90 protein-coding genes, 1 tRNA gene, 2 rRNA genes, 1 other RNA gene and 1 pseudogene (1 of these 95 running past the window's edge) are annotated in these 115,343 nt (G+C 71.2%); 59 read left to right on the forward strand and 36 right to left on the reverse strand.

Annotation, left to right across the window (positions count from 1 at the left end):
- A 23S ribosomal RNA gene (locus ACZ5SK_RS19415) occupies window positions 1–1,183 on the forward strand; the annotation flags it as partial.
- Window positions 1,184–1,275: 92 nt separating this feature from the next.
- A 5S ribosomal RNA gene (gene rrf, locus ACZ5SK_RS19420) occupies window positions 1,276–1,392 on the forward strand.
- Window positions 1,393–1,486: 94 nt separating this feature from the next.
- Here the strand turns inward: rrf and ACZ5SK_RS19425 are convergent.
- The 5 genes from ACZ5SK_RS19425 to ACZ5SK_RS19445 all read right to left on the reverse strand — a co-directional run bounded on the left by ACZ5SK_RS19425 (window position 1,487) and on the right by ACZ5SK_RS19445 (window position 7,211).
- Entirely contained in the window at window positions 1,487–2,797 is a 1,311-nt protein-coding gene (locus ACZ5SK_RS19425) for a DUF58 domain-containing protein (protein WP_334579451.1), read from the reverse strand.
- A complete protein-coding gene (locus tag ACZ5SK_RS19430) occupies window positions 2,797–3,786 on the reverse strand; it encodes an AAA family ATPase (protein WP_099936741.1) in 990 nt (329 codons plus the stop codon). The genes ACZ5SK_RS19425 and ACZ5SK_RS19430 overlap by 1 nt, the downstream gene beginning before the upstream one ends.
- On the reverse strand, window positions 3,786–4,985 hold the full coding sequence (locus ACZ5SK_RS19435; protein ID WP_334579452.1) for a DUF4350 domain-containing protein: 1,200 nt from the start codon (window positions 4,983–4,985) through the stop codon (window positions 3,786–3,788). Before ACZ5SK_RS19435 ends, ACZ5SK_RS19430 begins: the two co-directional genes overlap by 1 nt.
- Complete coding sequence (locus tag ACZ5SK_RS19440; protein WP_334581314.1) at window positions 4,982–5,698, reverse strand: DUF4129 domain-containing protein; 717 nt, start codon at window positions 5,696–5,698, stop codon at window positions 4,982–4,984. The genes ACZ5SK_RS19435 and ACZ5SK_RS19440 overlap by 4 nt, the downstream gene beginning before the upstream one ends.
- A gap of 133 nt (window positions 5,699–5,831) precedes the next feature.
- Window positions 5,832–7,211, reverse strand: coding sequence for a DUF7847 domain-containing protein (locus ACZ5SK_RS19445; RefSeq protein ID WP_457495067.1), 1,380 nt, complete (start codon window positions 7,209–7,211; stop codon window positions 5,832–5,834).
- A 140-nt stretch (window positions 7,212–7,351) separates the two neighbouring features.
- Here ACZ5SK_RS19445 and mtnA point away from each other — a divergent pair, with 140 nt between their 5' ends.
- The gene (gene mtnA, locus ACZ5SK_RS19450; RefSeq protein ID WP_334579454.1) at window positions 7,352–8,497 is read left to right on the forward strand and encodes an S-methyl-5-thioribose-1-phosphate isomerase; all 1,146 of its coding nucleotides are present in this window, start codon (window positions 7,352–7,354) and stop codon (window positions 8,495–8,497) included.
- A 30-nt stretch (window positions 8,498–8,527) separates the two neighbouring features.
- Here mtnA and ACZ5SK_RS19455 read toward each other — a convergent pair whose 3' ends face one another.
- Window positions 8,528–9,412: a GNAT family N-acetyltransferase gene (locus ACZ5SK_RS19455; RefSeq protein ID WP_468576456.1), complete on the reverse strand. Its 885-nt coding sequence runs from the start codon at window positions 9,410–9,412 to the stop codon at window positions 8,528–8,530.
- 208 nt (window positions 9,413–9,620) lie between these two features.
- On the opposite strand from ACZ5SK_RS19455, the gene mtrA reads away from it, so the two are divergent.
- The 6 genes from mtrA to ACZ5SK_RS19485 all read left to right on the forward strand — a co-directional run bounded on the left by mtrA (window position 9,621) and on the right by ACZ5SK_RS19485 (window position 17,363).
- A complete protein-coding gene (gene mtrA / locus ACZ5SK_RS19460; protein ID WP_187283109.1) occupies window positions 9,621–10,310 on the forward strand; it encodes a two-component system response regulator MtrA in 690 nt (229 codons plus the stop codon).
- 1 nt (window position 10,311) lies between these two features.
- A complete protein-coding gene (gene mtrB / locus ACZ5SK_RS19465; RefSeq protein ID WP_334579456.1) occupies window positions 10,312–12,456 on the forward strand; it encodes an MtrAB system histidine kinase MtrB in 2,145 nt (714 codons plus the stop codon).
- The gene (locus ACZ5SK_RS19470) at window positions 12,446–14,278 is read left to right on the forward strand and encodes an LpqB family beta-propeller domain-containing protein (RefSeq protein ID WP_361701114.1); all 1,833 of its coding nucleotides are present in this window, start codon (window positions 12,446–12,448) and stop codon (window positions 14,276–14,278) included. Before mtrB ends, ACZ5SK_RS19470 begins: the two co-directional genes overlap by 11 nt.
- Window positions 14,279–14,407: 129 nt before the next feature.
- The gene (locus ACZ5SK_RS19475; RefSeq protein ID WP_361701112.1) at window positions 14,408–15,391 is read left to right on the forward strand and encodes a ComF family protein; all 984 of its coding nucleotides are present in this window, start codon (window positions 14,408–14,410) and stop codon (window positions 15,389–15,391) included.
- Window positions 15,392–15,704: 313 nt separating this feature from the next.
- Complete coding sequence (gene hpf / locus ACZ5SK_RS19480; protein WP_099936746.1) at window positions 15,705–16,397, forward strand: ribosome hibernation-promoting factor, HPF/YfiA family; 693 nt, start codon at window positions 15,705–15,707, stop codon at window positions 16,395–16,397.
- Window positions 16,398–16,616: 219 nt separating this feature from the next.
- Window positions 16,617–17,363, forward strand: a complete 747-nt coding sequence (locus ACZ5SK_RS19485) for a response regulator (RefSeq protein WP_079661884.1) — start codon at window positions 16,617–16,619, stop codon at window positions 17,361–17,363.
- Between the two features lie 47 nt (window positions 17,364–17,410).
- Here ACZ5SK_RS19485 and ACZ5SK_RS19490 read toward each other — a convergent pair whose 3' ends face one another.
- Both ACZ5SK_RS19490 and ACZ5SK_RS19495 read right to left on the reverse strand, forming a co-directional pair.
- Window positions 17,411–18,583, reverse strand: coding sequence for a winged helix-turn-helix domain-containing protein (locus tag ACZ5SK_RS19490; RefSeq protein WP_334579460.1), 1,173 nt, complete (start codon window positions 18,581–18,583; stop codon window positions 17,411–17,413).
- Between the two features lie 153 nt (window positions 18,584–18,736).
- Window positions 18,737–19,327 (reverse strand): GNAT family N-acetyltransferase, encoded by a 591-nt coding sequence (locus ACZ5SK_RS19495; protein ID WP_334579461.1) that lies wholly within the window; start codon window positions 19,325–19,327, stop codon window positions 18,737–18,739.
- Window positions 19,328–19,605: 278 nt separating this feature from the next.
- Here ACZ5SK_RS19495 and secA point away from each other — a divergent pair, with 278 nt between their 5' ends.
- Window positions 19,606–22,452: a preprotein translocase subunit SecA gene (gene secA, locus ACZ5SK_RS19500; RefSeq protein ID WP_334579462.1), complete on the forward strand. Its 2,847-nt coding sequence runs from the start codon at window positions 19,606–19,608 to the stop codon at window positions 22,450–22,452.
- Between the two features lie 302 nt (window positions 22,453–22,754).
- Here the strand turns inward: secA and ACZ5SK_RS19505 are convergent, their stop codons facing one another.
- Window positions 22,755–23,306, reverse strand: coding sequence for an Rv3235 family protein (locus tag ACZ5SK_RS19505; RefSeq protein WP_361701110.1), 552 nt, complete (start codon window positions 23,304–23,306; stop codon window positions 22,755–22,757).
- A gap of 345 nt (window positions 23,307–23,651) precedes the next feature.
- On the opposite strand from ACZ5SK_RS19505, the gene ACZ5SK_RS19510 reads away from it, so the two are divergent.
- Window positions 23,652–24,167, forward strand: coding sequence for a DUF6912 family protein (locus ACZ5SK_RS19510; protein WP_334579466.1), 516 nt, complete (start codon window positions 23,652–23,654; stop codon window positions 24,165–24,167).
- Window positions 24,168–24,234: 67 nt separating this feature from the next.
- Window positions 24,235–24,909, forward strand: a complete 675-nt coding sequence (locus tag ACZ5SK_RS19515) for an HAD family hydrolase (protein WP_319343854.1) — start codon at window positions 24,235–24,237, stop codon at window positions 24,907–24,909.
- A 39-nt stretch (window positions 24,910–24,948) separates the two neighbouring features.
- On the opposite strand, the gene ACZ5SK_RS19520 is transcribed toward ACZ5SK_RS19515, so the two are convergent.
- Window positions 24,949–25,515 (reverse strand): DJ-1/PfpI family protein, encoded by a 567-nt coding sequence (locus ACZ5SK_RS19520; RefSeq protein WP_079661891.1) that lies wholly within the window; start codon window positions 25,513–25,515, stop codon window positions 24,949–24,951.
- A gap of 555 nt (window positions 25,516–26,070) precedes the next feature.
- On the opposite strand from ACZ5SK_RS19520, the gene ACZ5SK_RS19525 reads away from it, so the two are divergent.
- Complete coding sequence (locus ACZ5SK_RS19525; protein ID WP_334579467.1) at window positions 26,071–31,017, forward strand: NAD-glutamate dehydrogenase; 4,947 nt, start codon at window positions 26,071–26,073, stop codon at window positions 31,015–31,017.
- 106 nt (window positions 31,018–31,123) lie between these two features.
- On the opposite strand, the gene ACZ5SK_RS19530 is transcribed toward ACZ5SK_RS19525, so the two are convergent.
- Both ACZ5SK_RS19530 and ACZ5SK_RS19535 read right to left on the reverse strand, forming a co-directional pair.
- Window positions 31,124–31,963: an ABC transporter ATP-binding protein gene (locus tag ACZ5SK_RS19530; RefSeq protein ID WP_468157208.1), complete on the reverse strand. Its 840-nt coding sequence runs from the start codon at window positions 31,961–31,963 to the stop codon at window positions 31,124–31,126.
- A gap of 1 nt (window position 31,964) precedes the next feature.
- On the reverse strand, window positions 31,965–32,882 hold the full coding sequence (locus ACZ5SK_RS19535) for an ABC transporter permease (protein WP_334579468.1): 918 nt from the start codon (window positions 32,880–32,882) through the stop codon (window positions 31,965–31,967).
- 172 nt (window positions 32,883–33,054) lie between these two features.
- On the opposite strand from ACZ5SK_RS19535, the gene ACZ5SK_RS19540 reads away from it, so the two are divergent.
- Together ACZ5SK_RS19540 and ACZ5SK_RS19545 are read left to right on the forward strand one after the other, a co-directional pair.
- The gene (locus ACZ5SK_RS19540; RefSeq protein WP_334579470.1) at window positions 33,055–33,702 is read left to right on the forward strand and encodes a TetR/AcrR family transcriptional regulator; all 648 of its coding nucleotides are present in this window, start codon (window positions 33,055–33,057) and stop codon (window positions 33,700–33,702) included.
- Window positions 33,703–33,921: 219 nt separating this feature from the next.
- Entirely contained in the window at window positions 33,922–34,566 is a 645-nt protein-coding gene (locus tag ACZ5SK_RS19545) for a response regulator transcription factor (RefSeq protein ID WP_334579471.1), read from the forward strand.
- On the opposite strand, the pseudogene ACZ5SK_RS19550 reads toward ACZ5SK_RS19545, so the two are convergent.
- Together ACZ5SK_RS19550 and ACZ5SK_RS19555 are read right to left on the reverse strand one after the other, a co-directional pair.
- Window positions 34,563–35,537: pseudogene (locus tag ACZ5SK_RS19550) on the reverse strand (ADP-ribosylglycohydrolase family protein). The gene ACZ5SK_RS19545 and the pseudogene ACZ5SK_RS19550 overlap by 4 nt on opposite strands.
- A gap of 9 nt (window positions 35,538–35,546) precedes the next feature.
- Window positions 35,547–36,074, reverse strand: a complete 528-nt coding sequence (locus ACZ5SK_RS19555) for a MarR family winged helix-turn-helix transcriptional regulator (RefSeq protein WP_334579474.1) — start codon at window positions 36,072–36,074, stop codon at window positions 35,547–35,549.
- 119 nt (window positions 36,075–36,193) lie between these two features.
- Between ACZ5SK_RS19555 and ACZ5SK_RS19560 the strand changes: the two genes are divergently transcribed.
- A complete protein-coding gene (locus tag ACZ5SK_RS19560; RefSeq protein ID WP_334579475.1) occupies window positions 36,194–36,607 on the forward strand; it encodes an organic hydroperoxide resistance protein in 414 nt (137 codons plus the stop codon).
- Window positions 36,608–36,672: 65 nt separating this feature from the next.
- On the opposite strand, the gene ACZ5SK_RS19565 is transcribed toward ACZ5SK_RS19560, so the two are convergent.
- From ACZ5SK_RS19565 to ACZ5SK_RS19590, 6 genes are all read right to left on the reverse strand, one after another.
- The gene (locus tag ACZ5SK_RS19565) at window positions 36,673–37,416 is read right to left on the reverse strand and encodes a hypothetical protein (protein WP_468576338.1); all 744 of its coding nucleotides are present in this window, start codon (window positions 37,414–37,416) and stop codon (window positions 36,673–36,675) included.
- Between the two features lie 217 nt (window positions 37,417–37,633).
- Window positions 37,634–40,006: a bifunctional glycosyltransferase/CDP-glycerol:glycerophosphate glycerophosphotransferase gene (locus tag ACZ5SK_RS19570; RefSeq protein ID WP_468157183.1), complete on the reverse strand. Its 2,373-nt coding sequence runs from the start codon at window positions 40,004–40,006 to the stop codon at window positions 37,634–37,636.
- A 170-nt stretch (window positions 40,007–40,176) separates the two neighbouring features.
- On the reverse strand, window positions 40,177–41,004 hold the full coding sequence (locus ACZ5SK_RS19575) for a carbohydrate ABC transporter permease (RefSeq protein ID WP_099937252.1): 828 nt from the start codon (window positions 41,002–41,004) through the stop codon (window positions 40,177–40,179).
- Between the two features lie 20 nt (window positions 41,005–41,024).
- Window positions 41,025–42,368, reverse strand: a complete 1,344-nt coding sequence (locus tag ACZ5SK_RS19580; protein WP_468157181.1) for a carbohydrate ABC transporter permease — start codon at window positions 42,366–42,368, stop codon at window positions 41,025–41,027.
- Between the two features lie 7 nt (window positions 42,369–42,375).
- Window positions 42,376–43,761: an ABC transporter substrate-binding protein gene (locus ACZ5SK_RS19585; protein ID WP_334579480.1), complete on the reverse strand. Its 1,386-nt coding sequence runs from the start codon at window positions 43,759–43,761 to the stop codon at window positions 42,376–42,378.
- Window positions 43,762–43,904: 143 nt separating this feature from the next.
- Window positions 43,905–47,540 carry an FHA domain-containing protein gene (locus ACZ5SK_RS19590; protein ID WP_334581317.1) on the reverse strand — a complete coding sequence of 1,212 codons (3,636 nt, stop codon included), beginning with the start codon at window positions 47,538–47,540 and terminating at the stop codon, window positions 43,905–43,907.
- 334 nt (window positions 47,541–47,874) lie between these two features.
- On the opposite strand from ACZ5SK_RS19590, the gene ACZ5SK_RS19595 reads away from it, so the two are divergent.
- From ACZ5SK_RS19595 to prfB, 3 genes are all read left to right on the forward strand, one after another.
- Window positions 47,875–49,572, forward strand: coding sequence for a serine/threonine-protein kinase (locus ACZ5SK_RS19595; protein WP_468576339.1), 1,698 nt, complete (start codon window positions 47,875–47,877; stop codon window positions 49,570–49,572).
- Between the two features lie 166 nt (window positions 49,573–49,738).
- Window positions 49,739–50,989: a serine/threonine-protein kinase gene (locus ACZ5SK_RS19600; RefSeq protein ID WP_334579482.1), complete on the forward strand. Its 1,251-nt coding sequence runs from the start codon at window positions 49,739–49,741 to the stop codon at window positions 50,987–50,989.
- Window positions 50,990–51,047: 58 nt separating this feature from the next.
- Window positions 51,048–52,151 (forward strand): peptide chain release factor 2, encoded by a 1,104-nt coding sequence (gene prfB / locus ACZ5SK_RS19605; RefSeq protein WP_334579483.1) that lies wholly within the window; start codon window positions 51,048–51,050, stop codon window positions 52,149–52,151.
- 236 nt (window positions 52,152–52,387) lie between these two features.
- Here the strand turns inward: prfB and ACZ5SK_RS19610 are convergent, their stop codons facing one another.
- Window positions 52,388–53,227, reverse strand: a complete 840-nt coding sequence (locus ACZ5SK_RS19610) for a hypothetical protein (RefSeq protein ID WP_468576340.1) — start codon at window positions 53,225–53,227, stop codon at window positions 52,388–52,390.
- On the opposite strand from ACZ5SK_RS19610, the gene ACZ5SK_RS19615 reads away from it, so the two are divergent.
- Window positions 53,202–53,396 carry an LPXTG cell wall anchor domain-containing protein gene (locus ACZ5SK_RS19615; protein ID WP_334579485.1) on the forward strand — a complete coding sequence of 65 codons (195 nt, stop codon included), beginning with the start codon at window positions 53,202–53,204 and terminating at the stop codon, window positions 53,394–53,396. The genes ACZ5SK_RS19610 and ACZ5SK_RS19615 overlap by 26 nt on opposite strands.
- A gap of 87 nt (window positions 53,397–53,483) precedes the next feature.
- Here the strand turns inward: ACZ5SK_RS19615 and ACZ5SK_RS19620 are convergent, their stop codons facing one another.
- Window positions 53,484–53,678: a hypothetical protein gene (locus ACZ5SK_RS19620; RefSeq protein WP_079661906.1), complete on the reverse strand. Its 195-nt coding sequence runs from the start codon at window positions 53,676–53,678 to the stop codon at window positions 53,484–53,486.
- Between the two features lie 236 nt (window positions 53,679–53,914).
- Here ACZ5SK_RS19620 and ftsE point away from each other — a divergent pair, with 236 nt between their 5' ends.
- From ftsE to ACZ5SK_RS19650, 6 genes are all read left to right on the forward strand, one after another.
- Window positions 53,915–54,604 carry a cell division ATP-binding protein FtsE gene (ftsE, locus tag ACZ5SK_RS19625; protein ID WP_057574412.1) on the forward strand — a complete coding sequence of 230 codons (690 nt, stop codon included), beginning with the start codon at window positions 53,915–53,917 and terminating at the stop codon, window positions 54,602–54,604.
- Window positions 54,605–54,664: 60 nt separating this feature from the next.
- The gene (ftsX, locus tag ACZ5SK_RS19630; protein WP_079661907.1) at window positions 54,665–55,582 is read left to right on the forward strand and encodes a permease-like cell division protein FtsX; all 918 of its coding nucleotides are present in this window, start codon (window positions 54,665–54,667) and stop codon (window positions 55,580–55,582) included.
- Window positions 55,583–55,649: 67 nt separating this feature from the next.
- Entirely contained in the window at window positions 55,650–56,837 is a 1,188-nt protein-coding gene (locus tag ACZ5SK_RS19635; protein ID WP_361701088.1) for a S41 family peptidase, read from the forward strand.
- A gap of 45 nt (window positions 56,838–56,882) precedes the next feature.
- Window positions 56,883–57,431, forward strand: a complete 549-nt coding sequence (gene smpB, locus ACZ5SK_RS19640) for an SsrA-binding protein SmpB (protein WP_334579487.1) — start codon at window positions 56,883–56,885, stop codon at window positions 57,429–57,431.
- Window positions 57,432–57,535: 104 nt separating this feature from the next.
- Window positions 57,536–57,922: a transfer-messenger RNA gene (ssrA, locus tag ACZ5SK_RS19645) on the forward strand.
- Between the two features lie 87 nt (window positions 57,923–58,009).
- Window positions 58,010–58,405, forward strand: a complete 396-nt coding sequence (locus tag ACZ5SK_RS19650; RefSeq protein WP_468576342.1) for a hypothetical protein — start codon at window positions 58,010–58,012, stop codon at window positions 58,403–58,405.
- Window positions 58,406–58,489: 84 nt separating this feature from the next.
- Here ACZ5SK_RS19650 and ACZ5SK_RS19655 read toward each other — a convergent pair whose 3' ends face one another.
- From ACZ5SK_RS19655 to ACZ5SK_RS19675, 5 genes are read right to left on the reverse strand one after another with little or no spacing between them, the layout of a single operon-like run.
- Complete coding sequence (locus tag ACZ5SK_RS19655; RefSeq protein ID WP_361701084.1) at window positions 58,490–59,500, reverse strand: LacI family DNA-binding transcriptional regulator; 1,011 nt, start codon at window positions 59,498–59,500, stop codon at window positions 58,490–58,492.
- Window positions 59,500–61,761 carry an alpha-xylosidase gene (gene yicI / locus ACZ5SK_RS19660; RefSeq protein ID WP_361701081.1) on the reverse strand — a complete coding sequence of 754 codons (2,262 nt, stop codon included), beginning with the start codon at window positions 61,759–61,761 and terminating at the stop codon, window positions 59,500–59,502. The genes ACZ5SK_RS19655 and yicI overlap by 1 nt, the downstream gene beginning before the upstream one ends.
- A gap of 29 nt (window positions 61,762–61,790) precedes the next feature.
- On the reverse strand, window positions 61,791–62,615 hold the full coding sequence (locus tag ACZ5SK_RS19665; protein WP_334579492.1) for a carbohydrate ABC transporter permease: 825 nt from the start codon (window positions 62,613–62,615) through the stop codon (window positions 61,791–61,793).
- Window positions 62,612–63,559: a carbohydrate ABC transporter permease gene (locus tag ACZ5SK_RS19670; protein WP_468576343.1), complete on the reverse strand. Its 948-nt coding sequence runs from the start codon at window positions 63,557–63,559 to the stop codon at window positions 62,612–62,614. The genes ACZ5SK_RS19665 and ACZ5SK_RS19670 overlap by 4 nt, the downstream gene beginning before the upstream one ends.
- Window positions 63,556–64,857 (reverse strand): extracellular solute-binding protein, encoded by a 1,302-nt coding sequence (locus tag ACZ5SK_RS19675; protein WP_334579494.1) that lies wholly within the window; start codon window positions 64,855–64,857, stop codon window positions 63,556–63,558. The genes ACZ5SK_RS19670 and ACZ5SK_RS19675 overlap by 4 nt, the downstream gene beginning before the upstream one ends.
- Before the next feature lie 897 nt (window positions 64,858–65,754).
- On the opposite strand from ACZ5SK_RS19675, the gene ACZ5SK_RS19680 reads away from it, so the two are divergent.
- The 12 genes from ACZ5SK_RS19680 (at window position 65,755) to ACZ5SK_RS19735 (ending at window position 82,516) form a co-directional block, all read left to right on the forward strand.
- On the forward strand, window positions 65,755–66,600 hold the full coding sequence (locus ACZ5SK_RS19680) for a hypothetical protein (RefSeq protein WP_468415485.1): 846 nt from the start codon (window positions 65,755–65,757) through the stop codon (window positions 66,598–66,600).
- Window positions 66,601–67,779: 1,179 nt separating this feature from the next.
- The gene (locus ACZ5SK_RS19685) at window positions 67,780–69,909 is read left to right on the forward strand and encodes a bifunctional polysaccharide deacetylase/glycosyltransferase family 2 protein (protein WP_334581318.1); all 2,130 of its coding nucleotides are present in this window, start codon (window positions 67,780–67,782) and stop codon (window positions 69,907–69,909) included.
- Window positions 69,906–71,192, forward strand: a complete 1,287-nt coding sequence (locus ACZ5SK_RS19690; protein WP_334579497.1) for an acyltransferase family protein — start codon at window positions 69,906–69,908, stop codon at window positions 71,190–71,192. Before ACZ5SK_RS19685 ends, ACZ5SK_RS19690 begins: the two co-directional genes overlap by 4 nt.
- A gap of 161 nt (window positions 71,193–71,353) precedes the next feature.
- On the forward strand, window positions 71,354–72,355 hold the full coding sequence (locus ACZ5SK_RS19695; RefSeq protein ID WP_468415489.1) for a hypothetical protein: 1,002 nt from the start codon (window positions 71,354–71,356) through the stop codon (window positions 72,353–72,355).
- A gap of 162 nt (window positions 72,356–72,517) precedes the next feature.
- Window positions 72,518–73,912 carry a nitrate/nitrite transporter gene (locus tag ACZ5SK_RS19700; RefSeq protein WP_334579499.1) on the forward strand — a complete coding sequence of 465 codons (1,395 nt, stop codon included), beginning with the start codon at window positions 72,518–72,520 and terminating at the stop codon, window positions 73,910–73,912.
- Between the two features lie 101 nt (window positions 73,913–74,013).
- Window positions 74,014–75,189: a uroporphyrinogen-III synthase gene (locus ACZ5SK_RS19705; protein WP_334579500.1), complete on the forward strand. Its 1,176-nt coding sequence runs from the start codon at window positions 74,014–74,016 to the stop codon at window positions 75,187–75,189.
- A gap of 250 nt (window positions 75,190–75,439) precedes the next feature.
- Window positions 75,440–76,015 carry a CGNR zinc finger domain-containing protein gene (locus tag ACZ5SK_RS19710; RefSeq protein ID WP_361701064.1) on the forward strand — a complete coding sequence of 192 codons (576 nt, stop codon included), beginning with the start codon at window positions 75,440–75,442 and terminating at the stop codon, window positions 76,013–76,015.
- A gap of 353 nt (window positions 76,016–76,368) precedes the next feature.
- Window positions 76,369–76,890, forward strand: a complete 522-nt coding sequence (locus ACZ5SK_RS19715; protein ID WP_010039908.1) for a sigma-70 family RNA polymerase sigma factor — start codon at window positions 76,369–76,371, stop codon at window positions 76,888–76,890.
- 50 nt (window positions 76,891–76,940) lie between these two features.
- On the forward strand, window positions 76,941–77,723 hold the full coding sequence (locus tag ACZ5SK_RS19720) for an anti-sigma factor family protein (RefSeq protein WP_334579502.1): 783 nt from the start codon (window positions 76,941–76,943) through the stop codon (window positions 77,721–77,723).
- 59 nt (window positions 77,724–77,782) lie between these two features.
- Window positions 77,783–80,203, forward strand: a complete 2,421-nt coding sequence (locus ACZ5SK_RS19725) for a HelD family protein (RefSeq protein ID WP_457495071.1) — start codon at window positions 77,783–77,785, stop codon at window positions 80,201–80,203.
- 313 nt (window positions 80,204–80,516) lie between these two features.
- Entirely contained in the window at window positions 80,517–81,935 is a 1,419-nt protein-coding gene (locus tag ACZ5SK_RS19730; protein ID WP_334579503.1) for an NAD-dependent malic enzyme, read from the forward strand.
- A 299-nt stretch (window positions 81,936–82,234) separates the two neighbouring features.
- Window positions 82,235–82,516: an HU family DNA-binding protein gene (locus ACZ5SK_RS19735; protein ID WP_004000874.1), complete on the forward strand. Its 282-nt coding sequence runs from the start codon at window positions 82,235–82,237 to the stop codon at window positions 82,514–82,516.
- A 158-nt stretch (window positions 82,517–82,674) separates the two neighbouring features.
- Here ACZ5SK_RS19735 and murA read toward each other — a convergent pair whose 3' ends face one another.
- Window positions 82,675–84,021: a UDP-N-acetylglucosamine 1-carboxyvinyltransferase gene (gene murA / locus ACZ5SK_RS19740; RefSeq protein ID WP_361701054.1), complete on the reverse strand. Its 1,347-nt coding sequence runs from the start codon at window positions 84,019–84,021 to the stop codon at window positions 82,675–82,677.
- Between the two features lie 302 nt (window positions 84,022–84,323).
- On the opposite strand from murA, the gene ACZ5SK_RS19745 reads away from it, so the two are divergent.
- The 11 genes from ACZ5SK_RS19745 to ACZ5SK_RS19795 all read left to right on the forward strand — a co-directional run bounded on the left by ACZ5SK_RS19745 (window position 84,324) and on the right by ACZ5SK_RS19795 (window position 97,044).
- Entirely contained in the window at window positions 84,324–84,896 is a 573-nt protein-coding gene (locus ACZ5SK_RS19745; RefSeq protein WP_099936761.1) for a YqgE/AlgH family protein, read from the forward strand.
- A gap of 30 nt (window positions 84,897–84,926) precedes the next feature.
- Window positions 84,927–85,226, forward strand: a complete 300-nt coding sequence (locus ACZ5SK_RS19750; RefSeq protein WP_180291590.1) for a DUF3039 domain-containing protein — start codon at window positions 84,927–84,929, stop codon at window positions 85,224–85,226.
- 209 nt (window positions 85,227–85,435) lie between these two features.
- Window positions 85,436–86,749, forward strand: a complete 1,314-nt coding sequence (locus ACZ5SK_RS19755; protein WP_468576348.1) for an extracellular solute-binding protein — start codon at window positions 85,436–85,438, stop codon at window positions 86,747–86,749.
- On the forward strand, window positions 86,749–87,642 hold the full coding sequence (locus ACZ5SK_RS19760) for a carbohydrate ABC transporter permease (RefSeq protein WP_334579506.1): 894 nt from the start codon (window positions 86,749–86,751) through the stop codon (window positions 87,640–87,642). Before ACZ5SK_RS19755 ends, ACZ5SK_RS19760 begins: the two co-directional genes overlap by 1 nt.
- 25 nt (window positions 87,643–87,667) lie before the next feature.
- The gene (locus ACZ5SK_RS19765; RefSeq protein WP_334579507.1) at window positions 87,668–88,513 is read left to right on the forward strand and encodes a carbohydrate ABC transporter permease; all 846 of its coding nucleotides are present in this window, start codon (window positions 87,668–87,670) and stop codon (window positions 88,511–88,513) included.
- A 2-nt stretch (window positions 88,514–88,515) separates the two neighbouring features.
- Window positions 88,516–90,141: a beta-N-acetylhexosaminidase gene (locus ACZ5SK_RS19770; protein WP_334579508.1), complete on the forward strand. Its 1,626-nt coding sequence runs from the start codon at window positions 88,516–88,518 to the stop codon at window positions 90,139–90,141.
- Between the two features lie 282 nt (window positions 90,142–90,423).
- Entirely contained in the window at window positions 90,424–91,317 is an 894-nt protein-coding gene (locus ACZ5SK_RS19775; RefSeq protein ID WP_079661930.1) for an FAD binding domain-containing protein, read from the forward strand.
- Window positions 91,314–93,191, forward strand: a complete 1,878-nt coding sequence (locus ACZ5SK_RS19780; RefSeq protein WP_468576350.1) for a (2Fe-2S)-binding protein — start codon at window positions 91,314–91,316, stop codon at window positions 93,189–93,191. The genes ACZ5SK_RS19775 and ACZ5SK_RS19780 overlap by 4 nt, the downstream gene beginning before the upstream one ends.
- Window positions 93,188–95,497 carry a xanthine dehydrogenase family protein molybdopterin-binding subunit gene (locus tag ACZ5SK_RS19785; RefSeq protein ID WP_334579509.1) on the forward strand — a complete coding sequence of 770 codons (2,310 nt, stop codon included), beginning with the start codon at window positions 93,188–93,190 and terminating at the stop codon, window positions 95,495–95,497. Before ACZ5SK_RS19780 ends, ACZ5SK_RS19785 begins: the two co-directional genes overlap by 4 nt.
- Window positions 95,494–95,622, forward strand: a complete 129-nt coding sequence (locus ACZ5SK_RS19790; protein WP_269460184.1) for a hypothetical protein — start codon at window positions 95,494–95,496, stop codon at window positions 95,620–95,622. The genes ACZ5SK_RS19785 and ACZ5SK_RS19790 overlap by 4 nt, the downstream gene beginning before the upstream one ends.
- Window positions 95,623–95,802: 180 nt before the next feature.
- Window positions 95,803–97,044: an SUKH-4 family immunity protein gene (locus ACZ5SK_RS19795; protein ID WP_334579510.1), complete on the forward strand. Its 1,242-nt coding sequence runs from the start codon at window positions 95,803–95,805 to the stop codon at window positions 97,042–97,044.
- 165 nt (window positions 97,045–97,209) lie between these two features.
- Here the strand turns inward: ACZ5SK_RS19795 and ACZ5SK_RS19800 are convergent.
- Window positions 97,210–97,284: transfer RNA gene (locus tag ACZ5SK_RS19800), tRNA-Cys, on the reverse strand.
- Window positions 97,285–97,571: 287 nt separating this feature from the next.
- Between ACZ5SK_RS19800 and ACZ5SK_RS19805 the strand changes: the two genes are divergently transcribed.
- From ACZ5SK_RS19805 to ACZ5SK_RS19830, 6 genes are all read left to right on the forward strand, one after another.
- A complete protein-coding gene (locus ACZ5SK_RS19805) occupies window positions 97,572–99,020 on the forward strand; it encodes an MFS transporter (RefSeq protein WP_334579511.1) in 1,449 nt (482 codons plus the stop codon).
- Between the two features lie 75 nt (window positions 99,021–99,095).
- On the forward strand, window positions 99,096–99,290 hold the full coding sequence (locus ACZ5SK_RS19810; RefSeq protein WP_334579512.1) for an NUDIX hydrolase: 195 nt from the start codon (window positions 99,096–99,098) through the stop codon (window positions 99,288–99,290).
- Entirely contained in the window at window positions 99,287–99,661 is a 375-nt protein-coding gene (locus tag ACZ5SK_RS19815; RefSeq protein WP_334579513.1) for a type II toxin-antitoxin system death-on-curing family toxin, read from the forward strand. Before ACZ5SK_RS19810 ends, ACZ5SK_RS19815 begins: the two co-directional genes overlap by 4 nt.
- A 200-nt stretch (window positions 99,662–99,861) precedes the next feature.
- Window positions 99,862–101,661: a DEAD/DEAH box helicase gene (locus tag ACZ5SK_RS19820; protein ID WP_334579514.1), complete on the forward strand. Its 1,800-nt coding sequence runs from the start codon at window positions 99,862–99,864 to the stop codon at window positions 101,659–101,661.
- Between the two features lie 395 nt (window positions 101,662–102,056).
- Window positions 102,057–102,698 (forward strand): IclR family transcriptional regulator, encoded by a 642-nt coding sequence (locus ACZ5SK_RS19825; RefSeq protein WP_079661940.1) that lies wholly within the window; start codon window positions 102,057–102,059, stop codon window positions 102,696–102,698.
- A gap of 422 nt (window positions 102,699–103,120) precedes the next feature.
- Window positions 103,121–103,912 carry a YlbL family protein gene (locus ACZ5SK_RS19830; RefSeq protein ID WP_334579515.1) on the forward strand — a complete coding sequence of 264 codons (792 nt, stop codon included), beginning with the start codon at window positions 103,121–103,123 and terminating at the stop codon, window positions 103,910–103,912.
- Between the two features lie 19 nt (window positions 103,913–103,931).
- On the opposite strand, the gene ACZ5SK_RS19835 is transcribed toward ACZ5SK_RS19830, so the two are convergent.
- The 5 genes from ACZ5SK_RS19835 to ACZ5SK_RS19855 form a co-directional block, all read right to left on the reverse strand.
- Window positions 103,932–104,813, reverse strand: coding sequence for a glycine betaine ABC transporter substrate-binding protein (locus ACZ5SK_RS19835; protein ID WP_468576457.1), 882 nt, complete (start codon window positions 104,811–104,813; stop codon window positions 103,932–103,934).
- 89 nt (window positions 104,814–104,902) lie between these two features.
- Complete coding sequence (locus ACZ5SK_RS19840; RefSeq protein WP_468576353.1) at window positions 104,903–105,769, reverse strand: ABC transporter permease; 867 nt, start codon at window positions 105,767–105,769, stop codon at window positions 104,903–104,905.
- Entirely contained in the window at window positions 105,766–107,022 is a 1,257-nt protein-coding gene (locus ACZ5SK_RS19845; RefSeq protein ID WP_468576355.1) for a betaine/proline/choline family ABC transporter ATP-binding protein, read from the reverse strand. Before ACZ5SK_RS19845 ends, ACZ5SK_RS19840 begins: the two co-directional genes overlap by 4 nt.
- A complete protein-coding gene (locus ACZ5SK_RS19850) occupies window positions 107,015–107,662 on the reverse strand; it encodes an ABC transporter permease (protein WP_468576356.1) in 648 nt (215 codons plus the stop codon). The genes ACZ5SK_RS19845 and ACZ5SK_RS19850 overlap by 8 nt, the downstream gene beginning before the upstream one ends.
- Before the next feature lie 27 nt (window positions 107,663–107,689).
- Window positions 107,690–108,169 carry an Lrp/AsnC family transcriptional regulator gene (locus ACZ5SK_RS19855; RefSeq protein WP_079661946.1) on the reverse strand — a complete coding sequence of 160 codons (480 nt, stop codon included), beginning with the start codon at window positions 108,167–108,169 and terminating at the stop codon, window positions 107,690–107,692.
- Between the two features lie 126 nt (window positions 108,170–108,295).
- Here ACZ5SK_RS19855 and hppD point away from each other — a divergent pair, with 126 nt between their 5' ends.
- On the forward strand, window positions 108,296–109,441 hold the full coding sequence (hppD, locus tag ACZ5SK_RS19860) for a 4-hydroxyphenylpyruvate dioxygenase (RefSeq protein WP_334579519.1): 1,146 nt from the start codon (window positions 108,296–108,298) through the stop codon (window positions 109,439–109,441).
- Between the two features lie 51 nt (window positions 109,442–109,492).
- Here hppD and ACZ5SK_RS19865 read toward each other — a convergent pair whose 3' ends face one another.
- Window positions 109,493–110,890 carry a tetratricopeptide repeat protein gene (locus ACZ5SK_RS19865; protein ID WP_468576358.1) on the reverse strand — a complete coding sequence of 466 codons (1,398 nt, stop codon included), beginning with the start codon at window positions 110,888–110,890 and terminating at the stop codon, window positions 109,493–109,495.
- A gap of 92 nt (window positions 110,891–110,982) precedes the next feature.
- On the opposite strand from ACZ5SK_RS19865, the gene ACZ5SK_RS19870 reads away from it, so the two are divergent.
- Window positions 110,983–112,398 (forward strand): FAD-binding oxidoreductase, encoded by a 1,416-nt coding sequence (locus ACZ5SK_RS19870; protein WP_361701018.1) that lies wholly within the window; start codon window positions 110,983–110,985, stop codon window positions 112,396–112,398.
- A 29-nt stretch (window positions 112,399–112,427) separates the two neighbouring features.
- On the opposite strand, the gene ACZ5SK_RS19875 is transcribed toward ACZ5SK_RS19870, so the two are convergent.
- Window positions 112,428–112,907 carry an SsgA family sporulation/cell division regulator gene (locus ACZ5SK_RS19875; protein ID WP_334579522.1) on the reverse strand — a complete coding sequence of 160 codons (480 nt, stop codon included), beginning with the start codon at window positions 112,905–112,907 and terminating at the stop codon, window positions 112,428–112,430.
- A gap of 364 nt (window positions 112,908–113,271) precedes the next feature.
- Here ACZ5SK_RS19875 and ACZ5SK_RS19880 point away from each other — a divergent pair, with 364 nt between their 5' ends.
- Both ACZ5SK_RS19880 and ACZ5SK_RS19885 read left to right on the forward strand, forming a co-directional pair.
- Window positions 113,272–115,197, forward strand: a complete 1,926-nt coding sequence (locus tag ACZ5SK_RS19880) for an RDD family protein (RefSeq protein WP_361701014.1) — start codon at window positions 113,272–113,274, stop codon at window positions 115,195–115,197.
- A gap of 95 nt (window positions 115,198–115,292) precedes the next feature.
- Window positions 115,293–115,343, forward strand: partial view of an RDD family protein gene (locus ACZ5SK_RS19885; RefSeq protein ID WP_468576359.1) — the beginning only. Its footprint extends 654 nt past the window's final position; the window shows 51 of its 705 coding nt (coding positions 1–51); the start codon lies at window positions 115,293–115,295; the stop codon falls past the right edge of the window.

Raw genomic sequence — 115,343 nt, forward strand, 5'->3', positions numbered from 1 at the left:
CTTTGCTCCTTGAGCTGGGGGTGGCCGCAGAGACCAGCGAGAAGCGACTGTTTACTAAAAACACAGGTCCGTGCGAAGCCGTAAGGCGATGTATACGGACTGACGCCTGCCCGGTGCTGGAACGTTAAGGGGACCGGTTAGTCACATTTCGGTGTGGCGAAGCTGAGAACTTAAGCGCCAGTAAACGGCGGTGGTAACTATAACCATCCTAAGGTAGCGAAATTCCTTGTCGGGTAAGTTCCGACCTGCACGAATGGCGTAACGACTTCTCGACTGTCTCAACCATAGGCCCGGTGAAATTGCACTACGAGTAAAGATGCTCGTTTCGCGCAGCAGGACGGAAAGACCCCGGGACCTTTACTACAGTTTGATATTGGTGTTCGGTTCGGCTTGTGTAGGATAGGTGGGAGACTGTGAAGCTTGGACGCCAGTTCAGGTGGAGTCGTCGTTGAAATACCACTCTGGTCGTGCTGGATGTCTAACCTGGGTCCGTGATCCGGATCAGGGACAGTGTCTGATGGGTAGTTTAACTGGGGCGGTTGCCTCCTAAAGAGTAACGGAGGCGCCCAAAGGTTCCCTCAGCCTGGTTGGCAATCAGGTGTTGAGTGTAAGTGCACAAGGGAGCTTGACTGTGAGACCGACGGGTCGAGCAGGGACGAAAGTCGGGACTAGTGATCCGGCGGTGGCTTGTGGAAGCGCCGTCGCTCAACGGATAAAAGGTACCCCGGGGATAACAGGCTGATCTTCCCCAAGAGTCCATATCGACGGGATGGTTTGGCACCTCGATGTCGGCTCGTCGCATCCTGGGGCTGGAGTCGGTCCCAAGGGTTGGGCTGTTCGCCCATTAAAGCGGTACGCGAGCTGGGTTTAGAACGTCGTGAGACAGTTCGGTCCCTATCCGCTGCGCGCGCAGGAACATTGAGAAGGGCTGTCCCTAGTACGAGAGGACCGGGACGGACGAACCTCTGGTGTGCCAGTTGTTCTGCCAAGGGCATGGCTGGTTGGCTACGTTCGGGAGGGATAACCGCTGAAAGCATCTAAGCGGGAAGCCTGCTTCGAGATGAGTGTTCCCACCTCCTTGAGAGGGTAAGGCTCCCAGTAGACGACTGGGTTGATAGGCCGGATGTGGAAGCCCAGTAATGGGTGAAGCTGACTGGTACTAATAGGCCGAGGGCTTGTCCTCAGTTGCTCGCGTCCACTGTGTTGGTTCTGAAACCACGAACAGCCCCATGCCCATGGTCACGGGTGTGGTGCGGCTGGACAGTTTCATAGTGTTTCGGTGGTCATAGCGTGAGGGAAACGCCCGGTTACATTCCGAACCCGGAAGCTAAGCCTTACAGCGCCGATGGTACTGCAGGGGGGACCCTGTGGGAGAGTAGGACACCGCCGAACAAATATTGAGGAAACCCCCGTGCCATTCGGCACGGGGGTTTTCTGCGTTTATGGTTGTCTGGACGGGCTCTCCTTCGGGAGAGCCCGTTTTGCGTTACAGGCGGCCTGATGCCTTTAGTGCTAGATAGGCGTCTGCCAGTGCAGGGGCGAGCTCGCTCGGTGTCGCGTCGACGACAGTGACGTCGTGCCGGCGGAGTTGCTCGGCTGTGCGATGGCGTTCTGCCTGCGCCTGGGCTGCGGCTGCGGCCTCGTACACAGCGTCGGTGTCGCCGCGGGCCGTGGCCATGCGGGCGATGCGCGGGTCGGCGACCGAGGCCACCAGGACGGTGTGGCGTTGGGTGAGCTGAGGAAGGACGGGCAGGAGGCCTTCCTCGACCGGGGCGGCGTCCAGCGTGGTCATGAGGACGATGAGAGAGCGGCGGGGAGTCGTGCGGAGCGCTGCTGTCATGAGGCCGCGCGCGTTCGTTTCGACCAGTTCGGGTTCTAGCGTGGCCATGGCGTTGACCAGGGATGGAAGAACGTCACGTGCCGTCCGGCCTTGGACCAGGGCGCGTACACGGCGGTCGTAGGCGAGGAGGTCGACTCGGTCGCCGGCGCGCGATGCCAGCGCGGCGAGGAGGAGGGCCGCGTCCATGGAGGCGTCCAGGCGGGGAGCGTCGTCGACGCGTCCCGCTGAAGTGCGGCCGGTGTCGAGGACCAGGAGGATGTGTCGGTCCCGTTCGGGGCGCCAGGTGCGGACCGCGACCGTGGAGTGGCGGGCTGTGGCGCGCCAGTCGATGGAGCGGGTGTCGTCACCAGGAACATATTCGCGCAGGCTGTCGAACTCGGTGCCTTCGCCGCGGGTCAGGACGCTGGTCCGGCCGTCGAGCTCGCGCAGGCGGGCCAGTTTCGACGGGAGGTGCTTGCGGCTGGTGAACGGCGGGAGGACGCGTACGGTCCAGGGGACCTTGTGGGCACCCTGGCGGGAGAAGAGGCCGAGGGGGCCGTAGGAGCGGATCGTGACGCGGTCGGTGTGGTGGTCGCCGCGGCGGGTGGGGCGTAGGCGGGTGGTGAGGCGGCGGCGTTCGCCGGGCGGGATGGTGAGGCGGTGGCGGGAGGCCTCCGTCTCCGTTCCCGGCTGCCAGCTGCTGGGGGGCCAGGCGTCGCGGAGGTGGGCGCGCAGGGGGCGGCGGGACGGGTTGGTGATCGTGAGGGTGACGTCCGCCGGTTCGCCGAGGCGGGCGGTGGTGTCGCCGGAACGGGTCAGGCCCAGGCGGCGTACGGGGGCTGCGAGGGCGAAGTCGCAGACGCAGGCCACGGCCAGGGGGGCGTTGACCGCGAGGATGCCCGTCCAGCCGGGGTCCCAGATGCCGACGGGGAGGGCGCCGAGGGCCGCGAGGAGCGCGGTACGTCCGGTGAGTGCCATCAGCGGGGGACGGGGACGTGGGTGAGGATCGCGTTGATGACGGAGTCGGCTGTGACGCCTTCCATCTCGGCCTCCGGGCGGAGTTGTACCCGGTGGCGGAGGGTCGGGAGGGCGAGGGCTTTGACGTCGTCGGGGATGACGTAGTCGCGGCCGGTCAGCCATGCCCATGCGCGTGCTGTGGCGAGGAGGGCGGTCGCGCCTCGCGGGGAGGCGCCCAGGGTGAGGGACGGGGATTCGCGGGTGGCGCGGCAGATGTCGACGACGTAGGCCGTGATCTCGGGGGAGATCGTTGTTTTGGCGACGGCCGCGCGGGCCGCTTCGAGGTCGGCGGGGCCTGCGACGGGGCGTACGCCGGCGGCGTGCAGGTCGCGTGGGTTGAAGCCCTCGGCGTGGCGGGTGAGGACGTCGATCTCCTCCTGACGGGAGGGGAGAGGGATCGTCAGTTTGAGGAGGAACCGGTCCAGTTGGGCTTCGGGGAGGGGGTAGGTGCCCTCGTACTCGACGGGGTTCTGGGTGGCCGCGACCAGGAACGGGTCGGGGAGGGCGCGTGGGGTGCCGTCGACGGTGACCTGGCGTTCCTCCATTGCTTCGAGGAGGGACGACTGGGTTTTCGGCGGGGTGCGGTTGATCTCGTCGGCGAGGAGGAGGTTGGTGAAGACGGGGCCGGGCTGGAAGGAGAACTCGGCGGTGCGCGTGTCGTAGACGAGGGAGCCGGTGACGTCGCTCGGCATGAGGTCGGGGGTGAACTGGACGCGTTTGGTGTCGAGTTCGAGTGCGGATGCGAGGGCGCGGACGAGCAACGTTTTTGCCACTCCGGGGACTCCTTCCAGGAGAACGTGTCCGCGGCAGAGGAGGGCGACGACGAGGCCGGTCACGGCGGGGTCCTGGCCGACCACGGCCTTGGCGATCTCGGCGCGCAGGGCTTCCAGGGAGGCTCGGGCGCGGCCCGGGTCCCCGGTGGTCCCGGCGTTGTCAGTGGTCGGGTCCATCATGGACGGCGTACCTCTCTTTCGAGGGCGTCGAGTTGGTCGGCGAGCGCGATCAGGGCGGTGTCGTCGCCGGGGGGAGGGCCGAAGAGGAGGGAGTGCAGGGACTGTCCGTCTCCGTGGAGGTGGGCGGACAGGGCGGGGATGAGTGCCTCGGGCGCGTGCGCCTGGGTGACGGGGACGCCTAGGAGAGGGGCGAGGCGGGTGCGGGTGGTGGAGCGAAGAGCGGCGGCCGCGCGGTCGCGGGCGGCCGCCTTGCGGTAGAGGCGGGCGCGGCCCTCGACGGTTTCGGAGGCGCGGATCGCCACGGGGAGTTTTTCGGGCACGAGGGGGCCGAGTCGGCGTGCCCGCCAGAGGGCGGCGAGGGCTGCCGCGACGAAGAGCTGCAGTGTGCCCCAGATCCAGCCGGAGGGGAGCAGGTCGAGGAAGCCCTTTTCGTCGTCCGGGTCGGCGGCGGAGGTGTCGGAGAGCGAGGGGAGGTACCAGACCAGATGGGTGCGGGAGCCGAGGAGTTGGAGGGCGAGCGAGGCGTTGCCCTGCTTGTCGAGGCGGTTGTTGTAGAGGATGTCGGGCGCGCCGAGGACGACGGTGTCGCCGTCGCCGGAGGCGTCCGGGATGCGCAGGAGGGTCGCCAGGCGCTCGCTGGGGTAGCACTCGTCGGCGCCGAGGCGGCGGCTGGTGTAGCGGATGCCGCCGCCGGTTTCCGCGGCGCCGGCGCCGCGGGCGGCGGGCAGGGCGCAGTCGGGGGAGAGCGTGGAGCCGCGGCTGGTGGCCGGGTCCGCGGTCACGCCGGGGGCGAGGGTTCCCACGGACCAGCTGCCGGGGGCGACGAGGACGGCGCGGCCGCCGGAGCCGGCGATCGCCGAATGCAGCTCCTTTTGTTGACTCTTCGTCAGGAGTTCGGGGGTGGCGACGAGGAGGGTGGTGTCGGGGCCTGCCGCGGTGCGGGCGTCGGCCAGGGTGTCGACCACGCGGGTCGACACGCCGTGGTCGGTGAGGAGTTCGGCGATCGCGCGGCTGCCGTAGGGGTCGGCGGAGCGCGGGTCGAGGGCGCCGTGGCGGGTGTCGGACTGGAGCGCGGCGAGCGTGACGGCACCCGCCAGGAGCAGTACGAAGGCGAGAGTGAGTCCTCGCGCGCGGGTCCACAGCCGCAGGGCGGTGGGCGAGGCCGAGGTGGAGGGGAGCGTGGCCTCGGTCGTCATTCGGCGGCTCCCTGGCGGGCGGGGTGGGCCGTGGTGTGGGTGCTGCTCGCCGCCAGTTGGGGTTTGGCGCGTTCCAGGTCGAGGTCGAGTTCGGCCATCCGCCTGTACGACAGCTCGGTCGCGCGGCGGCCGCCGTATGTCACGTCGTCGAAGTCGCGGGCGGCGGTGCGCAGTCGTTCGGTGTGGGCGGGCAGGGTGCGGCCGGCCTCGTCGGCGGCCTCGTCGGCCGTGCGGCCGGGGCGAGTGTCGAGGAGGGCGCGTTCCTCCAGGGAGCGGACGATGGCGCGCATGCGTTCCTGGAGGGCCCTGTTCCAGTGGCGCTGGGCGGCGTGTGCTTCGGCGGTGGCGCGGTGTTCGGCGGCGCTGCGGGGGCGGTCGTCGAACAGGGCGGCGGCGGAGGAGGGTTGCCGGCGCGGGGTGCCCAGGCGCCACCACAGGGCGCCCGCGACGGCCACGACGGCGAGGACGACGACCAGGAGGCCGAGTGTGCCGCCGGGGGTGGCGGTCGAAGCGGTGTCGAACAGGTCGCCGATCCAGTCCCACAAGGTGTCCAGGGCGCGTTGGAACAGGCTGGGGTCGTTCTGGTGGTACAGGTCCTTGGACAGCTCGCGGCGGGCCGCCTCCCGCGCGGGGTCCCGTGGGATGGTCACCGGCGGTTCGTCGCCCGAGCGGGCCAGTGACAGTACGGTGCCGTCGCCGCCCGCCCGCAACAGGGCTTGCGCGGCCCGGCCGGCGGCGCGGGAGAGGGCTGCCGCGGGTGCGTCGGTGAGGCCGGGCAGCCCCCGGACGGGCAAACCGCCCGGGGGCGGTACCGCTGTGAGAACTCCCCCCGCCGGGATCACCGCATCAGCTCCCCGGGGTGGTGCCGGGAGTGGGGGAGCCGTAGCCCTGGAGGCCTGCGGCGCGGGCCAGGTCGAGGTCGAGGGCCTCGCGACGGATGCGCTGGTCGATGTAGAGCAGCACGATGACGCCCGCCGCGATCGGGAAGGTGATCATGGAGCCGATGACCGAGCCGATGCCGCTGACGATCAGGTAGGTCCAGCCGTAGTCGCCGCCCGCCTCGACCAGGCCGCCGACGCCGCCGTCGCTCAGGGCTGCGCCGAGGAGGGCGAAGGGGACGACGACGATCATCGCGACGATGTTCGCGATGATGAGGGCGAGCAGCTGGATGCCGAAGACGCGCCACCAGGAGCCGCGGGTGAGCTTCGCGGAACGGCCGAGCGACTTCCTGATGCCCTGCTTCTCCAGCATCAGCGCGGGCGAGGCGAGGGAGAACCGGATCAGCAGCCACAGCACGAGGACGATCGAGCCGAGGATGCCGAAGGCCATGAGCGCGTCACCCGCGTCGGAGTTCCCGGCGGCGCCCACGAGGATGCCCGGCAGCAGGCAGGCGAGGACGACGCCGGCGGCGATGAGCATCAGCAGGAGGATCAGCCCGAACAGCCGGGGTACCTGGGGGCGGGCGTCGCGCCAGGCTTCCTTGAGAGTGACGGGTTTGCCGAGCACGGCGCGGCTGGTGACGGCCGTGAGCAGGGCGGTCGCCGTGATGGTGCCGAGGAGCGTGATGAGGAGGACGGGGCCGGAGGCGCGCATGGCGTCGCCCATGGCGTTGAGCTGCTCGTCGACGGTGGCGGCCGGGTCGCCGAGGGCGGCGGTGTCCGTGGAGCCGTCGAGGATCAGGCCCTGCAGCAGGACGACGAAGACCTGGGTGACGATCGCGACGGTCAGCGAGATGCCCAGGACCGTGCGCCAGTAGGTGCGCATGGTGGCGACGGCGCCGTCGAGGATCTCGCCCACGCCGAGCGGGCGCAGCGGGATCACGCCGGGCTTCGCGGCGGGTGGAGGGCCGCCCCAGCCGGCGCCCCAGCCCCCGGGAGGGCCGTAGCCGCCGTAACGGCCGTAACCGCCGTGTCCGGTGGGGCCGCCGGGGTGTCCGCCTCCCGGTCCGGCGGGCGGGTGGGTGCCCCAGCCCGGCCCGGACGGCGGGGGCGGCGGCGGTGGCGGGGCCTGGCCGGGGTTCTGGGGGCCTGCGGGTGCCGACCACTGGCCGGGCGGCGGCTGTTCCTTGGACCACTTCGTGCCGGGGCTCTGTGGGTTCGCGGCCGGCTGGTCCGCGGGCTGCTGCCCGGCGGGCCGGACGGTCGGCTCGGCGGGGTGGGACGCGCCGGGCTCCTGTCCGTCGGACGGGGCGGATCCGGGCGAGGCCCAGCCCGGAGTGTCTTTCATCGTCGCTCCTTCACGGTGCCCGTCCGCGGTCGCGGCGGCAGGTTGGGAGCCATCGTGCCATGGGGTGCTGACCGGGGGACCGGCCGCGGTATGGGCCGCACATCTTCAATGGTCCGTCGGATAGTGGGCAGACTGACCGCATGGCTGATCAGTACGCGCAATCCGGTGAGGGCAAGCGGCCGACCGAGGCACCGGCGCTTCGTTGGGAGGAGCCGCCAGAAGGTCCCGTACTGGTTCTTCTCGACCAGACGAGACTGCCGGCCGAGGAAGTCGAACTGGTGTGTACGGACGCGTCCGCACTGGTGGAGGCGATCCGCTCGCTGGCCGTGCGGGGAGCGCCGCTGCTCGGGATCGCCGGGGCGTACGGTGTCGCGCTCGCCGCCGCGCGCGGCTTCGACGTGGACGACGCCGCGAACGCGCTGGCGGGGGCCCGGCCCACCGCGGTGAACCTGTCCGTCGGCGTGCGCCGCGCCCGGTCCGCCTACCAGGCGGAACTCGCCCGCAGCGGCGACCCGGGACAGGGCGCGCTGGCGGCGCTGGCGGCCGCGCGCCGGCTGCACCGGGAGGACGCCGAGGCCAGCGCCCGGATGGCCGGGCACGGGCTGGCACTCATCGACGAGCTGCTGCCCGGCGGCGGACACCGTGTCCTCACGCACTGCAACACCGGCTCGCTGGTGTCGGGCGGGGAGGGGACCGCGTTCGCGGTGGCGCTCGCCGCGCACCGGGCGGGGCGGCTTCGCCGGCTGTGGGTCGACGAGACGCGTCCGCTGCTGCAGGGCGCTCGGCTCACGGCGTACGAGGCCGCGCGCAACGGCATGGCGTACACCCTGCTGACGGACAACGCGGCGGGTTCGCTCTTCGCGGCGGGCGAGGTGGACGCGGTGCTGATCGGGGCGGACCGGATCGCGGCCGACGGATCGGTGGCGAACAAGGTGGGGAGTTATCCGCTCGCGGTGCTCGCGCGCTATCACCATGTGCCGTTCATCGTGGTGGCGCCGGTGACGACGGTGGATCCGGGGACGCCGGACGGGGCGTCGATCGAGGTGGAGCAACGTCCCGGGTTCGAGGTGACGGAGGTCACGGCACCCCAGGCGCCGGTGACGGGAGCGGGAGGAGGGATTCCGGTGGCGCCCTTGGGGACCCAGGCGTACAACCCGGCGTTCGACGTGACGCCGCCGGAGCTGGTGACGGCGATCGTCACGGAGGAGGGCGCGATATCGCCGGTGACGGCCGATGCCCTTGCGGAGCTGTGCCGCAGGGCGCGCCAGGGCGGGGACCGGCCCTGACCGGACCGGACCGGCCCGCGGCTGCCGGTGTCATGAGCGTGCGGGTTGGTTGGCGATCAGGAGGGTCGTGCCGGCGGGGCGGAACCCGAGGCGGGCGTAGATGCGGGCAACGGCCTCCTTCGCGTAGGCCAGGAAGATCGTGTCGACGCCGTGGTCGCGGGCGTGGGCGACCAGGGCCGCTGTCACGGCGGCGGCCAGACCCTGGCGGCGGGCTGAGGGCAGGGCGCAGACGCCGCCGATCTCGGTGGCGCCGGCCGCCGGGTGGTAGTGGCCGGCGGCGAGCGGGGTGCCGTCCGGGGCGAGGGCGGCGACGAGCGTCTTGTGTCCGGCGCGGATCGTGGGGCGGACTATGGCCACGGTGCCGTCCTCCGTCAGCTCCTCGGCCAGCCTCGACAGCTCCGTACGGTCAGCGGGGCGCGCTGGGGCCGATGGGTCCGACGGGTCCGTGGCGGGGAGGGGCTCCGTGGCGAAGGCCAGGCGGGGCAGGGCGAGAACTGCGGGCAGGGCGGGATCGTCGGCGGTGAGCGCGCGCAGTGCCACGCCGTCCGGAAGGGGCTGTGGAGAGAGTGAGCGACGGGGAGGGAGAACCATCAGCGGGCGGCGCAGCACAGGGAGGCCGGCGGCCTCGATACGGGCCTGCAGCGTCGGTGCCGACTCGGCCAGCCATTCGAAGGCCTCCGGCACGCCCAGCTCACGCTGGCGGGCCCGCACCCGGGCGAGGTCGGCGGAGCCGACGCACGCCGCGCCCTCCGCGCAGGGCCGGGCGTGGCTCGGACCGCCGTAGTACGGGGCACCCGGCTCCCTGCGGACGAACAGTCGCAACGCGCCGAAGTCCTCGGCGTCGGCGAACAGGAGGGGCACGGTGGCGTAGTACCGCTCGATGCGGTCGCGCAACGGGTCGCTCATGCGGCGCATCCCATCACCGAGACCGCCGCGCCGCACCGCGATTTTCACCGGCATCACCGCCGACGCCGGCCCAGGCGCCGCTGCACGCAGAGGCACTGACATCAGCCGCTGACATCGGCTGCGGAGGACGGGGGCAGACAGTGACGGTCGCGTACGACTATCGTCACGGGCCAGTGACCCTGCTCACCAGCGCCTCTGTCACTGTTACGAGAATGGGATGATGTCGTTTATGAAGGGACGAGTCCTTGTCGTCGACGACGACACCGCACTGGCCGAGATGCTCGGCATTGTGTTGCGTGGTGAAGGTTTTGAGCCGTCTTTCGTAGCCGACGGTGACAAGGCGCTGGCTGCTTTCCGTGAGGCGAAGCCCGATCTGGTGCTGCTGGACCTGATGCTGCCCGGCCGGGACGGCATCGAGGTGTGCCGCCTGATCAGGGCGGAGTCCGGCGTGCCGATCGTGATGCTCACGGCGAAGAGCGACACCGTCGACGTGGTCGTCGGGCTGGAGTCCGGCGCCGACGACTACATCGTGAAGCCGTTCAAGCCGAAGGAGCTGGTCGCCCGGATCCGGGCCCGGCTGCGGAGGTCGGAGGAGCCGGCGCCCGAGCAACTGGCCATCGGCGACCTCGTCATCGACGTGGCCGGCCACTCCGTGAAGCGGGACGGGCAGTCGATCGCGCTGACGCCGCTGGAATTCGACCTGCTGGTCGCGCTCGCGCGCAAACCCTGGCAGGTGTTCACCCGCGAGGTGCTCCTGGAACAGGTGTGGGGCTACCGGCACGCCGCCGACACCCGCCTGGTCAACGTGCACGTCCAGCGGCTGCGCTCCAAGGTCGAGAAGGACCCCGAGCGGCCCGAGATCGTGGTGACCGTCCGTGGCGTCGGATACAAGGCAGGACCCAGCTGACATGTCCGGGGACAGTGCCGCTTCGGCTCCCGGCCGGTCCGGGGCCCGACCGGAGCGGCCTGTCGGCCGTAAGACACCGGGTTCACGCTTCGCCCGCCTCCTCGAAGGCGGACTGCTGCAAGGCGGGGTGCAGGGCAGCCCCGTCCTACGGCTGCTGCTGCGCTGGGTGCGCCGGCCGCTGCTGCCCGTCATGCGGCTGTGGCGGCGCAACATCCAGCTCAAGGTCGTCGCCACGACCCTGCTGATGTCGCTGGGCGTCGTCCTGCTGCTGGGCTTCGTCGTCATCGGGCAGGTCCGCAACGGCCTGCTGGACGCCAAGGTCAAAGCGTCCCAGAGCCAGGCCACCGGCGGATTCGCCGTGGCCAAGCAGAAGGCCGACGAGGCCTCCAGCGCCGTCGCGGACGACGGGACCCCGCCGGGCAGCCGCGCCTCGCGGAACGTCAGCGAATGGATGAGCGAGCTCGTGCTGTCGCTGTCCAGCGGCGGCCAGGGCGCGTTCGACGTGGTCACCCTGCCCTCCGGCGGCGACAGCGGCGGCTACGGACCGCGCGCCTCCGGCTTCGTCGACCCCAACAAGAGCGTCCCGGAGAACCTGCGCGAACGCGTCAACACCAGCACCGGTGCGGTCCAGAGCTACTCCCGCATCAGCTACCTCAGCGACAAGGAGTCCCAGCCCGCCCTGGTCATCGGCAAGCAGGTCAGCGACCCCAACGAGGACCCGTACGAGCTGTACTACCTCTTCCCGCTCACCCAGGAGGAGAAGTCGCTGAGCCTGGTCAAGGGCACCCTGGCGACCGCCGGGCTCTTCGTCGTCGTCCTCCTCGGGGCCATCGCCTGGCTCGTGGTGCGCCAAGTCGTCACACCCGTGCGGATGGCCGCCGGGATCGCCGAACGGCTCTCCGCGGGACGCCTTCAGGAGCGGATGAAGGTCACCGGCGAGGACGACATCGCCCGCCTCGGCGAGGCCTTCAACAAGATGGCCCAGAACCTCCAGCTGAAGATCCAGCAGCTGGAGGACCTGTCGCGGATGCAGCGGCGCTTCGTGTCCGACGTCTCGCACGAGCTGCGGACGCCGCTGACGACCGTCCGCATGGCAGCGGACGTCATCCACGACGCCCGCGTCGACTTCGACCCCGTCACCGCGCGGTCCGCGGAACTCCTCGCCGATCAGCTCGACCGGTTCGAGACGCTCCTCGCCGACCTGCTGGAGATCAGCCGCTTCGACGCCGGCGCCGCCGCCCTGGAAGCCGAACCGATCGACCTCAGGGAGGTCGTGCGGCGCGTCGTCAGCGGGGCCGCGCCGCTCGCCGAACGCAAGGGCACGACCGTACGCGTCATCGGCGACCAGCAGCCCGTCGTCGCCGAGGCCGACGCCCGGCGCGTGGAGCGGGTGCTGCGCAACCTGGTCGTCAACGCCGTGGAACACGGCGAGGGCAAGGACGTCATCGTCAAACTGGCCGCTGCGGGCGGCGCCGTCGCCATCGCCGTACGCGACTACGGCGTCGGGCTCAAACCCGGCGAGGCCACCCGCGTCTTCAGCCGCTTCTGGCGCGCCGATCCGGCACGCGCGCGTACCACCGGCGGCACCGGCCTGGGCCTGTCCATCGCCCTGGAGGACGCCCGACTGCACGGCGGCTGGCTGCAGGCCTGGGGCGAGCCCGGGGGCGGCTCCCAGTTCCGGCTGACGCTGCCCAGGACCGCCGACGAGCCGCTGCGGGGCTCGCCGATACCGCTCGAACCCAAGGACTCCCGCCGCAACCGCGGCGAACACGACGACGCAGGCCGGCCGCGCGGCGGAGGCGAGAAGAGCGCCACGGTGCCGGTGCAGCCCGCCAGTGAGCAACTGTCGGCCGCCCGCGCCCCGCTCACACCCCGGATGACCAGCGTGGCGCCCACCGCCGACCCGACGGCTTTGCCCGGCAACGGCGCACGCGTCGTGCCGCGGACCGCCCCGGGCACGGGAAACGGACGGCGACCCGACGAACCGTCCACGGCACGGGCCGCGACGGAGACGGCACACGGCGAGGACCCGGAGCCGTCCGAAGCGGCGGACCAGGGTGACACGGCACTGAGGGGGACTCCGGACCGGCGGGGAGCCGCGACGGAGAGCTCGGACGAGCAAGGGGAGGCATTCCGTGGGCGCTGAACGGCGCAAGGGGGGAACCCGGCGCACGCCGGGGCGCGCGATGGCGTACGCCGCTTGTGGCGCCGTACTGCTGGCGGGGTGCGCCTCGATGCCCGACAGCGGCGACCTGCGCGGCGTCGAATCCACGCCGCGCCAGGACCCCCAGGTGCGCGTGTTCGCGATGCCGCCCCCGGACGACGCACAGCCCCAGGAGATCGTCCAGGGCTTCCTCGAGGCGCTCACCAGCGACGACCCGAGCTACTCCACGGCACGGCAGTACCTGACCAACAAGGCCGCCCAGAAATGGGAGCCCGAACGCTCCACGACGGTCCTCGCCGACGGACCGGCAACCGTGGCCGGACCCACCGGAAGCCGGGACGACGGCAACGACTTCTCGTACGTCCTGACCGGCACGAGAGTCGCCGTCGTCGACGCCCAGCAGTCGTACTCGCCCGCCTCGGGCAACTACGGGCAGACGGTCCACCTCACCCGCGACAAGAAGACCGGACAATGGCGCATCGACGCGCTCCCCTCGGGCGTCGTCATGGGCAAGTCCGACTTCCAGCGCAACTACGTGTCCGTCAACAAGTACTACTTCGCCTCCAACACCGCCGCCGACGGCTCCGGACAGCCCATGGCCGTCGCCGACCCCGTCTACGTACGGGAACGCGTCGACCCCATGACGCAGATGGTGCGCAGTGTGCTCACCGGACCCACCAGCTGGCTGCGCCACGTCGTCAGATCCAGTTTCCCCACGGGCACCGCACTGCCCAAGGGCACCTCGCTCGCGCCCGACGACCAGAACAAGCTCACCGTGCCGCTGAACGACAAAGCGGCCCACATCGGACGCGTCAAGTGCGACGAGATGGCCGCCCAGCTGCTGTTCTCCCTGCAGAGCCTCGCCCCCACCATCGAAGAGATCGCGCTTCGCGCGGGCGGCACACAACTGTGCAGCCTCGCCGCGGACCGGGCCGCGGCCGTCGCCGCACGCGGCTCGCAGACCAACCCCGGCTACCTGTACTTCATCGACGGCCAGCACCGCCTCGTCCGCATGACGAGCGGCAGCGGAAACACCCGGGCCGAGCCCGTGCCCGGAGCGCTCGGCGACGGCGCCAAAGCACTGCGCTCCGTCGCCGTGGCCCGCGACGAACACAGCGCGGCCGGAGTCGCCCTCGACGGCAAGACGCTCTACGTCACCTCCACCGTGTCGGGCAGCTCCATCGGCGACCCCGTACTGCAGAGCAAGGGCAAGACGGAAACCGACCGGCTCACCACCCCCAGCTGGGACGCCCAGGGCGACCTGTGGGTGGCCGACCGCGACCCCGACCGCCCTCGGCTGCTCCTGCTGGCGAAGGGCGGCGGCCAGCCCCTGGAGGTCCTCACCCCGGGACTGGACGGCCGCATCAACGCCGTACGAGTGGCCGCCGACGGAGTGCGGATCGCGCTCGTCGTGGACAAGGGCGGCAAGCAGTCCCTGCTCATCGGGCGGATCGAGCGCGGCGCGGGCAGCGGCAAGCAGCCGTCCGTGTCGGTCCAGGAACTGCGCTCGGCGACACCGGAACTGGAACAGGTCAGGGCCATGGCATGGGCCGGGGACAGCCGGCTCGTGGTGGTCGGCCGCGAGGCCGGCGGCGTGGAGCAGGTCCAGTACGTGCAGTGCGACGGCTCGATCCCCGAGGCCGGCACACTTCCCGGCCTCACCGAGGTCACCAGCATCGCCGCCTCCGAGGACAGCGACACCCCGCTGTTCGCCACCTCCAAGGACGGGCTGCTGTGGCTGCCCGGCGGGAGTGGCTGGCGAACCCTGAAGGAAACCGCTTCCACCGTGTTTTACCCGGGATGATTTTTTTCCTGCGGAAGTGACGGCGGGCGGGCTGTGAGATCACCTCAAGTCCGCCTTCCCGGGGGGTTTTCCACAGCCTCTCGTCCATGGCTCCAGGGTTTTCCACAGGGGTGGTGAGCCGCTCCGGACATGGGCACAGTGGTCGACGTGGAAAACGTTCGCAGGTGGTGGCAGGAACTCGCCGGCCTGGTGCTGCCCGCCGACTGCGGAGGCTGCGGAAGCGCACGCACAGTGCTCTGCCCGCAGTGCCGTACGGCGCTGAGCGGGGCCGCGCCGTTCCGGGTACGGCCGGCGCCGCAACCGCCAGGGCTGCCCGCCGTGCACGCGGCGGCCCGGTACGCGGACGAGGTCCGGGCCGTTCTGCTCGCCCACAAGGAACGCGGCGCGCTGGCGCTGACGCGACCCTTGGGCACGGCCTTGGCGGGAGCTGTGCGGGCGGGGGTGAGGGAGGCGGGGGTGGGGGAGGGGGAGGCCCCCCAGCCCCCCGGAAGCCTGCTGCTCGTCCCCGTCCCCTCCGCCCGTGCCGCCGTGCGTGCCCGTGGGCATGATCCGGCGCGGCGGATCGCGCTCGCGGCGGCCGGTGAGCTGCGGCGGGCCGGGATGCCGGCGCGGGTGGCCGCGGTGTTGCGGCAGCGGCGGCCCGTGGCCGACCAGTCGGGGCTCGACTCCCGGCAGCGGCTGGCCAACCTGGTGGGCGCGTTGGCGGTGGTGCCCGGGGGCGCGCGGGTGCTGCGCGGCGGTCCTGTGGTGCTTGTCGACGACCTGGTGACGACGGGCGCTTCGCTGGCGGAGGCGGCGCGCGCGGTACGGGCGTCGCTGTCGGCGCCGGTGCCGCCGTGGCCGTCGGTGTCAGCGGATCAGCAGAGACAGCCGGAGGAGGCGCGGGGGCGGGCGGCATGGCGGGGACGCCCCGGTGAGGGAGAGCGTTGGGAGGAGGTGGGGGGCGGGATGGGTGGTGAAGGGGCGGAGGCGGTGTACGGGGGTGTCACCAGGGAAGGCAGACAGGTGAAGTCGTTCGGAGCGAGGGAGACGGACGCGGGAGGTGCCGCTGACGTGCTGTGCGCGGCCGTGGTGGCGGCCTCGCCGGACTCTTTCGAAATAAACCGGAACTGAGTGAGAACCTGCGTCGTTGCAGGTAATGAGAAGGTCAATTCACCTGAACGGAGGTACGCCGCAGTAGAGGGTGACGACATCCGTCCGAGCGAGATATGTTCGGTTGTGAGGGAAAGCCGCAGGCCACACCTCTCATATCCGAATGCCGTGCTGCGGTTTGCGTAATCGCCCGCAGCGCCTGGGGTGTAGATCTCGCCCATGGGGGAGGAGGAGGTGGAAGTCACCAAGTCCGAGGTTCCGGTGCTCACCGGAGCCTGGTGCAAAAGGGAGACGCTCCGCGGCGAAGCGGAGTGATCCGGGAACGGAGTTCTGCGTGGACATCGTCGTCAAGGGCCGCAAGACCGAAGTGCCCGAGCGGTTCCGCAAGCACGTGGCCGAGAAGCTGAACCTGGAGAAGATCCAGAAGCTCGACGGCAAGGTGATCAGCCTCGACGTCGAGGTCTCCAAGGAGCCCAACCCCCGACAGGCCGACCGCTGTGACCGAGTGGAGATCACGCTCCGCTCCCGCGGTCCGGTGATCCGGGCGGAGGCGTCGGCCAACGACCCGTACGCGGCACTCGACCTGGCGGCGGAGAAGCTCGACGCCCAGCTGCGCAAGCAGCACGACAAGCGTTACACGCGCCGCGGCGCCCGCAGGCTCTCCGCGGCAGAGGTTCCCGACCACGTCCCGGGTGTGGCGACGCTCAACGGCAACGGCCGCCCCGTCCAGGCAGGCGAGTCGGACAGTGTGCCGACGAAGAAGATCGGCTCGCTGGAGGTGCAGGGCGACGGCCCCCTCGTGGTCCGCGAGAAGACGCACGTGGCCGCTCCGATGACCCTCGACCAGGCCCTCTACGAGATGGAACTGGTCGGACACGACTTCTATCTGTTCGTCGACTCCGAGACGAAGCAGCCGAGCGTCGTCTACCGGCGGCACGCCTACGACTACGGCGTGATCTACCTCGACACCGACCCGATGGTGGCGCAGGCGCACTCACCCGAGGCGGGTGGCGCGCTGGGCGGCTGACGCTGCCCGGTGACAGTGAGCGGTGACAGGCTGAGCGGTGTGCCCCTGGAGCGCGGTGCGCGCCCCCAGGGGCATCCGTGTGCGACCCGTTCGGGCATCGCTCTGTCACCGCGTTGTCGTCCGGGCATGGAATCATGGCAGGGCGGCTCAACCGGTGGGTCGTTGCCTTGGGTTGGCGATGGCTCAGGACCACGGCCACAGCCTTCAGGGGGAGGAACGATGGCGGACAGCTTCGGACCGATGCGGGACGAGGGCGCCGACGACGGCGTCGTCGGCATGGGCCCGGACGAGGGCACTCCACGCAAGGAGCCGATCAGAGTCCTTGTCGTGGACGACCACGCCCTGTTCCGTCGCGGCCTGGAGATCGTGCTCGCGGCCGAGGAGGACATCCAGGTCGTCGGTGAGGCGGGCGACGGGGCCGAGGCCGTGGACAAGGCGGCCGACCTGCTGCCGGACATCGTGCTGATGGACGTACGGATGCCCAAGCGCGGCGGTATCGAGGCATGCACCTCCATCAAGGAGGTGGCCCCCAGCGCGAAGATCATCATGTTGACGATCAGCGACGAGGAGGCCGACCTCTACGAGGCGATCAAGGCGGGTGCGACCGGGTATCTCCTCAAGGAGATCTCCACGGACGAGGTCGCCACCGCGATCCGCGCGGTCGCCGACGGGCAGTCGCAGATCAGCCCCTCCATGGCGTCGAAGCTGCTCACCGAGTTCAAGTCGATGATCCAGCGGACCGACGAGCGTCGGCTGGTGCCCGCGCCGCGGCTGACCGACCGTGAGCTGGAGGTGCTCAAGCTGGTGGCCACGGGGATGAACAACCGTGACATCGCCAAGGAGTTGTTCATCTCCGAGAACACCGTGAAGAACCATGTGCGCAACATCCTGGAGAAGCTGCAGCTGCACTCCAGGATGGAGGCGGTGGTGTACGCGATGCGGGAGAAGATCCTCGAGATCCGCTGACTCCGGTCAAGCGGGGCGGGGCAGGTCGGGCCGCTCGGGCGGGCCGGTCAGGCGAGTGCGCGGGTGAGTTCTTTGGTGAGCGGCGCGCGCAGTTCGGGGGCGTCCACGCGTTCCACGCGTACGTCCGTGCAGTCCACCCAGGTCGCGGCCTCCAGCAGGGCCTGTGCGACCGCCGGGACCGCCTTCGGGCCGTCCAGGGTGACCTGCCTGGCGACCAGGGTGCGGCCTTCCCGGGCCGGGTCCACGCGGCCGACGAGCCGGCCGCCGGCCAGGACCGGCATCGCGAAGTAGCCGTACACCCGCTTCGGCTTGGGGACGTAGGCCTCCAGGCGGTGGGTGAAGCCGAAGATCCGCTCGGTGCGTGCCCGTTCCCAGATCAGCGAGTCGAACGGGGACAGGAGCGTGGTGCGGTGGCGGCCGCGCGGGGGCGCGTCCAGGACCGTCGGGTCGGCCCAGGCGGGCTTGCCCCAGCCTTCGACGGTGACGGGGACCAGGCCCGAGTCGGCGATCACCGCGTCGACCTGCTCGCCCTTGAGGCGGTGGTAGTCGGCGATGTCCGCGCGCGTGCCCACGCCGAGGGACTGGCCGGCCAGGCGGACGAGGCGGCGCAGGCACTCGGTGTCGTCCAGCTCGTCGTGCAACAGGTCGGCGGGTACGGCGCGTTCGGCGAGGTCGTACACGCGTTTCCAGCCGCGGCGGTCGACGCAGACCACCTCGCCGTACATCAGCGCGCGTTCCACGGCGACCTTGGTGCCGGACCAGTCCCACCACTCGCTGGTCTTCTTCGCGCCGCCGAGTTCGGTGGCCGTGAGGGGGCCTTCGGTGCGGAGCTGCTTGATGACCTGCTCGTACGTGCCGTCGGGGAGGGTGTGGTTCCAGTGCGGGCGGCTGCGGTAGGCGCGGCGGCGGAAGGCGAAGTGGGGCCACTCCTCGATGGGGAGGATGCAGGCGGCGTGGGACCAGTACTCGAAGGCGTGGGTGTCTTTCCAGTACGCGTTCTCGACGGTTTTGCGGCCTACGGCGCCGAGGCGGGCGTAGGGGATGAGTTCGTGGGAGCGGGCGAGGACGGAGATGGTGTCGAGTTGGACCGCGCCCAGGTGGCGGAGGACGCCGCGGACGCCGGCCTTGCGGTCGGGCATGCCGAGGAAGCCTTGTGCCCGTAGGGCGATGCGGCGGGCTTCGTCTGCGGAGAGCTCGGTGGAGGGTCGCGGGGTCGTCATGGCTCGCACGATAGGGGGTGGGTCTGACAGTGGTGGTTGAGCTGGGGGTTCGGGGTCTCGCAGGGGCTTCGTTCCGAAGCGCTGGGCGGCCGGTTCAAGGGCGGGGCGGGCTGGTCCGGGCGCCGGGCTGGTCCGGGCGCGGGGTGGGTTGGTTCAGGCGCCGGGCGGGTGGGGAGGCGCGGGCAGGTAGGCCGCTGTCGACGGCAGTCCGAGGTCCGACGGGAGCAGGGAGGCGAGCCAGCAGTCCCGTCGTACGCCTTTGTTGTTGATGGAGGAGCGCAGGGTGCCTTCCAGGGTGAAGCCGGCGTTTTCGGCGACCGCGCGGGAGGCGGTGTTGCCGACTTCGGCCCGCCATTCGACGCGGTCGATGGAGATGCTGGTGAAGGCCCAGCGGACGGCGGCGAGGGTGGCCTCGGTGGTGTAGCCGCGGCCCCGGTGTTCCTTGGCGGCCCAGAATCCGACCTCGGCCGTGCCGAGGGAGCGCAGGGTGAGGCTGAGGACGCCGGTGAGGGCGCCGTCGGGGAGGAAGACGCCGAAGGTGAACATCGAGCCGGTCGACCAGCCCTCCGGTGCGAGCATTTCGGTGAAGTTCTGGGCGTGTTCGGGGAGGTAGGGGGAGGGGATCGTGGTCCAGCGCTGGATGTCGGGGTCCTGGGCGGCGGTGTACACGGCGGCGGTGTCCTGGGGGCCGAGGGGGCGAAGGACGAGGCGGGTGGTGGTGAGGGTGACGGGCGCGGGCTCCATCGGCCGATTCTGCGTGCGCGTGCGCGCGGTGCGCCATTGTTTTGCGGTGCGTGAGCGCGTGATCACAATTCGCGCAATTCGTGTGGCGGACGCGGCACCATCGGCGGGGCCCGGCCGTTGTCCCGGGTAGAAGATTTTGGAGCAGGTGCGCAGCAGTGTGCGGTCCTCGTACGGCAGGCCTCCCGGCGCGGTGGGGTCCTCGCATACGATGGCCGTTGCTCAGCAAGTCAAAAGGAAACCGACCGTCCCAGGCCCGACCGGCAAGGAGACCAACCCCCGTGTCCGTCCTCTCGAAGATCATGCGTGCAGGCGAAGGCAAGATCCTGCGCAAGCTGCACCGCATCGCGGACCAGGTCAACTCCATCGAAGAGGACTTCGTCGACCTCTCCGACGCCGAGCTGCGGGCCCTCACCGATGAGTACAAGCAGCGGTACGCCGATGGTGAGAGCCTGGACGACCTGTTGCCGGAGGCGTTCGCCACCGTGCGTGAGGCCGCCAAGCGTGTCCTCGGGCAGCGTCACTACGACGTGCAGATCATGGGTGGCGCCGCCCTGCACCTCGGTTATGTGGCCGAGATGAAGACCGGTGAGGGCAAGACGCTCGTCGGCACGCTGCCGGCGTATCTGAACGCGCTGTCCGACAAGGGCGTCCACCTGATCACGGTGAACGACTACCTGGCCGAGCGTGACTCCGAGATGATGGGGCGCGTCCACAAGTTCCTGGGTCTGAACGTCGGCTGCATCCTGGCCAACATGACGCCGGCCCAGCGTCGTGAGCAGTACGCGTGCGACATCACGTACGGCACGAACAACGAGTTCGGCTTCGACTACCTGCGCGACAACATGGCGTGGGCGCAGGACGAGCTCGTGCAGCGCGGCCACAACTTCGCCATCGTCGACGAGGTCGACTCCATCCTGGTCGACGAGGCCCGTACGCCGCTGATCATCTCCGGCCCGGCCGACCAGGCCACGAAGTGGTACGGCGACTTCGCGAAGCTGGTGACGCGCCTGAAGAAGGGCGAGGCCGGCAACCCGCTCAAGGGCATCGAGGAGACCGGCGACTACGAGGTCGACGAGAAGAAGCGCACGGTCGCCATTCACGAGGCCGGTGTCAGCAAGGTCGAGGACTGGCTGGGCATCGACAACCTGTACGAGTCGGTGAACACCCCTCTGGTGGGCTACCTGAACAACGCCATCAAGGCGAAGGAGCTCTTCAAGAAGGACAAGGACTACGTCGTCATGGACGGCGAAGTCATGATCGTCGATGAGCACACGGGTCGTATCCTCGCGGGCCGCCGCTACAACGAGGGCATGCACCAGGCGATCGAGGCGAAGGAGGGGGTGGACATCAAGGACGAGAACCAGACGCTCGCCACGATCACCCTGCAGAACTTCTTCCGCCTCTACAAGCGTCACGACCACGACGGCAAGGAACAGCCCGGACTGTCCGGCATGACCGGTACGGCGATGACCGAGGCCGCCGAGTTCCACCAGATCTACAAGCTCGGCGTGGTCCCGATCCCGACGAACCGGCCGATGGTCCGTAAGGACCAGTCGGACCTGATCTACCGCACCGAGGTCGCGAAGTTCGAGGCGGTCGTCGACGACATCGCCGAGAAGCACGAGAAGGGTCAGCCGATCCTCGTCGGCACGACGTCGGTCGAGAAGTCCGAGTACCTGTCGCAGCAGCTGTCCAAGCGGGGCATCCAGCACGAGGTGCTGAACGCCAAGCACCACGAGCGTGAGGCGTCGATCGTCGCCCAGGCCGGCCGTAAGGGCGCGGTGACCGTCGCCACCAACATGGCCGGTCGTGGTACGGACATCAAGCTCGGCGGCAACCCCGACGACCTCGCCGAGGCGGAGCTGCGGCAGCGCGGCCTCGACCCCGAGGAGCACATCGAGGAGTGGGCGCAGGCCCTGCCCGCCGCCCTGGAGAAGGCCGAGCAGGCGGTCAAGGCCGAGTTCGAAGAGGTCAAGGACCTCGGTGGCCTGTACGTCCTCGGTACCGAGCGGCACGAGTCGCGGCGTATCGACAACCAGCTGCGCGGTCGTTCGGGCCGTCAGGGCGACCCGGGCGAGTCCCGGTTCTACCTGTCGCTGGGTGACGACCTGATGCGGCTGTTCAAGGCGCAGATGGTCGAGCGCGTGATGTCGATGGCGAACGTCCCGGACGACGTGCCGATCGAGAACAAGATGGTCACGCGCGCGATCGCGTCGGCGCAGTCGCAGGTGGAGCAGCAGAACTTCGAGACGCGTAAGAACGTCCTGAAGTACGACGAGGTTCTCAACCGTCAGCGTGAGGTCATCTACGGTGAGCGGCGTCGTGTCCTGGAGGGTGAGGACCTGCAGGAGCAGATCCACCACTTCATGGACGACACGATCGACGCGTACGTCGGTGCGGAGACCGCCGAGGGCTTCCCGGAGGACTGGGACCTGGACCGGCTGTGGGGCGCCTTCAAGCAGCTCTACCCGGTGAAGGTCACCGTCGAGGAGCTGGAGGAGGCGGCCGGTGACCGGGCCGGTCTGACCGCCGAGTTCCTCTCCGAGTCCATCAAGGACGACATCCGGGAGCAGTACGAGTCCCGGGAGTCGCAGCTCGGCTCGGAGATCATGCGAGAGCTGGAGCGCCGGGTCGTGCTGTCGGTCCTGGACCGCAAGTGGCGCGAGCACCTCTACGAGATGGACTACCTCCAGGAGGGCATCGGCCTGCGCGCGATGGCGCAGAAGGACCCGCTGGTCGAGTACCAGCGTGAGGGCTTCGACATGTTCTCCGCGATGATGGACGGCATCAAGGAGGAGTCCGTCGGCTACCTGTTCAACCTGGAGGTCCAGGTCGAGCAGCAGGTCGAGGAGGTTTTGGTGGAGGACGCCGAGCCGGTCGACATGGAGAAGCAGGACGTGGTGCCGGCGCAGGCGGGTTCGCGTCCGGAGATCCGGGCGAAGGGGCTGGACGCTCCGCAGCGTCGTCAGCTGCACTTCTCGGCTCCGACGGTGGACGGCGAGGGTGGCACGATCGAGGGCGACTTCGAGAGTGACGACGACGAGCCCGTCCGCTCCGAGGCCGACGGTCTCACGCGCGCGGAGCGGCGCAAGCAGGCGAAGGCCGGGCGGCGCCGTAAGAAGTAGGGCTCGGGGACGGGCAGTTCGTAGCGGCTTCGGGGCCGGGTCACCTGTGGGTGGCCCGGCCCTTTTGCGTGGAGGGCGAGCTTCCGCGAGCGTGGCCCTCTTGGCCCTCTTGCCCCCTCTTGGCCTGTTGGGCCTTCTCGACCTGTTGGGCGTTCTCGGCTTTTGGCCTTCAGCGGCCCTGGGTGGCCCTGGGTGGCCCTGGGCGGTCCTTGTGGGCGGGGAGGAGGGGGGTGGAGGGTCAGGGGGCCAGTCCCGCCGGGTTGTTGCGTTCAGCGGCTCTGGGGGGCCGCTCAGTCGTCCTTTCAGTTGTCCTGGGGGTGGGGCCTGCGGGGGCCGTCGAGTTCCACCGCGGTGCAGCGCCAGCGGCGGTCCGTGCCGCGTTCCAGGCGGAAGGCCATCGCGCGCAGGCGGTCGCCGGCGCCGATGCGGGCGAAGGCCTCGATGGCGCCGGGGCGGGGGACGTAGTAGCCGATGTCGCGGACGACGGGACGGGCGCCGTGGGCGGTGCGCAGGGCGCCGCTTTCGGCGAGGTGCGCCAGGTCGTCGTAGGCGTGGCCGAGGGTGTGGCGGAGCATGTAGTGGACGGGGCGCCGGCCGGTCAGGACGGCGAGGAGACGGTCGGCGAAGAGGTCGGTGGGACGGGGCTGGGAGGCGGGGCGGCCGGGGGTCTGAGTGGCGCCGGTGGGCGTGAGGGCGGGGGAGCCGGTGGCGGTGCCGGTGCCAGGGGTTCGGGGTGGGCGGCTGCCGCTGCCCGGGGTGCGGGGTGGGGTGCCTGCGGGGCGGCGGGTGTCGCGGCGGCCGGGAGGGCGGGTGCCGGGGTGGTGTGCTTGCGTCCTCGTCATGACCTTGTTCATGGGTGTCCCCGTTCGGTGGGCCCGGCGACTACCGGGCGGTAACTTGCCGTTGCGGATCTTGTACGGGGTCGCGGTCCGTGACGGCAAGGAAGCGGGGCGTCGGGGGCGAGGGGTCGGAAGGTTCACCTATCAGGGGTGGTCGAGGGCGTGGAAAGCCCGATGTCATGGGGGCGGGCCGGGTGAATTCCGGGGCGCTGGGCTGACGCCTGCGAGGGTGTGGGCAGGGACCCGAAAGGGGACGGCCGCACGTATCCTGAAGGCGCTCGGGGAGGCGCGGAACCGCCCTCCCGGGGCGCCGAGTCCGAGCCTGCGACCACACGACGACCACGAAGAGAGCGGCCAGCCATGCGCGTCTACGTCCCCCTGACCCTCCCCGGTCTCGCCGAGGCGCACAAGACGGGTGAGCTGGGGGGCGAGCCGCTCGTCGCGTACGCCGTCACGCCCGCGTTGCGCGAGTGGTACCTCTCCGACGACATCGAGGAGCTGGAGTACGCGGCGCTCAGCAGGGCCGCGCTCGCCTCGCTGCGCCTGCTCGCGGCGGACCCGGGCGCCCCGCGGCGGAGGGTCGTCGTGGCCGTCGACGTGCCCGACCGTGCGGCCGCCGTGGACCCGGACCGGGGGCTCGATCCGGCGGCGCTGGGCGAGGTGCGGGTGACCGGCGCCGTGTCGCTGTCGAAGGCGGCGGCGGTGCACGTGGACGCCGGGGAGGCGGAGACCGACGTGACGGCTGCGGCGCAGGCGCTCAACGCTGCGGACGGCGGGGACGACGACGCGCAGTTCGTCGTGGACGGAGCCGAGGACCACGAGCTGCTGTGGTTCGCCCCACAGGAGATCCCGAACCTGGTCGGGTCGGGGGACTGAACCCGCTGTCTCCGGCCGGCTTCGCTCGGTCACTTGATTGTCAGTGGCGGCGGGTACGTTTTCCGGTATGGGGATGCAGCAGGAAGCAGCGCACATCGTCTGGGACTGGAACGGGACGCTGCTCAACGACAATGACGCGATCATCGGGGCGACGAACGCGGCGTTCGCGGAGCTGGGGCTGGAGCCGCTCACGTTGGAGCGCTACCGGGCGCTGTACTGCGTGCCGGTGCCGAAGTTCTACGAGCGGCTGATGGGAAGACTGCCCACCGACGCCGAGTGGGAGGCCATGGACGCGGTCTTCCACCGGTACTACGCCGAGCACCGGGTCCGGTGCGGGCTCACCGAGGGCGCGGTGGAGCTGCTCGCGGGGTGGCGGTCGGCGGGGCACAGTCAGTCCCTGCTGAGCATGTACGTGCACGAGGAGCTTGTGCCGTTGGTCCGGGGGTTCGGGATCGAGCCGCACTTCATACGGGTCGACGGGCGGACGGGGCCGTCCGGGGGCAGCAAGGCCGAGCACATGGTGCGGCACCTGAAGGCGCTGGCCGGCGTCGAGGTGGCGCGCACGGTGGTGATCGGGGACGCCGCGGATGACGCGGTGGCCGCGTTGCATGTGGGGGCGCGGGCCGTGCTGTACACCGGCGGGTCGCACAGCCGGGCCAGCCTGGAGGGGGTCGGGGTGCCGGTGGTGGACACGCTGGGGGAGGCGGTGGAGGTCGCGGGGGAGTTGGCTGCGGCGGCGTGAGCCTTGGGTGCGGCGTCCTGTGGGCGCCGCACCTGGGGGTCAGGTCACCGGTGCCTTTGCGCGGAGCACCGTCAGGAATTCGCGCATCCAGGCCGAGTGGTCCGGCCAGGCACGGGAGGAGACCAGGGTGCCGTCGACCACTGCCTCGGCGTCCTGGAAGACGGCGCCGGCGGACTGCATGTCGATCTCCAGCGCCGGGTACGCCGTGACGCGGCGGCCGCGGAGGGCGTCGGCGGCCGCGGTGATCAGGGGGCCGTGGCAGATCTGGGCGACAGGTTTGTCGGCGTCGAAGAACGACTTGAGGATCTTGCGGAGTTCGGGGTCGTTGCGGAGGTACTCGGGGGCGCGGCCGCCGGGGATGACGACGGCGACGTACTGGCCGGGATCGACCTCGGAGAAGGCGAGGTCGGCGGGCCAGGTGTAGCCGGGCTTCTCGGTGTAGGTGTCGAAGCCGGGTTCGAAGTCGTGGACGACGAACTGGAGCTTCTTGCGGGTGGGGGCGGCGATGTGGACCTCGTAGCCTTCCTCGAGCAGGCGCTGGTAGGGGTAGAGGACTTCCAGGGATTCCGCTGCGTCGCCGGTGACGATGAGGATCTTCGCGGTCATGGTGGGCGGTTCCTCTCGGGCGGGCGGTGTCATGGGCAAGGTGCCTCTTGGGGGTGGGCTTGCCAAGAGGGGGTGCGTTCGGGCGTTTCTTCCCAGCCGCCTCTTTCATGGTGTTCCGTGTTCCGGTGCTGTGCAGAACGTCAAACTTGTGGTCGTTGTTTTGTACACATACGGCTCATGACGGGGGCCCTGTGAGGAGCGATAGCCTTGGTGGCGTGATCAGCGCGATAGCTCGCGGGGGTGTGGTCTCCCCTGCCCTGCGCCCGGTGTGTGCGGACCATCTCCGCGACCGGGCGGTGGACGCTGGTCGGCGCGGGCGGGACGGGGCCGCATGGGACCCCTGGACGCCGTACACACCCTGGGAGCAGGCGCCGCAGAGAGCAGCGTCACATGCCGGGGACGTGTCGAACATGGCCGATATCCCCCCGCTCATCTCGCCTTGCGGCATAGCGTCGGAGCAGCCCGGAGACCTCGGGTCGTGGCGTCGAGCCGCAGGGGAAGAAACCGTACTTCCTTCTACGTCACGCAACGGCGCGCGACAGGAGTCAGAGGACAATGCAGACCAAGCTGGACGAAGCCAAGGCCGAGCTGCTCGAGAGGGCGGCGCGGGTCGCTGAGAACAGCCCGGTCGGGGGGCACCTACCGACTGGGACGACGAGCGAGGGCACTCCGGGGACCCCGGACCACGCGACCCTCCTCGCGTTCCTCCAGCGGTACTACCTGCACACCGCCCCGGAGGACCTCAGCGACCGTGACCCGGTCGACGTCTTCGGAGCCGCACTCTCGCACTACCGGCTGGCCGAGAGCCGGCCGCAGGGGACGGCCAACGTAAGGGTCCACACCCCTACGGTCGAGGAGAACGGGTGGACGTGCAGTCACTCCGTGGTGGAGGTCGTCACCGACGACATGCCGTTCCTCGTCGACTCCGTCACCAATGAGCTGAGCCGGCAGGGACGGGGGATCCACCTCGTCATCCATCCGCAGATCGCGGTGCGGCGGGATGTGACCGGCAGGCTCATCGAGGTGCTCGGCGCGCCGCCCGCCGCCGGGGACCTTCCGCACGACGCGCACGTCGAGTCCTGGATCCACGTCGAGATCGACCGGGAGACCGACCGCGCCGACCTGAAGCAGATCACCGCCGATCTGCTGCGGGTCCTGTCCGACGTCCGGGAGGCCGTCGAGGACTGGGAGAAGATGCGGGACACCGCGCTGCGGGTCGCCGACGAGCTCCCCAAGGAGCCCGTTCCCGGCGACATGGCGCGGCCCGACGTCGACGAGGCCCGTGAGCTGCTGCGCTGGCTGGCCGCCGACCACTTCACCTTCCTCGGCTTCCGGGAGTACCAGCTGCGCGAGGACGACACCCTCGCCGCCGTGCCGGGCACCGGTCTCGGCATCCTGCGCTCCGACCCGCACCACTCCGGCGACGAGAGCCACCCGGTCAGCCCCTCCTTCGAGCGGCTGTCCGCCGACGCACGCGCCAAGGCGCGCGAGCACAAGCTGCTGGTGCTGACCAAGGCGAACAGCCGGGCCACCGTGCACCGGCCCTCCTACCTCGACTACGTCGGCGTCAAGAAGTTCGACGCGGACGGCAACGTCGTCGGTGAGCGGCGCTTCCTCGGGCTGTTCTCCTCCGCCGCCTACACCGAGTCCGTGGCCCGGGTGCCGGTCGTGCGGCGCAAGGTCGGGGCCGTGCTGAAGGGCGCCGGGTTCTCGCCCAACAGCCACGACGGGCGCGACCTGGTCCAGATCATGGAGACCTACCCGCGCGACGAGCTGTTCCAGACGCCGGTGGACGAGCTGCGGTCCATCGTCACCAGCGTGCTGTATCTGCAGGAGCGGCGGCGGCTGCGGCTCTACCTGCGGCAGGACGAGTACGGGCGCTACTACTCCGCGCTGGTCTACCTGCCCCGCGACCGCTACACCACCGGCGTGCGGCTGCGGATCATCGACATCCTCAAGGACGAGCTGGGCGGGACGAGCGTCGACTTCACCGCCTGGAACACCGAGTCGATCCTGTCCCGGCTGCACTTCGTCGTCCGGGTCCCGCAGGGCACCGAGCTGCCCGAGCTGTCCGACGCCGACAAGGACCGCATCGAGGCGCGGCTGGTGGAGGCGGCGCGGTCCTGGACCGACGCGTTCGGCGAGGCGATGAACGCCGAGTGCGGGGAGGAGCGGGCCGCGGAGCTGCTGCGGCGCTACAACAACGCCTTCCCCGAGGGCTACAAGGCCGACCACACGCCGCGCGCCGCGGTCGCCGACCTGGTCCATCTGGAACAGCTCACCGAGGAGCGGGACTTCTCGCTCAGCCTGTACGAGCCGGTGGGCGCCGGGCCGGACGAGCGCCGCTTCAAGATCTACCGCAAGGGTGAGGCGATCTCCCTGTCGGCGGTGCTGCCGGTGCTCAGCCGGCTCGGCGTCGAGGTGATCGACGAGCGGCCGTACGAGCTGCGCTGCACGGACCGCAGCAATGCCTGGATCTACGACTTCGGTCTGCGCATCCCCAAGTCGCTGGCCGGTCCCGGCGGTGACTTCCTCGGCGACGACGGCCGCGAGCGGTTCCAGGAGGCGTTCTCGGCGACCTGGACCGGCAAGGCGGAGAACGACGGGTTCAACGCGCTGGTGCTGGGCGCCGGGCTGAACTGGCGGCAGGCGATGGTGCTGCGCGCGTACGCCAAGTACCTGCGTCAGGCCGGGTCCACGTTCAGCCAGGACTACATGGAGGACACCCTCCGCACCAATGTCCACACCACCCGGCTGCTGGTGTCGTTGTTCGAGGCGCGGATGTCGCCCGACCGGCAGCGCGCCGGGCTCGAGATCGTCGACGCCCTGCTGGAGGAGCTGGACGCCGCGCTCGACCAGGTGGCCTCGCTCGACGAGGACCGCATCCTGCGGTCCTTCCTCACCGTCATCAAGGCGACGCTGCGCACGAACTTCTTCCAGGAGCGCGCGGGCGGCCGTCCGCACGACTACGTGTCGATGAAGTTCGACCCGCAGGCCATCCCGGACCTGCCCGCGCCGCGGCCCGCGTTCGAGATCTGGGTGTACTCGCCGCAGGTCGAGGGCGTGCACCTGCGGTTCGGGAAGGTCGCGCGCGGCGGCTTGCGCTGGTCGGACCGGCGGGAGGACTTCCGCACCGAGGTCCTCGGCCTGGTCAAGGCGCAGATGGTGAAGAACACCGTCATCGTGCCGGTCGGCGCCAAGGGCGGCTTCGTCGCCAAGCAGCTGCCCGACCCGGGCGTGGACCGTGACGCGTGGCTCGCCGAGGGCATCGCCAGCTACAAGACGTTCATCTCGGCGCTGCTCGACATCACCGACAACATGGTCGCCGGGGAGGTCGTGCCGCCGGCCGACGTCGTCCGGCACGACGAGGACGACACCTACCTGGTGGTCGCCGCCGACAAGGGCACGGCGACGTTCTCCGACATCGCCAACGAGGTCGCCGAGTCGTACAACTTCTGGCTCGGGGACGCCTTCGCCTCCGGCGGCTCGGCCGGTTACGACCACAAGGGCATGGGCATCACCGCCCGCGGCGCCTGGGAGTCCGTGAAGCGGCACTTCCGGGAGCTGGGCGTGAACACGCAGGCCGAGGACTTCACGGTCGTCGGCATCGGCGACATGTCCGGCGACGTGTTCGGCAACGGCATGCTGCTGTCCGAGCACATCCGTCTGGTCGCCGCGTTCGACCACCGGCACATCTTCATCGACCCGAACCCTGACGCGGCGACCTCCTACGCCGAGCGCCGCCGCCTGTTCGAGCTGCCCCGCTCCAGCTGGGCCGACTACGACACCGGCCTGCTGTCGGCCGGCGGCGGTGTCTTCCCGCGGACGGCGAAGGCGATCCCGGTGAACGGGCACATCCGGGAGGCCCTCGGCATCGAGGCGGGCGTCACCAAGCTGACCCCGGCCGACCTGATGAAGGCGATCCTGCGGGCCCCGGTGGACCTGCTGTGGAACGGCGGCATCGGCACGTACGTGAAGTCCTCCGCGGAGTCGAACGCGGACGTCGGCGACAAGGCCAACGACCCGATCCGGGTGGACGGCGCCGACCTGCGCGTCAAGGTCGTCGGCGAGGGCGGCAACCTGGGTCTGACCCAGCTCGGCCGGATCGAGTTCGCGCGCAGCGGCGGCAGGATCAACACCGACGCCATCGACAACAGCGCGGGCGTGGACACCTCCGACCACGAGGTGAACATCAAGATCCTGCTCAACGGCCTGGTCGCCGAGGGCGACATGACCGTCAAGCAGCGCAACAAGCTGCTCGCGGAGATGACCGACGAGGTCGGCGCTCTCGTCCTGCGCAACAACTACGCGCAGAACACGGCGATCGCCAACGCCCTGGCCCAGTCCAAGGACATGCTCCACGCCCAGCAGCGCTTCATGCGCCACCTGGTCAGGGAGAAGCACCTGGACCGGGCGCTGGAGTTCCTGCCCACGGACCGGCAGATCCGCGAGCGCCTCGGCGCCGGGCAGGGGCTGACCAGCCCGGAGACGGCCGTCCTGCTGGCGTACACGAAGATCACGGTGTCGGACGAGCTGCTGCACACCTCGCTGCCCGAGGACCCCTACCTGCGGACGCTGCTGCACGCGTACTTCCCGACGGCGCTGCGCGAGCGGTTCCCCGAGGGCATCGACAGCCACCCGCTGCGCCGCGAGATCACCACGACCGTCCTGGTCAACGACACGGTCAACACGGGCGGTACGACGTATCTGCACCGGCTGCGCGAGGAGACCGGCGCGTCGCTGGAGGAGATCGTGCGGGCCCAGACCGCGGCCCGGGCGATCTTCTGCTCGGCGCCGGTGTGGGACGCGGTGGAGGCCCTCGACAACCAGGTCGAGGCGGCCGTGCAGACACGGATCCGGCTGCACTCGCGGCGGCTCGTCGAGCGCGGCACGCGCTGGCTGCTGAACAACCGGCCGCAGCCGCTCCAGCTCGCCGAGACCGTCGACTTCTTCGCCGAGCGCGTCGAGCAGGTGTGGGCGCAGCTGACGAAGCTGCTGCGCGGCGCGGACCTGGAGTGGTGGCAGAAGATCTACGACGAGCTGACCGACGCGGGCGTCCCGGACGAGCTGGCCACCCGGGTGGCCGGGTTCTCGTCGGCGTTCCCGGCGCTGGACATCGTCTCGGTGGCCGACCGCATGGGCAAGGACCCGCTGGACGTCGCCGAGGTCTCCTACGACCTCGCCGACCGCCTGCGCATCACCCAGCTCATGGACCGCATCATCGAGCTGCCGCGCGCCGACCGTTGGCAGTCCATGGCCCGTGCCTCCATCCGCGAGGACCTGTACGCGGCCCATGCGGCGCTGACCGCGGACGTCCTGGCCGTCGGCAACGGCGCCTCGACGCCCGAGCAGCGGTTCAAGGCGTGGGAGGAGAAGAACGCGGCGATCCTGGGCCGGGCGCGCACCACGCTGGAGGAGATCCAGAGCTCGGAGACGTTCGACCTGGCCAACCTGTCGGTGGCCATGCGGACGATGCGCACCCTGCTGCGGACGCACTCGTAGGCGATACGCACACGGATGAGAGAAGGGCGCTCCCCCAAGCCATCGGGGGAGCGCCCTTCTCGTGTGCCGACCGTGCCGAGCGTGCCGACCGCCTCGACCGTACGGGCTACTTCTTCTTGCCCGAGGTGAACTCCTCGTAGGCGGCCAGGACCTCTTCCGTGGGGCCGTCCATGCGCAGTTCGCCGCGCTCGAGCCACAGCACGCGGTCGCAGGTGGTGCGGATCGCGGCGTTGCTGTGGCTGACCAGGAAGACGGTGCCGGCGTGCTGGCGCATCTCCTGGATGCGGGCTGCCGAACGCGCCTGGAACCGGGCGTCACCGGTCGACAGCGCCTCGTCGATGAGCAGCACGTCGTGGTCCTTGGCGGCGGCGATGGAGAAGCGCAGCCGGGAGCCCATGCCGGAGGAGTAGGTGCGCATGGGCAGGGAGATGAAGTCGCCCTTCTCATTGATGCCGGAGAAGTCGACGATCTCCTGGTAGCGCTCCTTGATCTGCTCCGGCGTCATGCCCATGGCCAGGCCGCCGAGGTAGACGTTGCGCTCGCCGGTCAGGTCGCCCATCAGGGCCGCGTTGACGCCGAGGAGGGAGGGCTGGCCGTCGGTGTAGATCTTGCCGTTCTCCACCGGCTGCAGGCCCGCGATGCCCTTGAGCAGGGTCGACTTGCCGGAGCCGTTGGTGCCGATCAGGCCGACCGCCTCGCCCTTGTAGGCGACGAAGGAGACCTTCTTGACGGCGTGCACGATACGCATGCCCGAAGCCTTCTCGGCCTGCTTGGGGCGCATGATGCGGTTGAGGGCGGCGGTGGCGCTGCCCCGGCCGCTGCCGGTGCCGTTGATCCGGTAGACGATGTCGACGTTGTCCGCGATGACGGTGGGGGCCCGCTCGTCGACGGGCGCGGCGGGTGCGTCGGATGCGGTGCGCGCTGCGTTGCCTGCGTTGTCTGCGATGTCAGCCACGGCCGTACGTCTCCTCAGCCTTCCAGAAGTAGATGAAGCCACAGACGCCGGCGAGCACCGCCCAGCCGGTCGCGATCAGCCACACGTGGGGCGGCAGCTGGCTGGCGTGGAAGCTGTCGATCAGCGCGAAGCGCATCAGGTCGATGTAGACGGCGGCGGGGTTGGCCCGCAGCAGGTCGGCGACCCAGTGGGGCATGCCGTGGTGCTTTGCGATCAGGTTGTCGATGCTCCACATGACGCCCGAGATGTACATCCAGGTGCGCAGGACGAACGGCATCAGCTGGGCGATGTCGGGTGTCTTCGCGCCGGCCCGGGCCATGATCATCGAGACGCCCGCGTTGAAGATGAACTGGAGCGTCAGCGCCGGGATGACGAGGACCCAGGACAGGGCCGGCGGCACGCCCACCGCGAACAGGATGATCACCAGGGCGGCCATCGAGAACAGCAGCTGCTGGAGCTGCTGCAGACAGAACGAGAGCGGCAGCGCGGCCCGGGGGAAGTGCAGGGCCCGTACCAGGCCGATGCTGGCGGAGATGGCGCGGGTGCCCGTCATGATCGAGCTCTGGGTGAACGTGAACACGAACACGCCGGTGACCAGGAACGGGATGAAGTCAGCCACGTTCTTCTTGGTCTCCAGCAGGACACCGAAGATGAAGTAGTACACCGCCGCGTTCAGCAGCGGGGTCATCACCTGCCAGACCTGGCCCAGCTTCGCCTGGCTGTACTGGGCGGTGAGCTTGGCGGTGGCGAACGCGGTGATGAAGTGGCGGCGCGCCCAGAGCTGGCGGATGTACTCCGGCAGGGGAGGGCGGGCGCCGCTGACCGCCAGGCCATACCGCTCGGCCAGGGCTGCGAGCTCGCCGGGACCGTAGGCCGGTGTCTGGGGCGGTGTGTGGAGGACCTGACTCACATCCGCTGCTTTCACTCGGGGGAGGGGGGTTGCGGGCGCCGTTTCCTTAAGTCGTCCGACGTTTTCTTACGTTTCTCTTCACGTTTTCTTACGTCAGGACGGGACCGTATCGTCGCAACGTGAGAGTAGGCCGAGTTGACGTCGGAACGCAACCGTATCGTCGTAACGCCCTATGCTGGTCGCCATGACGACGAACGCGACGAACGCCGAAGGACCCCAGGTGCGCCCGCGCCGCCGGGCGCCCGCGGGTGCGGCCGTGCTCCGCGAGGAGGTGACGGAGGCCATCCGGGCCGCCGTCTTCGAGGAGCTCGCGACCGTCGGCTACGCCCGGATGTCGATCGAGGGCATCGCCCGCCGCGCCGGAGTGGGCAAGACCGCGGTGTACCGCCGCTGGCGCTCCAAGCTGCACCTGGTCCTCGACATCGTCTCGGTCATCGCCGTGCAGGGCCTGCCGGCGCCGGAGACCGGCAGCCTGGAGGGCGACCTGCGCATGCTCTACGAGGTGACCTCGCGGGCGCTGCGCCACCCCGTGGCCTCGCAGATCATCCCGGACCTCCAGGCCGAGGCGGCCCGCAATCCCGACATCGCCGAGGCCATGCAGAAGGCGCTGAAGGAGGGGCAGGACGGGGTCGCCCTGAAGATCGTCGCGGCGGCGGAGCAGCGCGGGGAGATCCGCGCGGGGTTCAACGAGGAGCTGGCGCTCGATCTGATCTCGGGTCCGCTTTACTGGCGTTCGGTGGTGATCCGCAGCCCGAAGCTGCCCAAGGGGTACCTGGGCGCGCTGGCTCGGGCGACCGCCGAGGCGATCAAGGCGCTGTAAGCGATCGAGGCGCCGCAGGAGTGTCGGGACGCCGTAGGTGAGCAAGTCGCGGTAGGCGTGTCGGGACGCTGTAGGTGGGCAAGGCGCGGTGGGTGATCGAGGCGCTCTAGGCGGGTTGAGGCGCTGTAGGCGTGTTGAGGCGCTGTAGGCGGTCGAGGTGCTGACGGCGGTCGAGGCGGGTGATCGAGACGCGGTAGGCGCTTTAGGAGTCGAGGTGGCATGAGAGTCGTGATTGCCGAGGACAACGCCCTGCTCAGGGAGGGTTTGCTCCTGCTGCTGACGTCCGCCGGGCATGAGGTGGCAGCCGTCGCCGGCTCCGGCCCCGAGGTGCTGCCGGCGTTGCTGGAACACCGTCCGGACGTGGCGGTGCTCGACGTGCGGATGCCGCCGGGCTTCCGCGACGAGGGGCTGCGGGCCGCCCTGGAGGCCCGCGAGAAGATCCCCGGCCTGCCGGTGCTGGTGCTCTCGCAGTACGTCGAGGAGTCCTATGCCGCCGAGCTGCTGGGCGGGGGCGCGAGCGGGGTCGGCTATCTGCTGAAGGACCGCGTGGGCCGGGTGGACGAGTTCCTGGACGCGCTGGAACGGGTCGCCGCCGGCGGTACGGCCCTGGACCCCGAGGTAGTCACCGAGCTGATGACGCGCCGCCGCGACTCGCCCCTGGACTCGCTCACGCCCCGCGAGCGCGAAGTGCTGAAGCTCATGGCCGAGGGCCGCGACAACACGACGATCGCCGCCACCCTGGTCATCACCGAGCGATCCGTCAGCAAACACATCGGAAACGTGTTCCAGAAACTGGGCCTCCCGGCAGGCGACACCGGCCACCGCCGGGTCCTGGCGGTACTGACCTACCTGAACAACGCCTAGTAGGACAGCCCCTGGCCCGCCGGAACCCCGGCCAGCCGGCGCGCCAGGACGGTGAGTTCCGGCAGGCGCAGGACGCGGCCGCCAGAGCCCGGCAGGGGGACGTGCAGGGCGTCCGTCCATGGTTGCGGGACGCCGCCGATGCCGTACACGGCCCCGGCGAGGCCGCCCGTCACAGCGGCGACGGTGTCCGTGTCGCCGCCGAGGTCCACGGCGGCGCGCACGGCGTCCTCGAAGGCGGATGTGGTGCGCAGCGCCCAGACGGCGGAGCCGAGGCAGGGTCATACCGCGCCGTTGAACTCGGTGGCCAGGTCGGGGTGCCAGTCCGGGGCGAGGACGACTCCGTACCGCTCACGGTGGTCGGGGTGGACCTCGGCGAGGGTCTCGGGGAGCGCGGTCAGCGGGTCGGCGCCCGTGAGGGCGACCCGCACCAGCTCGTGGAAGACGGCCGTGCCCTCCCAGGCCGCGCGGTCCCCGTGGGTGAGCGCGGCGAGCCGGCGGGCCGCGTCCATCGTGGCTTTACGACCCTGGGGCGCGAAGTACACGGCGGAGGTCGACGCCCGCATCAGCGAGCCGTTGCCGGCCGCCCGCCCGCTGGTCTGGAAGTGCAGGGCGGCTGCGGTGTCCCAGGGATCGCCGCTGCTCAGGACCGCCTCGGTCTGCAGGCCGATGTCCTTGGGGTCGGCGGCGGCCCAGCGCCGGAAACGGTGGAAGACATCGGCCGGCTCCAGCCCGCCGCGCTCCAGCAGGGACTCCCCGACGAGGACGGCCATCTGCGTGTCGTCGGTCGCCTCCCCCGGATCCCAGCCGCCGCCCCCGCACATCTCGCCACTGTGCGCGGCGGAGCCGCCCTGTCCGGTCGGCGGGAAGCGTTCGGAGAACGCGCCCTGCGGTCCGAACTCGAAGGGCGCGCCCAGCGCGTCCCCCACGGCGGAGCCGACGACACAGCCGACAGCGTGCAGCGAGTCAGTCATCCAGGCAGCCTACGGCGACGCCGAGATGACCTGTGTCTCTTCCGTCTCCTGGGCGGTCGCCGCGTCCAGTGCCACGGTGAGCTGGTCCAGGCGCTCGCGCAGGGCGCCGATCTCGGAGAGTTCGAGGCTGGTGGCGCCGAGGATCCTGCGGGGCACCTCCAGGGCCTGCTCGCGCAGGGCCGCGCCCTCCTCGGTGAGCCGCACCTCCACCGAGCGCTCGTCGCGGGCGCTGCGCTCACGTCGTACCAGACCGGCCGTCTCCAGCCGCTTGAGCAGCGGGGAGAGCGTGCCGGAGTCCAGGCGCAGGTGTTCGCCCAGCTTCTTGACGGGCAGCGGGCCCTCCTCCCACAGGACCAGCATCACCAGGTACTGCGGATAGGTCAGCCCGAGATCCTTGAGGATCACGCGGTACACGCCGTTGAAGGCGCGCGACGCCGCGTGCAGGGAGAAGCAGATCTGACGGTCCAGGCGGAGCCAGTTCTCCGTGGCGTTCTCCTGGCCGACGGCGGGCAGTGGGGTGGGGACGCGGGTGGTCATGTGCCCAGGATAGCCCTTACCCGCAATTTAGTTGTGCCCAATTGAATTGTGTGCTCTACTTATCTCCGTCGGGCGGCCGGACCGGGCCGCCGGAACAAGATCTGAGAGGGATGTTTTCCATGGACGCGCTCTACACCGCTGTCGCCACCGCCACCCACGGCCGCGATGGTCGCGCCGTCTCCAACGACGGAAAGATCGACCTCAAGCTGGCCCCGCCGGTGGAGCTGGGCGGCAACGGCGAGGGCACGAACCCGGAGCAGCTGTTCGCCGCCGGTTACGCCGCCTGCTTCGGCAGCGCCCTCGGTCTCGTCGGTCGCCAGGCGAAGGTCGACGTCAGCGACGCCGCGGTGACCGCCGAGGTCGGCATAGGCAAGCAGGGCGAGGGCTTCGGCCTCAAGGTCACCCTCCGCGTCGAGCTGCCGGACACCGTGGACGAGGCGACCGGCCGCAAGCTGGTGGAGACCGCCCACCAGGTCTGCCCCTACTCCAACGCCACCCGCGGCAACATCGAGGTCGACCTCGTCGTCGAGTAGTCCAGGCACTCCGGTAGTTCAGGCCTCTCAGGCGGGACGTCAGCGGCGGGCGGCGGGACATGCGGTCAGTGTCCCGCCGCCCGCCGCACCCGCCACGCCCGCAGCCACAGCGCGGGCACACAGATCAGCACCAGCCAGAAGTGTCCGGGCACCCCTTGCGGCAGCCGCTCGGGCAGCGGATCCGCACCCGCGAACCCGGCCCTCAGGGCGAACGCGTCCAGGTAGGGCATGCAGTACGCCGCCGTCGACGGCACCGCGGCCGTGAGCGCCCACCGGCTCAGCACGGCCGCCCGCCGCTCGCGTTCCCACCCGGCGACGAGCGCCACCGCCCCGACCGCCGCCGCGACGAACGTCATCGGGTGCACCAGCAGGATCAGCGCGTACAGCGCGCCGACCCACGCGTACCCCCACAGGCTCGGCAGGCCGCTCGGACCGACGAACCGGACCGGGCAGCGCACCGCCCCCGCGCGCGTCCCCGTCCATGCCCAGGCCCAGCAGGTCAGCCCGACGGCCAAGGTCGACGGATGACCGAGGCCGCCGCCGCCACCGTCCGGCCAGGACCCGTCGCCGCCCCACAGCAACGCCGGGCCGAACAGGCCCAGGCCCAGGAGCGCGGCCCGGCGACGATCCGTCAGCACGCGCGTGAAACGGCCGATCCCCGTCAGCAGCACCAGCAGGTTGAACGGTCCGGCCACCGCCGCGCGGCCCAGCGGGTCCCGCCAGCACGCGAGCGACATCGCCAGCCAGACCAGGGTGCCGAAGAACTGGTACGGCGTCGCAGGCCGGAAGACGCGGGCAGTGGGGCGCATTCCTCGCGTCTTCCCCTTCCCGGCCTCCTGCTCCCGGCGGCTAGGCCGCACGGCGGATCCTGACGCCTTCCCGAGGCCTTTCCGACGCCTTCCCGCCGTGCCCCCGGTGCCCGCCGCGCCCCGCGCGCAGGTCACCTGTGCTCCGGAAGCACCGCCGTCATCACCATCGTCTCCGCCACGCCAGGCGCCGGAGGCGGACACGAAGGGCGAACGGCGTTCAGCGGCCGTCGGCGACGGGGCCGATGACAGGGCCGGTGACAGGGCCGGTGGCGGAGGGCTGCGGCACGGGGGCCAGCGGGGTGCGCGCCGAAGGCACTGACGTCGCCGGCTGTGCCGCCGCCTGCGCCGCCGACTGGGCCGCCGAAGGCACCGGGCGGCGTTCGGCGAGCGGCACCACCGCGGGCAGCTCCGATTCGCCCAGCACGATCCGCCGGACGACCCGCTCGGCGGCGCGGCCGTCGTCGTGGGCGCAGAACCGCTCGCGGAACGCGGCCCGCAGCTGGGCCGAGCGCGAGCCGCGCCAGTGGCCGGTCGAGAAGATGTCGATCAGCTCGTCCTCGCTGCGCGCGACCGCGCCCGGGGCGAAGGCACGCAGGTCGAAGTAGGTGCCGCGGGCCGCCTCGTACGCCTCCCAGTCATCGGCGTGGATCACGATCGGGCGGTCCAGGTTGGCGTAGTCGAACATCAGGGACGAGTAGTCGGTGATCAGGGCGTCCGAGGCCAGACAGAGGGCCTCCACGCTCGGATGGCCGGTGACGTCGACGACGCCGGCCACCCGCCGGGCCACAGGGGCCTCCTGCCGGTAGTGCGCGCGGGACAGCACCATGAAACGCGGGCCCAGACGGCGCAGCACGCGTTCCAGATCGAGGTGGGAGCCCTGGACGCGGCGGTAGTCGCGGTGGGTCGGCGCGTACAGGACGGCGACCGTGTCGCGCGGGATGCCGAGGGACTCGCGCAGCCGGGCCACGTCCGCCGCCGTCGCCTTCTGGTAGACGTCGTTGCGGGGATAGCCGTACTCCAGGGTCTCGTAGCGTCCCGGGTAGACGCGCTCCCAGGTGAGGCTGGTGTGGCGGTTGGCGGACAGCACGTAGTCCCACTTGTCGACGCCCCTCAGCAGTTCCTCGAAGTCCATGTCGCGGGCCGCCGCAGGGCGTTCCCGCAGGTCGAGGCCCATGTGCTTGAGGGGCGTGCCGTGCTGGGTCTGCACGAAGACCTGGCCGGGCCGCTTGACCAGCCGCCGGTCGAAGTTGACGTTGTTGACGAGGTACTTGGAGCGGGCCAGCGCCGTCCAGTAGGCGGCCGTGCCGGGGCGCACCTGACGCGGACCCGGCGGGACGGCCCCCTGATGCTCGGGCCGGGCGATCCACGCCGTGCGCACCTGCGGCGCGAACGTGCGGAACGCCTCCTCCAACGCGCCCGGGTTGCAGCCGTGCCCGCGCCCCCAGTACGCGGCGAACACGGCCCGGTCGGCGCGCAAGGGCAGCCGCAGCTGGACCCGGTAGTGGGCCTGCAGAACAGCCGCCCGCAGGGCGCGGGCCAGCTTCGAGGCCGCCTTGTGCGTACGCCGGCGCACGCACATCGACACCTGCAACAGCCGGTAGGTGCGGTGTACGCCGAAGCGGACCAGGGTGTGGCGCAGCCGTGAGCGGTGGGGGTGCCCCCACTCGAGCGGAGCCGAGAGCGGGGGAGGGACCGAGGCGCCCGGGACGCGGTAACGGCGGTAGTGGGCGCGCGCCCTGCGCAGGAACTCGGCGCGCGAGCCGCGCGGGAGCCGGTCGCGCCTGGTGAAGACCGTCGACAGGTGGTCGACCATGCGGTGGAACAACACCGGCCGCCACTCGGCGAGTTCGGGCCGCCGCTCGACGAACGCGAAGACCCGGTCGTACTGCTCGAAGACGTCGAAGTGCCCCCGGCTCGTGGTGGACGGGATGGTGGACGGGATGGTGCCCCGGCGGCGCCGGCGGTAGTGCACGCAGACCCGGTCCAGCGTCGCCAGGGTCCGTGCCGCCAGCAGCGCCGGGTACGTCCACGGAGTGTCCTCGTAGGAGCCGGGCGGAAACGTGAGTTCCTCGCGTTCGACGAACTCCCGCCGGTAGGCCTTGTTCCAGGCCACCGCCAGCACCCTCAGCAGCCCCGGGCGGTCCGCCAGCCGGAACGGCGCCGGGCCCTCCTCGGTGAGCTGGTCGGCGAACCGGTTGCGGACGGTCTCGCCCGTCCAGTACGTGCTCGCGTAGTCGTAGACCAGGACGTCCGGCTCGCCCGTCTCCTTCAGCCGGTCGGCGATGGTGCGCAGGGCGTCCGGGGTGAGTGTGTCGTCGGCGTCGAGGAACAGCAGGTAGTCGCCGCTCGCCTGCGCCAGCCCCGCGTTGCGGGCCTGCCCAAGACCCACGTTCCGCGGCAGGTGCACGGCGCGCACGCGCGTGTCGCGGGCCGCGAACTCGTCGATGATCTCACCGCAGGCGTCCGGCGAACGGTCGTCGACGGCGATCAGTTCGAGATCGGCGTACGACTGGGACAGCACCGATTCGAGGCACTCGTGCAGATACGCCTGAACCTTGTACGCGGGGACGATGACACTGAACCTGGGCAAGGCACATCCATGGGTCGGCGCGGGCGGCGGGCAGGGCCTTGCCCGGGAACGGCCAATGGGGTGAATCGGTTACGGTCCGTGCGGCATACGGGGGATTGTGCGTGAGGGGATGATGGGTGAACGCAGAAGGGCGGGCCGATGACTCGACCCGCCCTCCCCGGCTTTCCGGGTTACTTGACCGCGCCCGCCATCACGCCGGACACGAACTGCCGCTGGAACGCGAAGAACACGGCCAGCGGGATCACCATCGAGATGAACGCGCCGGGCGCGAGCACATCGATGTTGTTGCCGAACTGCCTCACCTGCGTCTGCAGGGCGACCGTGATCGGCTGGCTGTCGGCGTTGGTGAACACCAGCGCCACCAGCATGTCGTTCCACACCCACAGGAACTGGAAGATGCCCAGGGACGCGATCGCCGGCCCGCCCAGCGGCATCACGACCCGCGCGAACAGCCGCAGTTCACCGGCGCCGTCCAGGCGGGCCGCCTCCAGCAGTTCACGGGGGATCTCCGCGAAGAAGTTCCGCAGCAGGAACACCGCGAAGGGCAGCCCGAACCCGACGTGGAACAGGATCACGCCCAGAATGTTCCCGAACAGGCCGATCTTGCCGAACAGTTCGGCGATCGGGATCAGCGCCACCTGCACGGGCACCACCAACAGCCCCACGACGCCCAGGAACCACCAGTCCCGGCCCGGGAACTCCATCCACGCGAACGCGTAGCCCGCGAGCGAGCCGATGACGACGACCAGGACCGTCGCCGGCACCGTGATCAGCACGGTGTTGACGAGCGAGTTGGTGATGTCGCTGTTCTCCAGGAGCTTCTGATAGCTGTCGAAGGTGAGCTGGGAGGGCTGGGAGAACACCTTCCACCAGCCGCTGGCGCTCATGTCCTCGGGAGCGCGCAGCGAGGAGATCAGCAGCCCGATGGTCGGCACCAGCCAGAACAGTCCGACGACGATGAGGAAGACGCGGACCAGCCCGCCGTTCAGCTTCTCCATGACCCATTCGAGCCGCTTCGTCACCGCCGCACCTCCCGCCTGAGCCGACGCACGTTGAACCACATCACCGGGATCACCAGCAGCAGCAGGAACACCGCGATCGCGCTGGCGATGCCGGGCTGGTCCTCGGAGAAGCCCTTGCGGTACAGCTCCAGGGCGAGCACGTTCGCGTCGTCCTGCGAGGAGCCCGGGGCGATGATGAAGACCAGGTCGAACACCTTCAGCACGTTGATCATCAGGGTGACGGTGACGACCGCGAGGACCGGCGCGAGCAGCGGCACGGTGACCCTGCGGAACACCTGCCACTCGCTGGCGCCGTCGACGCGCGCGGCTTCCAGCAGTTCCCGCGGCACACCCGCCAGACCGGCCGCGATCAGCACCATCGCGAAGCCCGCCCACATCCAGATGTACGAGCCGATGATCGACGGCGTGACCAGCGACGGGCCCAGCCAGTCCAGGCCGTTGTACGCCTCCTTGAAGTTGTCGGCGGGGAGCCGGAGTTGAGCGCCGTCGGCCTTGGCGGGGAGGCTGAAGGTGCCGTCGGCGGCGGCCTTCGTCGACGCCACCACCTTGCCGTCCTTCACCGCCTCGATCTTCATCCCGGGGTAGCCCAGCTCGGACGGGTCGGGCGCGCCGAGCGTGCCCACGCCCTTGCCGCGGGTGAAGTCCTGCCAGGTGGTGCCGGTGACCTTGTCGCCTTCGGGCTGGGCCCGGACGGCTTTCTTCGCGTCGTCGGGCATCTGGTCGGGGGCGACGCCGACCAGGGGGAGGGCGACCGGGGTGCCGGCCCGGACGGGCGTCCTGGTGATGAAGCCGCCCTGGTCGGCCCGCAGCGGCGAGTCGCGTCCCGGGTGGGCCTTCGGGAACGCCGACGCCTGGGCGAACGTGTCGTGGACGCCCACCCACACCGCGTTGGCGACGCCCTTGTCCGGGTCCTGGTCGTAGACCAGCCGGAAGATGATGCCGGCGGCCAGCATGGAGATCGCCATCGGCATGAAGACGACGAGCTTGAACGCCGTGCCCCAGCGCACCCGTTCGGTCAGCACCGCGAAGATGAGACCGAGTGCGGTGGCGACCGTCGGCGCGAACACCACCCAGATGATGTTGTTCTTCAGGGCGGTGCGGATGCCGTCGTCGGTGAAGAGGGCCTTGTAGTTGTCGACGCCGGCGAAGCCGTCGCCGGACTGGTCGTAGAAACTGCGCACGACCGAGTACCCGATCGGGTAGACCACGAGCGCGCCGAGCAGCACGAGGGCGGGCAGCAGGAACAGCGCTGCCACGGTCCTTCGGGTGCCGGTCACGCTCTTGCGCGAGCGAGGAGGGGCGGGGGCTCCGGGAGCCCCCGCCGCCGCGGGCGTCGCCATCGCCGGGTCAGTTCCCGTACGCCGTCGCCGCGTCCGACTCCAGTTTCGCCTGGGTGCCGGCCACGTTCGTCGGGTTCTTCAGGAAGTCCTGCAGGTCCTTCCACTCGCCCTTGCCGGGCGTGCCGCCGAAGGCCTGCGGGGCCTGGTCGGACATGTCGAAGCGGAAGTCGTCGCCGGCCGCGATCAGCGCCTTGGCGATCGTCTGCTGCACCTCGTTCGGATACGCGGAGATGTCGACGCTCTTGTTCGGCGAGAGATAGCCGCCGAGCTTGGCCTGGATCTCCGCCGCGTCCGGCGAGGCCAGGAAGGTGGCCAGCGCCTGTGCGCCCTTGGAGTCCTTCAGGATGACGGCCGCGTCGCCGCCGGAGACCACGGGCGCGGTGGCGCCGACCGTCGGGAACGGGAACACCTTGGCGTCCGTGCCGACCTTCGACTTGGTGTCGGCGATGTTGACCTGCACGAAGTCACCCTCGTAGACCATGGCCGCCTTCGGCTGGTCGCCGCCGGTGAAGGTCTGGGTCACCGAGGCCGGGAACTCGGTCTGCAGCGCGCCCTTCGCGCCGCCCGCCACCCAGTCCTTCTTGCCCCAGATCTGGGCGAGCGTGGTCAGCGCCTCCTTCACGGAGGGGTCCGTCCACTTGATCTTGTGCTGGGCGAGCTGGTCGTACTTCTCCGGGCCCGCCTGGGAGAGGTAGACGTTCTCGAACCAGTCGGTGAGCGTCCAGCCGTCGGCGCCGCCGATCGAGAACGGCGTGACACCGGAGTCGTACACCGTCTGCGCGGTGGCCAGCAGGTCCTTCCACGTCTTGGGCGCGGCTGCCCCCGCGTTCTCGAAGACCTTGGCGTTGTACCAGACCAGCGACTTGTTCGCGGCCTTGTAGTAGACGCCGTACTGCTTGCCGCCCACCTTGCCGATGTCCTGCCAGCCCTGCGAGTAGTTCTTGGCGAGCTCCGCCTGGGCCTCGGCGCCCAGCGGTTTGGCCCAGCCCTTGTCGGCGGCCTGCTTGATGGCGCCGGGCTGCGGCAGCATCGCCACGTCCGGCGGTGCGCCGCCCGCGATCTTCGAGCCGAGGAAGTTGATGATCGGGTCCTGCGCGGGCACGAAGGTGATCTTCGCGCCGGTGCGCTTCTCGAACTCGGCCAGAACCTTCTTGAAGTTCGCCTGCTCGGTGCCGGTCCAGACGGCGGCCACCTCGAGCGTGGTGCCGTCGAGCTTGGGGAGGGTGAGAGTGCTGCCGGAGTCCTTGGTTCCGGTGCTGCTGTCGCTTCCGCTGCTCTTGTCGTCGCCGCTGCTGCACGCCGTGGCCGAGAGCGCGAGGGCTCCCGCCAGGAGCGTGGCGGCTGCTTTCACGGTCCTGCGTGTCCGGATGGTGTCGTCGCTGGTGCTGCGCATCACTGCCCCGTTCTTCGTTCCTCGTCGAACGTTGAGCGCTGTCCCGTGGGCACTGGTCTACGCCGGGTGCCATGCCTCGGCAAGAGCGCCCCCGCTGTCAAGCGGGGGATCGTGACCGCGTCGTGATCGGTGGGCGCCGCTCCTCACACGCCGGACGGGCTGAATTGGGCGAGTTGGCGTGCCGCCCGCTCCAGGGCGCTGACCAGCAGGGCCAGGTCGGTGGGGCCGTTGCCCAGTTCTCGGACCGGTCTGCGGGCCGGGGGGTCGCCCATGCGGGTCCACTCCAGGGGGACCACCGTGGGGCGCAGCGTCGCCGTGCGGGGGATACGGCCCGTCACGCGGCCGCCCTGGAACGGGGTGAGGCGGCCGTCCGCGCCCTTGAGGCGGCCTCGGCCCGGCGCCGGTTCGTCCGCGCCGGAACCCGGCGGGTCGAGAGTGATCCGAACGGTGGACATGCGGGCCGGTTCCGACTCCGCCGTACGGCCTCCGGGCCCGGCCGCCGCCACCAGGTGCACGCCGAGCCGCTCGCCCTCGCGGGCCACCGCCTCCAGCGCGCGCATGACGGAGCCGGCGGCGGGCCGGCCCGGGGAGCCGAGAGCGGGGGCGACGAGGGCGTCCAGGTCGTCGACCACGACCACCAGCCGGGGCAGTGGGGACACCGTCTCGGTACGTTGCCGGGCGGCCGCTCCCGGGCGCAGCCGGAGAGTGGTGCTGGGCGGGGCGTCCAGGTCGGCGGCGCCCGATGCGGCGCCGGACGGGGCGGTGTTGCCCGGTCCGGTTCCCGGGGGCGGGGTGTTCGCGGTGCGCTGCGGGACGATGCGGCCGGAGACCGCGCGGTGCGTGTGCCACTCCGCGAAGTGGGAGCGGCCCAGCAGTTCGGCCCGCCGCTTCAGCTCGGCGCTCAGCGACTGCGCGAACTCCCGCATCCGCACCGGGTCGTTGGCGGTGAGGTGGGTGGTGACATGCGGGACGTCCGTACAGACCTGCAGGCCGTCGCCCGGGCCGCCGCTGCCCTTGCCGACGGTGTCGCGGCCGTCCAGCAGGATGACGCGCAGCCGGTCCGGGCGCTCGGCGGCGGCCAGCGAGGCGACGACCGCCCGCAGCAGCTCCGTACGCCCGCTGCCGGTGGGGCCCTCGATCAGCAGATGGGGGCCTTCGGCGACCAGGTCCACCCCGACCGGCCCGCGCGGACCGGCGCCGAGCACGGCCCGGACCCGGCCGCCGAGCGCGTCGGAGTCGTCCGCCGCGTCCGCCCAGCGGGCCATCAGGGAGGCCGGCGTGGCCCGGGCGAGGCCCAACTCGTCCAGGAGACGCGCCGACTGGGGCAGCGGCGCCGACACACGCGTGTGCCGCTCGCCGTCGCCCGAGCCGTCCGGGCGCAGCGGTGCGAGAGCCCGCGCGAAGCGTTCGGCCCAGGCCAGGGAGACCGCGTCCACCGCGCCGACCGTGCCGGCGCCCACCGGGCCGGGCCGCTCCGTCTCCGAACCGGCCCGCGCGACCCGCAGCAGCCGCAGGGCCGTCGCCACGTCCCCGCCGAGCAGCGCGACCGCCCCGCACGCGCGGAACGTGGGCGCCGCCGCGCAGGCCGCCTCGTACATCTCCGTCACCGGCGCGGCAGGGGAGGCCGCGGGCGTCTCCGCCAGGCAGACGACGTGGATCCCCGCGCGCGGACCGGCCACCGCGAGCCGGCTCACGGCTTCCCGCAGGTCGGCGCCGCCGGGGTCGCCGTCCACCACGAGCACCGTGTACGGGCCGGGGAAGCCGTCGCCCGGCGCGACGTCGGCCACCGCCCAGGAGGGTATGCGTTCGGCGCCGCGGGGCGCGGGTACGTGCGCAGGTGCCGTACCGCTGTCCGCGCCGCTCGTGCTGTCGGAGAGCTGGTCCTGAAGGCGGCGCAGGAGTTCGTCGGTGCGGGCCGTGGCCTGGTCGCGGTCGTAGGCGAGGAGGAGACGGCAGTCCTGGCCGTGCCCGGGCCGCAGGTGGGGCAGCCAGCCCAGCCAGGACCACTCGGCGACGCGCTCCTCCTCGGAACGCGCGCGGTCCGCGCTGATCAGGACGACTTCCAGGGCGTCGGGGGAGTGCAGCGCGGCGAGCTGGGCCAGCACCGCGCGTGCCAGCCCGGACAGCCGCGGGCGCGGCCCGGCCAGACCGAGCGCGCCGACCTCGCGCAGCCCCGCCGTCACCGGGACCGCGGGCAGCAGGCCCGAGCCGTCCGGCGCCGGACGGTCGGCGGTGCCCAGCCGCACGGTGAGCGCCTCCGGGTGCCCCGGCCCGCGCTCCCACAGGCGGGGACCCGGGCCCAGCGCGGTCAGCAGCAGCGCCGCCGGGTCCGGCCAGGTCTCGGGTGCGGGCGGCGGGGCGGCGGCCGACGGCTGCGCCTCGATACCGGCCGGCTCGTCGTCGTGGTCGCCCGGGGCGGCCGTTTCCTGGTCGCCCCCGCGGCCCCCGGCCAGCCGCCGCGCCCACGCGGAGAGCCCTCCGCGTCTGCGCACGCCCGGGGGCACGTCGGTGCCGCGCAGGGGGGTGCCTTTGCGGCGGGAGGCGCTCCGGGGGTCGGCGCCGGGGACGTCGTCAGGGCCGTCGTACGGGGACGCGGAGGAGGCGGGGGAGGCGGGTGAAGCGGCGGACGGGTGCTGCGGGGTGGGGGAGGCGTGGGAAGCCCGGGAGGTGTGAGGTCCGCGGACGTCGTCGTCCGCCGTGGTGAACGAGCCGAGGCCGAAGCGGCCGCCGTGGGTCGCCGAGCCGTCGATTGCGGCGCCGCCCGCTGCGGGCGTGGCACCCGGGGGAACGGCTCCGGGCGGGGTCCGGCGGTCGGCGTCCGCCGTGCCGTCGCCGCGCCGGCTCTCGATGCGCGGCGCCGTGCCCTGGTCCGGCACCAGCGGCGTGTCCCGGGAGCCGCGCGGGCGCTCGCCCCGGGCGTCGGCCGAGCCGCTCCAGTCCACCGTGCCGTAGGCGTGACCGGTCGGACCGGAAGGGCCCGCCACCGGGCCGCTCGTGGCCGGCGCGCTGCCTCCGGTCACGCGCGCGGGGGCCGGTCCCGTCGTGCCGGCCGGTTCGCTGCCGTCCGGCACACGCGTGTGGCGGTCCGCCGCCGCGTCCGTCCCCCCGCACGGCACCCGGACATGACCCTCCCCGTCCGGGGTCGTCGCCACCCGGGGGCCCGGGCCGCCGGGCGGGGCCAGGCGCAGGGCCGACTCACCGATGCGGAGCAGGGCGCCGGGGGCGAGGCGGACGGGCCGGGACTGTACGCGCACGCCGTCCAGGGTGGTGCCGTTGGTGGAGCCGAGGTCGGCGACCGTGAGCCGGCCGTCGGGCGAGAGCGTCACCGCGCAGTGCAGGCGCGAGACGTCCGGGTCGTCGAGGGGCACGTCGGCGTCGGCGGAGCGGCCGACGCGGACCTGGCCGCCGTGCAGGAGATGGACCCCGCCCGCGTCGGGCCCCGCCACCACGTGCAGACGGGCCGGGGCGTCGTCGACCTCGGGATGCGGTTCGGGGTCGGCCGGGGCGCCCAGGGACAGCACCGCGCCGTCGATCAGCGGGGGCTCGCCGAGCGTGCAGCGCTGGGCGTCGAGCCGCTCCACGCCCGCGTACAGCACGACCGCGGCCGCGGACGAGGACGACGCGGCGCCCTCCCCGGAGACCGCCGCGGCCAGCGCCGACGCCACCGCGGCCAGGGCGGTGCCGGCGGGCGCCGTGACCAGCACGTCGCAGCTCGCGGCCCGGCCCCGCGCCTCGGGGTGCGGGCCCTGCGGGTCTACGACGGTCAGCCGGATCTGCATCGCCGTCAGCGGTCCCTTCTGCACGGGCGCGGACTTCCCCCACCCCACACGAGCACAGCGGCCAGTACTGAAGGCATCCTCGCACCTGTCACTGACAACGCGCCCACCACCCGATGGCAAGTGATCTTGATTGGTCGGCTCTGCCCGCAAAAGTGCCTGACAAGTGCGGCGCCGATGATCAGTTGAGATCGGTCACGTCCGGCTCCGGCAACCAGGACGACCGACTCACGCGTCTTTCCTTCGCACCAGGACGACAGCCCGGTGTCCGTACAGCGGCACTACAGTGGGTCGGAACACGGACAGACAGGTAAGCAAGCAGCAGGGAGCGCGTGACGTGCGGCCAGTCGGCAGCAAGTACCTGCTCGAGGAGCCGCTCGGACGCGGCGCCACGGGCACCGTCTGGCGAGCCCGCCAGCGCGAGACCGCGGGGGCCGAGGCGGCCGTGCCCGGCCAGCCCGGCGAGACCGTAGCGATCAAGGTCCTCAAGGAAGAGCTGGCCAACGACCCCGACGTCGTGATGCGCTTCCTGCGGGAGCGGTCCGTACTGCTGCGGCTGACCCACCCGAACATCGTCCAGGTCCGTGACCTGGTCGTCGAGGGCGATCTGCTGGCGCTGGTCATGGACCTCGTCGAGGGCCCCGACCTGCACCGCTATCTGCGCGAGAACGGCCCCTTCACCCCCGTCGCCGCCGCCCTGCTCACTGCCCAGGTGGCCGACGCGCTCGCCGCCAGTCACGCCGACGGCGTAGTGCACCGCGACCTGAAGCCGGCCAACGTCCTGCTGCGGCAGAACGGCGGGGAGATGCACCCCCTGCTCACCGACTTCGGCATCGCCCGCCTCGCCGACTCCCCGGGACTGACCCGCACCAGCGAGTTCGTCGGCACGCCCGCGTACGTCGCCCCGGAGTCCGCCGAGGGCCGCCCGCAGACCTCCGCCGTCGACATCTACGGCGCCGGCATCCTGCTGTACGAGCTGGTCACCGGCCGTCCGCCGTTCTCCGGCGGCTCCGCCCTCGAGGTCCTCCACCAGCATCTGAGCGCCGAGCCGCGCCGCCCCTCCACGGTGCCCGACCCGCTGTGGACGGTCATCGAGCGCTGTCTGCGCAAGAACCCCGACGACCGGCCGAGCGCCGAGAACCTCGCGCGCGGGCTACGGATCGTCGCCGAGGGCATCGGGGTGCACGCGAACTCGATGCAGATCGCCGCCGCCGACGGCGTCGGCCATGTGCTCGCGCCCGACCCCTCGCCCGCGACCGTGCCCGGCGGCGCCTACGACCCGAACGCCGCGACCAGCGTCCTGCCGCACACGACCGGCCCGGCGGGCGCCGCCGACCCCACCGCCGTCCTGCCGCACACGGGCACTCCGCAGGGCGCGGCCGATCCGACGGCCGTCCTGCCGCCGGTGCCGCCGCACCAGCCCGGCCAGCAGGGGCAGCAGCCCGAGCAGCCGCACCCCTGGCAGTCCCAGATGCAGGGCGCCCGCGCCCGCAACGAGCAGACCCAGGTCCAGCAGTACCTCGACCCCGGCGAGGACCCGCTGCGCCGCCGCCCCCAGCGGCAGGTCAACCGCCAGCAGCCGCAGCAGCAGCCGTATCCCCCGCAGCAGCAGCGGCCTCCGCAGCGTCCGCACCAGCAGCAGCCCGGCTACGGGTACCAGGGGCAGCCGCAGCAGCAGTACGCGCCTGCGCAAGCCCAGCAGCCCCAGCGGTACGCGCCGCCGCCCCAGCCCCAGCAGCCGCAGCAGCGGCCCGCCCCTGAGCCCCGGCAGCCGCGCGAGCCGCGGCAGCGCAGCGCCAACCCGATGCGGATCCCCGGCCTTGGCTGTCTCAAGGGCTGCCTGTTCACGATCGTCATCCTGTTCGTGGCCGGCTGGCTGGTCTGGGAGTTCAGCCCGCTGCAGGGCTGGATCGGCACCGGCAAGAGCTACTGGCAGCTGGTCACCGGCTGGATCGGCGACGTCACCGGGTGGATCGGCGACCTGAGCGGGAGCGGCTCGGGCGGCGGGAGCGGCTCGGGCGGAAGCGGGAACTGAGGCACCGGTGGCCGCCGGGGGACACCGGTCGGCACCGGTTCGGCGCCTGCCCTGACCGCGAGTTTGTGGACTTGTCGACATCTGACGGGTGATTTCCGTCTCCGCGGTGAAGGTTGGCTCTTCGGACGCGTACTTTGATGGGCAACACGCGTCTGTAGGAGCAGTCTTGGCACGGAAGATCGGCAGCCGGTACACCGCCCACCAGATCCTGGGACGGGGCAGTGCCGGCACGGTGTGGCTGGGCGAGGGACCGGAAGGCCCCGTCGCCGTCAAGCTGCTGCGCGAGGACCTCGCCTCCGACGAGGAACTCGTGGGCCGCTTTGTGCAGGAGCGCACGGCACTGCTCGGTCTGGAACACCCCCACGTGGTGTCCGTACGGGACCTGGTGGTCGACGGCAACGACCTGGCGCTGGTCATGGACCTGGTCCGGGGCACCGACCTGCGCACCCGCCTCGAACGCGACCGGCGGCTCGCGCCCGAGGCCGCCGTGGCGATCGTCGCGGACGTCGCCGAGGGCCTGGCCGCCGCGCACGCGGCCGGGATCGTGCACCGCGACGTGAAGCCCGAGAACATCCTGCTCGACATGCAGGGCCCGCTCGGCCCCGGCGGCTCGCACCGCGCGCTGCTGACCGACTTCGGGGTCGCGAAACTCATCGACACCCCCAAGCGGACCCGCGCCACGAAGATCATCGGCACGCCGGACTACCTCGCCCCGGAGATCGTCGAGGGCCTCCCGCCGCGCGCCTCGGTCGACATCTACGCCCTGGCGACGGTGCTGTACGAGCTGCTCGCGGGCTTCACCCCGTTCGGCGGCGGGCACCCGGGCGCGGTGCTGCGCCGCCATGTCACCGAGTCCGTCGCCCCGCTCCCCGGCATCCCGGACGAGCTGTGGCAACTGCTCGTGCAGTGCCTGGCGAAGGCGCCGGCCTCCCGGCTGCGGGCGTCCGAGCTGGCCGCACGGCTGCGGGAGCAGCTGCTGACGCTGGCGGGAATGCCGCCGCTGGACGTCGACTCGCCGGACACGGAGCAGGAGGACGGCGCCGAGCCGCACGAGAGCACGCCCGCCGCATCCGCCCCCGAGGCGCCCTCCGGGAAGGTCCGCAGGGGCTCGGTCCCGCTGGTGCCGGGCGCGAAGCCGGACTCCAACCGCGACACCCACACGTCGATGCGCGTCCCCGCGCCGGACGAACTGGCGGGCGGGGCGCACGGGACGGCCCGGGTGCCGAGGGCGGCCGGCGCGCCGCGCCCCGGCTCGGCACGGAACCGTTCCGCCACGCGTCGGCGCCGGATCACGCTGGGCGTGGCCGCGGCGGCCCTGGTCGCTGCCGCGGGGATCGGCACCTGGGCGGCCACCTCGGGCGACGACGCGGGGGCGACCCCGCAGGACACGAACAACTCGACCCCCGCGTCACCGTGACCTCCTCGTCTCCCGGACGCCGGACGGGCTGGGATGCCGGGTCCGTTACGCTGGATGCGTGGCAGTCGTCGATGTATCCGAAGAGCTCAAGTCCCTCTCCTCGACCATGGAGTCGATCGAGGCCGTTCTGGACCTCGACAAGCTGAGGGCAGACATCGCCGTGCTCGAGGAGCAGGCGGCCGCGCCGTCCCTGTGGGACAACCCGGACGAGGCGCAGAAGATCACCAGCAAGCTGTCCCACCTCCAGGCCGAGGTCAGGAAGGCGGACACGCTGCGCGGCCGGATCGACGATCTCGCCGTGCTGTTCGAGATGGCCGAGGAGGAGGACGACCCGGACACCCGCGCCGAGGCCGAGTCCGAGCTCGCCTCCGTCCGCAAGGCGCTGGACGAGATGGAGGTCCGCACGCTGCTCAGCGGGGAGTACGACGCCCGTGAGGCGCTCGTCAACATCCGCGCCGAGGCCGGTGGCGTCGACGCCGCGGACTTCGCCGAGAAGCTGCAGCGCATGTACCTGCGGTGGGCGGAGCAGAAGGGCTACAAGACCGAGGTCTACGAGACGTCGTACGCCGAGGAGGCCGGCATCAAGTCGACCACCTTCGCCGTGCAGGTCCCGTACGCCTACGGCACGCTCTCCGTCGAGCAGGGCACGCACCGTCTCGTGCGCATCTCGCCCTTCGACAACCAGGGTCGCCGGCAGACGTCCTTCGCGGGCGTCGAGATCCTCCCCGTGGTCGAGCAGACCGACCACATCGAGATCGACGAGTCCGAGCTGCGGGTGGACGTCTACCGCTCCTCCGGCCCCGGCGGCCAGGGCGTGAACACCACCGACTCCGCGGTGCGCCTGACCCACCTGCCCACCGGCATCGTCGTCTCCTGCCAGAACGAGCGGTCGCAGATCCAGAACAAGGCGACCGCGATGAACGTTCTCCAGGCGAAGCTGCTGGAGCGGCAGCGCCAGGAGGAGCGGGCCAAGATGGACGCCCTCAAGGACGGCGGCAGCTCCTGGGGCAACCAGATGCGTTCATACGTCCTGCACCCGTACCAGATGGTCAAGGACCTGCGCACCGAGTTCGAGGTCGGTAACCCCGAGGCCGTTTTCAACGGTGAGATCGACGGGTTCCTGGAAGCCGGAATTCGCTGGCGCAAGCAGCAAGAGAAGTAGTTTTGTCGACAAGGTAACCGCCCCTGAATCAGGGGCGGTTACCTTTTACGTCACATTCACAGCACCACCATCGCGCAAAGCGCCCTGACTTGGACATTGCGTGCGCAACGACCTTGACGCTGCTTTGAAAAATGGGGAAGGTGCAGTGTGGCATGCGTATCTCCGGGGCGCATGTGAACCGGGGGACTTCAGCTGCATCTCTGCTACCTCCGTCGATCACAGTCCCGAGCGCGGCCTCATCGACGATCAGCTACTGGGGGTAGCAACCATATGACCAAGAAGACGCGGATCCGGGTCGCGCGCATAGCCGCCGGCGCCGTGATCGCCGCGGGCGCCTCACTGACGGTCGCCGGCGTCGCCTCGGCCGCCGGTGACGAGGGTGGCCTCAGCGGCCTTGTGTCGACGTCCGGCGAAGGCAAAGTCACCCCGCAGACGGGCGGAGAGCCCTGCCCGATCGGGATCTGCACCGACGGCGGCACGTCGACGGGTACGTCCGCCGGTACCTCGACGGGTACGTCCGAGGGCACGTCGACGGGTACGTCCACCGGCACGTCGGCGGGTACCTCGACCGGTACGTCCACGGGCACCTCGGAGGGCACGTCGACCGGTACGTCCACGGGTACCTCGGCGGGCACGTCCACGGGCACCTCGGAGGGCACGTCGACCGGTACGTCCACGGGCACTTCGGCGGGCACGTCCACCGGTACCTCGACGGGCACCTCGTCCGGTACGTCCACCGGTACCTCGACCGGCACGTCCTCGGGTACCTCCACCGGTACCTCGGCGGGCACGTCCACGGGTACCTCGTCCGGCACGTCCACCGGTACCTCGGCGGGCACGTCCTCCGGCACCTCTGCCGGTACCTCGACCGGTACTTCCGCCGGTACCTCGTCCGGTACCTCGACGGGCAACACGTCCTCGGGTTCGTCCTCGGAGGGCAACACCTCCTCGGGCTCGTCCTCCGAGGGCAGCACCTCCGCCGGTTCGACCTCGGCCGGCAGCGCCTCCGCCGGTACGGGCACCGGCACCGACGGCGCCTCCACCCAGGAGGTGGGCAGCTCCGCGCTGACCGACACCTCGGACACCTCCGACGCGGCCGCGCAGGGCGGTGGCAAGGAGCTGGCCGAGACCGGTGCCGGGCAGACCATGTTCCTGATCATCGGCGCCGCCACGATGATCGCCGGCGGCGTCGGCTTCCGCGTGCTGCCGCGCCTCGTGGAGGGCCGCGGCGGGGCCGCTGCCTGACGGTAGGTAGTCGCACCCGTACGTGACGTACGCACCAAGGGGCCCGGAGCATCAGCTCCGGGCCCCTTCGCGTGTCGTGGCCGCGGGTTACGCGGTCTGGTGCGCCAGCAGCGCGAACGCCGCCACCAGCACCGCCAGCAGCGCGATCAGCGCCATGGGGTTGAGCCCCGCGAAGAAGTTCTCCTGTTGCTGCAGCCGCTCGCGGTTCGCGCGGCACACCGGGCACCGGCCCTCGCTCACGGGCGCGGCGCAGTTAGCGCACACCAGCCGGTCGTACGTCATGCGCTCGCCCTCCTTGCACCGGTTCCATGGACACAACGCTTACGGGAACGCGAACGTTCCCCTACCACTCTGCCAGGTTCCTGGGGAGGGTGCGCGGCTCACTCCGAGACGCCCGGGCATACAAAGTCCCGCACAAAAGCGCACAAGCCCCGCCCAACCCCTCCCGACGCCTGCGCCGCCCTCCCCGGTTCGCGTATGGTCACGCTCATCTACCCCCGGCGACCCGTGGTGCATCCGTGATCCGATTCGACAACGTCTCCAAGGTCTACCCCAAGCAGACCCGCCCCGCACTCAGGGATGTCTCCCTAGAGGTGGAGAAGGGCGAGTTCGTGTTCCTCGTGGGGTCCTCCGGCTCCGGAAAGTCCACCTTCCTACGGCTGGTCCTGCGCGAGGAGCGCACCAGCCAAGGCCAGGTGCACGTCCTGGGCAAGGATCTCGCGCGCCTCTCCAACTGGAAGGTGCCGCAGATGCGCCGCCAGCTGGGGACGGTGTTCCAGGACTTCCGGCTGCTGCCCAACAAGACGGTGGCGGAGAACGTCGCCTTCGCGCAGGAGGTCATCGGCAAGTCCAAGGGCGAGATCCGCAAGTCCGTGCCGCAGGTGCTCGACCTCGTCGGGCTGGGCGGCAAGGAGGACCGGATGCCCGGTGAGCTCTCCGGTGGTGAGCAGCAGCGCGTCGCCATCGCGCGTGCCTTCGTGAACCGCCCCAAGCTGCTGATCGCCGACGAGCCCACCGGCAACCTCGACCCGCAGACCTCCGTCGGCATCATGAAGCTGCTCGACCGGATCAACCGGACGGGCACGACCGTGCTGATGGCCACGCACGACCAGAACATCGTGGACCAGATGCGCAAGCGCGTCATCGAGCTGGAGCAGGGCCGTCTCGTCCGCGACCAGGCGCGCGGCGTCTACGGCTACCAGCACTGACCCGCCCCGCCATCGCCCCCGCCCTCGCGGACGTCCCCGGAAAGGCCTGAACAACTCGCCATGCGCGCCCAGTTCGTACTGTCGGAGATCGGTGTGGGTCTCCGCCGCAACCTGACGATGACCTTCGCCGTCGTCGTCTCCGTCGCCCTGTCCCTGGCGCTCTTCGGCGGGTCGCTCCTGATGAGCGACCAGGTCAGCACGATGAAGGGCTACTGGTACGACAAGGTCAACGTATCGATCTTCCTCTGCAACAAGAGCGACGCCGAGTCGGACCCGAACTGCGCCAAGGGCGCGGTCACCGCGGACCAGAAGAAGCAGATCAAGTCCGACCTGGACAAGATGGGCGTCGTCGAGAAGGTGACGTACGAGTCGCAGGACGAGGCCTACAAGCACTACAAGGAGCAGTTCGGCGACTCCCCGCTGGCCAGCTCCCTCACGCCGGACCAGATGCAGGAGTCGTACCGCATCAAGCTGAAGGACCCGGAGAAGTACCAGGTCATCGCGACCGCCTTCGACGGGCGTGACGGCGTGCAGTCGGTGCAGGACCAAAAGGGCATCCTGGACAACCTCTTCGGGCTGCTCAACGGCATGAACTGGGCGGCGCGGGCGGTGATGGCGCTGATGCTGGTGGTCGCGCTGATGCTGATCGTCAACACCGTGCGCGTCTCGGCCTTCAGCCGGCGGCGCGAGACGGGCATCATGCGGCTCGTCGGCGCCTCCGGGTTCTACATCCAGGCGCCGTTCATCGCCGAGGCCGCGGTCGCCGGGCTCATCGGCGGCACCGTCGCCTGCGGATTCCTGGTGATCGCCCGGTACTTCATCATCGACAACGGCCTGGCCCTGTCCGAGAAGCTGAACCTGATCAACTTCATCGGCTGGGACGCCGTGTTGACGAAGCTCCCGCTCATCCTCGCCACCAGCCTGCTGATGCCCGCTTTGGCCGCTTTCTTCGCTCTGCGCAAGTACCTGAAGGTGTGACGCACGCCCCGCGGGCCGTACGGTCAACCGACCGTGCGGCCCTTTGCGTTCCCCTAGACTCACCGCCATGTCAGGCCGAGACCTGTTCTGTCAGCCCCGCCGTTTCGGCCGCGGGGCCGCTCTGACATTGGTGTTCGCGAGCGTCCTCGTCGCCGGTGCGGCGACCGGCTCGCTGCCGCAGGAACTGGGCGGCGGGCGCAGGAGCGCGGGCGCCGCGGGCAGTGTGACCCCCTCCACCGCCCCCGCCGGACACTCCGAGGACGTGACGCGGGCCGCCGAGGAGGCCGCAGCCGACGGCAAGTCCCCGATGGAGGCCGCCGAGCGTGCCGTCAGCCGCAGCGGGGACCGTTGGGCGGCCGTCTACTCCGAGGGCGAGTACGAGGAGTTCGAGGAGTCCCTCGACGGCCGGTACACCGGCGTCGGCCTGGAGGCGCGGCGCGAGCGGGACGGCCGTATCGAGGTCACCAAGGTGCAGTCCGGCTCACCCGCCGCCGAAGCCGGACTGCGCGCGGGCGACCGGCTGAGCAGTGTCGACGGGCGGCCCGTGGACGGACTCCCGGTCACCGAGGTCGTCTCCTTACTGCGCGGCGACGCCAAGGACGCGTCCGCCGGCACCACCGTCCGGCTCGGTCTGCGGCGCGGCACGCGCGCGTGGAGCGAGACCCTGCGCCGGGCCCTGCTGTCCACGGACTCCGTCACCGTGCACCGGCTCGCCGACGGCATCACCGTCATCACCGTCGCCGCGTTCACCAAGGGCGTCGGCGACAGCGTGCGCACCGCCGTCCGCCGGGCGCCGGCCGGCGCCGGGATCGTCCTGGATCTGCGCGGCAACTCCGGCGGCCTGGTCACCGAGGCCGTCACCGCCGCCTCCGCGTTCCTCGACGGCGGCCTCGTCGCCACCTACGACGTCGACGGCGAGCAGCGCGCGCTGCACGCCGAGGCCGGCGGCGACACCGCCAGACCCCTGGTCGCGGTCGTCGACGGCGGCACGATGAGCGCCGCCGAGCTGCTCACCGGCGCCCTCCAGGACCGCGGTCGCGCGGTCGTCGTGGGCTCCCGCACCTTCGGCAAGGGCTCGGTCCAGATGCCGAACCGGTTGCCCGACGGCTCCGTCGCCGAGCTCACCGTCGGCCACTACCGCACTCCCGCCGGGCACAGCGTCGACGGCCACGGCATCACTCCTGACCTGGAGGCGGACACCGGGGCGCTGACGCGCGCGGAGACCGTGCTGAGCGGTCTCGGCAACGCTTCGTAATCGACTTTCCCTCTTACCCCCGCGAGGTGCGAAAATGGCGGGACTATGAGCAAGGGAATGTACGTACCGAAGGAGTCCCAGCCGAAGCAGGGCGGGGCGGCCGAGTCCGGCAAGGTCAAGGACGGCAAGCGGAAGATCGTCGCGCAGAACAAGAAGGCCCGGCACGACTACGCGATCATCGACGTCTACGAGGCCGGGCTCGTCCTCACCGGCACCGAGGTGAAGTCGCTGCGCCAGGGCCGGGCCTCGCTGACCGACGGCTTCGTCCAGATCGAGGGGAACGAGGCGTGGCTGCACGCCGCCCACATCCCCGAGTACAGCCAGGGCAGCTGGACCAACCACTCCGCGCGCCGCAAGCGCAAGCTGCTGCTGCACCGCGAGGAGATCGCCAAGCTGGCGGTGAAGTCGGAGGAGACGGGCCACACGATCGTGCCCCTCGCCCTGTACTTCAAGGACGGCCGGGCGAAGGCCGAGATCGCGCTGGCGCGCGGCAAGAAGGAGTACGACAAGCGTCAGACCCTGCGCGAGCAGCAGGACCGCCGGGAGACGGACCGGGCGATCGCGGCGGTGAAGCGGAAGCAGCGGCACGCGTAGCGGCGGGGAATACGGTGGCATCGGCGTGCGTTGTTCACGTACGATGGCACAAGCACCCCACAGCGGGTGCGGACACCTCTTCGGAGGGCTTGAAAAATCAACATGGGGATGATCGGTTTCGACAGCGGCTGTTGAAGCAGGGGAAGCGTGTCGAGGAAGCGGCAATGATCTCGTAAACCATATGTCGCAAAAAATAATCGCCAATACCAAGAGCGATTCCCAGTCCTACGCTCTCGCTGCCTAATAAGCAGTGAGGTAGGACCCTAAAGGGTGTCAGCCCGGGAGTGTTCCCGGCCCGGATCCTGGCATAATCTAGGGAACTAAACCATCTGGCCCGGTCACGGGGTCGGATGGGAAATCAAACAGTGACTGGGCCCGTCGGCGACTTGTTCGCGTGATCACCGGGGCCGAGAAAATCGCAGCGAACTGCACACGGAGAAGCCCTGATTCTGCACCGTTGGACGCGGGTTCGATTCCCGCCATCTCCACTCATCCCATGTGAACAGAAGACCCCGCCCCCCTTTTCGAGGAGCGGGGTCTTCTGCTGTGTATGGCAACGGCGGCGGCGAGGAGGCTGCGTGGACGGCAAGCAGGAGGGGCACATCACGCTCCTGGGCGAGTACCGGTCCCACCCGGTCCGCACCGGCAGCTACGACGACTTCGCCCCGGACGACCCCAAAGCCGCCCTCGGCCTGTCCGACGCCCTCGTCGCCGATCTCTCCGCCTGGGCCCGGGACATCGACGCGGGCATGAACACCTGGCTCGCCGACCGCGACGACGCCCGCTGGGACGCCGCTTTCCTCCGCCTCCACGAGCACGGCGAAACCCTGGCCGAACGCCTCGCCACCGAACTCGCCCCCGGCCGCACCGTCACCTACGAGGGCGTCCAGGGCGTCTCCTGCGCCCTCCTGGGCACCCGCCTCGCCAACCCGGTCGAACCTGTCACCCCGGCCCCCCGGAGCACCCGCGACTGACCACCGGTCCGGGCGATGGCGCTCCTTGCGTCCAAGTACGGCACACCGGATGCCCGACAGGCACTGGGATGGATGCTCGGCGCCTCATCCGATCGTGCGGGGGGCTGTGCTTGCGCGGGGGGTGAGGTGGGGTGGGAGCAGGGTTGCCTGGGGGACCGGCTCGTTGTCCAGTTTTCGCATCAGGAGGTCCACCGCCTGTTCGCCGACCTGCGTGGACGGCAGGGCGATCGATGTGACGGGGACGCGGAGGGTGGAGGCGAGTTCGTCGGGGCAGATCGCCGTCACCGACAGGTCGCCGGGGATGCGCAGGCCGAGTTGTTCGAACGCGTCGATCAGGGGTTCCAGGATCGCCTCGTTGTGGACGACGACGCCCGTCAGCGCCGGCTGTTCGCGCAGGAGCTGTTCCGCGACGTGGCGGGCCGCGGCCGGGGTCGCCTCGCAGGGATGGACCGCGGAGGCGAGGCCGGCGCGGTCGGCGGCCGCGGTGAAACCCTGGACCACACGCTGGGCGAACGCCGTCCCGCGCACATACACCTCCGGCGGTGAGCCGACGAGCCCCACCACCCGGTGCCCGAGCTGCGCCAGATGCTCCACGCACCGCTCGCCCGCCGCCCGGAAGTCGAGGTCGATGCAGGTCAGCCCGTCGGCCTCGAGCGGGAAACCGATCATCACGGACGGCCGGTCCAGGGAGCGCAGCAACGGCAGCCGCGGGTCGTGGAGTTGGACGTCCATCAGGATCAGCGCGTCGACCAGCGCCGTGTCGGCGACCCTGCGCAGGCCCTCCTCGCCTTCCTCCTGGGTCAGCAGCAGGACGTCGTGGTCGTGCCGTCGGGCGGCCGTCACCACCGACACCGCGAACTGCATGACGACCGGGACGTGGATGCCGGTCCGCAGGGGGACGACCAGCGCGAGCACGTTGGAGCGGCTGCTGGCCAGGGCGCGGGCGCCCGCGTGCGGGCGGTAGCCCAGCTCACGGGCGGCCTCCTCGACCCGCTTGCGGGTCTCCGCGGAGATCGGGCGTTTGCCGCTCAGCGCGTACGACACCGTGCTGGGGGAGACCCCGGCGTGCCGTGCCACATCGGTGATCTTCACCATCAGCCCGCCTCCACGCTCTCCAGTGTCAGGAACCCGGTGCCCGCCTCCGCCCGCGCGACCCGGTCGCCGGCGGCCAGCGCCCACGGCGCCGAGGGGTCGCTCGCGGACGCCCGGAGCGTGTCGCCCTCCCGGACGACGGTGAAGGTCACGTCCCCGACCCGTACCGTCACCTGGGCGCCGCGCTCCAGGCCGTAGGTGCGCAGGGTGACGCCGTCGGCGTGCGGGTAGTCCGGCCGGTCGGCGTGGGCGCCCACCGGGAGCACCGCGCCGGGCCGCACCAGCAGCGGCAGACCGAGGAACCCGTGCCGTTCCCGGATCCAGCGCGGCCCGGTCACCGTCCGGCCGGTGAGGTAGTGCGTCCACGTGCCCTCGGGGACGTAGTACGTCACCTCTCCCTCGTCGCTGAACACCGGCGCGACCAGCAGGTCGGGGCCGAGCATGTACTGCCGTTCCAGGTGCGCGCACCCGGGGTCGTCGGGGAACTCCAGGACCATCGCCCGCATCACCGGCACGCCCTCCTCGTGGGCGACGCGCGCGGCCTCGTACAGGTACGGCATGAGGCGCAGCTTCAGACGGGTGAAGTGGCGCAGGACGTCCACCGACTCCTCGTCGAACAGCCAGGGCACCCGGTAGGAGGAGCTGCCGTGCAGTCTGCTGTGGGAGGACAGCAGGCCGAAGGCCAGCCAGCGTTTGAAGAGGGACGGGGTGGGGGTGCCCTCGAAGCCGCCGATGTCGTGGCTCCAGAAGCCGAAGCCGGACAGGCCCAGGGACAGTCCGCCGCGCAGTGACTCGGCCATCGACTCGTAGGTCGCCTCGCAGTCGCCGCCCCAGTGGACGGGGAACTGCTGGCTGCCGGTGGTCGCCGAGCGGGCGAAGACGACCGCCTCGCCCTCGCCGCGGTGTTTGCGCAGGACGTCGAACACGGTGCGGTTGTAGAGGTAGGTGTAGTAGTTGTGCATCCGCTCAGGGTCGGAGCCGTCCGCCCATGCCACGTCGACCGGGACGCGTTCGCCGAAGTCCGTCTTGAAGCAGTCGACGCCCTGCGCGAGCAGTGCCTGAAGTTTGGCCGCGTACCAGTCGCGGGCGGCGGGGCTGGTGAAGTCGACGAGGGCCATGCCGGGCTGCCACAGGTCCCACTGCCAGACGCTCCCGTCGGGCCTGCGCAGCAGATGCCCCAGCTCCCGGCCCTCCGCGAACAGCGGTGAGCGCTGCGCGATGTACGGGTTGATCCACACGCTGACGTGCAGGCCCTTCGCCTTCAGCCGGGCCAGCATGCCCTCCGGGTCGGGGAAGACGCGGGGGTCCCAGCGGAAGTCGCACCAGTGGAACTCCCGCATCCAGAAGCAGTCGAAGTGGAAGACGGAGAGGGGGAGTTCGCGGTCCCGCATGCCCTCGATGAACGACGTCACGGTCTCCTCGTCGTAGGAGGTGGTGAACGACGTGGACAGCCACAGGCCGAAGGACCAGGTGGGCGGGAGGGCGGGGCGGCCGGTGAGGGCGGTGTACTTGCGCAGGATCTCCTTCGGGGTGGGGCCGTGGATGACGTAGTACGTCAACTCCTGTGTCTCGGCGCTGAACTGGACCTTCGACACCGTCTCCGAGCCGACCTCGAAGGAGACCTTGCCCGGGTGGTCGACGAAGACGCCGTAGCCCGCGTCCGTGAGGTAGAACGGCACGTTCTTGTAGGCCTGTTCGGTGGCGGTGCCGCCGTCGGCGTTCCAGATGTCGACGGCCTGGCCGTTCTTCACCAGCGGGCCGAAGCGTTCGCCGAGGCCGTAGACGGCGGTCCCCACGCCCAGGTTGAGCTGTTCGCGCAGGTAGTGGCCGCCGGTGCCGGCGTCCCGCATGATGCCCATGCCCTTGGGGCCGCTGGAGGTGAGCGTGCGGCCGTGCGCGAGGAACTCCACGTGCCAGGGGCCGGAGCGGGCGACCTTCACGGACAGCGCGCCGGACGTCAGCATCGCGTGGTCGTCGTCGTGGGCGAGCTGGGGGGTGGGGTCGGCGCCGGTGAGGTCGAAGGCGGGCTCGCGGGGGCGCTCGCCGGTGAAGTGGGTGAGGGTGAGGCCGATGACGTCGGGCATCGGGGTGTGGGCTCTGATCGTCATGACCGGTCCCGTCATCAGGTCGCCGCGGCTGCGGATGGGCCGGGTCGGCGCGTGGATCTCCAGGGCGCCGTCGGAGGCGGTGACGTCGAGGACCTCGGCGGGGTGGGCGGCGGTGACGCCCTCGCGCAGCAGCCAGTATCCGTCGGAGAACTTCATGGGCGGGGGTCCTTACTGCTCGGTCCTCACTACTTCACGGCGCCCACGGCGATGCCGCGGGTGAGCGTCCGCTGGAAGACGAGGAAGAAGACGAGGGCCGGGAGCACCCCGAGGAGGGCGGCCGCGTTGGTCATCGTGGCGTCCATCAGCCGCTGGCCCTGGAGGACGCCGAGGGCCACCGACACGGTCTGGTTGTCGTTGGAGACGAGCATGACCAGCGGCAGCAGGAACTCGTTCCAGGTCCAGATGAAGAAGAAGACGACGAGCACGCCGAGGGTGGGGCGGCTGACCGGGACGACGATCCGCCACAGCACCTGCCACTTGGTCGCGCCGTCGATGCGGGCGGCCTCGATGATCTCGCGCGGGAACCGGCCGAGGACGGAGGAGAGGAGATACGTGCCGAAGGCCGACTGGATCACCGTGAAGACGATGATCACGCTGAGCCGGGTGTCGTAGAGGCCGGCCTGCTTGCTCAGGTAGTAGAGCGGGTAGACCAGCGCCTCCTGCGGGAGCATGTTCGCCAGGACGAAGAAGGCCAGCACCCAGGTGCGGCCCTTGATCCGGCCGATGCCGATCGCGTACGAGGTCAGGATGGACAGGACGACCGCGAGCACCGCCACCGAGCCGCTGATGACGACCGAGTTGACCAGCTTCCGGGTGTAGTCCACCCGCTCCCAGAAGTCCCTCAGTCCGTCCAGATAGAGGCCCTCGGGCAGGCTCAGCGGGCCGTTGCGGGAGTACTCCGCCGGGGACTTGACCGCGTTCACCGCCACGATCAGAAACGGGACGATCATGAAGAGAGCGGCCAGACAGAGGGCGATCAGGACGGGGTAGCGGCGCAGGGTCCTCGTCATGTGCGTGCCCCTTCCTCGGCGTCCTCCGCGCGGGTCTGCAGTCTCAGGCCGATCAGGGACAGGGCCAGGATGATCACGGTCAGCACCGTGGAGATCGCGGCGCCGTAGCCGACCTGGGTCTTCTCGAAGAACGTGGTGAAGGAGAAGTACGAGGGGACGTCGGTCGCGCCGCCGGGGCCGCCCTTCGTCAGGACGTACACCGCGCCGAACACCTTCAGCGCGGCGATCGTGCACCAGGTCAGTACGACGTACAGCTCGGGGCGGATCTGCGGCAGTGTGATGTGCCGGAAGCGGCGCCACCAGCCGGCGCCGTCCAGCTCGGCGGCCTCGTGCAGCTGGGGATCGACGCGCTGCAGGCCCGCCATGAAGACGACCAGCGGGAAGCCGAGCTGCACCCACACCATCACGCCCATGACGCTGTACAGCGCGACGTCGGGGTCGCCGAGCCAGTCCTGCCGCCACCCGCCGAGGCCGACCGCTTCGAGAAGCTCGTTGAGGGAGCCGTTGTCGGGAGCCAGGATCCAGCTCCAGACGATGCCCGCCACCGCGATCGGCAGCACCTGGGGGAGGTAGAAGCAGGCCCGCAGGACGGCGGCGATCCGGGAGCCGAAGTGCTTGCCGACATAGTCGAACAGGGCGGCGGCCCGGACCAGTCCGACCGCCGTGGGGATCGCCGCCATCGCGACGACCATGAAGAGGCTGTGCCGGAACGACTCCCAGAACTCCGTGTCGTCGACCAGCTCCCGGTAGTTGGCGAGCCCGGACCACGACGGGCTGCCCACGCCCTGCCAGTCGGTGAAGCTCACGCCCGTGTTCATCAGGAACGGGACGACGATCACGGTGAGGAAGGCCAGGGCGCCGGGGAGGAGGAAGAGAGCGTAGGAGTCGCGCTGGGCTCCGGGGGCTCTGGGGGCTCTAAGGGCTCTGGGGGCGCGTGCCCTCATCGCTTCGGTGCGCCCTTGTCATAGGCCTTCTGGAGACTGCTGAGGTAGTCGTCGGGTTTGTCGCTGCCGGTGATCAGCTTCTGGGTCTCGGAGACCAGGACGTCGTAGAAGCCGGGGACCGGCCAGTCCGGGTAGAAGGCCAGGCCGTCGCGGCCGCTGACGGTGTTGAAGTGGGTGATCAGCTCCTTGGCCTTCGGGTCGGTGACGGCGGCCGGGTCCGCCGCGACCGGGACGCCGCCCTTGTTGCCCAGCAGGTTCTGGATCTTCTTCGACAGGGTGATGTCGATGAAGTCGTAGGCGAGCTCCTTGTTCTTCGCGCTCTTGGGGACGACCCAGAGGTTGCCGCCCGAGCCCGGGGTGAGGGTCGAGCCGGGCCACAGGGTGGTGCCCCAGTCGAAGGTCGCCTCGTCCTGGAAGCGGCCGTACCACCAGCTGCCGGAGAACAGGATCGGCGCCTTGCCCTGGAGGAACGAGACGCCGGCGTCCTCGGCCTTGGCGCTCGTGGAGCTCTTGCCGACGTACCCCTTCTTCACCCAGTCGGCGAACGTCTCGGCGGCATAGGTCCAGGCCGCGTCGTGGAAGTCGGCCTTCTTGCCCTTGTACAGCTCGTAGGAGTCGACCCAGGAGCGGTCCGCCTTGGACAGGGCCAGCTGGTAGACGTACTGCTGGGCGAGGTACTCGGCGCCGGAGTTGGCGAGCGGGGTGATGTCGTTGTCGGTGAAGGTCTTCATCGCGGCGACCAGGTCGTCGAACGTCCTGGGCTCGGCGATCCTGTACTTCGCGAACAGGTCCTTGTTGAAGTAGACCATCGTGTACTCGGCGTAGTCGGTCACGCCGTACCACTTGCCGGAGCCCATCACGCCGTCGGCGTCGTACTGGCTGGTGGTGCGCACGCCCGGGCTGAGCAGCTTGTCCCAGCCGCGTTTCGTCGCCTCGGCGGACAGGTCGGTGAGGAGCCCCTGCTTGGAGAGCAGGCCCGCCGTCGCGTTGCCCTTGTTGTACTCCATGAGGTCGGGCGCGTCGGAGGAGTTGAGGACCATCGGGGCGGTCTTCTGGATCTGCTCGAAGCTCTTCTCCTCGAACTTCACCTTCACACCCGGATGCGTGGCCTCGAACTCCTTGATCGCCTCCGTCCAGGCCACGCCCATCGCGCTGTTGGGGGCCTCGTAGTGCCACAGCCGCAGGGTCCCGGCGTCGGAGGAGCCGCCGCCGTCCGAGCCACCGCAGGAGGCCAGGAGCAGGGATCCGGCGAGGACCGCCGCCGCACTCGCCACCACACGCCTTCGTGCCGTCAACATCCTGTGCCTCCGGGGGAGTCGGATGGTGCTGGGGGCAGAACAGCCGTCACGCGGCGTTCGGCGACTCGGTTCGACGATTCGGTACGTCGACCTTGTTCGTCGACTTCGTTCATCGACTTCGTTCGTCGACCGGTCCGTCGAATCGATTCGATGCGTGACGTCGAAGCGCTTCGACGGGGGAAGGTATGTGGCTGTTGTGATCGCGTCAATGGGGCGTGAGGGAAGGGGTGCGGGAACCGGCTGCCACGATCGGGGTCGGTTCGGGGCGCCGAAAGGGGGCCGGCGCTTTCCCTGCCGCCGGCCGGGGGAGGGGGTCGCGGCATCGCGGATAAAGCGGGCAATCCGCCGTCCCGTTGGAGTGAATTTTCCGGCCATGCCTGAGACCTCGCTCGATCCCGCTGCCGACCGCGTCTCTTTGTCCGTCTGTGTCGTTGGTGTGATGAAAGGGGCTGGTCCCTCCGACCCTCGATGCCCTTCGGTGGGCCAGGAGCGAGGGCGGGGTTGCGAGAACGCGCCTCCGGGGGGCCGTCAAGGGGTGTAATCCGGCCATAGGCATGAACATGACTTCTGACCATAAATGACACATCGAGAACACAGGGCCCATGCCTGCGCTAGATTCGTCGACCTGAGCGCAATGGGGTAAAAGGGGCGCAGGAGCCAGGTGGGGGCCTGGTTCCGCCGACGTGCGCTCGGAGTCGTAAGCGCACCCAGAACAGTTCCGTGGGGGGAAGTGCGCACGTGAAGAATTGGCGAGAAGACGCCCAACCGGAGTGGCCGGAGGCGGCGACGCCGACCCGGGACGTACCGGTCCTGGGAGCAGGATCCCAGAGCTTTCCCGGGGCGAGGGGGCAATCCCTGACGTCCATGACGGAAGAAAACGGCAGATACCGGTCAGTGATGGATGTACCGCGTGAAAACGGTCTGCTGTCGGGCCTGGAAGCCTCGAACAGCCTTTCCGAAAACGAACGGTCGAGCGATCTCCGGGATCCCTGGGGAGAGGAGCCCGGCGGGGCGGACGGCAAGGGGAACGATCCGGCCGAGGTGACGGTGCAACTCGACCCCCTCAAGAAGGGGCGGGCCGACGGTCCCGAGGCCGGCGCCTCCGACGTCCCGGTGTTCGTCGACGAGTCGGGCCGACGCAGCCGGACGTTCCGCCGCATCGGCATCCTCGTGGGGACCGCGTGCGGGGCGTACGCCGTCGTCATCGTGGCCACGCTGCTGTCGGGCAACGCGGGCGCGCCCTGGCTGCCGGTACCGGTGCCGGGCGTCGCCGACGACGACAAGCCGGCGGCCGGCAAGGTCGACAGCCCGTCGGCGCCGGACGACTCCGTGAGCGAGCGACCCGGGGTGCCGGGCGCCGTGCTGCCGGGCGGCGCGGGCAACACCGCCCTCCCGTCCGGCGCGGTGCCGGGCAAGCCGGGGGCCAGTGCGGTGCCGGGCGCGTCGGGGAGCCCGGCGGCTTCGCCGGGCGGGGCGTCGCCTACGGCCCGGCCCTCGGCGAGCGGGACGGCCCGGCCCAGCGCGGGTCCCACGCCCACGGCGTCCTCGACGCCCGGCCCGAGCAGCCCGGTGGTCGCCCCGCCTGCGTCCTCCCCGCCACCGCCCCCGGCATCCTCGCCCGCCGCACCTCCCTCGCCCGCCGCCTCCCCGTCCCCGGCCGGAGGAACCACCACCACAGTCGCCAACGGCCCCCCGGACCCGACCCCGGCACCAACGGCGCCGGCGTCGACCTCGGCGGTCTGAGGAGCGAGGGGTGCGCCGAGAAACGGCCGACGGGTACACGCGGCCGGCCAGAGGGCGCGCGCGGGGCGTCGGCCGCGGGTGGACGGGTGCACGGGGGCGCGGGGGCGCGGGTGCACGGGTGCACGGGGGCCGGGGGCGGGGAGGCGGCGGGCCAAAGGGCCGTGGGGCCTCGGTCACCGGCGTGACGGAGTTCTTCGACCGCCGTGGCCGACAGGCCCCCGTAACCGGCGCCTCTTGCATCGCTTCCGTCGCCTGACTCCGACGGGGTGATCCCGGCTCGGCCGCTCGGCCCTCGCTGTGCGGCCTCTCCACCTGGCCCTCGGGACCAGATGTCGTCCGCCTGACCCGGTGGGTCGATCTGCAGCCCACTCCTTCACGCCGGGATTCCCGTCGCCTGACCCGTATGGGTCACCCCCTCCAGCCGACCCACGGGCGCGCGATCGCACCGCCCGGCTCCCGCAGCCCAACTCGCCGGCAACGCCCAACAGCCACTGCCTGCTCGCACGACCCACTCCCCGCCCGCAACAGCCACGTCCCTGGCCAGCAACTCGCCTACCGCACCAGTAACTTGCCGCCCGCATCAGCAACTCCCGGCCCGTACCAGCGGCCTCGCGCCGCAGAGCCCACGTCCCTCACCAGTAACTCCCGTCCCTCACCAGCAACTCCCGGCCAGCGCCGGCAACGGCCGTCCCGTACCAGCCACCTCCCCGCCCGTACCAGCCACCTCGCGCCCGTACCAGCCACGTCCCCACCAGTCGCCGCATGCGCAGCCGCGTGCCGCATCAGCGGCTTTCTGTCGGCGTCGGCGACTCGTGGCCCGAACCATCAACTCCCCGAACCGCGGCCGACTTCCGGACCACCGCCAACTCCCCGACTCCCCGCACAGACAACTCCTCACCGCCCACCCTCGTCGCGCAAGGCGCGTGGCGAGCCGTTTTCGGAGATGCAGCTCTCATGGCACCACGTACCAGCCGGCGCTCGACCCGACGGGCCGTCGTCGGGCAGTCCGCGCATTCGTCGGGCGGTCAGGCCGCCCCCGCCCCCGGGTCCGACTCGTCTTCGGCGGGTGGTGGGCGGCGGGCCGGCCGGCGGTCGGGGGCGCGGCGTGGGCGGGCCGTGGGACACGGCGGCGGCGGGGCCGCGCACGGGGCGGCGCCGCCTCCCGAACGCAGGCGTCTGATGCCGCTGCGACTGCGCCACCTGCTGCCCCTGCTGGTGCTGCTCGCGATGATGGCGATGCTGATGCTGCGCGGCTACGTGCACAGCGAGATCCTCGCCGACTACCGCATCCACCCCGAGGCCGCCGCCGACAAGGTGCCGGAGAAGATCCTCGACGGCGGCCCGGTCGTCGACACCCGCAGCGGCCGTCAGACCAGCCTGGACGTGCCGGACCACAAGATCGTGCTCACTTTCGACGACGGCCCCGACCCCAGGTGGACCCCCGAGGTCCTCGACGTCCTGAAGAAGCACCACGCGCACGCCGTCTTCTTCATCACCGGCACCATGGCCTCCCGCTATCCGGACCTGGTCCGGCGGATGGTGGACGAGGGGCACGAGATCGGGCTGCACACCTTCAACCACCCCGACCTGTCCTACCAGTCGAAGAAGCGCATCGACTGGGAGCTCACCCAGAACCAGCTGGCCCTGGCGGGCGCGGCGGGCATCCGGAGCTCCCTCTTCCGGCCGCCCTACTCCTCCTCCGCGGACGCCCTCGACGACGCGTCCTGGCCGGTCACCGAGTACGTCGGCACCCGCGGCTACCTCACCGTCTTCACCACCGCCGACAGCGAGGACTGGCAGCGGCCGGGCGTGCGCCAGATCATCCGCAACGCCACGCCGCAGCACGGCAAGGGCGCGATCGTCCTCATGCACGACTCCGGCGGCGACCGCCACCAGACGGTCCAGGCCCTCGACGTCTACCTCCCCGAACTCCAGGCGAAGCGCTACACGTTCGAGAACCTCACCGAGGCCCTGCGCGCCCCCAGCGCGCACACCCCGGTCACCGGGCTCGACCTGTGGAAGGGCAAGGCCTGGGTCTTCCTGGTCGAGGCCTCCGACGACATCACCGGCGTCCTGGTCGTCGGTCTCGCCGTCATCGGCGTCCTCGTCTTCGCCCGCTTCGGCCTGATGCTGCTGCTGTCCGCGATCCACACCCGCCGCACCCGCCGCAAGGGCTTCGTCTGGGGTCCCGACGCGCCCGTCACCGAACCCGCGTCGGTGCTCGTCCCGGCGTACAACGAGGCCAAGTGCATCGAGAACACGGTGCGTTCGCTGATGAAGAGCGAGCACCCGATCGAGATCCTCGTCATCGACGACGGCTCCAGCGACGGCACCGCCCGCATCGTCGAGGACCTGAACCTGCCCGGCGTCCGCGTCGTCCGCCAGCTCAACGCGGGCAAGCCCGCCGCGCTCAACCGGGGCATCGCCAACGCCCGGCACGACCTGATCGTGATGATGGACGGCGACACCGTCTTCGAGCCCTCCACGGTCCGTGAACTCGTCCAGCCGTTCGCGGACCCGAAGGTCGGCGCCGTCGCCGGCAACGCCAAGGTCGGCAACAAGGACACCCTCATCGGCGCCTGGCAGCACATCGAGTACGTGATGGGCTTCAACCTCGACCGCCGTATGTACGACGTCCTGCGCTGCATGCCCACCATCCCGGGGGCCGTCGGCGCGTTCCGCCGCAGCGCGCTGGACCGCGTCGGCGGCATGAGCGACGACACCCTCGCCGAGGACACCGACATCACCATGGCCATCCATCGCGACGGCTGGCATGTCGTGTACGCGGAGAAGGCGCGTGCCTGGACCGAGGCGCCCGAGTCCGTCCAGCAACTGTGGTCGCAGCGCTACCGCTGGTGCTACGGCACCATGCAGGCGATCTGGAAGCACCGCCGGGCGCTGGTCGAGCGGGGCCCCTCCGGACGCTTCGGCCGCGTCGGCCTCCCTCTCGTCTCGCTCTTCATGGTCGTGGCCCCGCTCCTCGCCCCGCTCATCGACCTCTTCCTCGTCTACGGCCTGCTCTTCGGCCCGACCGGCAAGACCATCGCGGCCTGGTTCGGCGTCCTCGCCGTCCAGGCGGGCTGCGCGGCCTACGCCTTCGTCCTGGACCGCGAACGCCTCACCCCCCTCATCTCCCTCCCGCTCCAGCAACTCCTCTACCGCCAGCTGATGTACATCGTCCTGCTGCAGTCCTGGATCACCGCCCTCACCGGCGGCCGGCTGCGCTGGCAGAAACTGCGCCGCAAGGGTCAGGTGGCCGCACCCCCGGGCGCCCCGACGCCGGCCATGGACGGAGGAACGGCCCGATGAACACCCGGCCCACGGACACCCAGCCCACGGATATCCAGCCCACGGACACCCAGCCCATGCCCGAAGCCGGGACAACGGCCGGCACGACGGCTGAGTACGAGACGAAGAGCGAGCCACAGAACGAGTCGAAGAGCGAGTCGAGGAGCGAGAAGAAGCGGGGTGGCGGGCGTGACCGCTACTTCGATCTTCTCCGCGGCATCGCCCTCTTCCGTGTCGTCTTCTACCACCTGATGGGCTGGGCCTGGCTGCCCATCGTCTTCCCCTCCATGGGCGTGATGTTCGCCCTCGCCGGCAACCTCATGGCCCGCTCGCTGGCCAGACGCCCCGCGCTGGAAGTCGTACGAGGCCGGCTGCGCCGACTGCTGCCCCCGCTGTGGCTGCTGGGCGCGGTCGGCGTGACGGGCATGACGGTGGCGGGCTGGAGTCCGGACGACGAGGGGCACCCCGGCTGGTGGTGGCTGCACCTCGGCTACTGGATCCTGCCGCTGAGCGACCCGCCGTACGGCGACGGCCTGCCCGGTGTGCAGGGGCTGATCGGCGACGACTGGGCCGTCGACATGGCCGTACCCCTCTGGTACATCCGCGCCTACCTCTGGTTCGTGCTGCTCTCCCCACTTCTTCTGCGCGCCCTGCGCCGGCTGCCCTGGCCGACGATCCTCGCGCCCGTCGCGCTGTCCGCCGCCCTGGAGTTCGGGGCGCTGTCGGTGCCCAGTTGGCGCCTGGAGGCCAACCTCAGCGACTTCGGCGCGTTCGGCGCGTGCTGGCTGCTGGGCATGGCGCACCAGGAGGGCATCCTGCGCCGGCTGCCCCGCTACGTCGTCCCGTCGCTGGCGCCGGCGGTCGGCGGGGTCGGTCTCTGGTACGCCCTGGGGCACCACCTGAGGGAGGGCCACGACCTCGACGACATGCCGTTCGCGCAGTCCCTGTGGTCGTTCGCGGCGGTCCTGCTGCTTTTGCACATCAGTCCGTCCTGGAGCGAGTGGCCGGCCCGGCTGCGCCGCTGGGACCGGCTGATCACCCTGCTCAACTCGCGTGCCGTGACGATCTACCTGTGGCACAACCTGTGCATCGGCATCGTGGAGGCACTGTGGGACCGCCTGTGGGGCATCCCCTGGCTGGAGGCCAACACCCCCTGGGTCCTGGAGAGTCCGTGGCCGCAGCTGCCGTTCATCTGGCTCCTCACCGCGGTCTGCGTGGTCTGCTTCGGCTGGGTGGAGGACCTGGCGGCCCGTCGCAGGCCCCGGCTGTGGCCGGACGGCCGAGGGGGAGCGCGCCGCGCCTGAGGCGCGCCGTCCCCGTCGGGGAGTTCGCCGGCCCGCCGGGGGGTCGTAAAGGGCAGGTCAAAGCGTGTCGGCCGACGATTCCCGGGGTCGAGGGGGTGTGGAAGACTGCCCGGGCGTTGCGCAAGTGAACAGTTGTCCGGGCGAGGGGGAGATGAGCGCCGGTGAGCAAGCGGCAGGTGCAGAACATGCTGCGGTTGATGGCGGGGGGCGAGCCCGTCGAGCTCACCAGCCCCATGGCCTCCGTGAAGAAGCTGGCCCGACTCGCCTGCTTGGCCCAGCAGTTCGGTTACGAGTACGCGGACGTCCGGCAGGGCGGCTCGCGGGGCAGCGCGCTGAAGATGCTGATCGTCCCCGACCCCGCCCCGCAGGCACGCGCGCGTGCCGCGCAGAACTGGGCGCAGTACCCGAACGCCTCCGACGGCGTCTCGCTGCCGCCCGTCGTGCCGGACGCCTTCGAGCTGCTGAAGGCGCGCATCAACTTCGACCTCACCGGCAAGAGCGCCGAGAAGCGCATGGGGTACGGCGCGCTGGGCGTCACCGCGGGCTGCGCGATCCTCGGTGTACGGCTCGGCGGCACGAACACCGACTTCATCGCCGCGGCCGTCGCCTGGGTCGTCCTCATGGGCGTCGTCGGCATCGGCTTCGTCGTCACCCGGCACCGCAACGCCAAGTTCGCCGCCCGGCTGCAGGCCGCCGGCTTCACCCCGGTGACCGACGAGACCGGGCGGGTGCGCTACCTCCCGCCGGGCGCGATGGCCGGATACGGCCAGAGCCCGTACGGCGGCGGCCTCCCGGCACCGGCCCCGGCCCCGGGCCCTTATGGCGCCCAGTACGGCGGCCCGTACGGCACCGCCGCCCCGACGCCCGCCGGCGGCTACGGGCAGCCCCAGCCCCCGCAGCAGCCCCAGCCGCAAGCCCAGCCCCAGCCCTACGCTCAGCCCCAGCCCCAGCCCCACGCCCAGCCCCAGCCCCAGCCTCACGCCCAGCCCCAGCCCCACCAGCAGCCGGGACCGTACGGCGGGCAGCAGCCGTATCCCCAGCAGTACCCTCAGCCCTACCCTCAGCCGTATCCCCAGCCGCAGGCCCAGCAGTACCCTCAGCAGCCGCCGGCCCCGTATCCGCCTCAGGGTCCGGGCCCCTACGGGCAGCAGCCCCCGCGCTGAGCCATCCCCAAAACCTCTCACCGGGCCCCCGCGCAAGGTGAGAGCAACGTTCCTTTCCGGTCACCCACAGCCACAGCCCGGAAACGCGCCCTCCCTACCTTCGGGACTCATCACCGCTCATCCCCCCGAACCACCCGAGTCCCGGAGCACCGTGGAGGCGTCATGACAGCCCCGAGTACAGCGCCCGCACCCCCGTCCCCCGCGAAGAAGGGGAGCCGCTGGATCGAGGAGTGGGACCCGGAGAACGAGACCTTCTGGAACGACAAGGGCGAGAAGATCGCCCGCCGTAACCTGCTCTTCTCCGTCCTCTCCGAGCACATCGGCTTCTCGATCTGGACGATGTGGTCCGTGCTGGTGCTCTTCATGGGCCCGCAGTACGGCCTCACCCCGGCCGACAAGTTCCTGCTGACGTCGATGGTGACGCTGGTCGGGGCGGTCGTGCGGGTGCCGTACACCTTCGCCGTCGCGGTCTTCGGCGGCCGGAACTGGACGATCATCTCCGCCGGTCTGCTCCTGATCCCCACGATCGCCGCGTTCGCGGTGATGAAGCCCGGGACCTCATTCAACACGTTTCTGCTGGTCGGCCTGCTGGCGGGCATCGGCGGCGGCAACTTCGCCTCCTCGATGACCAACATCAACGCCTTCTTCCCGCTGCGTAAGAAGGGGTGGGCGCTCGGCCTCAACGCGGGCGGCGGCAACATCGGCGTGCCGGTCATCCAGCTGATCGCCCTCGCCGTCATCGGCGCGAGCGGCGGGCCGCGCGTGCTGCTCGGGATCTACATCCCGCTGATCCTTCTCGCCGCGACCCTCGCCGCGCTGTACATGGACAACCTGGCGTCCGTGAAGAACGACACCGGCGCCGCGATCGACTCCGCGAAGGACGCCCACACCTGGATCATGTCCTTCCTCTACGTCGGCACGTTCGGGTCGTTCATCGGGTACTCCTTCGCCTTCGGGCAGGTGCTGACCAACCAGTTCGGCCGGACGCCCCTCCAGGCGGCCTACCTCACCTTCATCGGCCCGCTGCTCGGCTCCCTGATCCGCCCCGTCGGCGGCTGGCTCGCCGACCGCTACGGCGGCGCCCGCATCACCCTGTACAACTACGTCGGCATGGCCGCCGCCACCGCCGTCCTGGTCTTCGCCAGCATGCAGAAGTCGCTGCCGCTCTTCGTCTCCGTCTTCGTGGTGCTGTTCGTGCTCAGCGGCCTCGGCAACGGGTCGACGTACAAGATGATCCCGGGCATCTTCCAGGCGAAGGCCGTCGCCAAGGGGCTCGAAGGGGAAGAGGCGGCTGCCTACGGGCGGCGGCTGTCCGGCGCCTCCATGGGGCTCATCGGGGCGGTCGGCGCGCTCGGCGGCGTCGGCATCAACCTGGCCTTCCGGCAGTCCTTCCTCTCCTACGGCTCCGGAACCGGCGCCTTCGTCGCCTTCCTCGCCTTCTACGCGGCGTGCTTCGTGGTCACCTGGACCGTATACCTTCGCCGTCCGGCGGGCCGGGTGACGGCGTCGAGCTCGGCATCCGAGGCGAAGCCGCAGCTCAGCTACGCCGAGGTGTGACGTAACACTGGCGACATGTAGCCGAACCGAGCCTGTCACGCACCGTTGACAGGCTCGCCGGCATGTAGGTGTACACGCGACTTGAGTGCGGGACGAGGGCTATGTACGAGGAACAGCAACAACCGGCCTCCAGCCCCCAGGGCGCCGTCGAACACGGGCCCCTCGCGGGCTTCACCGTGGGCGTGACGGCCGCACGCCGGGCCGAGGAGCTCGGCGCGCTGCTCCAGCGGCGCGGGGCGGCGGTGCTGCACGCGCCCGCGCTGCGGATCGTGCCGCTCGCCGACGACGGTGAGCTGCTCGCGGCCACCAAGGACCTCATCGACCAGGCCCCGGACGTCGTGGTGGCCACCACCGCCATCGGCTTCCGTGGCTGGGTCGAGGCCGCCGACGGCTGGGGGCTCGGCGAGCAGCTGCTCGCCCGGCTCGGCGGCGTCGAGCTGCTGGCCCGCGGGCCCAAGGTCAAGGGCGCCATCCGGGCCGCGGGGCTGACGGAGGAATGGTCGCCGTCGAGCGAGTCCATGGCCGAGGTGCTCGACCGGCTGCTGGAGGAGGGCGTCGACGGGCGCCGGGTCGCCGTCCAGCTGCACGGCGAGCCGCTGCCGGGGTTCGTGGAGTCGCTGCGGGCCGCGGGCGCGGAGGTGGTGGGGGTGCCCGTCTACCGGTGGATGCCGCCGGAGGACGTCGCGCCGCTCGACCGGCTCCTCGACGCCGCCGTCTCGCGCGGACTGGACGCCATCACCTTCACCAGCGCGCCGGCGGCCGCGTCCCTGCTGTCGCGGGCCGAGGAGCGCGGGCTGCTGGCCGAGCTGCTCGCCGCCCTCCACCACGATGTGCTGCCCGCCTGCGTCGGGCCGGTCACCGCGCTGCCGCTGCAGGCGCGGGGCGTGGACACCGTCTCCCCTGAGCGGTTCCGGCTCGGGCCGCTCGTGCAGTTGCTGTGCCAGGAGCTGCCGGGGCGGGCCCGGGCGCTGCCGATCGCCGGGCACCGGGTGGAGATCCGGGGGCACGCGGTGCTGGTGGACGGGTCTTTGAAGCCGGTGCCGCCGGCGGGGATGTCGCTGCTGCGGGCGCTGTCGCGGCGGCCGGGGTGGGTCGTGCCGCGGTCGGACCTGCTGCGGGCGCTGCCGGGGGCGGGGCGTGACGAGCATGCCGTCGAGACGGCGATGGCCCGTCTGCGGACGGCCCTCGGGGCGCCGAAGCTGATCCAGACGGTGGTGAAGCGGGGCTACCGACTGGCGCTGGACCCTGCGGCCGACGCGAAGTACGCGGACGCGTAGGTCTTCGGGCGGGTTGTTTCGCGCCCGGGGTCGGTGTGGCCGTCCCCGGGCGTTGCCGCCCCCAGACCCCCGCTGCCGCCCCCAGACCCCCGCTTCGGCCCCGAAGGGCCTCGTCCTCAAACGCCGGACAGGCTGGGATGCACTGACCTGCGTGGCAAAGCCCAGGGGGTTCCGGTGACCGCCCCGGCACTGGCACTGTGAAGAAGAACGGTTTCCTCATGAGTGCCTCTCGGCTGGCGGTGACACGCGCATGGACGAGCTGCGGTTCGATGCCGGACGGATCTGTCTCGACCTGCTGGCGACCGCGCACCCCCTCGAACGGCTCGACGCCGTCGCGCCGCTGGATGCGTGGATCCGCGGCTGCGGGCTCGTCCCGCCGGGGACCCCCCTCGGCCACGCCGACGCGTCCTGGCCGCCGGCCTTCCGGGAACTGCGCCGCACCATCGGCCAGTTGGTGCACGGCTGGCTCGCCCGGGGCGACGCCGGGTCGTACGACCTCGCCCTCGCCCGCGTCAACGAGGTCGCCCGGGCCGCGCCCCCGACCCCCCGTGCCGTACGCGGCGAAGACGGCGCGCTCGTGCGGGCGTTGGACGGGCCGCCGGAGTGTGCCGCGCTGCTCGCCGCCGTGGCCCGGGACGCGGTGGAGCTGCTGACCGATCCCGCCGCCCGGGCGGCGCTGCGGCAGTGCGCGGGGGACAACTGCCCGATCGTGTACGTCGACACGTCCCGGGGCCGTCGGCGTCGCTGGTGTTCCAGTGAGGTCTGCGGGAACCGGGAGCGGGTCGCTCGGCATCGCCGGCGCGCGGCGGCACTCGCGCGGACCTGACGCGCCGTCGCCTCTCCAACTGCCCTGTCTGGTATGCGGCTTTCGTGGAGGCGGGTCGGGTCGATCATCGAAGTGATTTCGATTACACGCCGTTTACCCGCGCCGCGTCCCGGGCAGTCGGCCCGATCTTGTCACTGTGGCGAAAATGTAAAGAAAACGGGGTGGGAATGTGCCCCCATGTCCCCCTCGTCATGACACCCGGAAGAAAAGTCTCCCCACGGTTTGAACGCCCAACACCCCGTCTGCGTACCCGTCATCGAGCGACCGACTGGGGGAACCCCCGGACACCGGAGGTGGGCGTGCGCAAGGATGCGGCCGTGGCCAATGAACGTGGATCGAGGGCCCGACATCGCATGTCCCAGCCCTCGGAACCTGACGAGGAGCTGATGCGTGCTCTGTATCGGGAGCATGCCGGACCCCTGCTTGCGTATGTCCTGCGCCTGGTTGCCGGAGACCGGCAGCGTGCCGAGGACGTCGTACAAGAGACGCTCATCCGTGCCTGGAAGAACGCCGGTCAGCTCAATCGAGCGACCGGATCGGTACGCCCCTGGCTGGTGACGGTCGCACGCCGCATCGTCATCGACGGCCACCGCAGCCGGCAGGCCCGGCCGCAGGAGGTCGACCCGTCGCCGCTGGAGGTCATTCCTGCGGAGGACGAGATCGACAAGGCGCTGTGGCTGATGACGCTGTCCGACGCGCTCGACGACCTGACCCCGGCTCACCGGGAGGTGCTCGTCGAGACGTACTTCAAGGGGCGTACCGTCAACGAGGCGGCCGAGACGCTGGGCATACCCAGCGGCACCGTGCGCTCACGGGTCTTCTATGCCCTGCGGTCGATGAAGCTGGCTCTTGAGGAGCGGGGGGTGACGGCGTGATGAGCGGTTACGGGGGATTCGGAGCAGGTGGTTCGGGTATGTCTGGCCCCATGCAGGGATCAGTGGGATCTCCGAGCCCGAGCGAACACGAGACCGTCGGCGCCTACGCCCTCGGCATCCTCGACGACGCCGAGGCGACCGCCTTCGAGATGCATCTCGCGGGCTGCGAGTGGTGCGCTCAGCAACTGGACGAGCTCGCCGGCATGGAACCCATGCTGGCCGCCCTCGCGGACCTGCCGGGCACCGGCACACCCGCGATCGGCGACTCCCTGTCCGCCCGCCCCAGCCCGCGCCTCGCGGAGCGGCTGGTCGACGAGGTGTCCGAGCGCCGGGCGCAAAAGCGCCGCCGCTCCTTCTTCCTCGTGGCGGCCGCGGCCGCGCTGATCATCGGCGGCCCGCTCACGGTGCTGGCGGCGACCGGCGGCGACAGCGGGACCAAGGGGACCGAGGCGAGCGCGACCAAGTCCGCCAACGCGGCCAAGTCGACGTTCGACACGCTCTCCGACCGGGTGTCGTCGACCGACCCCGCCTCCAAGGTCTCCGCGACCGTCGCCATGGGCGAGAAGGCGTGGGGCACGGAGATCGGCGTCGAGCTGAAGAACGTGAAGGGCCCGGAGAAGTGCTCGCTCATCGCCGTCGGCAAGAACGGCGAGCGCGAGACGGTCTCCTCCTGGTCGGTCCCGGAGTGGGGCTACGGCCTGCCGGGCGCCAAGACCGAACAGGCGAAGAACCCGCTCTACGTCGTCGGCGGCGCGGCCTTCGCCCCGAACGACATCGACCACTTCGAGGTCATGACCTTCGACGGCAAGAAGCTCGTCCAGGTCGACGCGTAGCTTCACCGGCCCCCTTCGCGTACGGTTGACGGCTGCCCAGCACGTCAGAAGGGGGCCCGGTGGCCGCTCAGGCACAGCAGGAAATCGCGGTCGTATCGGTCCAGGAAGCCGCACCGGATTCGGTGCGGGACCGAGAGATCAGCGTGGAACAGGAACACCTCGACCGGGTGTACCGCCGCCTCGAGGAGAAGATCGACGAGGCCGAGTTCCTCATGAACGACGCGGCCCAGCGCGGCCAGGTCGGCACGCCCGGCGCCCTCGCCGAGCGGGACGCGCAGGTGTTCCGCGCGGGCGTCCACCTCAACCGGCTCAACAACGAGTTCGAGGACTTCCTGTTCGGGCGGATCGACCTCCTCCTCGGCAAGGACGGCAAGAAGGGCCCTGACGGCGCCTACACCGCCGTGGAGCCCGCGGAGGGCGTTGTCAGGCCCGACAACACCGCCGACATCGCCGAGACGCTCCACATCGGCCGGATCGGCGTCCTCGACTCCGAGTACGCCCCGCTGGTCATCGACTGGCGGGCGCCGGCGGCGGCCCCCTTCTACCGGTCCACCCCGGTCGACCCGGGGCGCGTCGTACGGCGTCGCGTGATCCGCTCCAAGGGGCGCCGGGTCCTCGGCGTCGAGGACGACCTGATGCGTCCCGAGCTGAAGGCGTCCCTGGACGGCGACGAGCTCGCCGTCATCGGCGACGGCGCCCTCATGGCCGCCCTCGGGCAGGCCCGCAGCCACACCATGCGGGACATCGTCGCCTCCATCCAGGCCGAGCAGGACCTCGTCATCCGCGCCCCCGCCGCCTCCGTCACCTACGTCGAGGGCGGCCCGGGGACCGGGAAGACGGCCGTCGCCCTGCACCGGGCGGCCTACCTCCTCTACCAGGACCGGCGCAGGTACGCGGGCGGCATCCTCATCGTCTCGCCCACACCGCTGCTGGTGGCGTACACGGAGGGCGTGCTGCCCTCCCTCGGCGAGGAGGGCCAGGTCGCCATCCGCGCCATCGGCTCCCTCGTCGACGGCGCCGAGGCCACCCTGTACGACTCCCCGGCGGTGGCCCGCGCCAAGGGCTCGTACCGCATGCTGAAGGTGCTGCGGAAGGCGGCCCGCGGCGCCCTGGAGACCGGCGGCAACGCCAACGCCCACGCCAACGGCAACGCCCGCGCCAACGGCGGTGGCGGCCGGGGCGCGGGGCAGCTCAGCTTCGACGAGCCCCCGGCCGCCCCCTCCGGCGCCGGCGTCACCCCCACCCGTCTGCGTGTCGTCGCCTTCGGCCGCCGGCTGGAGCTGGAGGCCGCCGACCTGGACCGGATCCGGCAGAGCGCCCTCAGCGGCACCGCCCCCGTGAACCTGCTGCGCCCGCGCGCCCGCAAGCTGCTCCTGGACGCCCTGTGGGAGCGCTCCGGCGCGGCCGGCCGGCACACCGACCCCGAGCTCGCCGCCGAGCTGCGCTCCTCCTTCGACGAGGACGTGACCACCGAGGACGCGTTCATCGCCTTCCTCGACGCCTGGTGGCCCGAGCTGACCCCGCAGGCCGTCCTGGCGGCCATGGCCGACGAACGGCGGCTCGGCCGCTGGGCCCGCCGCATCCTCAACCCCGGCGAGGTCCGCAGGGTCGCCCGCTCCCTCAAGCGGGACGGCCGCTCCGTGCACGACATCGCCATGCTCGACGAGCTCCAGGCGATCCTCGGCGCCCCGGTGCGCCCGAGGAAGCGCCGCGAACTCGACCCGCTGGACCAGCTCACCGGCCTGGAGGAGCTGATGCCGGTGCGCGAGGAGTCGCAGCGCGAGCGTGCCGAGCGGCTCGCGCAGGAGCGCGTCGAGTACGCCCACGTCATCGTCGACGAGGCGCAGGACCTCACGCCGATGCAGTGGCGCATGGTCGGCCGCCGCGGCCGGCACGCCACCTGGACGGTTGTCGGCGACCCGGCCCAGTCCTCCTGGTCCGACCCCGACGAGGCCGCCGAGGCCCGCGACGAGGCCCTCGGGACCCGCCCCCGCCGCCGCTTCCAGCTCACCGTGAACTACCGCAACCCGGCCGAGATCGCCGAGCTGGCCGCGAAGGTGCTGGCGCTGGCCATGCCGGGCGCCGAGTCCCCGTCGGCGGTCAGGTCGACGGGGGTCGTACCGCGCTTCACGGCCGTCACCGACACCCTGGCGTCGACCGTCCGCGCCGAGGCCGAGCGGCTCCTGGAGCGGGTCGACGGCACCGTCGGCGTCGTCGTCGCCATGAACCGCCGCGAGGAGGCCGGACGCTGGCTCGCCGGGCTCGGCGACCGCGTGGTGGCCCTCGGCAGCCTGGAGGCCAAGGGCCTGGAGTACGACGCCACGGTCGTCGTCTCACCGGCGGAGATCGCGGACGAGAGCCCGGCGGGCCTGCGCGTGCTGTACGTGGCGCTCACCCGGGCCACGCAGCAGCTCACGGTCGTCTCCGCGGAGCGCGACGAGCCGGACGCCGACGGCGTTCCGGACCTCCTGCGGGACTGAACAGCCGACGGTTTCCTGTGAACTCCCCGGACGGGAATGGCGATCGGGGATCCGTTTGTTAGCCTGGGTGTGACACCGGCTCGATCCAAGCCCCCGGGCCCAACCTTCGTCGCTACGAGCGACCACTTGCCGCGAGGCGAGCATGGCGGGTCGGTGTCATGAACGCAGGAGAGGCCCACATCACCGCGTGTGATGTGGGCCTCTTTTATTGAGAACAAAACGATCGCAATCGAGGGCGGCTTTCATGTACTCGTCGGTAGGTGCGACGATCGGACGGCAAACCCGCGACCCAGCAGTGCAGAGGAAGTCGGCCATGGCAACGGCGCCCAGCGTCTCCTACTCGATGACGGTCCGGCTGGAGGTGCCCGCGAGCGGTACCGCGGTCTCCCAGCTCACCGGGGCCGTCGAGTCCCACGGAGGCTCGGTGACCGGCCTCGACGTCACCGCTTCCGGGCACGAGAAGCTCCGCATCGACGTCACCATCGCCGCCACCTCCACCTCCCACGCCGACGAGATCGTCGAGCAGCTGCGCGGCATCGAGGGCGTGACCCTCGGCAAGGTCTCCGACCGTACGTTCCTGATGCACCTCGGCGGCAAGATCGAGATGGCGTCGAAGCACCCCATCCGCAACCGTGACGATCTCTCGATGATCTACACGCCGGGTGTGGCCCGTGTCTGCATGGCGATCGCCGAGAACCCCGAGGACGCCCGCCGCCTCACCATCAAGCGCAACTCCGTTGCGGTCGTGACGGACGGCTCGGCCGTGCTGGGCCTGGGCAACATCGGCCCGAAGGCCGCGCTGCCCGTCATGGAGGGCAAGGCGGCCCTCTTCAAGCGGTTCGCCGGAATCGACGCCTGGCCGCTGTGCCTGGACACCCAGGACACCGACGCGATCGTCGAGATCGTGAAGGCGATCGCCCCGGGCTTCGCGGGCATCAACCTGGAGGACATCTCCGCCCCGCGCTGCTTCGAGATCGAGGCCCGCCTGCGCGAGGCCCTCGACATCCCCGTCTTCCACGACGACCAGCACGGCACCGCGATCGTCGTCCTCGCCTCCCTCACGAACGCCCTGCGTGTCGTGGAAAAGGGCATCGGGGACGTCCGGGTCGTCATGTCCGGCGCCGGCGCGGCCGGCACGGCCATCCTCAAGCTGCTGCTCGCGGCCGGCGTGAAGAACGCGGTCGTCGCCGACATCCACGGCGTCGTCCACGCGGACCGCGAGGACCTCGTCGACGCGGCCCCCGACTCGGCGCTGCGCTGGATCGCCGACAACACCAACCCCGAGGGCCTCACCGGCACCCTGAAGGAGGCCGTGCGCGGCGCGGACGTCTTCATCGGCGTCTCCGCCCCGAACGTCCTCGACGGGGCCGACGTGGCCGCGATGGCCGAGGACGCCATCGTGTTCGCGCTCGCGAACCCGGACCCCGAGGTGGACCCGGCGATCGCCCGCCAGACGGCCGCCGTCGTGGCCACCGGCCGCTCCGACTTCCCCAACCAGATCAACAACGTGCTGGTCTTCCCGGGCGTCTTCCGCGGCCTGCTGGACGCGCAGTCCCGCACGGTCAACACCGACATGATGCTGGCGGCCGCAAAGGCCCTCGCCGACGTCGTGAGCGACGACGAGCTGAACGCGAACTACATCATCCCGAGCGTCTTCAACGACAAGGTCGCCGGCGCGGTGGCGGGTGCGGTACGGGACGCCGCGAAGGCGGTCGGCGCGTCGGCCTCGTAGGCTCCGGTGCGTAAGGTGCGGGGCCGGGGCGGCTGTGAGGCTCGCCACGACGGCCCCGCAACGGCGCGTCGCGGAACCTCGCGCCGCAACCCGCCCTCTAGGGTTGCGCCGAGCTAAGCCCCCTTCGTGTGACACACATGGGTTGTCTCACGCCTCGGTGCGGGTGCCGGATTGGCTTTCCCGCCGCAGGTAGGGGCAGGATGCGTCTCTGGGCGCGAGCACAACGACTTCGCTGTGCCCCACATGCGGCTCCGCCGCGTGGCACGCCTCAACGGCAAGAAGAACACGGGAGTAACAACATGAACCGCAGTGAGCTGGTGGCCGCGCTGGCCGACCGCGCCGAGGTGACCCGCAAGGACGCCGACGCAGTGCTGGCCGCGTTCGCCGAGGTCGTCGGCGACATCGTCTCCAAGGGCGACGAGAAGGTCACCATCCCCGGCTTCCTGACCTTCGAGCGCACCCACCGTGCCGCTCGCACCGCGCGCAACCCGCAGACCGGCGACCCGATCCAGATCCCGGCCGGCTACAGCGTGAAGGTCTCCGCGGGCTCGAAGCTCAAGGAAGCTGCCAAGGGCAAGTGACGCTCCGCTGAGAGCGCCGTAGGCCATACGAGGGGGCGGCACCCGGAATTCCGGGTGCCGCCCCCTCGTGGTTGCGCTTCACCATGGCCTCACGGCCTCACGGCCTCACGGCCTCACACGCCGGCCGGGCCGGATTTCGCCGGCCCCGGCCGAGGCCTTCAGCCCAGTGCCTTGCCCGGGAGTTCGACCTTTGCGCCGAGTTCCACGAGCTTCTCCATGAAGTTCTCGTAGCCGCGGTTGATGAGGTCGATGCCGTGGACGCGGGAGGTGCCCTGGGCCGCGAGGGCGGCGATCAGGTACGAGAAGCCGCCGCGGAGGTCGGGGATGACCAGGTCGGCGCCCTGGAGCTTGGTCGGGCCCGAGACGACCGCCGAGTGCAGGAAGTTGCGCTGCCCGAAGCGGCAGTCGGAGCCGCCGAGGCACTCCCGGTACAGCTGGATGTGCGCGCCCATCTGGTTGAGCGCCGAGGTGAAGCCCAGCCGGGACTCGTAGACCGTCTCGTGGACGATGGACAGGCCCGTGGCCTGCGTCAGGGCGACGACCAGCGGCTGCTGCCAGTCCGTCTGGAAACCGGGGTGGACGTCCGTCTCCAGCGCGATGGACTTCAGGTTGCCGCCCGGGTGCCAGAACCGGATGCCCTCGTCGTCGATCTCGAAGGCGCCGCCGACCTTGCGGTAGGTGTTCAGGAACGTCATCATCGAGCGCTGCTGGGCGCCGCGGACGTAGATGTTCCCCTCGGTCGCCAGCGCCGCGCTCGCCCAGGAGGCGGCTTCCAGGCGGTCCGACAGAGCGGCGTGGTTGTAGCCGCCGAGCTTGTCGACACCGGTGATGCGGATGGTGCGGTCGGTGTCCATCGCGATGATGGCGCCCATCTTCTGCAGTACGCAGATGAGGTCCTCGATCTCCGGCTCCACGGCCGCGTTCGAGAGCTCGGTGACGCCCTCCGCCAGGACGGCCGTCAGCAGCACCTGCTCGGTCGCGCCGACGGACGGGTACGGCAGCCGGATCTTCGTGCCGCGCAGCCGCTGCGGGGCCTCCAGGTACTGCCCGTCCGCCCGCTTCTCGATCTTCGCGCCGAACTGCCGCAGCACGTCGAAGTGGAAGTCGATCGGCCGGCCGCCGATGTCGCAGCCGCCGAGGCCCGGGATGAACGCATGCCCGAGGCGGTGCAGCAGCGGGCCGCAGAACAGGATCGGGATCCGGCTGGAGCCCGCGTGGGCGTCGATGTCGGCGACGTTGGCGCTCTCGACATAAGTCGGGTCGAGCACCAGCTCGCCCGGCTCCTCGCCCGGACGGACCGTCACCCCGTGCAGTTGCAGCAGGCCGCGTACGACCCGCACGTCACGGATGTCCGGAACGTTGCGCAGCCGACTCGGCTCACTGCCCAGCAGGGCGGCGACCATGGCCTTGGGTACGAGGTTCTTCGCACCGCGGACACGGATCTCGCCCTCGAGCGGGGTTCCGCCGTGGACAAGCAGTACGTCGTCAGAGCCGTTGACGGTCATGTATCTCGCGTTCCATGGATGGTGGATTGGGGGCAAGGGCCTTGGTTCGGCCCGGGATCGGGGGCAGGGCCAGATGAGACAGAGTAATCGCCGTCGCCCCCTGTCCCGTAAGCCCAAGGACCGCCCAGGAACGTCATAGCCGTGTCACAACACGAACCGTTTCCCGCCGGGCACAAGGGGTCACCGCCGCCCGCCCGTCCGGTCCGTGCGCCCGGACCGCACCCGTGCGCCCGACCTGCTCTCCGCCCCCGTACCCCGCATTGCCTCCCCACTTCTCGGGAAGATGCGGGATCATGTCTGGCATGACCGAGGTGTCCTCGCTCACAGGGCGGCTGCTCGTGGCAACGCCCGCCCTGGCGGACCCGAACTTCGACCGTGCGGTGGTGCTCCTTCTCGACCACGACGAGGAGGGCTCCCTCGGCGTCGTCCTCAACCGGCCCACGCCGGTGGGCGTGAGCGACATCCTGGAGGGCTGGGCGGACCTCACCGGCGAACCCGGCGTCGTCTTCCAGGGCGGCCCGGTGTCCCTCGACTCCGCCCTCGGGGTCGCCGTCATCCCGGGCGGCACGGCCGTCGACGGCGCCCCGCTGGGCTGGCGCCGGGTGCACGGCGCGATCGGCCTCGTCGATCTGGAGGCCCCGCCGGAACTCCTCGCCTCGGCCCTCGGCTCCCTGCGGATCTTCGCCGGATACGCCGGCTGGGGCCCCGGCCAGCTGGAGGACGAGCTGGTGGAGGGCGCCTGGTACGTCGTGGAGTCCGAGCCCGGCGACGTCTCCTCGCCCGCCCCGGAGAGACTCTGGCGCGAGGTGCTGCGCCGCCAGCGCAGCGAGCTGGCGATGGTGGCGACGTATCCGGACGACCCTTCGCTCAACTGACGGCTGTGACCTTCAGTACCCTTGGTGGTCATGAGCACTCTTGAGCCTGAGACCCAGCCCCAGCGAGGCACTGGGACGGGGACCCTCGTAGAGCCGACGCCGCAGGTGTCGCACGGTGACGGGGACCACGAGCGCTTCGCCCACTACGTCCAGAAGGACAAGATCATGGCGAGCGCCCTCGACGGGACGCCCGTCGTGGCCCTGTGCGGCAAGGTCTGGGTGCCTGGCCGCGACCCGAAGAAGTACCCGGTGTGCCCGATGTGCAAGGAGATCTTCGAGTCCATGGGCATGGGCGGCGACGACAAGGGCAAGGGCGGCGACAAGAAGTAGCCCGCCGGTCCTCCGAGGCCCCCGGGGCGCGTTCTGACGCGCTTCGGGGGCCTTTGCGCGTTTCTGTCGTTGCACGGGGTGCGTCGGGTGGTCACAGAGTGGTTGAGACCTCTTGTCGTCGCGTTCATGAAGTCCCTAGCCTCCGGTGTGTTGTGCAGAGCAAAACAGCCATTGCGTATGTTGCAACGCAACGCTCGGAGGATCGCTCCATGAAGCTCCCCTCGCTCCCCACGCTCACCACCAGACTCGCCGTGCTCGCGGCCGCCGCCCTCGTCGCCACCGCCTGCGCCCCCCAGACGTCCGACAACTCCTCTTCCGACACCGACGCGAAGACGGGCACCCTGCGCGTCTGGCTCTTTCAGGAGGTCGGCAACAAGCCGAAGGAACAGGTCGTCGACTCCGTCGTCGCCGCCTTCGAGAAGGCCCACAAGGGCACGACGGTCGCCGTCGAGTACATCCCCGTCGACACCCGCGCCCAGCGCGTCAAGGCAGCCTTCAACGACCCGAAGTCCGCCCCCGACGTCATGGAGTACGGCAACACCGACACGGCCGGTTACGTCCACGACGGCGGACTCCTCGACGTCACCGGGGACTTCGGCGAGTGGGGCGAGACCAAGGACACCGACCCCACCGCCAAACAGTCCGTCACCGTCGACGGCAAGCTCTACGGCGCGCCCTTCTACGTAGGCGTCCGCGCCCTGTACTACCGCACGGACGTCTTCAAGGAACTCGGCCTCGACGTCCCGAAGACCATGGACGAGCTCGCGACCACCGCGCGCAGGATCCGCGCCGCGAAACCCGACCTGTACGGCCTGGTCGTCGGCGGCGCCTACACCTACGGCGCGATGCCCTTCGTCTGGGCGGCCGGCGGCGAACTCGCCGACGGCAAGAACGGCTCGTACGCCTCCGCCATCGACAGCGCGGCCGCCCGCAAGGGCATCACCGCGTACACCTCGCTCTTCTCCGACGACAACTGTCCCGCCGCCAAGTGCGCAGGCATGGGCGGCAACGACACCATCACCGCGTTCGCCGCCGGCAAGGCGGGCATGGCGATCGGCGGCGACTTCAGCCACACGGCGGTCGAGGCGGGCAAGGTCAAGGGCGAGTACGCGGTCGTCCCGCTGCCCGGTGTGACGTCCGGCTCGATCGCCCCGGCCTTCGCGGGCGGCAACAACATCGGCGTTTTGAAGAGCACCTCGCACCGCACCCTCGCCGTCCAGCTGATGGAGGCCCTCGCCTCCAAGAAGACGCAGGGCGCGCTGTTCGACGCGATGGGCTTCCTGCCCACCTTCACGGACGTCCGCGACCAGGTCGCGGCCAAGGAGCCCTTCGTGAAGCCGTTCGTGCGGACGCTGGCCGCCGGGACGAAGTTCGTGCCCGCCTCGCCCGCGTGGTCGCAGATCGACTCCTCCCTCGTCCTGCCGACCATGTTCCAGGAGGTCATCAGCGGCAAGAAGGACGTCTCGGCGGCCTCCGCCGAAGCGGCGAAGAAGATGGACGCGGCGTTCGGCTCCGCCGGGTGATGCCGGGCACGCCCGGCGGGCGGAGCCGGCAGGCCCCCTGGCTCTACCTCGCCCCTGCGCTGGTCGTCCTCGGCGGGCTGCTGGTCTACCCCGTCTACCAGCTCGGGCTGATCTCACTCTTCCGGTACACGCAGGCGCAGGTCAGCGGCGGTCAGCCGACCGTCTTCCGGGGGTTCGGGAACTACGCCGACGTGTTCTCGGACGACCAGTTCTGGCAGGTGCTGCTGGCGACGGTCGTCTTCGCGGCGGCCTGTGTGCTCTCCACGCTCGCCGTGGGCTGCGCGCTCGCCGTGCTGCTCACGCGCGTGCGTGCCGTGCCCCGGCTCGCGCTGATGCTGGCCGCGCTGGGCGCCTGGGCCACCCCGGCGGTCACCGGCTCCACGGTCTGGCTGCTGCTGTTCGACCCCGACTTCGGCCCGGTCAACCGGGTGCTCGGGCTCGGCGACCACTCGTGGACGTACGGCCGCTACAGCGCCTTCCTCCTCGTCCTCCTCGAAGTGGTGTGGTGCTCGTTCCCGTTCGTGATGGTCACCGTCTACGCCGGGATCCGCGCCGTGCCGACGGAGGTGCTGGAGGCGGCCGCCCTCGACGGAGCCTCGCAGTGGCGGATCTGGCGGTCGGTGCTCGCCCCGATGCTGCGGCCGATCCTCGTGGTCGTCACCATCCAGTCGGTCATCTGGGACTTCAAGGTCTTCACCCAGATCTACGTCATGACGAACGGCGGAGGCATCGCCGGTCAGAACCTCGTCCTGAACGTCTACGCCTATCAACAGGCCTTCGCGTCCTCGCAGTACGGCCTCGGGTCGGCGATCGGCGTCGTGATGCTGCTGATCCTGCTCGCGGTCACGCTGGTGTACCTGCGGCTGCTGCGCCGCCAGGGGGAGGAACTGTGAGGGAGCGACCGTGCGGGGAGGGGCTGTGAATCTTCTGCGGGGCCTGATGGCCCGTCCGTGGCGGCTGGCCGCCGAGGCCGGCGCGCTGCTGGTCGCGGCCGTCGTCGCCTTCCCGCTGTACTGGATGGTGCTGAGCGCCTTCAAACCGGCCGGGGAGATCGAGTCGAGCGAGCCGCGGCCATGGACGCTCGCGCCCTCTCTGGATTCCTTCCGGCGGGTGTTCGGACAGCAGGAATTCGGCCGTTACTTCCTCAACAGTGTTGTCGTGGCGGGCACGGTGGTGATCGCCTCCGGAGTGATCGCGTTTCTCGCCGCGACCGCCGTGACCCGATTCCGGTTCCGCTTCCGGACCACTTTGCTGATCATGTTCCTGGTGGCCCAGATGGTGCCCGTGGAGGCCCTGACGATCCCGTTGTTCTTCCTCATGCGGGACTTCGGCCAGTTGAACACCCTGGGGTCGTTGATCCTGCCCCACATCGCCTTCTCGCTGCCCTTCGCGATCTGGATGCTGAGAGGGTTCGTGAAAGCGGTTCCGGAGGCGCTGGAGGAGGCCGCGTACCTCGACGGGGCGAGCCGTACCCGCTTTCTGTGGCAGATCCTTTTCCCCCTCGTCCTGCCGGGGCTGGTGGCCACGAGCGTGTTTTCCTTCATCTCCGCCTGGAACGACTTCCTGTTCGCCAAGTCCTTCATCATCAGCGACACTTCCCAGTCGACGCTGCCCATGGCCCTGCTGGTCTTCTACAAGCCGGACGACCCCGACTGGGGCGGTGTGATGGCGGGTTCCACGGTGATGACGATTCCGGTGCTGGTGTTCTTCGTACTCGTACAGCGACGACTGGTCTCGGGGCTGGGCGGAGCGGTAAAGGACTGACCATGACTTCACTGATTCCGGTGCCCCGCCGGGTCGTCGCCGGCTCCGACGAGGTGCGGCTGACGGCGCACTCCCGGATCTACGCCGGTACCGCGACCGAGGGCGTCGGCCACTGGCTGCGCACCGTCCTGTGGCAGGCCACCGGCCTGCCGCTGCACGAGGGACGGGAGCTCGACGACACCGACGGCGACGGCATCGGGCTCCGACTGGACCCCGGGCTCGGCCCCGAGGAGTACCGCCTCGTCAGCGACCGGAGCGGCGTCCTCATCGAGGGCGGCAGCGCGGCCGGGGTGTTCTGGGGCGCCCAGACCCTGCGGCAACTGATGGGTGCCGACGCGTACCGCAAGGCGCCGCTTCTCCGCGACCGCACCTGGACCGTGCCGCACGTCACGATCGAGGACGCCCCCCGTTTCCGCTGGCGCGGCCTCATGCTGGACGTCGCCCGGCACTTCATGCCCAAGGAAGGCGTCCTGCGCTACCTGGACCTGATGGCGGCGCACAAACTCAACTTCTTCCACTTCCATCTGACGGACGATCAGGGCTGGCGCGTCGAGATCAAGAGGCACCCCGGGCTGACCGAGGTCGGCTCCTGGCGAACCCGCACGAAATTCGGCCATCGCGCCTCACCCCTGTGGGACGAGAGGCCGCACGGCGGCTTCTACACGCAGGACGACATCCGGGAGATCGTCGCGTACGCCGCCGAGCGGCATATCACCGTCGTCCCCGAAATCGACGTGCCCGGACACTCGCAGGCCGCCATCGCCGCGTATCCGGAACTCGGCAACACCGACGCCACGGACACCACCGCCCTCTCCGTCTGGGACACCTGGGGGATCAACCCGAACGTACTCGCCCCCACTGACAACACCCTGCGCTTCTACGAGGGCGTCTTCGAGGAAGTCCTCGATCTCTTCCCTTCGGAGTTCGTGCACATCGGGGGTGACGAATGCCTCAAGGACCAGTGGCGGCAGTCGCCCACCGCACAGGCCCGCATCGGGGAACTCGGACTCGCGGACGAGGACGAACTTCAGTCCTGGTTCATCGGCCACTTCGACAAGTGGCTCTGCGCGCGCGGGCGTCGGCTCATCGGCTGGGACGAGATCCTGGAGGGCGGGCTCGCGGCGGGCGCGGCCGTGTCGTCCTGGCGCGGGTACGCGGGCGGGATCGCCGCCGCGCGCGCGGGACACGACGTCGTCATGTGCCCCGAGCAGCACGTCTACCTGGACCACCGGCAGGACGGCGGCCCGGACGAGCCGGTGCCGATCGGCTATGTGCGCACCCTGGAGGACGTCTATCGGTTTGAACCCGTACCCGCGGAGTTGACGCCCCAGGAGGCCGCGCACGTGCTCGGCACACAGGCCAACCTGTGGACGGAGGTCATGGAGGACCACGCGCGCGTGGACTACCAGGCCTTCCCCCGTCTCGCCGCGTTCGCCGAGGTCGCCTGGAGTGCCCTGCCCGCCCCGGCGGAACGGGACTTCGCGGGCTTCGAGCGGCGGATGCGGGCCCACTACGGGCGACTCGACGCCCTGGGCGTCGGCTACCGCCCGCCGTCCGGGCCCCGGCCGTGGCAGCGGCGGCCCGGTGTCCTCGGCCGTCCGATCGACGGGCCGCCCCCGAACCGGTGAGGCCCGAAGCGGTGGGCTTCGAAGCGGTGGGCTTCGAAGCGGTGATCACGCGCGTCACGGAAAAACCCCGGCAGGGTCACCGAAGAGTGGCAATTCGCACGCATTGGTGATGCCGTGCGAAAACGGGCGATCTCCGCGGTGACGTGGGCGAATGCCTCCTAGCGGACCCCCGCGTTCGGGTGTTGCGAAGATGTGCCAGAGTTGCCACGTCCGCCCTGTCAGCACGTACCGTACGGCAACACAGGTGGGACCAGGTGGGGCAGCGGGAAGGGGCAGCCGGTTTTGAGCACGCACGCACCGCAGGCGGCGCAGGCCGTCACGCTGCCCACAACGCTGGACGAGGCCGTGGCGGCGCTGGCGGCCATGCCCGCGGCCGTGCCGGTGGCCGGCGGCACCGACCTGATGGCCGCCGTCAACTCCGGGCAGCTGCGGCCCGCCGGGCTCGTCGGCCTCGGCCGGATCAGCGAGATCCGTGGCTGGCAGTACCAGGACGGCCACGCACTGCTCGGCGCCGGGCTCACGCACGCGCGCATGGGCCGCCCCGACTTCGCCGCACTCATCCCGGCGCTCGCCGCCGCCGCGCGCGCCGCGGGCCCGCCGCAGATCCGCAACGCGGGCACCCTGGGCGGCAACATCGCCTCCGCCGCCCCCACGGGCGACGCGCTGCCCGTGCTGGCCGCGCTGGAAGCGACCCTGATCATCGCGGGCTCGGGCGGAGCCCGCCGGGAGATCCCGGTGTCGCACCTGCTGGCCGGCATGGAGATGCTGCGCGGCGGCGAACTCATCGGCTACGTGCGCGTGCCGCTGCTGCACGCCCCGCAGGTCTTCCTGAAGGCCACCGGCCGCACCGGCCCGGGCCGCGCGGTCGCCTCCGTGGCGCTGGTCCTCGACCCCGCCCGGCGTGGCGTCAGGTGCGCCGTGGGCGCCATAGCGCCGATGCCGCTGCGGCCCCTGGAGGCCGAGCAGTGGGTCGCCCGGCTCATCGACTGGGACAACAACCGCACGATCGTCCCCGAGGCCCTGAACGCCTTCGGGGAGTACGTCGCCGCCGCCTGCATCCCCGACCCGGTGCCCGGCGTGGACGGCTCCGTACCGGAACTTCCGCCCGCAGTACTGCACCTGCGGCGCACCGTCGCCGCGCTGGCCCGACGAGCACTGGGGAGGGCACTGTCGTGACCGACGACCAGCACGGACACGGACAGGGACACGGACAGGGCCACGGCCAAGGGCACGGACAGGAGACCGGGCAGGGCCAGGGCGCGCCGCAGGGCGGCGGCCGCTGGGACCCGCTGCCCCAGGGGGACTACGACGACGGCGCGACCGCCTTCGTGAAGCTCCCCGAGGGCGGCATCGACGCCCTCCTGGCCGGCCGCGGCAACAGCCCGCTCGCCGCGCCGGGCCACGGCTACGTGCCGCCGCAGATAGCGGTGGCGCCCGAGCCGGACGACACCGCCTGGGCGGCCCCGGCCGGCGGCGCGGACTGGGCCGCCCCCCAGGGCACCCCGCAGACGGTCGGCGACGACCGGTTCTCGTACCACCCGGGCGCGACCGGCCAGTGGACCTTCGAGGACACCTCGGCAGGCGGCCAGGGCGCGGCGCAGTCCGCGCCCGCCCCCGGCCATGACGTCACCGGCCAGTGGTCGATCCCCGTCGCGGGCGGCGAACTGCCCGACGAGTCGGGCGAGTTCACCGCGTCGGCCCTGGTCGAGCAGTGGGGCGGCACACCCCCGGCCACCTTGCCCGGCGGCGCGTCCGCGCCCTGGGCGACGGGCCCGGCCGACCCGACGGGCGCGACCGGCACCGCGGGCCAGGCCTGGGGGCAGCCCACGGACGGCGCCGACCCGGCCGTACGGCAGGCGGCGACGGAGGCGCCCGCCTTCGGACACGCGCCGGAGCACGCGCCCTCGCACCACGAGCCGGCCGGCCACGAGCCTTCGCACACCGAGCCTTCGCACACCGAGCCTTCGCACAGTGACGCTTCGCTCGGCGAGCACCAGCACGAAACGCACGGCGAGCACCAGCACGAAACGCACGGCGAGCACCAGTACGAACACGGGCACACCGGGCAGCACACGCACCCCGGCGGCGCGTTCGACCCGGAGGTCTCGGCCGAGGCGTACACCGTGCCGCCGAACGGCCCCCTGGAGGCCGCTCGGCAGGCCGCGGAGGCCGAGCGGACCGCCGAGGCCGACGGGGACCCGGAGCACGCCCACGAGGCCGCTCACGAGCCCGCCGAGGCCCGCGAGGCCGCCCCCACCGCCGACGGCGCCCCCTCGGATCCCGACGCGCAGACGGAACCGGCCGCGGAGACCGAGGAGCGGGACGCGGCCCCCGACGCCGCCTCCCCGCAACCCGCCGAGGCCGCCGAGCCCGCGGAGGCGCCCGACGACGCCCCGGCGCCGTTCCACGAGGAACACCCCCTCGCCGCCTATGTGCTGCGCGTCAACGGCTCCGAGCGCCCCGTCACCGACGCCTGGATCGGCGAGTCGCTGCTCTACGTGCTGCGTGAGCGCCTCGGCCTCGCGGGCGCCAAGGACGGCTGCTCGCAGGGCGAGTGCGGGGCCTGCAACGTGCAGGTGGACGGGCGGCTCGTCGCCTCCTGTCTGGTGCCGGCCGTGACCGCCGCCGGCAGCGAGGTCCGTACCGTCGAGGGCCTGGCCGAGGACGGACAGCCCTCGGACGTGCAGCGGGCGCTCGCCAAGTGCGGGGCCGTGCAGTGCGGCTTCTGCGTGCCCGGCATGGCGATGACCGTGCACGACCTGCTGGAGGGCAACCCGGCGCCGTCGGAACTGGAGGCCCGCCAGGCCCTGTGCGGCAACCTGTGCCGCTGCTCCGGCTACCGGGGCGTGCTCCAGGCCGTGCAGGACGTCGTCGCCGAACGCGAGGCGCACGCCGCCGCCGAGGCGGGGACGGACGGGGACGAGGCCCGTATCCCCCACCAGGCGGGCCCCGGCGCGGGCGGCGTCCACGCGTCGGCGTTCGAGAACCCGGCACAGCCCCACCCCCATGACCCGGCGTACGGACAGGGCCAGGACGGAGGCCAGGCGTGAGCAACGAAGCAGCCACCGCGACGACCACAGTGGAGGCGGCCCCCGCCCCCGAGCCGATCCCGCACGGGCTCGGCGCGTCCCTGCAGCCCGCCGACGCGCGCGCGAAGACCGAAGGTACTTTCCCGTACGCGGCCGACCTGTGGGCCGAGGGCCTGCTGTGGGCGGCCGTGCTGCGCTCCCCGCACCCGCACGCGCGCATCGTGTCCATCGACACGTCCCACGCGCGTGAGATGGCCGGCGTACGCGCCGTCGTCACCCACGAGGACGTGCCGGGCAGCCCGGTGCACGGCCGCGGCAAGGCCGACCGTCCCGTGTTCGCCTCCGAGGTCGTGCGCCACCACGGCGAGCCCATCGCGGCCGTCGCCGCCGACCACCCGGACACCGCGCGGATGGCCGCCGCCGCCGTCATCGTCGAGTACGAGGTACTCGACCCGGTGACCGACCCGGAGCTGGCCTTCGAGGCGGAGCCCCTGCACCCCGACGGCAACCTGATCCGGCACATCCCGCTGCACCACGGCGACCCGGGCGCGGCCGGCGAGATCGTCGTCGAGGGCCAGTACCGCATCGGCCGCGCCGACCCCGCCCCGGTCGGCGCCGAGGCCGGCCTCGCCGTGCCCCGCCCCGACGGCGGCGTGGAGCTGTACCTGGCCTCCACCGACCCGCACAACGACCGGGACACGGCCGCCGCCTGCTACGGCCTCGAACCCGAACGGGTGAAGATCGTCGTCACCGGGGTGCCCGGCGCGACGGCCGACCGCGAGGACCAGGGCTTCCAGCTCCCCCTCGGCCTGCTGGCCCTGAAGACCGGCTGCCCGGTGAAGCTGACGGCCACCCGCGAGGAGTCCTTCCTCGGCCACGTCCACCGCCACCCGACGCTGCTGCGCTACCGCCACCACGCCGATGCCGAGGGCCGACTGGTGAAGGTCGAGGCGCAGATCCTGCTGGACGCCGGCGCGTACGCCGACACCTCCGCCGAGGCCCTGGCCGCCGCCGTCTCCTTCGCCTGCGGCCCCTACGTCGTCCCGAACGCCTTCATCGAGGGCTGGGCGGTCCGCACGAACAACCCGCCGTCGGGCCATGTGCGCGGCGAGGGCGCGATGCAGGTGTGCGCCGCCTACGAGGCGCAGATGGACAAGCTGGCGAAGAAGCTCGGCGTGGACCCGGCGGAGCTGCGGCTGCGCAACGTCATGGCGACCGGCGACGTCCTGCCGACCGGCCAGACGGTGACCTGCCCGGCCCCCGTCGCCGAACTCCTCCAGGCCGTCCAGGAGTTCCCCCTCCCGGAGCTCCCCAAGGACACGCCCGAGGAGGAGTGGCTGCTGCCCGGCGGCCCCGAGGGCGCGGGCGAACCGGGTGCGGTGCGCCGGGGCGTGGGCTACGGCCTGGGCATGGTGCACATGCTGGGCGCGGAGGGCGCCGACGAGGTCTCCACGGCGACCGTGAAGGTCCAGGACGGCGTCGCGACGGTCCTGTGCGCGGCGGTGGAGACCGGCCAGGGCTTCACGACGCTGGCCCGCCAGATCGTCCAGGAGACGCTCGGCATCGACGAGGTGCACGTGGCTCCCGTGGACACCGACCAGCCCCCCGCGGGCGCGGGCTGCCGGGGCCGCCACACCTGGGTGTCCGGCGGCGCCGTGGAACGCGCGGCGAAGATGGTCCGCACCCAGCTCCTGCAGCCCCTGGCGCACAAGTTCGGCATGTCCACGGAGCTGCTCCAGATCACCGACGGCAAGATCACCTCGTACGACGGCGTCCTGTCGACGACCGTCACGGAGGAACTGCACGGCAAGGAGCTGTGGGCGACGGCCCAGTGCCGGCCGCATCCGACCGAGCCGCTGGACGCGGCGGGCCAGGGCGACGCCTTCGTCGGCCTCGCGTTCTGCGCGATCCGCGCGGTAGTGGACGTCGACATCGAGCTCGGCTCGGTCCGGGTCGTGGAACTCGCGATCGCCCAGGACGTCGGCCGGATCCTGAACCCGGCGCAGCTCGCCGCCCGTATCGAGGCGGGCGTGACGCAGGGCGTCGGCATCGCGCTCACCGAGAACCTGCGCACCCCGCGCGGCCTGATCCGCCACCCCGACCTCACCGGCTACGCGCTGCCCACGGCCCTGGACGCGCCGGACATCCGGATCGTCAAACTGGTCGAGGAACGCGATGTGGTCGCCCCCTTCGGGGCGAAGGCGGCCAGCGCGGTCCCGGTGGTGACCTCGCCCGCGGCGATCGCCTCCGCCGTCCGCGCGGCCACCGGCCGCCCGGTCAACCGGCTGCCGATAAGGCCCCAAGCTGCGGTGGTGACGGACCGATGAGCGAGCCCGAGCCGGAGCCCCGGCAGTACGAGCCCCCGCCGAGCGTGGGCAAGCTGCTCGGCTGGATCCTGCTGTTCGTGCTGGCGGCGGTGGTCGTGGTCCTCGGCGGCGTGTACCTCACGTAGGAGCGGACGGTCGGGGCGATCGTGGCGGGACGGGAACGCGCGAGGGCGCCCTGACGTCTGACAGTGCGGGCCGGTGGCGGGTGTGTTGGGTGCTGTCGCTGGTCAGGGCCGTTGTCAGTGGTGCCGCGTAGGCTGCGGAGCAGTGGGACGGCGCACGCAACTTTCCGCACGGGGGACCCGATGGGCACGACCAGGACCACCACCGCCACAACGACGATCACCTTCACCGAGGACCAGCTCGACCCGTACGTCACGCACGCACCGACGCGCCGCTGGCTCACCGGCCCCGGCCTGCCGGGCGTGCCGGGCGACGGCGGCCTGCTGACGTTCGAGGCGCTGCGCACGGACGGGCTGCGCACGGTCGCGGACTCCACGGACGACCCCGGCGGCCGCCTCGCGGCACAGCTGCGCGACCGGCTGGTGATAGGCGGAATCCTGGGAGCCGACGGCCGCGAGAGGGAGTCGGTCCTGCTCGACGGGATGACGGGCGAGATCTCCACCACGTACTTCCTGCACGACCGCCTCGACCTGATGGACACCCGCCCGCTGGCCCCCTCCCTGGAGAAGCTGGTGCGCTGCGCGACGGCGGTGGACGAACTGGCGGCTCTGCGCGGCCAGTTCGCCTCCTACGCGGGCCGGCTCGGCCCGAAGGCGGTGGCGGAGGCGTCCCGCCAGCTGCTTGCGGTGTTCGAGACGGGCGCGCAGCGGACGGGCGGCACCGGCACGAGCGAGGAGCCGGGCCTCTTCTGGAAGCTGGCCGCGGTGATCCGCCCGCTCGCCCTGGTGGCCGGCCCGGGCACCAGGTCCGGCCTGGCCCTGGACCTGCCGGTCCGCCTGCTGGACGAGGAGTTCGGCTCCGGCGAGATCGTCCGCTTCGAGGACGTCGACTTCCCGAAGGCGCTCACGCACGCCCCGACCCGCCGCTTCCTGCGCGAGGTGGGCCTGCCGGAGGAGGTCGTCTGGTTCTCGCTGGAGACGGACATGCCGCTGCAGACCCTCGCCGAGTACGGCGCGGAGGACGGCAGCGGCCGCACCGAGGCACACCTCCCGGCGAACGCCGACCGCCTGATCCGCCTGGGCCGTCTCCTGGAGGACACCAGCCTGGTCATCGACGGCGCGACGGGCGCGGTGCTGAGCTGGAGCGAGCCGGACCTCGGCCTGCGCCCGCTCAACGCGGACATCTCGACCCTGGCGTTCACCCTCTGGCTGATACGGCGCGAGCGGGCCCTGGACGCGGTGCACGACCTGACCGAGGCCTACGACCAGCTGGCCGATGCGATGTCACGCACCCTGGCCGCCGTCGACCCGATCGCCTGCGATCCCACCCCGGCCCCCGGCATCCCCACGGACGACGGCCGACGGTACTGGCCGGAGGCGTTCGAGGACGAGGCGGGCGGCGGGCTGTGCGGCGCTGAAAGGTGAGGCTGTCGCAGCCTGATGCGGCTGGTTCTGGAAGTCACGTGAGCGACCGCGGCCATCCGGGGTCGACCCTTCGTCGGAACCCGCGCCCGCAAGTTGGGGCCGTACGCGACGGTTGCCCGCCGTCCCGGCCGACCACCCGCCAGTGGTCGGCCGCGACGTGGGCTCTGGAGGCCGTGGCGGGAATTGAACCCACGTACCTCGCTTTGCAGGCGAGTCCCTAAGCCACTCGGGCACACGGCCGTTCGCCGAGTTCTTCTTCCGTTCCTGGCCGTGATGGGAACGGCCAGGTAGGGAGTGGGGGTTGGGCCCCGTTCCGAACTCGGTATGTCGACCGTACGGGCCGGGTGGGAAGGGGCTCAAGGGGATCGGCTGCGCTGCAACGGGACTGCCATACGCCGTTCATGAAACGGGGGGCGTCGCGGGTGATGCCGGGGGCGTCGGCGGCGTGGGTGTAGGACCAATGGACCGGGTGTGGACCGGTCTTGCGACAGGGGTCAATGTCGGTCGTGGACCTTACGCTGGCGACCATGACCGCCCTGAAGCCCCGCGACACCGCTGTCGCAGACGACCGTGTCGGTGAGACCGTCCTCGGGCGTTCCTATCGCGCCCTCAGTGTCGGGATCGTGTCCGTCGTGCTGCTCATCGCCTTTGAGGCGACCGCGGTGGGGACCGCCATGCCCGTGGCGGCGCGGGAGCTCGACGGGGTGTCGTTGTACGCGTTCGCGTTCTCCGGGTACTTCACCACCAGTCTGTTGGGGATGGTGTGGGCAGGGCAGTGGTCGGATCGGCGGGGGCCGCTCGGGGCGTTGAGCAGTGGGATCGCGGCGTTCGCGGCGGGGCTTGTGCTCTGCGGGAGTGCCGGGGTCATGTGGTTGTTCATTCTCGGGCGGGCCGTGCAGGGGCTGGGCGGCGGGCTGGTCGTCGTCGCCCTGTACGTCGTCGTCGGGCGGGCCTATCCGCAGCGGCTGCGGCCGGCGATCATGGCGTCGTTCGCGGCGTGTTGGGTCGTGCCGTCCGTGGTGGGGCCGCTTGCCGCGGGGGCGGTGACCGAGCAGCTCGGGTGGCGGTGGGTCTTCCTCGGGATACCCGTCCTGGTCGCTCTGCCGGTCGGGCTGGCGCTGCCTCAGATACGGCGTCGGGCCGGCGGGCCCGTGGCGGACTCCCTCTCGACGTCCTCGACCTCCCCCGACCGGCGGCGGATTCGGCTTGCTCTCGCGATCTCCCTCGGTGCCGGGCTGCTGCAGTACGCCGCCCAGGATCCGCGGCCGGTCTCCTTGGTGCCGGGCGCGGCCGGTGTCGCGCTGCTCGTGCCCGCCGTGCTCGGGCTGTTGCCGCGCGGGATATGGCGGGCGGCCCGGGGGCTGCCGTCCGTGGTGCTGCTGCGGGGGGTGGCCGCCGGTTCGTTCGTCGCCGCCGAGTCCTTCGTGCCGTTGATGCTGGTGACGGAGCGGGGACTGAGTCCCACCCTTGCCGGGTTCTCGCTCGCCGCCGGGGGCGCCACCTGGGCGTTGGGGTCGTGGGTGCAGTCGCGGTCGCGGGCGGAGCCGTACCGGGAGCGGCTGATGGCGCTCGGGATGGTGCTGGCGGCCGGCGCGATCGCCGCCGCGCCGAGCGTGCTGGTCCCTTCCGTGCCGGTCTGGACGCTGGCCGTCGCCTGGGGTTTCGGGTGTTTCGGGATGGGGCTGGTGATCTCCTCCACCAGTGTGCTCCTGCTGCAGCTCTCCGCCCCCGAGGAGGCGGGGGCCAATTCCGCCGGGCTGCAGATCGCCGATGGTCTGTCCAACGTGCTGTTGCTGGCCGCGGGGGGTGCCGCGTTCGCGGCCCTCGGCGGCGGGAGTGTGGCGCACGCGGCGACGGACACGACCGCCGACGGGTCGTCGCATCCGGCCGCCTTCGTCGCCGTCTTCCTGCCGATGGCCGCGGTGGCGCTGGCCGGGGCGTGGGTGGCCACCCGGGTGCGTGAGCGGCGACCGTAAACCCCGGAACCCCCGAGCGCCGGATCCCGGAAATCCCGTGGCCGTTGAACCGTCCTTCTCCTAACCTCCCTGCCTATGCAGCCACTCACCCTTCCCCCTGACCTCGGCCACGCCCTCGACGACCTCGCGGACGCCACCGGTCGCCGTCCGGAGGAGCTCGCGCTGGACGCCGTACGCGAGTGTCTGCGTGCGGAGGAGGCGCGGGTGCGCGCCGTGGCCGAGCGGCTCGCCGGAGCCCACGCCGACCTGCTGCGGAGGCTGGGGGAGTGAACCGTCACCTCACCGTCGCCGAGGTGACGGACATCGCGCGGATCGCGTTCGGCGGGCGGGCGCCCGAGGCGCGGGCGCCCGGTCTGCTCGCCTCCGCCGTGCACCGGCCACGCGCCCGGATGTTCGGCACGGCCGCGTACGACGACGTCCACGAGCAGGCCGCCGCCCTCCTGCACGCGATCGCCGCCAACCACCCCTTCGTCGACGGCAACAAGCGCGCCGCGTGGCTGGCGGCCGTGACCTTCCTCGCGCTGCACGGCGTGGATCTCGCCGACTGCGACCAGGACGCGGCATACGACCTGGTCATCGATGTCGCCTCCGGTGCGGAGCCGCGGGTCGCCGTGATCGCCGAGCGGCTGCGGGCGCTGTGACGTGAGTCCCACCCATCGGCGACCCGGCCTGGTTCGCACCTGGACACCGCCGGGCCGCCGGTAGGGTGGCCCGGTTGTCATATGTAGCCGAGTCGTTCCCCCGTAGCCCCTCTGATCCGACCCCCTCACCGGAGACCGTGACTACCTCCCGCCCGTCGCCCGCCGCCACCCTCAACGGAGGGCCCTCCGGGCCCACGCCTATGTCTGCCACCTCCGCGTCCTCCTCCCACTCCCACCACCTGTCGCCCGCCTTTCCCGGCCGCGCCCCGTGGGGCACCGCCAGCAAGCTGCGTGCCTGGCAGCAGGGGGCGATGGAGAAGTACATCCAGGAGCAGCCGCGCGACTTCCTCGCCGTCGCCACCCCCGGCGCCGGCAAGACGACGTTCGCGCTGACCCTCGCCTCCTGGCTGCTGCACCATCACGTCGTGCAGCAGGTGACGGTGGTCGCGCCGACCGAGCACCTGAAGAAGCAGTGGGCGGAAGCGGCCGCGAGGATAGGCATCCGGCTGGACCCGGAGTACAGCGCCGGCCCGCTCAGCAAGGACTACCACGGCGTCGCCGTGACCTACGCGGGCGTCGGCGTACGGCCGATGCTGCACCGCAACCGGTCCGAACAGCGCAAGACCCTCGTCATCCTCGACGAGATCCACCACGCGGGCGACTCCAAGTCGTGGGGTGAGGCGTGTCTGGAGGCGTTCGAGCCGGCCACCCGCCGCCTCGCGCTCACCGGCACGCCGTTCCGGTCCGACACCAACCCCATCCCCTTCGTGACGTACGAGGAGGGCAACGACGGGATCCGGCGCTCCGCCGCCGACTACACCTACGGTTACGGGTCGGCGCTCGCCGACAACGTCGTGCGGCCGGTCATCTTCCTCTCCTACAGCGGCAACATGCGCTGGCGGACGAAAGCCGGCGACGAGATCGCGGCGCGGCTCGGTGAGCCGATGACCAAGGACGCGATCAGTCAGGCCTGGCGTACGGCGCTCGATCCGCGCGGCGAGTGGATGCCGAGCGTGCTGCGCGCCGCCGACCAGCGGCTCACCGAGGTCAGGAAGGCCATCCCGGACGCCGGTGCGCTCGTCATCGCCTCCGACCAGGACGCCGCCCGCGCCTACGCCAAGCTGATCCGGGAGATCACGGGCACGAAGGCGACCGTCGTCCTGTCCGACGACAGCGGCGCGTCCAACCGCATCGACGAGTTCAGCGCGAGCGACGACCGGTGGATGGTCGCGGTGCGGATGGTGTCGGAAGGCGTCGACGTGCCGCGGCTGGCGGTGGGGGTGTACGCCACCACTATCTCCACGCCCCTCTTCTTCGCCCAGGCCGTCGGGCGTTTCGTGCGGTCCCGGCGGCGCGGCGAGACCGCGTCCGTGTTCCTGCCGACCGTGCCCGACCTCCTCACCTTCGCCAACGAGATGGAGGTCGAGCGCGACCACGCCCTCGACAAGCCCAAGAAGGAGGGCGAGGAGGATCCGTACGCCGAGTCCGAGAAGGAGATGGACGAGGCGAACAAGGAGCAGGACGAGGACACCGGAGAACAGGAGCAGTTCGCCTTCGAGGCGCTGGAGTCCGAGGCCGTCTTCGACCGGGTGATGTACAACGGCGCCGAGTTCGGCATGCAGGCCCACCCGGGAAGCGAGGAGGAGCAGGACTACCTCGGCATTCCGGGGCTCCTCGAACCCGACCAGGTGCAGCTGCTGCTCCAGAAGCGGCAGGCCAAGCAGATCGCGCACAGCAGGAAGAAGCCGGACACCGAGGCCGACCTGCTCGAACTGCCCGCCGAGCGGCGGCCGGTCGTCTCGCACAAGGAGATGATGGAGCTGCGCAAGCAGCTCAACACGATGGTCGGCGCGTACGTCCATCAGAGCGGCAAGCCGCACGGTGTGATCCACACCGAGCTGCGGCGTGTGTGCGGCGGGCCGCCGAGCGCGGAGGCGACGGCGGGGCAGCTGCGGCAGCGGATCGCCAAGGTGCAGGAGTGGGCCACGCGGATGAAGTGACCTCCGTGCCCTGTGAGTCCTGAGTTCTCTGTGAGTCCTGCGTTCTCTGTGAGTCCTGCGTTCTCTGTGAGGCTTGCGTTCTCTGTGAGGTCTGGAGGGGCGCGCGGTGTGTCGTCACGCTCCGTACGTATCGGGATAAATGCAGGTAGTCCATACCGGCCAATGACCGGATTCTGGACGGAGCCTTCCGCTCAGCGAACCTGCTTCGCTACTGTCCCGCTACGCACACGCCCCGTGGCAGCGCCGCCGCGGAGCGCAGCCGTGAAGCGACTGGGCCCGGACACGCCGGGCCCATCTGTCGATCGGCGGCCTCTCAAGCGCGTCACTGACGGGACTCGGTGACGCATCCGCCGCGACGGGGGCCTGCCGACCTCACCACTTAAGGAGTGGGCGTCGTGACCGCGGAGACCTCCCAGACGCTCGATCGAGGGCTGAAGGTTCTCAAGCTGCTGGCCGATACCGACCACGGGCTGACCGTCACCGAGCTTTCCAACAAACTGGGCGTGAACCGGACCGTTGTGTACCGGTTGCTCGCCACCCTGGAGCAGCACGCACTCGTACGACGTGACCTGGGCGGGCGAGCCCGCGTCGGACTCGGCGTGCTGAGGCTCGGCCGCCAGGTGCATCCGCTGGTGCGGGAGGCCGCGCTGCCCGCGCTGCGATCGCTGGCCGAGGACATAGGGGCGACCGCGCATCTGACACTGGTGGACGGGACGGAGGCGCTCGCCGTCGCCGTCGTCGAGCCGACCTGGACGGACTACCACGTGGCCTACCGGGCCGGGTTCCGGCATCCGCTGGACCGGGGCGCCGCGGGCCGGGCGATCCTCGCCGCGCGCCAGCGGCGGCCGGACGAGCCGGGGTACACCCTGACGCACGGCGAGCTGGAGGCGGGGGCGAGCGGGGCCGCGGCGCCGTTGCTCGGAGTGACGGGGGTCGAGGGCAGCGTGGGCGTGGTGATGCTGGCGGACGCGGTGCCGGAGCGGGTGGGGCCGCGCGTGATGGACGCTGCGCGGGAGGTCGCGGAGGCGTTGCGCTGAGCCCTGCGGTTCCTGAGGCGGTGCGGTGCGGGACGGTGCCCTGGGCTGGTGCGGGGCGGTGCGCTGAGCCCTGCGGTTCCTGAGGCGGGGCCGGGTGCGGGGCGGTGCCCTGGGCCGGTGCGGTGCGGTGCGGTGCGGTGCGGGTGCGGGGCGTTGCGCTGAGCCCTGCGGTTCCTGACGCGGGGCCGGGTGCGGGGCGGTGCCCTGGGCTGGTGCGGTGCGGTGCGGTGTGGCGCCGTGCGGTGTGGGGCGGGGGTGGGGGCGCTTGCCGGGTGCCGCCTGCGCCCATCCGTGCTGCCCCAGCGGCACGACTGCCCGCAGGCCAGGGGGTCGGGTGGCAGGGGCGTGGCATGGCTGGCCGTGGGCTCGGGGTGGTGTACCTGGGCGGGTGGGGGTGTGGGGGTGACCGTTACATTGACCTCGTGCTCTCTCGTCTCTCACGTCCCCAGGCCCTCGTCGTCTGTGCTCTGCCGCTCGTGGCGCTGCTCGCCACGGCGGCGTTCGCGCCGTTGCCGTTCTCGGTGGCGCAGCCGGGCATGACGGCGAACGTCCTCGGTGAGAACAAGGGCGACCCGGTCATCACGATCTCCGGCGCGCCCTCCCGTGAGACGAAGGGGCAGCTGCGGATGACGACGATCGAGGCGACCAGCCCCGACACGGACGTCACGCTCTCCGATGTGATCGACGGCTGGTTCCGCACCGACCAGGCGATCATGCCGCGCGACTCGGTCTACCCCAGCGGGGAGAGCACCAAGGAGATCGAGCGGCACAACACCGAGCAGATGCAGCAGTCCCAGGACGCGGCGACCGAGGCCGCGCTGACGTACCTGCACCGCACCGGCGACGGCCTCAAGGTCACACTGAAGCTGGCCGACGTGGGCGGTCCGAGCGCGGGGCTGCTGTTCTCGCTCGGCATCGTCGACAAGCTCGACGGCGACGGCAGCGGCGGCGACCTCACGGGCGGCCGCACGATCGCCGGGACGGGGACCATCGACGCCGACGGCAAGGTCGGCGCGGTCGGCGGCGTCGCCCTCAAGACACAGGCCGCCCGGCGCGACGGGGCGACCGTGTTCCTCGTGCCGAAGGACGAGTGCGGCGACGCGAAGGCCGAGCTGCCCAAGGGGCTTCGGCTGATCCCGGTCACCACGCTCAAGGGCGCGGTGGGCGCGCTGGTCGCCCTGGAGAAGGGGAAGGGCTCGGTACCGAGCTGCTGACACCTCTGCACACCTCTGCTCACTTCACGAATCCCTGGTTTTTCATCCAGTCCAGGGCGACCTGGTGCGGGTCCTCCCCGGCGACGTCCACCTTGGCGTTCAGCTCCTGCGCCACCGTGTTGTCGAGCCTCTTCGTGATCGGGTTCAGCAGGCCCGCGATCGCCGGCCACTTCTTCAGCGCCTTGGAGTTGATCACGGGGGCCGCGTTGTAGTTGGGGAAGAAGTCCTTGTCGTCGTCCATCACCACCAGGTTCATCGACCGGATGCGGCCGTCGGTCGTGTACACCTCCCCGTAGGTGCAACTCCCCTTCGCCGCCTGCGTGTAGATGATCCCGGTGTCCATCTGGGTGATCCGGGACGCCGCGATGTTCATGCCGTACGCCTTCTCCATGCCCGGCAGCCCGTCCGCCCGGTTGGCGAACTCGCCCTCCACGCACAGCGTCACGGCACTCGGGTCCGACTTCGACAGCGTGGCCACGTCCGACAGCGTGTTCGTGCCGTACTTCCTGTGGTTGGCCTGGTTCATCGCCAGCGCGTAGGTGTTGTCCAGCCGGGACGGCGGCAGCCAGGTCAGCCCGTTCTTCAGGTCGGCGTCATGGACCGCCCGCCACTGCGCCTGCGGGTCGACGATGGGCTCGCTGTTGCCCATGTACGTGATCCACGCGGTGCCCGTGTACTCGTACATGGCGTCGGCGTCGCCCTTGCGGACCGCCTCGCGGCTGCCGATGGAGCCCTGGATGCCGGTGCGGTCCAGTACGTCCGCGCCGGCCGCCTGGAAGGCGATGCCGATCATCGCGCCGAGGACGAGGTTCTCGGTGAACGACTTGGACGTCACCGTGAGGTGGGCGCCCTCGAGCGGCTCGCCCTGTCCGATCGACCCGGGCGAGACGTCGTCGACCATCGGCGAGCCGCTGCTCAGCCCGCACCCGGAGAGCACCGCCAGCGCGAGTACCGGCGCCAGTGTCCGGGCGGCTCTGCGGCACGGGCGTCTCACGTGCCCACGTCCAGTCCGCGTGGCCGCAGCATCACCTCGGCCAGTGAGGCCAGCCAGTCGACCAGCAGTGCCAGCGCCACGGTGAGGATCGCGCCCAGCACCAGCACCGGCATACGCTGGTTGGTGATGCCGGCGGTGATCAGGACGCCCAGGCCGCCGCCCCCGCCGAAGGTCGCCAGGGTCGCCGTGCCGACGTTCAGCACGAGCGCCGTGCGGACGCCGGCCAGGATGAGCGGGACCGCCAGCGGAAGCTCCACCCGGGACAGCACCCCGACGGGGGTCATGCCGATCCCGCGGGCCGCCTCCAGCAGTGTCGGGTCGTTCGCCTTCAGCCCCGCCATGGTGTTGGACAGCACGGGCAGGACGGCGTAGGCGATGATGCCGATCAGGGCGGCCCTGCGGCCGATGCCCAGCCAGATCACCAGCAGCGCCAGCAGCCCGATGGCGGGGGTCGCCTGCCCCATGTTGGCGAAGGCCAGCGCGGCGGGGGTCGCCTTCCGGAACCGCCGCCGGGTGAGCAGGATGCCCAGCGGGATCGCGATGATCAGCACGAAGAAGGTGGAGATCACCGTGAGTTGGACTTGCTGCCACAGGGCCTTGGACACCTGCCCGTTCGAGAGCGCGTTCTTGGAGATCGGGTCCAGGTCCGCCTGCTGGAACCACAGCCAGGTCGCCAGCAGCAGGGCGACCAGGAAGGCGGGCAGGAAGGTCAGCTTCTGCCAGGTGACGCGTCGCCGCGGGGGAGCGAGCGGCGGGGACGGTGACTCCGCCTGCGCCTGCGCCTCCGCTTGTTCCTGTGCCTGGTCCTGCGCATGGTTCTTTGCCGGTTCCTCCGGCCGGTCGTCGAGCTCGGGGGCGCTCACGCCTTCGCCTCCGCGCCCGGACCCTCCTGTTCCGCGTGCGTCTGCGCGGCCCGGGCCTCCTCCAGGTCGTGCTGTGCCTCCAGTGCCTCCAGCCGGTCGGCCTCCAGCAGTTCGTGGACGGAGTTCATCAACGTCTCCATGTCGACGACCCCGGTGTATTCGCCGCGCCGCCCGGTGACCGCGACCCGCCCGGTGCTGTCGGTCAGCACCGCCTCCAGCGCGTCGCGCAGGGTGGCGTCCCGGGTCACCGTGTCGTGGACCAGGGTGCCCGCCCGGGCCAGCGAGCCCCTGGCCCGCATCAGGTCCCCGCGGCGCAGCCACTTGTAGGGCCGGCCCCGCCTGTCCAGCAGCAGGATCTCGTTCGTGCCGCTGACCCGGAGCTTGTTGAAAATGGTCTGGAGCGGGTCGTCGACGGTCACCGTGGGGTAGCCGGTGATCTCCACGTCCCGGACGCGGCTGAGGTTGAGCCGCTTCAGGGCCGCCCCCGCCCCGACGAACCCGGACACGAAGTCGTCCGCCGGGTTGGTGAGGATCGCCTCCGGGGTGTCGAACTGGGCGATGTGCGAGCGCTCGCGCAGCACCGCGATCCGGTCGCCGAGCTTGATCGCCTCGTCGAAGTCGTGGGTGACGAACACGATCGTCTTGTGCAGCTCGTGCTGGAGCCGGATCAGCTCGTCCTGGAGGTGGTCGCGGGTGATCGGGTCGACGGCGCCGAACGGCTCGTCCATCAGCAGCACCGGCGGGTCGGCCGCCAACGCCCTTGCCACGCCCACCCGTTGCTGCTGCCCGCCGGACAGCTGGCGCGGGTAGCGGCCGTGGAACTCGCCGGGATCGAGGCCGACCAGGTCGAGCATCTCCTCCACCCGGCCCCGGATCCGCGCCTTCGGCCAGCCGATCATCCGAGGCACGAGCGAGATGTTCTGCGCGACCGTCATGTGCGGGAAGAGCCCGGACGACTGGATCGCGTACCCCACCTTGCGGCGCAGCTTCACCGGGTCGATGTCGGTGACGTCCTCGCCGTCGATCCGGATCCGTCCGCCGCTCGGCTCGATCAGCCGGTTGATCATCTTCAGCGTCGTCGACTTCCCGCAGCCGGACGGCCCCACGAAGATGACGGTCTCGCCCGCCTTGATCTCCATGGTGACGTTGTCGACGGCGGGGCTCGGATTGCCCGGGTAGCGCTTGGTGAGGCTCTCCAGCTCGATCGACGCCCCGTGGGAGGCGGCGCGGGAGCCGTCGGGCGAGTCAGGCACGGATCCCCCTGGGAATCGTCAGCCGTCCGATCAGGACGTACGCGGCATCGAACAGCAGGGCCAGGACGATGATCCCGAGCGTGCCCGCGAGCACCTGGTTGAGCGCGTTCTTGCTGCCCAGTGAGGCGATGCCACGGAAGATCTCGTTGCCGAGACCGGGCCCGGAGGCGTACGCGGCGATGGCGGCGATGCCCATCAGCATCTGCGTGGAGACCCGGATCCCGGTCAGGATCGGCGGCCAGGCCAGCGGCAGCTCGACCCGCGCCAGCCGCGCCGGCCGGGACATCCCGATGCCCTTGGCCGCGTCCACCAGGGACGGGTCGACCCCGCGCAGCCCGACGACGGCGTTGCGCACGATCGGCAGCAGCCCGTACAGCGTCAGCGCGATCACCGTCGGCGGCACGCCCAGCCCCACCATCGGGATCAGCAGACCGATCATGGCGAGCGACGGAATGGTGAGGATGGTGGAGGTGGCGGTGGCGGCGAGGCTGCCGCCCCATGCGCTGCGGTAGGCGAGGACGCCGATCAGCACACCCAGCACGGTCGCCACGACCATGCACTGGAAGACGACGCTGGCGTGTTGGTAGGCGTCGGTGAGCAGCTGCTGATGACGGTTGCCCAGGTACTCCCAGAAGCTCACACGCCCTCACCACCCCATGCCGGCCGGTCATCTCCCTGTCCGCAGCCCTGCCGCCTGTTCCACCAGCGGGATGATCCGCAGCGGAACGGGGTTCTCCATGACGATCGCGGTGGCTGCCCGGACAATGCCATCAAAACCGACGACCAGGTCGATCACCCGCTGGAGATCGGCGTTGGAACGGGCCACCAGGCGGCACAGCATGTCCCCGCTGCCGGTGGTGGTGTGCAGCTCCAGCACCTCCGGGACGGTGGCCAAGTGCGCCCGCACGTCGGCCCCTTGCCCCTGCCGGATCTGCAGCGTGGCGAAGGCGGTGACCGGGTAGCCGAGGGCCGCCGGATCGACCTCGGGGCCAAATCCCCGGATGACTCCATTCGACTGAAGCCGGTCGAGCCGCGCCTGCACCGTCCCCCGGGCCACCCCCAGCCGCCGGGACATCTCCAGCACCCCCAGCCGCGGCTCCCGGGCCAGCAGCACGATGATCCGGCCGTCCAGCTGATCGATCCCCATGCCCGCCCGCCTCCACGATGGTCAGCCTGTACACAACACCCGCGGATGCGGGCGTTCGACTGAACACATTGTCCAGCGATGGTGCGAACTATTGCGCACCTTGCCGCCCGGCGCGACGCTTTCGGTATGACGCAGACCACGCACCACACTCCCGACACCGCCCGGCAGGCCGATCCCTTCCCGGTCAAGGGAATGGACGCGGTCGTCTTCGCCGTGGGCAACGCCAAGCAGGCGGCGCACTACTACTCCACCGCCTTCGGCATGACGCTGGTCGCCTACTCCGGACCGGAGACGGGCAGTCGCGAGACCGCCTCGTACGTGCTCACGAACGGCTCGGCCCGCTTCGTCCTGACCTCTGTCGTCAAGCCCGCCACCACCTGGGGCCACTTCCTCGACCGGCATGTGGCCGAGCACGGCGACGGCGTCGTCGACCTCGCCATCGAGGTCCCGGACGCCCGCGCCGCGTACGCCTACGCCGTCGAGCACGGCGCCCGCTCGATCGCCGAGCCGTACGAGCTGAAGGACGAGCACGGCACGGTCGTGCTGGCCGCGATCGCCACCTACGGCGAGACCCGCCACACCCTCGTCGACCGCTCCGGCTACGACGGCCCCTACCTCCCCGGCTTCGTCGCCGCCGACCCGATCGTCGCACCGCCCGCCCAGCGCACCTTCCAGGCCATCGACCACTGCGTCGGCAACGTCGAACTCGGCCGGATGAACGACTGGGTCGGGTTCTACAACAAGGTCATGGGCTTCACGAACATGAAGGAGTTCGTGGGCGACGACATCGCCACCGAGTACAGCGCGCTGATGTCGAAGGTCGTCGCCGACGGCACCCTCAAGGTCAAGTTCCCGATCAACGAGCCGGCGATCGCGAAGAAGAAGTCCCAGATCGACGAGTACCTGGAGTTCTACGGCGGCGCGGGCGTCCAGCACATCGCGCTCAACACCGGCGACATCGTGCAGACGGTACGGACGATGCGCGCGGCCGGCGTCCAGTTCCTCGACACCCCGGACTCCTACTACGACACCCTCGGCGAGTGGGCCGGCGACACCCGCGTCCCCGTCGAGACCCTGCGCGAGCTGAAGATCCTCGTCGACCGCGACGAGGACGGCTATCTGCTGCAGATCTTCACCAAGCCGGTCCAGGACAAGCCGACCGTCTTCTTCGAGATCATCGAACGGCACGGCTCGATGGGCTTCGGCAAGGGCAACTTCAAGGCCCTCTTCGAGGCGATCGAACGCGAGCAGGCCAAGCGGGGCAACCTGTAGGACGGCGACCTCTGCAGGACGGCGACCTCTGCAGGACGGTTCGTGCAGGGGTCACCGGGGCAGTTTCGCCGGGGCCGGTTCGGCGCCCAGGTCCGCCAGGGCGACCCGGGCCACCGGACCGAGCAGCGGGGAGAAGTACGGGTTGATCTGCAACGCCTCCTGAAGGTGTCTGCGGGCCGGACCGTCCTGCCCCAGCCTCCGCTCGATCATGGCCCGGTGGTACATGTACGGCGCGCTGCGCACCGCGCCCCCGTGCATCCGGTCGGTGGCGATCATGGCGAACTTCAGGGCCTCCTTGTCGTCGTCGGCCCGGTGCAGCGCCCAGCCCAGCGCGTCCGCGACCGCGATCCCCGGCTGCCGCCGCCACTCGGCCCGCAGCCGCCGTACCGCCGACGCCGGATCGCCGTGGTCCGCCTCGAACCGGCCCAGCACCAGCTCCCCGTCGACCCCGCCCGCAGCCTCCTGCCGGACCCGCGCCCGCAGCAGGTCGTACTGCACGCGCGCCGCCTGCGTGAGCCCCAGCGACTCGTACAGCTCGCCCAGCTCCAGCGCGTACCCCGGCAGCGGCTGCCGGGCGAGCGCCGCCCGGTACGCGCTCAGCGCCTCCGACGTCCGCCCCAGCGCCGCCAGCGCCCGCCCCTGCCCGGCCTGCGCGGCCCGCTGGTCGGGGTCGATCCGGACCGCCTCCTCGAAGTGCCGCAGCGCGTCCTCCCGATCGCCGCGCTCCCAGGCGAGCTGCCCGGCCCGCTCCAGCCAGGCCGCCTGCTCGGCGGGCGTGGCGGCGCCGGCCGCCGCGTCGGCCAGCGCGGCCTGCGCGTCCTCCCGCCAGCCCCGGTCCCAGTAGACGCCGGCCGCCCGCGCCCGCACCGCAGGACCGGAGTGCAGCGCCGTCAGCCTGTCGAGGGCCGTGCGGGCCTTCTTGTAGTCACCGAGGCCGGTGTAGGCATCGATGAGCTGCGCATACGTCGTCCAGCGCGTCGGCGCCGCCGTGCGCGCGGCCTCGCCCCAGGCCCGGGCCGCGGGGAAGTCGCGGCGCGCGTTGGCCAGCGCGGCCAGACCGTCCAGGGCCTCGGCGTTGCCCCGGGGCCGCGCGGTCAGCGAGGTCCGCAGCGCCTGCTCGGCCCTGGGGTAGAGGAGCGCCGCGTCGGCGGTGCGCCGGCCCTGTTCGACGTAGGCCGTGCCGAGCACCGCCCAGGACCGGGCGTCCTTCGGATGCGTCCGCACCCGGCTCTCCCGCTGCACGATCAGCGCCGCCAGGTCGGACAGCCCGGCCGGCACCCCCGCCCGGACCGCCGTCCCCGCCTGCGCCCCCGGCGCCGGCGCGGGCGCCCGCCGCACGGCCGGCTCCCCGCCCGGCCAGGACATCAGCGCCCCGCCGCCCAGCACGAGACACCCCACGAGCGAGCCGACGAGCAGCCGCCGCCGACGGAACCAAGAGACCTTCTCCATGGCGTTCACTGTGCGTCAGTACGACGACCCTGCGACGTCAGCCGAAGCGCCCGGCGGACGGGGTTCACACCGATGGCCCCGAGTGCGAACCTGTGATCATGAGCCGTTCGGAAGCACGACACAACGACGGGTCCGTGGTGACGGGCACCCTCCTCGACCGTCTGCTGACCGGCCTGCCCGCCGAGGCCGTCCTCACCGACCCGGACGTCACGGTCTCCTACGCCAACGACATGGCGAGCTTCTGCCCCGCGGGCGCCCCGGCCGTGGTCGTGCTGCCGCGCACGGTCGAGGAGGTCCAGCACGTCATGCGCACGGCGAGCGAGCTGCGCGTCCCGGTCGTCCCGCAGGGCGCGCGCACCGGCCTGTCCGGCGGCGCCAACGCCTCCGACGGCTGCATCGTCCTCTCCCTGACGAAGATGGACCGCATCCTCGAGATCAACCCGGTCGACCGGATCGCCGTCGTCGAACCGGGCGTCGTCAACGCGACGCTCTCCCGCGCGGTCGGCGAACACGGCCTGTACTACCCGCCCGACCCCTCCAGCTGGGAGATGTGCACGATCGGCGGGAACATCGGCACCGCCTCGGGCGGCCTGTGCTGTGTGAAGTACGGGGTGACGGCCGAGTACGTCCTCGGCCTGGACGTCGTCCTGGCCGACGGCCGGCTGATGTCCACCGGCCGCCGCACGGCGAAGGGCGTCGCCGGGTACGACCTGACCCGGCTGTTCGTCGGCTCCGAGGGCTCGCTGGGGATCGTCGTGCGGGCGATCCTGGCGCTGAAGCCGCAGCCGCCGCAGCAGCTGGTGCTGGCGGCCGAGTTCGCGTCCGGGGCCGCCGCCTGCGACGCGGTGTGCCGGATCATGGCGGGAGGGCACGTCCCGTCCCTCCTCGAACTGATGGACCGTACGACGGTCCGCGCCGTCAACGACCTCGCCCACATGGGCCTGCCGGACACCACCGAAGCCCTCCTCCTGGCCGCCTTCGACACCGCCGACCCGGCCGCCGACCTCGCCGCCGTCGGCGCGCTGTGCGAGGCGGCCGGCGCCACCCAGGTGGTCCCCGCCGACGACTTCGCCGAGTCCGAACTGCTGCTCCAGGCCCGGCGGTCGTCGCTCGTCGCCCTGGAGGCCGTCAAGGGCACCACGATGATCGACGACGTGTGCGTGCCCCGCTCCCGGCTCGCCGAGATGCTCGAAGGCGTCGAACGCATCGCGGACAAGCACCGGTTGACGATCGGCGTCGTCGCCCACGCCGGCGACGGCAACACCCACCCCACCGTCTGCTTCGACGCACAGGATCCCGACGAGTGCCGCCGCGCCCGCGAGTCCTTCGACGAGATCATGGGCCTCGGCCTGGAACTCGGCGGCACCATCACCGGCGAGCACGGTGTGGGCGTGCTGAAGAAGGAGTGGCTCGCGCGCGAGCTCGGCCCGGTGGGCGTGGAGATGCAGCGGGCGGTCAAGGCGGCCTTCGACCCGCTGGGCATCCTCAACCCGGGCAAGCTGTTCTGAGCGTCCTTGAATTCGCCGGGGACGGGGGCTCACTCATTTCCGTCCTTCGACTCGTCGCCCGGCCACGGCTCGCGCAGCCACAGGTCGTCCGCGGGGGTGGGGGCGAGCAGGTCGGCCAGGGCGTCGTCGAGGCCCAGTCGCTCGCCCTCGGTTCCCGGGGGCACCACCCGCAGCGTCCGCTCCAGCCAGGCCGACACCTGGGCCGCGGGCGCCTGAAGGAGGGCGTCGCCGCCCGGTGAACTCAGCGCCATCAGCACGACGCTGCGTCCGTCCGCCTTCGTCGGCCACACCCGCACGTCCCCGTGCCCGCACGGCCGGAACACGCCCTCCACCAGCAGCTCGCGGGCGAACGTCCAGTTGACCGGGTGCTCGGAGTTGATGTGGAAGGCGACGTGGACGGCGAAGGGGTCGTCGCTGCGGTAGCCGAGCCGGGCCGGGACCGGGATGCTGCGCTCCGGCGACAGGATGAGCTTGAGCTCCAACTCGCGCTCCACCACGGTGTGCTGCATGTCGGTTCTCCTCTCGATACGGACCTCGTACGGGCCCGCGGTGGGCCCGTACGAGTGGAGAGGGGGCCGGGCCGGAACCATTACGCGGATTCGGAGAACTTTTTCGCGTCGTTTTCCGGAGGGGGGGCCGGGGCGCATCCGGTGCGGGGTGGGTGCAGGGTGGTCGCGGGGTGGGTGCGGGGTGCGGAACGCGCCGCGGCGGGTTCGGGTCCTGCGGCTCGGCGGGCGGTTCCGAACGTGTGAAGAGCGTGCACGAGGTTGCCCGGAAAAGGGCGGGTCCGACGGGACTGGCGGTGGGGGTTGCGCCGGTCTGATAGATGTGGAGGCTCCCATCTCACCCCCGAGCAGATACGGGACGACGGACATGAGCGCCCCAACCCCGGCACCCGGCGACGACAGGCCCCGCGAAGGGTATTACCCGGACCCGTCCATCCCTGGATACGTCCGGTACTGGAACGGTGCCGCCTGGGTACCGGGCACCAGCCGACCGGCGCCGTCCGACGGCCGCCCGCTCACACCCCCGTCCGGCGCGCCCCCGGCCTCCGTGGAGGAGACCGGCCCGCACTTCTTCGACGAGGACCCGGCGCCGGCGGACCCGTACGACGGCCGTCCCGAGCCGGCCTCCGCGTGGGGCGCCGACAGCGCCCACCAGTCCGGCTTCGGCGGCGACCAGGACCGCCGCGTCTCCTGGGGCGGCGGCCCGCAGACTCCCGACCCGAGGGTCCCGTCGCCCGCCCCGGCCCACCCCGAGGGCCGGTCGACGAGCACGGACGGCACCGCGACGATCCCGCCCGCCGAACCGGAGGACGGCAGCGGGGACGTGGTCTCCGGCGGCACCTTCGTCTTCCGCCGGCCGACGGCGGGCAACGGGGGAGCGGCGGGCCCTGCGGGCCTCATCCCTGACGAGGGCACCGTCACCTTCCGCGCGCCGGCCCCGCGCACGGGTGACCACACCGGCGCTTCCGGCGCGCACCCCGGGAGCACACCGGGCTCCGCCTCGCCGTTCCCGCCCGCGGCCCGGGCGACGCCTGGTTTCGCTGCGCAGGGTCCGGCAGAGGCGGCCGCCCCCGGTTCGCTCCCACCAGGCTTCGGCGCCCAGGGCCCCGTCGGCGCGTCCGGCACCACCACCCCTGGCCCGGCTGCCGGCAGCGGCTCCACTCCGGGCCCGGCCGCCGGCAGCGGCCTTGCTCCCAGCACGGGCTTCGGCTCTCCGGTCCCCGTCGGACCGACCCCGGCGAGCGCCGCCCCGGCAGGCACGACCCCGATCAACAGCGGCCCTGCGGGCAGCGGCCCTGCGGGCGGCCCCGCCCAGCCCGGTTTCGGGGCCGGTAAGGCGGCTGCCGAGCGGGCCGCGGCTCAAGGCGCCGGTGTTCCGGCCCCGCAGGGCCCCGCCGGTTTCCCGGCAGCCCAGTCCGCTGCACCGCCCGCCGCCCAGGCACCCGGCGTCCAGCCCGCCGCGCACGCCCCCGGCGCCCCGGCGCCCGCCGCTCTCTCCGGTCCCCAGCAGGCCGCCCCGAGCGTGCCCCATCAGTCCGGCGCTCCCGGCGTGGCCCAGCCGCAGCCTGGCGCTCCCGGAGTGGTCCAGCCGCAGTCCGGTGCTCCCGGGACGGCCCTGCCGCAAGCTGCTGCGGCTGGGGCCCAGGCGGCCGGGGTGGCGGGGGCTGCTCCGTTGGCTGCCGGGTCCGGTGGGGGGCAGCCGTCCTGGGCGCAGCAGGTGCACCGGCTGGCGGGGGCCGAGGACGGCCCCGTCGCGCCCTGGAAGCCGCCGGTCGAGGACATCTTCCAGGCGGCAGCCCGGCGTCAGGCCTCGGCCCGTCCCGCCGGTCTCGGCAAGCGGCTGGCGGCCCGTCTCGTCGACACGCTCGTCCTCGCGGCCGTCACCTCCGCCGCAGCCGTACCGCTCGGCGTGAAGGCGCTCGACCACGTCAACGAGAAGATCGACGCGGCCAAGCTCACCGGAGAGACCGTCACGGTCTGGCTGCTGGACGGCACGACGTCGGTGTACCTGGCGATCGTCCTCGGGGTCCTGCTGGTCTTCGGGGTCGTCTACGAGGCCCTGCCGACCGCCAAGTGGGGCCGCACGCTGGGCAAGAAGCTGTTCGGTCTGGAGGTGCGGGACATCGAGGGCGGCGAACCCCCGTCCTTCGGGGCGGCCCTGCGCCGCTGGCTCGTGTACAGCGTGCCCGGTCTGCTCGTCGTCGGTGTCGTGGGCGTCGTCTGGGGGCTGTTCGACAAGCCGTGGCGGCAGTGCTGGCACGACAAGGCCGCGCACACGTTCGTCGCCGGCTGACCGGTAGCCCGGCTGACCGATAGCCGGGACGGCCGGTAGCCCGGACGGCCGCTCGCCGGATGCGGAGCCGAGGGGTTCGGGGTCGACTCGGGGGCATGACCACCGAACCGCCCCCCGGCTCCGGCGGCGGCGAGCCGCCGGAGGAC

Source organism: Streptomyces sp. NPDC031474 (assembly GCF_055581185.1).

What these genes read in the sequence shown, in the direction of transcription:
- ACZ5SK_RS19880 (WP_361701014.1), top strand. Translation starts at nt 113,272, where the DNA reads ATGAGCGCCCCAACCCCGGCACCCGGCGACGACAGGCCCCGCGAAGGG.
- ACZ5SK_RS19755 (WP_468576348.1), top strand. Translation starts at nt 85,436, where the DNA reads ATGAAGCTCCCCTCGCTCCCCACGCTCACCACCAGACTCGCCGTGCTC.
- ACZ5SK_RS19475 (WP_361701112.1), top strand. Translation starts at nt 14,408, where the DNA reads ATGGGCACAGTGGTCGACGTGGAAAACGTTCGCAGGTGGTGGCAGGAA.
- mtnA (WP_334579454.1), top strand. Translation starts at nt 7,352, where the DNA reads ATGGCTGATCAGTACGCGCAATCCGGTGAGGGCAAGCGGCCGACCGAG.
- ACZ5SK_RS19675 (WP_334579494.1), bottom strand. Translation starts at nt 64,857, where the DNA reads ATGTTGACGGCACGAAGGCGTGTGGTGGCGAGTGCGGCGGCGGTCCTC.
- mtrB (WP_334579456.1), top strand. Translation starts at nt 10,312, where the DNA reads ATGTCCGGGGACAGTGCCGCTTCGGCTCCCGGCCGGTCCGGGGCCCGA.
- ACZ5SK_RS19770 (WP_334579508.1), top strand. Translation starts at nt 88,516, where the DNA reads ATGACTTCACTGATTCCGGTGCCCCGCCGGGTCGTCGCCGGCTCCGAC.
- ACZ5SK_RS19810 (WP_334579512.1), top strand. Translation starts at nt 99,096, where the DNA reads ATGCAGCCACTCACCCTTCCCCCTGACCTCGGCCACGCCCTCGACGAC.
- ACZ5SK_RS19510 (WP_334579466.1), top strand. Translation starts at nt 23,652, where the DNA reads ATGCGCGTCTACGTCCCCCTGACCCTCCCCGGTCTCGCCGAGGCGCAC.
- ACZ5SK_RS19425 (WP_334579451.1), bottom strand. Translation starts at nt 2,797, where the DNA reads ATGGCACTCACCGGACGTACCGCGCTCCTCGCGGCCCTCGGCGCCCTC.
- ACZ5SK_RS19515 (WP_319343854.1), top strand. Translation starts at nt 24,235, where the DNA reads ATGGGGATGCAGCAGGAAGCAGCGCACATCGTCTGGGACTGGAACGGG.
- yicI (WP_361701081.1), bottom strand. Translation starts at nt 61,761, where the DNA reads ATGAAGTTCTCCGACGGATACTGGCTGCTGCGCGAGGGCGTCACCGCC.
- ACZ5SK_RS19540 (WP_334579470.1), top strand. Translation starts at nt 33,055, where the DNA reads ATGCTGGTCGCCATGACGACGAACGCGACGAACGCCGAAGGACCCCAG.
- ACZ5SK_RS19750 (WP_180291590.1), top strand. Translation starts at nt 84,927, where the DNA reads ATGAGCACTCTTGAGCCTGAGACCCAGCCCCAGCGAGGCACTGGGACG.
- ACZ5SK_RS19670 (WP_468576343.1), bottom strand. Translation starts at nt 63,559, where the DNA reads ATGAGGGCACGCGCCCCCAGAGCCCTTAGAGCCCCCAGAGCCCCCGGA.
- ACZ5SK_RS19710 (WP_361701064.1), top strand. Translation starts at nt 75,440, where the DNA reads ATGGACGAGCTGCGGTTCGATGCCGGACGGATCTGTCTCGACCTGCTG.
- ACZ5SK_RS19490 (WP_334579460.1), bottom strand. Translation starts at nt 18,583, where the DNA reads ATGACGACCCCGCGACCCTCCACCGAGCTCTCCGCAGACGAAGCCCGC.
- ACZ5SK_RS19795 (WP_334579510.1), top strand. Translation starts at nt 95,803, where the DNA reads ATGGGCACGACCAGGACCACCACCGCCACAACGACGATCACCTTCACC.
- ACZ5SK_RS19875 (WP_334579522.1), bottom strand. Translation starts at nt 112,907, where the DNA reads ATGCAGCACACCGTGGTGGAGCGCGAGTTGGAGCTCAAGCTCATCCTG.
- ACZ5SK_RS19745 (WP_099936761.1), top strand. Translation starts at nt 84,324, where the DNA reads ATGACCGAGGTGTCCTCGCTCACAGGGCGGCTGCTCGTGGCAACGCCC.
- ACZ5SK_RS19545 (WP_334579471.1), top strand. Translation starts at nt 33,922, where the DNA reads ATGAGAGTCGTGATTGCCGAGGACAACGCCCTGCTCAGGGAGGGTTTG.
- ACZ5SK_RS19820 (WP_334579514.1), top strand. Translation starts at nt 99,862, where the DNA reads ATGTCTGCCACCTCCGCGTCCTCCTCCCACTCCCACCACCTGTCGCCC.
- ACZ5SK_RS19735 (WP_004000874.1), top strand. Translation starts at nt 82,235, where the DNA reads ATGAACCGCAGTGAGCTGGTGGCCGCGCTGGCCGACCGCGCCGAGGTG.
- ACZ5SK_RS19715 (WP_010039908.1), top strand. Translation starts at nt 76,369, where the DNA reads ATGTCCCAGCCCTCGGAACCTGACGAGGAGCTGATGCGTGCTCTGTAT.
- ACZ5SK_RS19485 (WP_079661884.1), top strand. Translation starts at nt 16,617, where the DNA reads ATGGCGGACAGCTTCGGACCGATGCGGGACGAGGGCGCCGACGACGGC.
- ACZ5SK_RS19730 (WP_334579503.1), top strand. Translation starts at nt 80,517, where the DNA reads ATGGCAACGGCGCCCAGCGTCTCCTACTCGATGACGGTCCGGCTGGAG.
- ftsX (WP_079661907.1), top strand. Translation starts at nt 54,665, where the DNA reads ATGCGCGCCCAGTTCGTACTGTCGGAGATCGGTGTGGGTCTCCGCCGC.
- ACZ5SK_RS19655 (WP_361701084.1), bottom strand. Translation starts at nt 59,500, where the DNA reads ATGGTGAAGATCACCGATGTGGCACGGCACGCCGGGGTCTCCCCCAGC.
- hppD (WP_334579519.1), top strand. Translation starts at nt 108,296, where the DNA reads ATGACGCAGACCACGCACCACACTCCCGACACCGCCCGGCAGGCCGAT.
- ACZ5SK_RS19590 (WP_334581317.1), bottom strand. Translation starts at nt 47,540, where the DNA reads ATGCAGATCCGGCTGACCGTCGTAGACCCGCAGGGCCCGCACCCCGAG.
- ACZ5SK_RS19635 (WP_361701088.1), top strand. Translation starts at nt 55,650, where the DNA reads ATGTCAGGCCGAGACCTGTTCTGTCAGCCCCGCCGTTTCGGCCGCGGG.
- ACZ5SK_RS19865 (WP_468576358.1), bottom strand. Translation starts at nt 110,890, where the DNA reads ATGGAGAAGGTCTCTTGGTTCCGTCGGCGGCGGCTGCTCGTCGGCTCG.
- ACZ5SK_RS19760 (WP_334579506.1), top strand. Translation starts at nt 86,749, where the DNA reads ATGCCGGGCACGCCCGGCGGGCGGAGCCGGCAGGCCCCCTGGCTCTAC.
- murA (WP_361701054.1), bottom strand. Translation starts at nt 84,021, where the DNA reads ATGACCGTCAACGGCTCTGACGACGTACTGCTTGTCCACGGCGGAACC.
- ACZ5SK_RS19585 (WP_334579480.1), bottom strand. Translation starts at nt 43,761, where the DNA reads ATGCGCAGCACCAGCGACGACACCATCCGGACACGCAGGACCGTGAAA.
- ACZ5SK_RS19520 (WP_079661891.1), bottom strand. Translation starts at nt 25,515, where the DNA reads ATGACCGCGAAGATCCTCATCGTCACCGGCGACGCAGCGGAATCCCTG.
- ACZ5SK_RS19505 (WP_361701110.1), bottom strand. Translation starts at nt 23,306, where the DNA reads ATGAACAAGGTCATGACGAGGACGCAAGCACACCACCCCGGCACCCGC.
- ACZ5SK_RS19790 (WP_269460184.1), top strand. Translation starts at nt 95,494, where the DNA reads ATGAGCGAGCCCGAGCCGGAGCCCCGGCAGTACGAGCCCCCGCCGAGC.
- ACZ5SK_RS19720 (WP_334579502.1), top strand. Translation starts at nt 76,941, where the DNA reads ATGCAGGGATCAGTGGGATCTCCGAGCCCGAGCGAACACGAGACCGTC.
- ACZ5SK_RS19495 (WP_334579461.1), bottom strand. Translation starts at nt 19,327, where the DNA reads ATGGAGCCCGCGCCCGTCACCCTCACCACCACCCGCCTCGTCCTTCGC.
- smpB (WP_334579487.1), top strand. Translation starts at nt 56,883, where the DNA reads ATGAGCAAGGGAATGTACGTACCGAAGGAGTCCCAGCCGAAGCAGGGC.
- ACZ5SK_RS19700 (WP_334579499.1), top strand. Translation starts at nt 72,518, where the DNA reads ATGACAGCCCCGAGTACAGCGCCCGCACCCCCGTCCCCCGCGAAGAAG.
- ACZ5SK_RS19445 (WP_457495067.1), bottom strand. Translation starts at nt 7,211, where the DNA reads ATGAAAGACACTCCGGGCTGGGCCTCGCCCGGATCCGCCCCGTCCGAC.
- ACZ5SK_RS19620 (WP_079661906.1), bottom strand. Translation starts at nt 53,678, where the DNA reads ATGACGTACGACCGGCTGGTGTGCGCTAACTGCGCCGCGCCCGTGAGC.
- ACZ5SK_RS19455 (WP_468576456.1), bottom strand. Translation starts at nt 9,412, where the DNA reads ATGCGCCGCATGAGCGACCCGTTGCGCGACCGCATCGAGCGGTACTAC.
- ACZ5SK_RS19435 (WP_334579452.1), bottom strand. Translation starts at nt 4,985, where the DNA reads ATGACGACCGAGGCCACGCTCCCCTCCACCTCGGCCTCGCCCACCGCC.
- ACZ5SK_RS19835 (WP_468576457.1), bottom strand. Translation starts at nt 104,813, where the DNA reads ATGGTCGACGACGTCTCGCCCGGGTCGATCGGACAGGGCGAGCCGCTC.
- ACZ5SK_RS19685 (WP_334581318.1), top strand. Translation starts at nt 67,780, where the DNA reads ATGCCGCTGCGACTGCGCCACCTGCTGCCCCTGCTGGTGCTGCTCGCG.
- ACZ5SK_RS19680 (WP_468415485.1), top strand. Translation starts at nt 65,755, where the DNA reads ATGGATGTACCGCGTGAAAACGGTCTGCTGTCGGGCCTGGAAGCCTCG.
- ACZ5SK_RS19705 (WP_334579500.1), top strand. Translation starts at nt 74,014, where the DNA reads ATGTACGAGGAACAGCAACAACCGGCCTCCAGCCCCCAGGGCGCCGTC.
- ACZ5SK_RS19560 (WP_334579475.1), top strand. Translation starts at nt 36,194, where the DNA reads ATGGACGCGCTCTACACCGCTGTCGCCACCGCCACCCACGGCCGCGAT.
- ACZ5SK_RS19690 (WP_334579497.1), top strand. Translation starts at nt 69,906, where the DNA reads ATGAACACCCGGCCCACGGACACCCAGCCCACGGATATCCAGCCCACG.
- ACZ5SK_RS19430 (WP_099936741.1), bottom strand. Translation starts at nt 3,786, where the DNA reads ATGGACCCGACCACTGACAACGCCGGGACCACCGGGGACCCGGGCCGC.
- ACZ5SK_RS19575 (WP_099937252.1), bottom strand. Translation starts at nt 41,004, where the DNA reads ATGGAGAAGCTGAACGGCGGGCTGGTCCGCGTCTTCCTCATCGTCGTC.
- ACZ5SK_RS19525 (WP_334579467.1), top strand. Translation starts at nt 26,071, where the DNA reads ATGCAGACCAAGCTGGACGAAGCCAAGGCCGAGCTGCTCGAGAGGGCG.
- ACZ5SK_RS19555 (WP_334579474.1), bottom strand. Translation starts at nt 36,074, where the DNA reads ATGACCACCCGCGTCCCCACCCCACTGCCCGCCGTCGGCCAGGAGAAC.
- ACZ5SK_RS19805 (WP_334579511.1), top strand. Translation starts at nt 97,572, where the DNA reads ATGACCGCCCTGAAGCCCCGCGACACCGCTGTCGCAGACGACCGTGTC.
- ACZ5SK_RS19855 (WP_079661946.1), bottom strand. Translation starts at nt 108,169, where the DNA reads ATGGGGATCGATCAGCTGGACGGCCGGATCATCGTGCTGCTGGCCCGG.
- mtrA (WP_187283109.1), top strand. Translation starts at nt 9,621, where the DNA reads ATGATGTCGTTTATGAAGGGACGAGTCCTTGTCGTCGACGACGACACC.
- ACZ5SK_RS19665 (WP_334579492.1), bottom strand. Translation starts at nt 62,615, where the DNA reads ATGACGAGGACCCTGCGCCGCTACCCCGTCCTGATCGCCCTCTGTCTG.
- ACZ5SK_RS19580 (WP_468157181.1), bottom strand. Translation starts at nt 42,368, where the DNA reads ATGGCGACGCCCGCGGCGGCGGGGGCTCCCGGAGCCCCCGCCCCTCCT.
- ACZ5SK_RS19565 (WP_468576338.1), bottom strand. Translation starts at nt 37,416, where the DNA reads ATGCGCCCCACTGCCCGCGTCTTCCGGCCTGCGACGCCGTACCAGTTC.